Here is a 115,343-nt window from a genome sequence, read left to right on the forward strand (position 1 = left end):
TCCGCGCGAACTACCCGGTGCTCGGATAGATCGGTTCCGAGCAGGTCACGGCCCCTCCGCCCACCGGGGCGGCGGGGCCGAACCCGCGTGACAGATGTCATCAGAGCACGACATCCGCACATCGCGCGCCTCAGCTCACCGCCTGCTTCACGAGCGCGCCGATCGGGCGTGAACGTGAACGCCCCGGGGTTCCACGACAGATCGCGCTGAACGCCGAGAAGCTGATCACGCACCGGTTTCCGCTCACCGAGGTCGATCAGGCCATCGCGGCGATCCAGGACCGCCGCGAGCCGATCTGGCTGGCGGTGGTGATCCCGCGACACTGACCGGGCTGGGGTCAGACCTGCTCCCCGATGGTGCGGGTGATCCAGGAGCGATAGTGGGTCACGTCGGTCCAGATGCCGACCCCCGGGCCGCCGTTCGGGTTGGTGGAGCAGCCTGCTCCCCCACCACCCATGCGGCTGTCCACGTCGTCGCCGTCGCGTGAGGTGGCTCCGATCAGTTCCCATCGGCCGGCGATGCTGCGGATCTGCGGGCCTCCCGAGTCGCCGTGGCAGGCGCTGGCCGCGCGCCCGGCGCGGTCACCGGTGCACAGCTCGGTGCCATGGTTGAGACCCTCGCAACGGGCGTCGGGTACGCGGACGGTGTCGAGCTCCTGCAACTGCCGGGGACCGTTCCCGCATTCGGTCTCGTCCTCGCAGGTCATGCCCCAGCCGATGACGCGGGTCGGGTCGCCGACCCGGCCGGGGGCGTCGGCGATGCGGATGGGCTGGAGGTCTACGCGCTGGTCCAACTGGACCAGCAGGAGGTCGCCCTCGCGCTGCCCGCGCGTGTGGAGTCCGGCCCAGTCGGGATGGGTGATGACGCGCTTGACGCTGGTGAGGACTCCGCCCTTGTCGCGGTTGAGAGAGCCGATTCGTACCCGGGTCTCGCCGGGTTTCATCAGTCCCTTGCAGTGGGCGGCGGTGACGACCCAGTCCGCGGCGATGAGGGCGCCGCCGCAGTGGTGGCTGGGCTCTTCCCCCAGCCGGAAGGACACCATGAACGAGTAGGGAGCCGTCGCGTCCCTGCCGCCGATGATGGCGGTACGGTTCACGCTCGCAGCGGCCGTGGTGGTGGTGATCAGTGCGAGCGCGAAGGCCATGAGGGTGGCCAGCACCACTGATCGCCTGCCTGTTGCCTGGAACACATGTCTCCTAAGGGAGCGGCTGAGGAGACACCTTGAACGCTGCGAACTCAACGCGATAGCAACCGCACCCACGACGATCTGAGGGTGGAAAACGGCTGGTCAGAGGCACCAGCCGCACTTCCAAGGTACCCGCGTGCGCCGATGAAGTCGACGTCACGCCTTTTCGGCGACGAACAGGAAGTTCCGGGGGAAGCCCATGACGTCCCGGGGCAACGGGGGGTTCCACGGCCACCGGTCGTAGGAGGCGCCGTCCTCGCCGGGGGTCTTCAGCTCGGTGACCCGCCAGCCGCATCCGGACAGGAACTCCTCGGGCTCGTCGGTACCGAACAGCCACGGGCAGCCGTCCTCGATCAGCCTGCGCAGTCCCTCCCGTGAGAACTCGCTGATCATCGACTGGTGGCTGAGCAGATCGCCGGCGAGCACGCTTCCCGGGGCGGAGACCTCCGCGACCCGCCGCAGCAGCACCCGGGCGTCGGGCTCCGGGATATAGAACAGCAGCCCCTCGACCACCCACAGGGTCGGCGCCGACGGATCCCAGCCGGCCTCCCGCAGCGCCTCCGACCAGGCGCCGGTGAGGTCGGCGCCGACGGGCCGCCGGACGCAGCCGTGCCGGGCGCCGAGCTCGGCGAGCCTCTTGTCCTTGTCGTCCAGCAGGTCGGCCTGGTCGATCTCGTACAGCACGGTCTCCGGAGGCCATGGCAGCCGCACGGAGCGCGTGTCCAGGCCGGCGGCCAGCAGGACGACCTGCGTGAGGTCGGAGCGTACGGAGATCAGGTCGTCCAGGTAGCGGGTCCGGATGGCGATGAACTCGCCCACGCCCGGGTTGTCGTAGCGGGCGAACAGGATCGCGCCCTCCTCTCCGGCCAGCTCCTCGGCCAGGTCGTCGGTGAAGATCGCGTCATCGCGCCGCGACTCCTTCGCCCTGGCGGCCGCGGTCCAGCGGGCGGTGGCGGATACAGCGTGCATCGACATTCCTTTTCGCATAGGGATCAACGGCGCGGGCCGCGCACCTGTTCGAGCAGGCGCCGCATCTGTTCCGGGATCCGCGCCGGGACCAGGTGGCCCTTCTCGTCGGGACGTACGCAGGCGATCCGCTGCTCTCCGGTGGCGACCAGTTCCTCGCCGCCGCCCGGGAGCTGACGCCAGTACTCGTACGTCATCACCGACTGGGACTGGCCCAGCTCTCCCTGCCGCATCCTGATGATCACCTCGTCGAAGACCGCCAGTTCCCGCAGGTAGTCGCAGTGGCAGCTCACGGTCAGCAGGCGCACCCCGTCGGCGAAACCGGCCACCACGTCGGGGACGAAGTCGCGCAGGAACATCTCCCGGGCGCGGCCCTGCCAGCGGATGTAGTTGACGTAGTTGACGTTGCCGAGCAGGTCGGTGTCCTCGATGCCCACGACGTGCCGGTATTCGTACGCGTCGCCGGTCACCGGAGCTCACCGGCCTTGCCGGCGTTCGGGTCGGTCGCGGCCAGGATCGCGAGGACGACGGGGGCGGCCACGCCACGCAGCCGGGTGGACATCGTCAGGATTCGATGATCACCGGCGACGAGCCCCACCCAGCCGCCTTCCCGTGCCGAGTCGAACGTGACGGCGGCGTCGACGGGCCGGCCCGCCTTCACCAGGCACTCGGCGGCCGTCCATACCCGCGTGGCCGCGGTGTCGAAGTCCTCCCCCGCCTCGTCCGCGACGGCCTCGGCCAGCGCGAGCCGGTCGGGGCCGAGCAGCGTCGACCAGGTCTGCCTGCTCCGGGGCGTGACCGTCTCCAGGTCGCACCCCGCGGTGGTCGTCGCCATGGTGACGCCGGCCGCGTGCGCGATCGACACGGTGTCGCCGCTCACCACCTCCGGCTTGCCGTCCGGGCGCCAGACGACCTCCGCGTCGGCGCCGAGCAGCCGCCGGACCGCCAGCCGGGTGGCCTGCCGCCGCTCCAGCCCGTCGCCGTCGGCGTCGAACAGGACGCGGCCCGCCAGGTTCTGCTCGATGAGAACATGCTCCAGGTACGAGCCCAGCAGCATGGGAACCCATTCGCGGGGCACCTCGTACTTGCTGACCAGCTGCGTACGGAAGCCCTGCCAGGTCTCGATGACGCCGCCGTCGCGGTCGGTGACCTCGATGTCCCAGCACTTGTCGTCGAAGCGGTGCCGGATGTAGACGTCGGTCGCCTGCTCGCCGGTCGACGGGCCCGGCACGATGCGTTCCACCCCCGAGGGGATGGCCAGCACGGTCGGCCCGCAGGTCTGCATCGGCTGCATGTACGCGTCCCGGGCGGCCGGGTCGCCGAGCAGCAGCCGGGAAGGGAGATACCGCCCGAACCACGAGGAGCCCGTGCCGGCCAGGAGCCGGCCCGTGACGTGCTGGGCACCGGTGCGGTGGATGCTCTCGACGAGCTTGAACCTCGGGCCGTGGAAGAGCATCGGCCCGTAGAGGTCCGTCGCGGGGTCGAACGCCAGCGGCGGCAGCGCCACGTCGCCGGGCCGGGTGAGCCCCAGTGTTTCCGGCTTGGCGCCGGTGTGGCCAAGCGGTTCCGGCTTGGCGCCGGTGTGGCCAAGCGGTTCCGGCTTGGCGCCCGAGTAGTCGCAGACCGCCCGGAAGTGGTCGATCTGGAATTTGGTCGCACTCGTACGGACCGCGGTGACGACCCGGCCCGGCCCGGTACGCAGCGCCGCCACCCGTACCGTCACCGGGGCGTCCTCGGGAACGACGATCGCCCGGAGGAACTCCACGTCCTCCAGGACCGGCACGATCTCGGTGCCGAGCAGCCCGGCCGCGGCCTGCGCCATGATCTCCATGCCCACCGTACCGGGGACTACGGCCCCTCCCCCGCCGCCGAAGACGTGCTCGGCGAGGTAGGGGTCGCTGGCCCAGCTGACCTCGGAGTCGGCGACGAGCTCGATACCGGGGTAGGAGACGCGCGGCTGCTCCAGGAAGCGGAGCAGCGGCAGATCGTCGCTCCCCTCGCGGCCGGCGCGGAAGGTCACTGTCGGCATCTCGCCGAACCGCCCGGTGACCACGGTGACGACAGGCGCGCCGGGGTCGGCGATCAACTCGCGGAGCATGGCCACGCCCTGGTCGGGGGTGATGGTGGTGACGCCCACGCGGGCGAGGTTCTCCACCGAGCCGAGCCGCTCCCCCATGCCGACGCCCGACCACAGCGACCATTCCACGGCCCTGCACCGGCAGTGCGGCAGCTCGTGCGCGAGCCGTTCGACGAGGTCGCTCTGCCACTCGTTGGCGATGGCGTAGTGGGCCTCGCCCCGCAGGCCGGCCCGTCCGGTGATGCTGCCGAACGTGACGAGCAGCCGCAGGGCGGCGGTGTCGACGGCGGCCAGCACCGCTTCCAGGCCCGCGACCTTGGGGTCGATCGTGGCGGCGTAGTCGTCGTCGGTGAGCTCGCCGAGCAGCTTGGGCACGTTGCCACCGGCTCCGTACAGGACGCCGGTGACCTTGCCGAGGTCCCCTTCGAGCGTGGCGACCGCTTCGGCCATCTTCGCCCGGTCGGTGACGTCGGCGCGCAGGTAGCGGGCGGTCACTCCGGCGTTCGCCATCCGCTTCAGGTTGGCGGCCAGTTCGGCGTCCGCCGCCGGATCGGACCGGCCCAGCAGGGCCAGCCGGGTGCCCGTCTCCTTGGCCAGGCTCAGCGCGCACTCGGCCGTGATGCCCTTGCCGCCGCCGGTGACGAGCAGCACATCGTCCGGGCCGAGCGGGAGTGCGGTGCCGTTGAGCTCGACCGGCACCAGCACGGGCTCTGTGCGGCTGCCGTCGGCGTCGTATCGGACCTCTTTGAAGCGGTCGGTCGCGGTGACCTCCGCGGTGATCCGCGCGGGCGCCTCGGCCGCGGCGAGCGGGAGGGTCACCACGGTGGTGGCGACCCAGGGCGCCTCCAGATGCAGGCTCTTGGCGAAGCCGGCCCCGCCGGGCTCCTCCTGGACGATCACGCACCGGGTCACCTCCTTGCCCGCGAGCACCGCGTCGGCGGCGGCGCGCAGCACCGCCAGCCGCTCGGCCCTCGACGCCGAGGGCGAGGGCGAGGGCGAGGGCGAGGGCGGCTGTAGCTCCGACGGCGACGGCGACGGGAGGACGACCAGGACGCCGGTGCCGGTTTCCGCTTCGGTGAGCGCTGTTCGCACAGCTTCAGCGGCGGGATGGTCGCCGACGATCTGCCAGGTGCCCGGGCTGCGCGGCCCCGTACGGCCCGGCGAGGTGCCCGCCCGCTGCTCGACGGCGAAGCCGTGCACCCAGGGCGCGATGCCGGGCGGCACGATGCGGGCCGCCGCCGTCTCGGCGTCCTCGGCCGGTGCCTCGCCCGTCGCGACGAGCTGCTCCAGCGTCTCGGCGACCTGGCCCAGGGTCGCGGTGGCGTACCCGGTGGGCGCGGCGGGCTCGGACAGCCCGAGCCGGCGCATGGACTCGCCGACGATCTCACCCACCACGATCGAGCTGAGGTGCAGGTCGTCCAGGAACTTGCTGTCCGCCTGCACCGTGTCCAGCGGGAACTCGGCGTGCTCGGCGACCAGCCGGCGCAACAGGAGCAGCGGGTCGCCGGCGGGCTCGTCCGAGGACGGGGACCCCGCCGAAACGGTCGCGGCGGCGCTGACCAGCAGGGCGGAGTCGATCTCCGGCGCGACCTCGCACAGGTTGGTGATGAAGGTCGGGGTGACGGCCGGGTCGAAGAGGCGGGTGAAGCGATCCTCGAACAGCTCGCCGACCGTGACCCCGGCGCCGACGGCGAACGCGGCGCCCAGCGTCTGCAGAATGCCCGCCAGCGAGTCGTCGTCCGTACGCATGGCGACGGCGGGGACCCCGACGATGTCGCCCGCCAGCTGGGTCAGCACCTGGCCCGGCCCCACCTCGATGAGCAGGTCGGCGTCCTTCGCCGCCGCCGTGAGCGCCTCGATGAAGCGGACCGGCGCGGTGATCTGCTCGCGCAGCAGGTCGAGGGGCTCGCCGACGACCGGTGCGCCGGTCACGGTCGAGATGACGTGCCGGCGGACGGGCTCCGGCCGCTCTTCGGCCAGCCTGCTCGCGAAGACGTCGGCGGCCGGGGCGACCAGCCGGGAGTGGAAGGCGTGCGAGACGGGGAGCCTGACCGCCGACAGGCCCTGGCGGGTCGCCCGTTCGACGACCCGGGTCACCGCTTCGGCGGGTCCTGACACCACGGTCTGGCGCGGCGAGTTCAGGCCGGCGACGACCACCGGATCGTCGTCGTCCAGCAGCGCGGCCACGGTGTCGTGGTCGGCGGTGATGCTCGCCATCGCGCCGCCGCTCTCCGACAGCTCGCTCATCGCCCGTCCCCGGGCGGCGGCGATCCGCAGCGCCGCGGCCTCGTCGAACGATCCGGCCCAGTGCAGCGCGACGAGTTCGCCGAGGCTGTGCCCGACCGCGGTCCCGGCTTCGACGCCCAGTTCGGAGAGCACCCGCAGCCCGGCCACCGAGGCGGTGACGATGCGCGGCTGGGCGACGGCGGTCTCGACCTGGTCGCCGCCCGTGGGCAGGTCCGCCAGCTCGTACAGCTCGTCGACCGAGTCGAAGCGGCGGCGCGGCGCGCCCCCGTCGGAGCGGGTGCCGGAGCCCTGCCCGGGGAACATCAGCACGATGCGCGGCAGCTCGCCGAGCGCGCCGAGGAAGATCCCGGCCGCGCTGTCGAGGTGGCGTTCCGTACCCTGTCCGGCCAGTTCGGCGACCTGCCGCAGCCGCTCGGCGAGCGCGGCGGGCGTGCCGGCGACCACCGCGGCGCGTCTCGGCCTGCGGCCGATCTTCCGGGCCAGGTACGCGGCGAGGTCGGGCAGCTCGGACCGGGACATGCCCACCGCGACGCCGGCGAGGCGCTCGGCCTCCTGCCGGAGGTCGTCCAGGGAGTCGGCGTCCAGGCAGAACAGTTCCACGTCCTGCGGGGAGTTCATGAGCGTCCGGGTCCGGCCGTCCAGGCGGGGCCGCCTGCGGCGCGGCGATTCGATCACCACGTGCGTGTTGATGCCGCCGAAGCCCATGGCGCTGACGCCCGCGCGGAGCGGTGCGTCCTGGGGCCAGGGTTCGGCCTTGCGGAGGGTGCGCAGGGCGGGGGCGTCGCCGGAAATGATCTTGTGTGGCCGTTCGCAGCCGGTGGTCGGCGGCAGTACCCCGCTGTTGACCGCCATGACCGCCTTGATCAGGCCGGCCATCCCGGCGGCCGCCTTGGTGTGGCCGATGTTGGCCTTGATCGAGCCGATGACCGCGGGCGGCGCGGCCGGCGCTGCCGCCCGGCGGGCCTCGGAGATCGTCTCCAGCTCCGCGGCGTCGCCCACGGCGGTGCCGGTGCCGTGGCCTTCGAAGTACGGCACCTCCTCGATGCCGAACCCGGCGCGCTCGTAGGCGCGGTCGAGGCAGAGCCGCTGGCCGTCGGACTCCGGCCGGGTGATCCCGCCCGCGCCGTCCGAGGAGACGCCCCAGCCGGCGATGAGGGCGTGGATGCGGTGGCCGCGGGAGACGGCGTCCTCCTCACGCATCAGGACGACCATCCCGGAGCCCTCACCCGGCCAGAACCCGGCGGAGCGCTGGTCGTAGACGCGCATCTCGTCGGTGGCGAGGGCGCCGGCCCTGGAGAAGCCGATCAGCTCGTTCGGGTCGATGCTGATGTCCACCCCGCCGGCGACGGCGACGTCGAGGTCGCCGGAGACCAGCGCGTTGCAGGAGGTGGTGAGCGCCAGCAGCGAGGAGGCGCAGGCGCCGTCGACGGCGTAGCCGCCGCCGTTGAGGTCGAAGTGGTTGCAGATGCGCCCGGCGATCGTGTTGGACAGGCCGCCGGCCAGGTAGTCGCCGTCCGGCACCGGGAACGGCGCCTTGTAGTCGTGCTCCATCCGGCCGAGCAGCTCGGTGAGCTGCTCGGTGTCCAGCGTGCCCTCCAGGGCGTTGGCGACGATGCGGCGTACGTACGGCCAGCGCAGCCTGATCCCGGCCGCGCGCTGGCCCTCGCCGGTGAGGGAGTTGCCGATGACCACGCCGGTGGTCTCGTGCGGCGCGCCCTTGCCATCGGGGAAGCCGGCGTCGGCGAGCGCCTCGGCGGCCACCTCCAGCGCGAGCCAGTGCACCATGTCGGTGTTGCGGAAGGTCGTGCCCGCCACCTTGAAGCGCAGCCGGTCGAACTCCCAGTCGCGTAACAGCGCCGCCTCTGTCGTGTAGAAATGGTCGGGCGCCGAACGGTCCGCGGACCAGTAATCGGATAACCGGATGCGCTCGGGCGGCAGCCGGCGGAAGGACCTGCGGCCGGCCAGCGCGTTGTCCCACAGCTCACCGGCTGTCGAGGCGTCGGGAAAACGGCATGCCATACCGACTACGGCGATACGAGAAGTCACGAGTGTCCTTCAAATCTGATTTACACGGGCCGACCCGTTGCGGAGACGATGGAATGCGTTGACCCGCGCCGCGCGCAGCAGCGAGCCCGGTGACGCGAACTGCTTGACGTCGATGAGCCGGGAGGCGAAGGAGTAATAATGCCTGGCGGCTCCGTCGTCGCGGGCCGCCGCGGAAAGCAGCAGCCGCTCGAAGACATTGAACGGCCGCACGGCCGAATAGTCCTCCATCAGCTTGTGATGGCTGTCCAGCGCCGCACGGTGTGCTTTTCCGTATTCGGCCAGTCCCGGCAGCACGTCGTGCTGGTTCGCCACGGCGCCCCCGACGGCGTCCACCAGCCACTGCGCCGACTGGAACGCCCAGCCGCAGCCGACCCCCCACAGCGGATCGGTGGCCAGCGCCGCGTCGCCGACCAGGGCGAGTCCCGGTCCGTACGGCTTGCGGTAGACGTTGGGCAGGTCGAGCGTCCCGACGATCTTGGAGACGCGTTCGGCCTCGTCGATGCGCGGAGCGTCGGGCAGGGCGCGGACGAACCGTTCGAAGCTTCCTTCGAGATCGCCGCGGAAGGCCGAGGTGTGCTGTTCCTTGTTCGGCGAGCAGGCGACCACGGTGATGCCGTCGTCGTTGGGGAAGGCGAAGGCGGTGTCGGGGTCGAGGAACCACACCCGGCTCGGCGCGTCTTCCGGCAGGCCACGGTACTGGGCGAAGAAGCCCAGCCGGTTGTTGGCGCTCAGCCTCACGGGCAGCCCGCTGAGGGCGCCCACGGTCGAGTTGCGGCCGTCCGCGCCGACGACCAGCCGCGCCGTCAGCCGGGTCTCCACGCCGTTGGCGGTGACGCGGACTCCGGTGCAGCGGCCGTCCTCCTCCAGGAGGCCGTTGACGTTCTGGCCGAGCCGGAGGTCGACGCCCGGGGTCTCGGCGGCGAGCCGCCTGAGCATGGGGTCCAGGGTCTGGCGCCGGACGTTGACGCCGTGCGGCAGCGGGTCCTCGCCGGGCGCGGACCGCGGCGCGATCCAGCCCCATTTCGTCCACAGGTGGGTGACGTGCCCGTGCGCCCCGGCCTCTTCGAGCAGAGGCAGCAGGCCCAGCGTCTTCATGACCGGCAGGCAGCTCGGTTGCAGCGTATGGGTGCACAACACCTTGTACGCGTCCATGCCGGAATGCTTTTCCAAGAGGGCGACGCGAGCGCCGAGATTCGCGAATAATATTGCACTGGCGCATCCGGCAATGCTCGCGCCCACTATGACGACGTCATAGTCATCTGTCATTCGACATTTCCCTACGAGGCGCCACTCCGCGAACCATGAAGTGGTTGAACCGTAAACGGGGATTGAGTAGATCCTTTAGAGGTTACCCGATAGTAGGGATCGAGATCTGAGCGCGTCAAGAGTCGCGGAGCGGCTTCATTCCGACTGCTCAGTATGCTCACGCACGAGCCTCAGCTCACCTGCGATTCCGGCCAGGGTCCAGTGGGCGTTCAGGCCGCTCGGGTTCGGCAGCACCCACACCGGCACCCCGCCCACCGCCTCCTCCTGGAGCCCGACGGCCGCCTTGGGCCGGGCGAAGGCCGTACGGTACGCCGAGACCCCCAGCACGGCCAGCACCCGAGGCTTCACCGAAGCCACCAGCCCGGCCAGCCGGGCCCCGCCCTCGACCAGCTCGGCACGCGTCAGTTCCGACGCCTTGGCGCTGGGCCGGGCCACCACGTTGGTGATGCCCAGCCCGTACGACGGCAGGAGGTGCTGCTCGGCGGGCGCGAGCAGCCGGGGCGTGAACCCGGACAGATGCAGCGCGGGCCAGAACCGGTTCCCCGGCCGGGCGAAGTGATGGCCGGTGGCCTCCGACATGAGCCCGGGGTTGATGCCGCAGAACAACACATCGAGCGAGGGGCCGAGTACGTCGTCAATCACGCATCGGACGCTAACCCATCTCCTCAAGCTTGCGGCCTTTGGTCTCCTTGACGAACTTGGTGACGAACAGGAACGACAGCACGGCGAAGAACGAGTACCCGGCGTACGTCAGCGGCAGGTTCCACTTCCCCAGGGCCGGGAACGACACCGTGATCGCCCAGTTCGCGATCCACTGCGCCGAGGCGGCCACCCCGAGGGCGGCGGCCCGGATGCGGTTGGGGAACATCTCCCCCAGCAGCACCCAGACCACGACACCCCACGACAGCGCGAAGAACAGCACGAACACGTTGGCCGCGACCAGCGCGATGGGCCCCTGCGGAGGCGGCAGGCTGAGCCCGCGGGCGTAGGAGAACGCCCACGCGGCCGTGGCCAGCGAGATGGCCATGCCCGCCGAGCCGATGAGCAGCAGCGGCTTGCGCCCGATCCGGTCGACCAGCGAGATCGCGATGAAGGTGCCGATGATGTTGATGACCGAGCTGGAGAAGCTGATCAGCAGCGAGTTGCTCTGGGTGACGCCCACCGACTGCCACAGCACCGAGGAGTAGTAGAAGATCACGTTGATGCCGACGAACTGCTGGAAGACCGACAGGGCGATGCCGATCCAGACGATCGGCAGCAGCCCGAAGGCGGGCCCGCGCAGCTCCTTGATCGAGGACCTCTCCTCGGTCTTGAGGACCTGATGGATCTCCGCCACCCGGGCGTCCAGATCCACGTGCTCGCCCTCGACCTCGGTCAGCACCGTACGGGCCTGCCTGATCCGGCCGACCGCGATCAGGTACCGGGGCGATTCGGGGATGGTCGAGGCGAACAGCAGGTAGAGCAGGGCCGGCACGACGCACGCGCCCAGCATCCACTGCCAGGCCTGCAGGCCCCACAGGCTGTTGTTGACGTCGCCTCTCGCCAGCCGGACGAAGGCGTAGTTGACCAGCTGCGAGAACGCGATGCCCAGCACGATCGCGAGCTGCTGGAACGAGCCGAGCCGGCCCCGGTAGGCCGGCGGCGACACCTCGGCGATGTAGGCCGGGCCGAGCACCGAGGCCATCCCGATCGCGATGCCCGCCAGCACCCGCCAGAGGGCCAGGTCCCACAGGGCGAACGGCAGCATCTGCCCGATCGAGCTGGCGGAGAAGAGAATGGCCGCCACCTGCATCGTCCTGGTACGTCCCCACCAATCGGCCAGCCGGCCCGCGATCCAGGCGCCGACGGCGGAGCCGAGCAGCGCGATGGCCACGACGACGCCGATCTCCACCGGGCCGACCTTGAAGTACTTCTGGATCCCGACGACGGCGCCGTTGATCACGGCGCTGTCGTATCCGAAAAGGAACCCGCCGATGGCCGCTGCCGCCGTGATGAAGACGACGTGACCAAGGTTCTCCTGGCGGCCGTACTGAGTAGCCATTGCGGACTCCCTCCCCGGAAAGGGGATTTACCCGCCGTCACTTCTCGTACGGCCACGATTACTCAAAAACTACAGGCGCGGGTCCACCGGCTCGGACTCCAGGGCGAGCACCGCGAAGACCGGCTCGTGCACCCGCCAGCCCGCGTCGCCCTCGGCCAGGCGCGACAGGGCTTCCAGGCCGAGCGCGTACTCGCGCAGCGCCATGGACCGCTTCTTGCCCAGGAAGCGCCTGCGCAGCACGTCGAGCGACTCGGTGTAGTCGGGACCGTAGATGATCCGCAGGTATTCGCGGCCGCGTACCTTGACTCCGGGCTGGACCCGGCCTGCCACGTACTGGGCTGGTTTGACCACCATGCCCTCGCCGCCGGCCGCCGTCAGCGACGACCACCAGTCCACCGCCCCGGCCCGCGATTCCGGCGAGTCGAGCGAGATGAAGACGTGCCTGGTCGGGGTGATCAGCGGCGAGTCGAGCAGGGCGAGCTTCGACAGGTGCCAGGCGTGCGGCTCCAGTGCCGTGGCCCGGCCTTCGCAGGCCAGGATCTGGAACGGCGCGACCCGTACCCCGTCCAGGCCGTCAACCGGCCAGCAGTAACGCGCATAGGCGTCGCGGAACAGGGCAGCGTTGTCGGTGCGGCGTCGAGTGCGGGCGAGTAGCCCGCCCACATCCAGCCCGCGCCCGGCGGCCGCCTCCAGAACCGACACAGCCTCGGGCAGCGCCGCGCGCGCCGCCGCGCCGACGGAGGCGTACTGGCTCCTGATCAGCTCGCCCGCCTTGGCCGACCAGGGCAGCAGCTCGCAGTCGAGCGCCACCCAGTCGGAGCCGAGCTCGGCCCAGAGCGGCTCGCACGCCTCCCGCAGCCGGTCCACCAGCGGCGCCATGTCGTCGAAGAACGGGCGCCCGGTACGCGTGTAGACCGCGCCCGCGGAGCCGTCGGTGACGCCGAAGCGGGCCGCGGCCACCTCGGGGGTCCTGGCGAGCACGGCGACGGCGCGCGACCCCATGTGCTTCTCCTCGCACACGACCTCGGTCACCCCGGCGGCGGCGAACTCCTCGAACGCCTCGTGCGGGTGCTCCAGGTAGCCGTCGAGCGTGGACGTCTCCGGCGGGGCCATGGTCGGCGGGAGGTAGACCAGCCAGCGCGGGTCCACCGCGAACCTGCTCATGATCTCCAGAGCCGCGGCCGCGTTCTCCTCCATCACCTTGACGCGGGTGCCGAACCGGGTCTCGACGTGCCTGGTGCCCTGGACGTCGCCGATGTCGAGCATGCCCGGGTCGCGAGCGGGCCCGCCGCCGAGCGGCTTGACCGACGCGTACCAGATCTGCTCGGCGGGGACGGAGACCAGCTCGCGTTCCGGGTAGCGCAGCGCGGTCATCGTGCCGCCGAACACGCAGCCGGTGTCGAGGCAGATGGTGTTGTTGATCCACTCGGGCTTGGTCGTGGGCGTGTGACCGTAGACGACCATGGCCCGGCCGCGGTACTCCTCGGCCCACGGGTAGCGGACCGGCAGGCCGTACTCGTCGGTCTCGCCGGTCGTGTCGCCGTACAGGGCGAACGAGCGGACCCTGCCGGACGCGCGGCCGTGGTAGGCCTCCTTGAGCCCGGCGTGCGCGACGACGAGCCGGCCGCCGTCGAGCACGTAGTGGCTGATCAGGCCCTCCATGAAGGTACGGGCCCGCTCGACGAACTCGGGCGGCTCGGCGGCGAACTGGTCGAGCGACTCCTTGAGGCCGTGGGCGACCGTGACCTTGCGGCCGTTCAGCGCGCGCACCAGCTTCGCCTCGTGGTTGCCCGAGACGCAGATCGCGGTGCCGGCCGCGACCATGCCCATGACCAGGCGGAGCACGCCGGGCGAGTCGGGGCCGCGGTCGACCAGGTCGCCGACGAACACCGCCGTACGCCCGGCGGGGTGCTGCGCCGTCACCGCCTTGCCGTCGGCGCGCTCGATCTCCCAGCCCAGGGTGCCCAGCAGGGTCTCCAGCTCGGAGCGGCAGCCGTGGATGTCGCCGATGACGTCGAACGGGCCGGTCAGCTCGCGCTTGTCGGTCCACGCCTTCTCGTAGGAGAGCTCGGCGTTCTCGATGGCGTCGAGGCCGCGCAGCACGTGCACCTTCCTGAAACCGTCGCGGGAGATCTTGCCCAGCGAGCGGCGCAGGTCCTTGCGCTGGCGGATCACCACGCCGGGCCCGAAGTCGCGCTCGGAGCGGCCGGCGTTGCGCTCGATCGCCACCTCCTCGGGGGTGTCGAGCACGATCGCGTCGGCCAGCACGTCGTGCTTCTTGGCCAGGTCGATGAGGCTCCGGCGGGCGGCGTACTGCACGTTCGTGGCGTCGACCACGGTGAACAGCCCTCTGGCCAGGCGGACGCCGACGATGTGGTGGAGCAGGTCGAACGCGGCGGGGGTGGCCGACTGGTCGTTCTCGTCGTCGGCGACCAGGCCGCGGCAGAAGTCGGACGAGATGACCTGGGTCTGCTTGAAGTGCTTGGCGGCGAACGTCGACTTCCCGCTGCCCGACACGCCGACGAGCACCACGAGAGACAGCTCGGGGACGCTGATCATCGGGTGAACACTCCCATCTGGGTGGGCGGCCCGACCTCGGGGTCGTCGTCGCCGACCGGCTTGAAGGTGACCTGGTAGCCGTAATCATCGGCCACCCGCGAGGCCCACGCGGCGAACTCGGCGCGGGTCCACTCGAAGCGGTGGTCACGGTGGCGCAGCCCGGTCAGGAACTCGTAGCGGGGGTTGTACTCGATGTTCGGGGTGGTCACGAGCACGTGCTGGGGCCGGGCGTGGCCGAACACCACGCGTTCGAGCGCCGCCAGACGCGGCGGGTCGACGTGCTCGATCACCTCCATGAGCACGGCCGCGTCATAGCCGGACAGCCGCTTGTCGGTGTAGGTGAGCGCGCCCTGGAACAGCGTCAGTCTGGCCCGTTTGCTGTCGGGCATCCGGTCCAGCCTGAGCTTGCGCGCGGCGATGGTGAGCGCCATCGCCGAGACATCCATCCCGGCGACCCTGGCGAACCTGGGCCTGGCCAGCATCGCGCCGACCAGCTCGCCCTGACCGCAGCCGAGGTCGATCACGCTCGTCGCGCCGATCTCCTCCAGGGTCTCCAGTACGGCCTCGCGCCGCCTGACGTTGAGCGCCTTCGGCTTGGCCTCCGGCGCACTGCCCGGCGCGCTGCCCGGCGCATCGCTCGGCGCGTCGCCCTGCGCTTCGGCCTCCGCGGCGGCCGCCTCGTCGGCCGCGGTCTCCCCCGCCGCCGCGTCCTCGTCGACCGCGGGCTCCAGCTGCTCCTCGGTCTCGTCGCCGAGCTCGGCCAGCCTGGCCAGCGCCGTCCGGGCCAGCGCCCAGCGGCGGCCCAGGTAGCGCCGCATGATCAGGCCGCGCTCCGGGTGCGCGTACAGCCAGCCCTCACCGGCTCTGACCAGCTTGTCCACCTCGTCGGGCGCGATCCAGTAGTGCTTGCCGTCGTCGAGCACGGGCAGCAGCACGTACAGGTGGTTGAGGGCGTCGGCCAGCCGTACGGTCCCGCTGAGCGTCAGCCGCACGTAACGCGAGTCGCCCCACTCGGGAAACCCCTCGTCCAGGGGTACGGCCAGCGCCTCGACGGCCCAGCCGAGCGGCTCGAACAGCCGGGCCGCCAGCTCGGGCCCGCCACGGCAGGGCAGCGCCGGCAGCCCGATCACCAGCGGCATCGGCCGGCCCGGCAGGTCCGGCCGGGCCTTGCACCGCCCGGCCCGCGCGGTCCGGAAGACGTCACCCAGGGCCACGGCCAGCAGCGAGGAGGCGGCGTAGGGCCGGTCGTTGACGTACTGGGACAGGCTGAAGTCGGGCGAGTTCTTGCCGCGTGACCGGACCAGCGCGATCGGGTCGACGTCGAGCAGCAGCGCCGCCGTGCAGCGCCCCTCGCCGGACTCCGGGTAGAAGACCGTGGCCGTACCGAACGACTGGCCGAACTCCTGCACCCGATCTGGATGCTTGTGCAGGAGAAAGCCCAGATCGGTGGCAGGTGTGGCGGTGGTCGAAATGGTCAGCAGCACCCGGCAAGTGTGCCGTAGTCCAACGAAGGGGCGCCAACGGATATGTCAGACGTGCGGCAGGACCTCGGCCGCGATCAGCTCCAGGTGTTCGAGGTCGGACAGGTCCATGACCTGGAGATACACACGCTCGGCGCCGAGCTCGCCGAACCGGCCGATCTTGTCGACCACCTCGGCCGGGGTTCCCGCGAGGCCGCCTTCCCGCAGACCGGCCAGGTCCTGCCCGATGGCGACCGCGCGCCGGTCGAGCTCGGCCTGGTCACGGCCGACGCAGACGGTCTGCGCCGCCGAAAGGATCACGGTGCGGCCGGTCTCGGCCGTCGCCTCCCGTACCCGGTCATAGGCCTCGCCCGTGTCCGACAGGGTCCTGAACGGCACGTTGTACTCGTCGGCGAAGGCGGCCACCAGCCGGGGCGTGCGCTTGGCGCCGGTGCCGCCGATGATGATCGGCGGGTGCGGGCGCTGGACCGGCTTGGGCAGCGCGGGCGAGTCGACGAGACGGTAGTACCTGCCCTCGAACGAGTAGGACTTCTCCGCCGTCCAGAGTCCTTGGATGATCTCCAGCTGCTCCTCGAACCGGCCGAACCGCTCGCCCACCGGCGGGAACGGGATGCCGTACGCGGTGTGCTCCTGGTCGAACCAGCCGGTGCCGAGGCCCAGCTCGACCCTGCCGCCGCTCATCTGGTCCACCTGCGCGACGCTGATGGCCAGCGGCCCCGGCAGCCGGAACGTGGCCGGGCTCACCAGCGTGCCCAACCTGATCCGGGAGGTCTCCCTGGCCAGCGCGGCCAGCGTGAGCCAGGCGTCGGTCGAACCCGGGCCCGGGTCACCCGCCCCGATGCGCAGGTAATGGTCGGACCGGAAGAACGCGTCGAAGCCCAGCCGTTCCGTGGCCTGGGCGACGGCGAGCAGGTCATCGTAGGTGGCACCCTGCTGGGGCTCGGTGAAGATCCGCAACTTCATAAGGCCATTATCCGCTCACGTACCACCACACATGGGACGACTCCTGGAGAATGCCCCCGACCCACCACGCCGCCCCCGCGACAGCCATAGGATTTTGTGAGCAACGTGGCTCTTGTCGGCGATGGAGGGGTGAGATGGCGACCCGTCCGGAGACGGCGAAGAAGATCCTCCTTTACTGGATGGACGCCTCGGTCGCCCTGATGGCCGCCCTTCTCTCCATAGCGATCATCACCTCGGCCGACGAGCGGCGGATCTCCGTACCGCACGCGGTGGCCGCCGAGGTCTGCCTGCTGGCCTCGCTGGTGTTCGGCCTCCTCGTCCTGCGGGACGCCTTCGACGATCGGCCGCGCCCCGTCGCGAAGCTGGTCGCGGGCGGGCTGCTCGCGGCGGGCGCGCTGGCGCTCGCGCCGCCCTCCACCACTGACGGGTCGTGGGGCATGGCCGCGATCATCTGGCTCTCGGTCCTCGCCCTCTACCTCCCGTTCCGGGCGACGGCCTGCGTGGGCGCCGTGCTGGTCGCGCTGATCACCGTCTACCTGTCGGCGGTCGCCGACCAGCCGTGGCCGGCCGTCCTGATCTCCATGACGCTGTCCGCCGCGCTGCTGCCCGCCACCATGAGGCTCTGGCGCTGGGTCTGGTGGACGATCAGGGAGGCGTACGACGGCCGGGAGGCCAAGGCCACGCTGGCCGTGTCGCATGAGCGGCTGCGCTTCGCCCGCGACCTGCACGACCTGCTCGGCCACAGCCTGTCCGTCATCACGCTGAAGAGCGAACTGGCCGCCAAGCTGGCCACCATCGACGAGGGCAAGGCCGCGGCCGAGATGGCCGGGGTACGCCGCCTGGCCGCGGAGTCGCTCGCCGAGGTGCAGGTGGCGGTGGACGGCTACCGGCTGCTGGACCTGGACGCGGAGCTCGCCGGGGTACGCGTGGCGCTGGAGGCGGCGGGCGCTCGGTGCGTCATCGAGGCCAGGGCCGACGACCTGTCCCCCGCCGCCCGCGCGCTGCTCGCCTGGGCGGTCCGCGAAGGTGCCACCAACGTGCTCAAGCACAGCAAGGCCACGCACTGCGCGATCGTCATCGACGGTGGCGTGCTGGAGATGCGCAACGACGGCGTCCACGGGCCCGCGGCCGGGGCCGGGAGCGGCCTGCGTGGGCTGGCCGAGCGGATGACGGCCGCGGGCGGCTCGTTCACGGCGGCTCCCACGCCCGCGGGCGAGTTCCTGCTGCGCGCGGCGGTGCCCGCATGATGCGGGCCGCCCGTGTGCGTCACGTCCTGCGCGGCAGGGACCGGCTTCGGCGGGCGAGCCGGCTCGACAAGGTGCGCTGGCTGATCCTCGTCAGCGCCGACGTCGCCAACCTGCTCGCCCTGTTAGGGCTCTTGGAGCTGACCGTCCGGTGGCAGGAGGGCGTCCCCGGGTGGCTCGCGGCAGCGGCGGCCGTCCTGCTTCTCATCCTGCTCGGGCTGGCCACCCGCCCGTTCAGGATCGCCGTCAGGGGCGGGCGGCGGCCGACCGTGATCCTGGCGGTCTCCGGCGTCATCACGCTGCTCCTGTCCGTCCTCCTGCTGATCTGGGCCATTCCTGTGTGGCTGGGGATGCTCGCCCCGTACGTCCGCAGGCGCACCACCCTCGTCCTGGCCGTCGGGTCGATCGTCGTCGTCAACGTGTACATCACGCTGGCCACCGGGTTCCTGATCGAGATCTTCCTGCTCCAGACCGTCCTCACCGGCCTCGTGACCGGCGGCCTCCTGGCGAACCTGTGGCTGTGGCGCGTGGCCAAGGACGCCCACGAGGGCCAGGAGGCCAGGGCCATGCTCGCGGTGTCGGAGGAACGGCTGCGCTTCGCCCGCGACCTGAATGACCTGCTCGGCCAGAGCCTCGCCGACATCTCGGCCGGGGCCGAGGCCGCCTCGCGAACACTGCGCGAGGATCCCTCGGCGGCCGCGGGCGAGATGTTCGAGGTGCGCGACCTGGCCAGGCAGACGCTGCGCGAGGTGCGCTCCACCGTACAGAGCTATCGGGCCCTGGACCTCGACGAGGTCCTCGCCAGCGTGCGGGCGGTCCTGGAGGCGGCGGACGTACGGTGCGCCGTCCGCGCGGACACGACCTCGCTGACCGCCGAGACCCGCACGCTGCTGGCCACCGTGGTCCGCGAAGGCGCGACCAACGTGCTCAAGCACAGCAAGGCCGGGCATTGCACGATCACGATCGAGGATGGGGTGCTGGAGATGTCCAACGACGGGGTCGAGGGGCCGGTGAACGACCACGCGCCGGACGGGCTCGGCGGCCTGTCGCAGCGGGTCAGCGCCGCGGGCGGCACGCTGTCCACGGCCTGCACGGGTGACGGCGCGTACCTGCTGAGGGCGGCGGTGCCGGCATGACCGCTCCTGCGGGGACGACCCGCGTCCTGCTGGCCGACGACGAGCACCTGGTCCGCGGCGCCATCGCGGCCCTGCTCGACCTGGAGGCGGGCATCGAGGTGATCGCCCAGGTCGGCCGCGGCGACGAGGTGCTGGCCGCCGTCGTCGAACACCGCCCCGACGTGGCCGTACTCGACATCGAGATGCCCGGCATGGACGGCCTGAGCGCGGCGGAGCAGATCAGCTCCCTGTGCAAGATCGTCATCCTGACCAGCCTGGGACGGCCCGGATACCTGCGCCGGGCGATGGCGGCGGGGGTGAGCGGCTTCCTCGGCAAGGACGCCTCGGCCGAGGAACTGGCCATGGCCATCCGCAAGGTCCAGTCGGGCGGCCGCTACCTGGACGCCGAACTGGCCGCGGCGGCGATGGCCGCCGGAGACAGCCCCCTGACCGACCGCGAACGGGACGCCTTGCGGCTGGCCGGCGACGGCGCGACGATCGCCCGGATCGCCGCCGAGCTGCACCTCACTGAGGGAACCGTACGCAACTACCTGTCCAGCGCGATGACCAAGCTGAACGCCCAGAACCGGCTCGAAGCCATCCGTACGGCGCAGCGCATGGGGTGGCTCTGAAGATCGCCGGTCTGGATAGCATGCCGACCCATGAGAAGACGGGCAAAGATCGCAACCGTGGCCCTCGCGGCGACCCTGCTGGGCACCCTCCTACCGACCGCGCCCGCGCTGGCGGACAGCGGATACGTGATCAAGAACGTCTCCACCCTCATGTGCCTCACCATCGCCGGCGACAGCTCGACTCGGCGGATGGGCAACATCGCGCGGACCTGGGAGTGCCAGCCCGGCCTCCAGGGCTACTTATGGAACCGCACGGCCCGCTCCCAACTCGCCAGCGCCGACTTCCACGGCAAGCTGTGCATCGGTGCGCCCAACGGCTCGCTCGTGCTCGTACGCCGCTGCGGGGCCGATCTCAAGCATCAGCGGTTCACCTTCACCACCATCAAGACCAACTTCGGCGACCGGTTCCTGATCAAGTGGAAGGGCGTGTCACCGGATACCTGTCTGAACAGCAACGACAAGGGCCAGGTCTTCGGCTCGCGCTGCGATCCGGGCAGCACGAACCAGAGCTGGACGCTGGGCCCTCGGGTCCGTGTCAGCTAGGCGATCCGGTAACCCCCTAGCTCGGAGGATCACGTGATGTCGGACGCCTCGCTGGACTACTACTTGATCTTCGCCTCGCCAGGCCGTGGGGTGCCGCCCCAGGGGATCCTGGTCGAGGAGTTCGTGCTCTGCGACGACTACACCGCGGCCGGAATCGACGGTGTCGAGTGGTCGGCGGCGACCGGTGCCTGGGGCGGGTCGTCCGCGACAAGCCGCGGCATCCGTGCCGACGCCCTGCTGCGTTCGCGGGTCGTCGCGGTGAACCGTCACGACGCGGGTGGCGCCTACAAGGCGTGCGGCGGGGGCGAGCTGCCGCCAGAGGCGGAGATCCGCGCCCTGTTCGGCGAACGCCAGCCGTTGCCGGCCGCCGCGCCGCTTGACCTGGGCGCGGCGGGATCGCGCCTCTACCGCGTCCTGTTCGCCGGGGAGCTCGGCGGGCGCGGCCTGGCGGACGTGCGGTCGGCCCTGGGGTTGGAGCTGGTCGACGACCCCCTGGCCCGCGTGGTCGGCACGGCGACGGCGACCGCCGCGGATCACACCTTCACCTGGGAGTTGCGGCGGATCGGGCCGGGGGTCGCCTGGTGTCTCGATGTGACCGTACAGATGGGGAACGGCCCGGAGTCCGCCGTCGGGGCGTTGCTCCACCTCCATCGGCAGGCGATCCGCGGGCAGGGCCTGATTCCCGTCACGATCGAACGCTTCAGATGAAAGCGGCTTACTTGATGGCTGTCAGGTCGACGATCACCTGCTTGCCGTCGAGGTGGTACGCGAGCAGATTCCGGGTTTCGTAGTCGATCTGGGCGTCATTCATCATGGCGGCGGTATCTTTGCCGCGCTTCTTGAGGCGGGCGCCGAGGTCGCCCTTCCGCCCGGTCGGCAGGTCATAGAGGACCAGGCGTGCATCGTCGTCGCCCGTCGCCTGCCGCAAGACCACGAACCGGTCGAGAGCGGGGGTGCGACTGAGGATCCAGTCCGTACCCCCGGGCAGAGCGCGTACCCGGGAGCCGTCGCGATGGCGCACGTTCAGGCCGGTCAGGCACCAGGTGAGCGAGCATCCCCATTTGGGCTCCCCCTGCTTGACGACGGCATCCCGCCGCTCACCCGTGAGCACGTTGACCAGGTGCTGGAAATCCGGTTCGCCGGACGGGTCGGCGGCTCGACGCGTGGTGATGCCCGCCCAGGGCCACTGGAGCAGGTGCCGCGCCTTCGTGCCGGGCACGAACCGCGGCTTGCCGCCCGACAGCGGGGCCTGATAGATGCCGCCGTTGATGCCGCGCGACCACACCGCCTTGCCGTCGGCCACCGTCAGCATGCTGATGTCGCCATATTTCATGGTCTGCGCGAACGACGTGACCTTGTGGGCCGCACCGCCGCTCGTGGAGACGGCCCAGATGTCGAGAGCGCCCTTGATCTTCCCCCAGGAGACGGTGTACCAGAGCAACTGCCCGCCACCGGTGATGACGGTGGAGGTGTAATCCGTCTTGGCGGGCGGGACGAAGTCGATCAGCCGCCGGGCCGTACCCGATGAGAGGTTGTACGACCACCACACGGGCTTGTCCCCCTTGCCCGTCCTGGCCAGGAGGCTGCCGTCCGGCAGGTACAGCTCCGGCTCGAACGCCGGCCCGTTCGGCAGCTTCTCGGGCACCACCCGCACGGCGCGCGGCCAAACCTCGGCCACCGGCCCTTCGGAGGCACCGGCGACGGGCTCGGGCTGACGCGACGACCCGTTCTGGATCACCAGAGTGGCGCCCGCCACCAATACGGTGACCGCGGCCGCCGCGGCCAGCGCCAGTCCGCGCGGTCTCCGGCGAGCTGGCAGGAACCGTTCCGGTGGCGGCGGTGCCTCCTCTCGCGCCATGTCGGAGAACGTCTCGCGCAGCAGATCCTCGATGTTCACCTGAACTCCCTCATGCCGCTCAGCTCGGGCGCGATCTTCTTCAGGCGGTCCAGCGACCGGTAGACCTGGCTGCGTACCGACCCCACCCGGACGCCGATCACCCGGGCGATCTCCGTCTCCGACAGGTCCTCGAAGTAACGCAGCACGAGCACGGTCCGCTGGCGCGGCGTCAGCCTGGCCAGCGCGGCCCGCATCACCAGCCGGAGGTCGGCCGCGTCGGAGTGCCCCTCGTGGAACTGCTCGGGCACCCGTTCGGTGGCCACCTCGACACCGCGTGACCGGCGCCGCCACCGGCTGGTCTGCTCGTGGTACATGCTCCGCCGGACATAGCCCTCAAGTGCCGCCGGGTCGCGCAGGCCGCGCAGCCGCGAAGCGGTCTTGGCCAGGGCCGACTGCACCAGGTCCTCGGCGGCGTGCCGGTCCCCGGTCAACAGGTACGCGGTACGGAACAGCGCCGCCGATCGGGTGATGACGAACTCATGGAAGTCCGCCTCACGTCCTGCTTCCACAGACCCTCCTCGCCGTGTCACCAAGCAAGGACGCCGCAGGGTCGCGAAACTATGCCGTCAAACTGACACCGTGAACAGGATCATCGTCTGCGGCATCTCCGGGTCGGGCAAGACGACGCTCGCCAGGAAGCTGGCCGCCCGGCTCGGCCTGCCCCGCCACGAGCTCGACGCCCTGCATCACGGTCCCGGCTGGGTCAAGCGGCCGGAGTTCGAGGCCGAGGTGGAGGAGTTCAGCCGGGGCGAGCGGTGGGTGACCGAGGACCAGTACCACCGCTTCCTGGGCGACCTCCTCTGGCAGCGCGCCGACACGGTCGTCTGGCTGGACCTGCCGCGCCGTACCGTGATGTGGCGGGTCGTACGCCGCTCACTCGGCCGCGCGATCACCCGGCGCGAGCTGTGGAACGGCAACCGGGAGGACTGGAGCTCCTGGCTCGAACCCGACCACCCGATCCGGTGGGCGTGGACGCACCACCAGCACCGCAAGACGCAGACCACCGACCGCATCGCCCGCCATCCGGAGGTGACGGCGATCCGCCTGCGTACGGCCCGCGAAGCGAAACGCTGGCTCGGCGGACTGTCCCAGAAGGAGTGACCTCACGCGCCTACCTGATCAGGTCGAAGGCCAGCCGGGGCTCAATCCCGCTCCATCGTCGGCGGTCGAGCGGTGCAGCCGCGCCGTCCAGTAGGCCTCACGCTCGGGGTCATCAGGCAGCGGTTCGCCGAAGGCATCGGCCTCGGCGGCCAGCCAGGCTTCCCACCTGCGGGCCGTGGGGATCAGCTCGGCCACGCCCGCCAAGAACGAGGGAAGCCCGCCCGCCGTCACCTTCGCGTCGAGCCACGCAGCGTCTTCCCCAGGGAGGCTGATCACTCGCTTGTCGGTCACCCCAGAACGGTAGTAGTCCCGGGCTCCAAGCGTCACGGCATCACCCAGAGTTCCGCATAGATCATCCGCCCTCGCCTTGTCTGCCCTTCTCCGTAGGCGTCGGCGAGCGCGGACACGGTCTGGTAGGCCGTCGCGGTGTCAAAGGCCGCCTTGTGGTCGTTCGGATAGTGCACCTCAAAGTGGATCTTTCCGTCTTCGATGACAATGATCAGATTGAGGTTGCTGGACGGGCTGGACCTGGCCAAGGCGCAGCCGAATAGGTGCTCGACCAGCCGGTAGGCGGCTGATGCTCGCCGCGGAGACCGAGCAGTGGCGAGGGCGTGGGCGAGCCGCGCTGCGGCATGAGCGCTTCCGGGAAGGGCTGGGTAGTCCTGGGTCCAGGTTGTCACGGTCCACCGCCAAGAAAAGAGGAGCCGGATATCCGACTCGCTTTCTGTACTGCCAGCTTGCAAGCTGGATGTACAGCGCGTCAAGCTGTATCCCGTGGAACAGCCTGCTTACATCCGGATTGCTGCCTCCTTGAGGACCCGAATCGCCAAAGGTGACCTTGCGCCAGGCGCACGTCTGCCCGCACGCCACGAGCTCGCCACCGAATATCAGGCAGCCGAGGGTGTCGTACGCGAGGCCACGCAGCTGCTTCTCCGCGAAGGCCTGCTCGTCAGCAGACCGGGTGCGGGCATGTTCGTCCGGCAACGCCCCCAACGCCGCTCTCTGGTGCGCAGCTGGTTCCGGGAGCGCCAGGCCGGTTCACCGTTCGCCGCGCTCATGAAAGAGCAAGGCCGTCACGGCAGCTGGGAGTACGACTCAGACACGGCCCAAGCCCCGCCCGAGGTACGTGAGCGGCTGGGGTTGGCCGAGCCGGACGGCGACCGGCACGACGTGATGCGCACCCGCTACGTGTTCGCCTCGAACGACGAGGGCCCGTGGATGCTGTCGACCAGCTGGGAACCCTTGAGCCTCACAAAGGGCACGCCGATCGCGGTTCCTGAGGGCGGCCGGCACGCGGGCCTCGGCGTGACGCACAGGATGGCGGCGATCGGCATCCAGGTCGACACCTGGGATGAGGAGGTGTGGGCGCGGCCGGCCTCGCCGGAGGAGGCGCGGACGCTCGGCATCGGCACCGGGAGCATCGTGATGGTCGTCGAACGCGGCTACTTCGCGGGCGAGCAAGTGGTCGAAGTAGCCGACATCATCGTGCCCGCGGAGTCGACGAAACTGATCTACAACGGGCCCGTCGGCAACAGCTGATCTACGGTACCCAACCGGCCCGGTCACCCAAGCGTACGAGCTACTTCCTGGCCAGCAGTGCCACGCACTCCACATGGTGCGTCATCGGAAAGGCGTCGAAAGCCCGCAGATCGACCAGCTCATAGCCGTCGTCACCCAGCCAGGACAGGTCGCGGGCCAGCGTCGCCGGGTCGCACGAGACGTACACGATCCGCGACGCCTCCAGCGCGGCGATCCGGTGGACCACCTCGCGCCCGAGCCCCGACCGGGGCGGGTCGACGACGACGATGTCGGCGCGCTCGATCTGGAACCGGTCCAGCGCCTCCTCCACCCGCCCCCGCTCCACCCGGGCCTGCGGCAGGTCGCGGAGGTTGGCGCGGGCGTCGCGGACGGCGGCGGCCTCCGACTCCAGGCCGAACACCGCGCCCTCGGCCCCCACGCCCTCCGCCAGGCCGGCGGCGAACAGGCCGACCCCGCAGTAGAGGTCCAGGGCCCACTCTCCGGGCTCCGGCGCGGCATAGGACAGCACTGCGTCGAGCAGGGTCTCGGCGGCGCCTGGATGCACCTGCCAGAAGCCGCTGCCCGCCACCCTGAACTCCCGGTCGCCCACCTGCTCGTGCAGCACCCCGGAGCCCTTGCGCGGCACCGTGTGGCCCTTGCCCTGGTCGAGCAGGATCGAGGCGGACGCGTCGAGGTCAGGGACGGTCACGCTACGCCTGGGCCGCGGCTTGACCACCACGGCCCGGTCGCCGGCCGAGGAGGCGATCACCTCGACGCCGGACGCGCCCCGCCACTCGCGCTGCTCGGCCCCGACGGCCTCCACCTCCGGGTGCGCGATCAGGCAGGCGTCGACCACCTCGATGTCGTGCGAGCGGTGCTTGCGGAAGCCGAGCTCGCCGCCGGGCCGGGCGGCGAACTGGACACGGGTGCGCCAGCCGAGCCCGTCCTTGGCGCCCGGCACCTCCTCGACCACGACCTCACGCTCGATGCCGGCCAGCCTGCTCAGCTGCTCGGCGACCACGGCGGCCTTGAGGCCGCGCTGCGCCTCCAGGGTGGCGTGCTGCCAGTCGCAGCCGCCGCAGCGGCCGGGGCCGGCGAAGGGGCAGGGCGGGGTCACGCGGTCGGGTGACGGGTCGAGCACCTGCACGGCGTCGGCCCGGAGGAAGCGGGTGGTCTCCTCGGTGACCTCGGCGATGACCCGCTCGCCCGGCAGCGCGTGGCGTACGAAGACCACTCGCCCTTCATGGCGCGCCACGCACCAGCCGCCATGGGCGACCGGACCTACCGTCAGCTCGAGAGATGCCTGTTCCACACGGACACCCTATGCCCTGGCCGACCCTGCCACTTTCCGGGCTTACTACACTACAGAGAGTGGTCGCTCGCCTTGACCTCGTCCTTCGCCTTGACGTCCTTCTTGACGATCTGAGGTCCCGCCCGGCGCGAGGCGCCCGGCGCGAACGGCTCGCGCCGCCCCTTGAGCCGGTCGGAGGAGTGGAGCTGCCACGGCACGCTCGTCACCATCACACCCGGCTTGAACAGCAGCCGCGCCTTCAGCCGCAGCGCGCTCTGGTTGTGCAGCAGGTGCTCCCACCAGTGACCGACCACGTACTCCGGGATGAACACAGTCACCACGTCGCGCGGTGAGCGGCGGCGCAGGGTCTTGACGTAGTCGAGGATCGGCTGGGTGATCTCCCGGTAGGGGGAGTCGAGCATCTTGAGCGGCACCGGGATGCCCAGGCGCTCCCACTCGTCCTGGAGGTGGCGGGCATCGGCGCCCTCGACGCCGACGGTGATCGCCTCCAGCGTGGACGGCCTGGTGGCGCGGGCGTAGGCGAGGGCACGCATCGTCGGCTTGTGAATCTTGGAGACGAGCACGATCGCGTGGTTGCGCGCCGGCAGCATCGACTCGTCGAACTCCTCGGTGATCTCCAGCTCGGCCGCCACGTTGTCGTAGTGGCGCCGGATGGCCTTCATCATGAGGAACAGGACCGGCATCGCGAAGCACACGATCCAGGCGCCGACCAGGAACTTGGTCAGCAGCACCACGACCAGCACCAGCCCGGTCATGATGCCGCCGAAGAAGTTGATCACCCGCGAGCGGTGCATCTGGTGCCGGATCTTGGGGTCGGTCTCGGTCTTGAGATGGCGGGTCCAGTGGATGACCATGCCGATCTGGCTGAGCGTGAAGGAGACGAACACGCCGACGATGTAGAGGTTCAGCAGCCGGCTGACGTCGGCGTTGAACCCCCACAGCAGCAGGCACGCGCCCAGCGCCAGGATGACGATGCCGTTGGAGAAGGCCAGCCGGTCGCCGCGGGTGTGCAGCTGGCGGGGCAGGTAGCGGTCCTGGGCCAGGATCGAGCCGAGCACCGGGAAGCCGTTGAAGGCGGTGTTGGCGGCGAGGAACAGGATGAGCGCGGTGACCGCCGAGATGACCACGAACGGCAGCGAGCCGCCGCCGAAGACCGCGTCGGCCACCTGCGAGATGATCGGCTGCTGGTAGTAACCGGGCCCGACCGGCGACCCGTCCGGCAGGTGCAGGTCGTGGGCCACCACGGACGGCTCGGCCACCTTCACGCCCGAGGCCAGGCCCAGCGCGATGATGCCGCCGAACATGGTGATCGACACCAGGCCCATCATGAGCAGCGTGGTGGCGGCGTTCTTGCTCTTGGGCTTGCGGAAGGCGGGCACGCCGTTGCTGATGGCCTCGACACCGGTCAGCGCCGCGCAGCCGGAGGAGAAGGCGCGCAGGATCAGGAAGGCGGCGGCGAAGCTGGTCAGGTTCGCCTGCTCGGCGTCGATCGTGAACCCGGCGCTGGGCGCCTGCAACTCGTCGCCGAGCACCAGCAGCCGGAAGCCGCCCCAGGCGATCAACCCCAGCACCGCGAGCATGAACGCGTACGTCGGGATGGCGAAGGCCGCCCCCGACTCGCGCAGGCCGCGCAGGTTGACGACGGTGAGCAGGACCACGATGCCGATGGCGACGGCCGGCTTGTGCTCGCCGACGAACGGGATCGTGGCGCCCACGTAGTCGACGCCGTTGGCGACCGACACGGCCACGGTCAGCACGTAGTCGACCATGAGCGCGCTGGCCACGGTCAGCCCGGCGTTCTTGCCCAGGTTGGTGGTGGCCACCTCGTAGTCGCCGCCGCCGCTCGGGTAGGCGTGCACGTTCTGCCGGTACGAGGCCACGACCGTGAGCATCACGACCACGACGGCGATCGCGACCCACGGACTGTAGGAGTAGAACGACACGCCCGCCAGCGACAGGATGACCAGGATCTCCTGCGGCGCGTACGCCACCGAGGACAGGGCGTCGCTGGCGAAGATGGGCAGGGCTATACGTTTGGGCAGCAGTTGCTCGTGAAGCTGGCCGCTTCTTAGCGCCCGCCCCACAAGCACGCGTTTGACAAGATCCGTTACCTTCGCCACGTAACGAAATGCTAGTCCCCCATGCCAGGGGCGCCGACGGGGTGCTCCCCTATCGGGCCATACTGGTGTCGAGCAACCGGCCGACCGCGAAGTGCGGGGGAGTATGCATATAGTGATCATGGGCTGTGGCCGGGTCGGTTCGACCCTGGCCCACATCCTCGAGGACAACGGCCACACGGTCGCGATCATTGATCGCGATCCTCAGGCCTTCCGCCGGCTGCGGGCCGGTTTTCGCGGGCGGCGGGTGACCGGCGTCGGATTCGACCGTGACGTGCTCACCGAGGCGGGCATCGAGTCCGCGGCCGCGTACGTGGCGGTCTCCAGCGGCGACAACTCCAACATCATCTCGGCGCGCGCGGCGCGCGAGACGTTCGGCGTCGACAACGTGGTGGCCCGCATCTACGACCCGCGGCGGGCCGAGGTCTACCAGCGGCTGGGCATTCCCACGGTGGCGACCGTGCGGTGGACCGCCGACCAGATCCTGCGCCGCATCCTGCCCGAGGGCGCCGAGCCGCTCTGGCGCGACCCCACCGGCACCGTGATCCTGGCGGAGGTCGCCACGCATCCCAGCTGGATCGGCACCCGGGTCGTCGATCTCGAGGCACGGGCCAGGACCCGCGCCGCCTACCTCAACCGCATGGGCGAGGCCCTGGTCATCGCCGAGGACACCGTGATCCAGGAAGGCGACGTGCTGCACGTCGTCGCCGCCGAGAACGACATGGAGCGGATCAACAAGGTGCTGGCCCTGGCACCGGAAGAGGACCACTGATGCGCGTCGCCATCGCCGGGGCGGGGGCCGTGGGCCGGTCCATCGCGGCCGAACTGCTGGAGAACGGCCACGAGGTCCTCCTGATCGACATCGACCCCCGCGCCATCAAGATCGACAGTGTGCCGCGGGCGGAATGGCTGCTGGCCGACGCCTGCGAGATCGCCTCGCTCGACGAGGCGGGCCTCAGCAACTGCCACGTCGTCGTCGCCTCCTCCGGCGACGACAAGGTCAACCTCGTGGTGTCGCTGCTGGCCAAGACCGAGTACGGCGTGCCGCGCGTGGTGGCCCGCATCAACCACCCCAACAACGAGTGGCTGTTCAACGAGTCGTGGGGCGTGGACGTGGCGGTCTCGACGCCGCGCCTGCTGAGCGCGCTGGTCGAGGAGGCGGTGAGCGTCGGCGACCTGGTGCGGCTGATGACCTTCCGCCAGGGGCAGGCCAACCTGGTCGAGCTCACCCTGGCCGAGGACGCGCCCGTGGTGGGCCAGCGGGCCGGCTCGGTGCCGTGGCCGGTCGACTCGGCGCTGGTCGCGATCCTGCGCGAGGGCCGGGTGCTGGTGCCGACCAACGACGACCCGCTGGAGGCGGGCGACGAGCTGTTGTTCGTCGCCAACCAGGAGGTGGAGCAGGAGCTGGCGCACCTGCTCTCCCAGCACTGAGCGGCTGACGGGGAGGCTAGGCGGGGGCGACCGGCTTGATCGGCGTTCGCCCCCTGCCGAGCAGCCACAGCATCGCGCCGAGGGCGGCCACCTGGAGCGGCCAGCCCATCACGATCTTCGCGAAGCCGAGGGCGGCCACGGCCTCGTCGCCGCCGCCGAACAGCCACACGGGCAGCTGCACGGCCACCCGGACCACGCACGGGATCAGCAGCATCCAGGTCAGCTTGGTGCAGAGCCGGACGATGCCCGCATCCTTGTGCCAGGCCGTGGGGTCGCCGGTGACCGAGCCGATCAGGAACCCGACCACGGGCCAGCGGGTGACGATCGACAGCAGCATCGCCAACGAGTAGCCGGCGTTCCACAGGATGCCGGGCAGGAAGTAGTCCTTCGCGTCGCCGGTGCGGCTGGCGAAGAACGCGCCGATCGCGATGCCGATCAGGCTGTTGATCACGAACTGCGGCGTCGACCGCTGCACGATCCTGACCAGCAGCAGCACGACCGCCAGCGAGATGCTGACGATGAGCGACAGCTTCAGGTCTTCGGTGACGATCCACGACAGCGTGAACGCGATGGTCGGCACCGCCGCCTCGATGATGCCCCGCACGCCGCCGAACGCCTTGGCGAGCTGGGCTCGCACCGCCGCTTCGACGGTGTCGTGGGCGACCTCTTCCGCCTCAGCACTCACCTGATCAACTCCCTGGGCGCAGCTCGTAGCGAGGATTGAACATCACCTTGCGCCCGTCCTGCATGCTGACCAGGCCCTCTGCCTTGACGGTGCGCCCGGGCTCGATGCCCGCGATCTTGCGGCGGCCGAGCCACACCAGGTCGATGACGTCCGACCCGTCGTAGAGCTCGGCCTCGAGGGCGGGTGCGCCGCCTCTGGGCCGCAGTGTCACGGTACGTAGCGTACCGGCTACGCAGAAGCGACGCCGCCCGCCACACGAGACGATGGGGGTCGCGCCGACCTCGTCGACGTCTTCCCGTAGTTCTTGGGCTTCGATTTCGGACTGGGTGGAGGCCAGCCGACTGAAGAAACCGCGCAATCCCCCGCGTTTCGGAGGTTCTGCCGTACTCATGATGACTCAGCCTACGTGATAGGAACGGTCAGCGAATCTCGCTGATCTCGGGTCCTCGTTTGAACGGGTTGAGCCCCGGGCTCTCGTCCGTCTCGGCGCTCTGCTCGTTGGGGCGGCGCAGCGTGATCGCCTCTTCCCGGGCCATCGGCTCGGTGCCCCGGACGACCACGACATCCCTGACGAAGTCGAGGAGCACGTTCGCCACGTTCTCGTCGAGCGCGGCCCGGCCGCTGATCATCGCCAGCAGGAACCAGCGCGGACCGTCGATGCCGATGTAGCGGGCCTTGCGGGTGGTGTTGCCCTCGCCGGCGATGTCGCCGAGCAGCTCGGGACCGAACGGGCCCGCCTGCTCGGTGAGATTCTTGGCACCCGAATGGATCTTGGCCCGGACCTCGTCCCACAGACCCATGGTCTTGGGCGCGGCCAGTGCCTGGAGCTGCAGCGAGCTCTCCTCGTACAGCACGACGACACCGACGTTCTGGTCACCCACCGAGGCCAGCCGCAGATCGAAGTCGGGGTTGTGCGGCAGGCGCAGCCCGCCGAGATCGATCCTGTCGGTGTCGGGGTGGGGCTCGTCGGCGTCCCATGGGCCGGATTCGCGCATGGGGGCGGCGGAGGCCTTCTGCTCTGCCGCCTGATCCGGCTGCTCACGACGGCGACGTCGGAACACTGTGCTCACTCTCCCTGGTTAACGTCCTGTTGATCCGAAACCGCCGGTGCCGCGGGCCGAGCCGGGCAGCAGCTCCACCTCGGTGAACGCCGCCCGCTCGACGCGTTTGACGACCAGCTGGGCCACCCGGTCCCCACGGCTCAGGCGGAAGGGCTCCTTGGCGTCGGTGTTGATCACCGTCACCTTGATCTCGCCGCGGTAGCCGGCGTCGACCGTGCCTGGCGCGTTGACCAGCGTGACGCCGTACTTGGCGGCCAGGCCCGAGCGAGGGTGCACGAACGCGGCGTAGCCGTCGGGCAGCGCGATCGCGAGGCCCGTCCCGACCACGGCGCGCTCACCGGGCAGCAGCTCGACGTCCTCGGCCGCGTAAAGGTCGGCGCCCGCGTCGCCCGGATGGGCGTAGGACGGCACCGGCAGCCCGTCGTCGAGTCGCTGAATGAGGACCTGCACGTCGGTCAAGGGTTCACCTCACGGTCGTGGTGCTCGGCGGCGATGCGCCCCCTCAGCCTCAAGGTACGCCCTTCCGCCCGCGCTCCGGTCGCACCGGACAGGCGGGTGGAGTGTCGGGCCACCGGGAAAAGGGGAAAAGCCCTCCGAACTCGGGCGTCCCTCGGTGAGGTGGTCACGGGTGACGAGATTACTCGGTGTCAGACGGACTATCGTCCTTGTCCCCCGCCTCCGCGCCCGGCGGGGGGTCGGGTGGCGGGGCGGGGACCGGCGGAAGGGCGGCCGGTTTGTGCACCAGCTCGGGCAGCGCCCGGTAGATCACCGCCGCCACGGGCACGGCCACCGCCGCTCCCGCGATGCCGGCCAGGATGCCGCCGACGGCCAGCACGAGGATGATGGCCAGCGGGTGGAAGTTGAGCGCCCGGCCGACGATGAGCGGCTGGAGCACGTGGTTCTCCAGCTGCTGCTCGACGACCAGGATGCCGATGAAGATCAGCGCGTAGACGGGCCCTTTGGCGCCCAGCGTGACCAGGGTGGCGATCGTACCCGCGAAGAAGATGCCGACGATCGGGATGAAGCTGGCGAAGAAGATCAGCACCGCGAGCGGCGCCCATAGCGGCACGCCCATGCCGGCCAGCACGATGCCCATGATCAAGCCGTGCACGGCGGCGACCGCGACGGTGCCCTGCACGTAGTGGGAGAGCGTGGTCCAGGCGGCCCGGCCGGCCCGGTCGACCCGTGGCTCCATCGAGCCGAACCCCCGCAGGAACCACGACCAGATCCGGTCGCCGTCCTTGAGCAGGAAGAACGAGACGAACAGCAGCAGCACGAGGGACGCGAGCACCTCGAAGGCGACGGCGCCGGCGGTCAGGACCGTGCTCGTGATGGCCGTGCGCTGGGCGTTGACCATCGTCGCGATCTCGTCGACGTAGCTGGTGATCTGCGCCTCTTTGAGGTGCAGCGGGCCGGTGATCAGCCAGTTCTGGACGTCGCGGGCGGTGGACTGGACCTGTTCGACCAGGTTGGGGAACTCCTCGGTGGCCCGCGCGCCGACCAGCCAGCCGGTGCCGCTGAGCACCGCGAGCGCCACCAGCATGGTGATCCAGGTGGCGTAGATGGGGCGCATGCCCGCATCGCGCAGGCTCCTGGTGAGCGGGAACAGCAGCGCGGTCAGCAACAGGGCGATGGCGACGGGCAGGGCCACGAAGCTGAGCCGCGCGATGCCCTGGACGAAGAAGTAGACGACCACGCCGACGAGGATCAGGCACAGGCACCAGGCGGCCATCTTGGCCAGCACGGGTGGCACGAGCTTGGTTGGGCGGTCGGTCAGCACGTGTTCAAGACTGGCACGTGAGCGGAATGGATGCGCGCGGATAAAAGATCGGGTCTGGGCAACGGCATGATCACATGCGAACGTCATGGGCATGAAGACCGTCGCGCTGCTCAAGGTGAGCGCCATCACCGCCGTGATCGCGTGTCTCGTCGCGGCCCCGGTGCCCGCCCTGGCCTCGCGCGGCGAGCCCGCGCTCGACGTGCTGTCCAGCCGCGCCGACCGGGTCAGCGGCGGTGACGCCCTGATCCGGGTACAGGTGAGCCAGGGCATGCGCCTGAAGGTGCTGCGCAACGGCGAGGACGTCACCGCGGCCTTCAAACCGGACCCCGGCGGTGAGTCGTTCAGCGGCCTGGTGACCGGGCTGATCGACGGCGACAACACGATCAAGGCGTTAGCCGGGCCGTTCAAAGAGACGCTGAAGTTACGCAACCACCCGATCTCCGGACCGATCTTCTCGGGGCCGCACCAATACCCGTTCCTGTGCAAGACCGAGCGGAGCGGGCTCGGCCCGCCGGTCGCCGACAACCAGGACGGCCAGGGCATGCGCACCACGGGCGGGTGGAGCAGGGACTGCTTCGCGCCGGTGCTGACGGAGCGGCTCTACCGCTCGACGGACGGCACGTTCAAGACGATGCCCGCCGAGCGTCCCGCGGACATGACGACCGCCACCACGATCGACGGCCGGACCGTGGACTTCGTGGTCCGCCGCGAGCGCGGCGTGATCAACCGCTTCCTCTACTCCATCGCGATGCTGGAGGACGGCTACAACGGCCGGGCGATCTACCGCTTCGACGGTGGCGTGGGGATCGGCCACGACCAGGGCACGCTCGGCGGCAGCGCGCTCGACGCGTACGGGCTGGGCAAGGGTTACGCGATCCTCTACTCGTCGGGCACCCGCACCTCGACGCACTACAACCTGATCCTGGGCGGCGAGACGGCGCTGATGGTGAAGGAGCGGTTCATCGAGCGGTACGGCGTACCGCTCTACACGGTCGGCGTGGGCGGCTCGGGCGGCGCCCTCCAGCAGTACATCTACGGGCAGAACTACGGCACCGAGGTGATCGACGCGGCGATCCCGCAATACTCCTATCCCGACATGGTCACCCAGACCATCCACGTCGGCGACTGCGAGCTGCTCGAACGGTACATGGACCACAACCCGCGCTGGGCGTCCTGGGATGCGCGGACCGCGCTGATCGGGATGAACGCCAGCGACACCGTGGACAACCCCTATACCGGCAAGCCCGGCTCCGACGAGTGCGTCAAGGGCTGGCGGGGGCTCACGCCGCTGACCATGAACCCGTTATGGAGCTCCAGCAACGATCCCGAGTGGGCCAAGATGGACCCGCCCGGCGTCAAGGACACGGTCCAGTGGACGCACTGGGACGACCTGCGCGAGGTCTACGGCGTCGCCCCCGACGGCTACGCCCGCTCCACCTGGGACAACGTCGGCGTCCAGTACGGTTTGACGTCGCTGGTGAAGGGCCTGATCACGCCCGCGGAGTTCCTCGACGTCAACGCGCGCGCCGGCTCCTGGAAGGAGTCGAAGGACATGGTGCGGGAGGGCTGTCCGTTCACCCCCTCCCTCTGCCAGGATCCGGCCCAGTTCGACCCGTGGAGCGCCCGCAACCAGCAGACGGGGGACCCGGCTCCGCGGCGGACCGGCGACCCGATCGCGATCAAGAACGTGGAGCGCAGCGGCCTGGTGTTCAAGGGCGACATCGCCATCCCGGTCATCGACTGGCGCCACTACCTCGAGGACCAGCTCGACATGCACGACGCGCACCAGTCGTTCGTCTCGCGCCAGCGGATGCTGAACTACGACGGCAACGCCGGCAACCAGGTCATCTGGTTCACCGACGCCCGCCCCGACGGGCCGGCGTTCGACCAGACGCCCGAGGCGCTGCGGGTGATGGACCAGTGGATGGCCAACCTCCGCGCCCGCCCGTGGCGCGGGGTGGCGGGCAACAAGCCCGCCGCGGCCGTGGACCGCTGCTTCAGCACCACCGGGGCGCAGATCGCGGCCGGTCCGCACGTGTGGGACGGCATCCTGGACCACCACGCCGCCGGCGCCTGCACGGCGCGCTTCCCGCTTTACTCCACCTCCCGCGTCGTGGCGGGCGGTCCGCTGGAGGGCGGGGTCTACAAGTGCCGCCTGCAGCCGGTGTCCAGGGCCATCGCCCGCGGCCTGTACGGCTCGTGGCGCCCCTCCCCCGAGGAGCGGGCCCGCCTTGAGGCGATCTTCCCCTCGGGGGTGTGCGACTACTAGCTCCTACTGTTCGAGCGTCACCTCGACGGCGAACTCGGGACCGTCGTCGAGGACGAACTCCTCGACGTTGCCCGCGCCGCACAGGTCGTCCTGTGCCAGCCGTACCAGGGCGATCTCGGGGCCGGACACGGTGAGGCGGGAGACCTCGGCGCGCATCGACAGCTTGACCGCGGACTTGGCCTTGCGGATCCGCGCGAGCACGTCGGAGGCCACGGTGAGCACCGCCGGGTCACCCGCGCCCGCCGGCACCGACGGCCAGGCCGCGCGGTGGACCGAGCCGGGACGCCACCAGGACCAGACCTCCTCCGTGACGAACGGCAGGAACGGCGCGAAGAGCCGCAGCAGCACGTCGAGCGCCTGGCGCAGCGCCGCGTGCGCCGAGGCGGCCGCCGGGCCGCTCTCGTAGGCCCTGGCCTTGACCAGCTCCAGGTAGTCGTCGCAGAACGCCCAGAAGAAGCGCTCGGCGGCCTCCATCGCCCGGGTGTAGTCGTAGCCCTCGAACGCCTGGGTGGCCTCCTCGACCACGCTGGAGAGCTGGGCCAGCATCGCCAGGTCGAGCGGCTCGGTGACCGCCGCATCGGAGTCCGGGAAGCCGAGCACGAACTTCGACGCGTTGAGGATCTTGATGGCGAGCCGCCGGCCGACCTTGATCTGGCCGGTGTCGAAGGCCGTGTCGGTGCCGGGCCGGCCGCTGGCCGCCCAGTAGCGGATGGCGTCGGAGCCGTACTCCTCCAGCAGCCCGAGCGGCGTCGTGACGTTGCCCTTGGACTTGGACATCTTCTTGCGGTCGGGGTCGAGGATCCAGCCCGCGATGACCACGTCGCGCCACGGCAGCGTGCCGAACTCCTGGTGCGCCCTGACCACGGTGGAGAACAGCCAGGTGCGGATGATCTCGTGCGCCTGCGGCCGCAGGTCCATCGGGAAGACCCGGCCGAACAGGTCGGGATCGCGCTCCCAGCCGCCGGCGATCTCCGGCGTGAGGGACGAGGTCGCCCAGGTGTCCATGATGTCCGGATCGCCCATGAAGCCGCCCGGCACGCCCCGCTGGTCCTCGGTGTAGCCGTCGGGCACCTGCGAGGAGGGGTCCATCGGCAGCAGGTCCTCCGGCGGGACCAGCGGACGGGAGTAGTCGGGCTCGCCCGACCCGTCCAGCGGGTACCAGACGGGGATCGGCACGCCGAAGAAGCGCTGCCGGGAGATCAGCCAGTCGCCGGCCAGCCCCCGCACCCAGTTGTCGTAGCGCACCTTCATGTGCGGCGGGTGCCAGCGCAGCTCGGCGCCCCTGTCCAGCAGCCGCTCGCGCAGCTCGGGGTCGCGCCCGCCGTTGCGGATGTACCACTGACGGGTGGTGACGATCTCCAGCGGGCGGTCGCCCTTCTCGTAGAACTTCACCATCCGCCGCGTGGGGCGCGGGTCGCCGTCCAGGTCGCCCGACTCGCGCAGCAGCTCCACGACGCGTTCGCGGGCGCTGTGGACAGTCTTGCCGGCCAGCTCTTTGTACGGCTCCTGCTCGACGCCCTCGGGCGGCTCGGGCAGCAGGCGGCCGTCCTTGCCGATGATCGGCCTGGTCTCCAGCGCCAGCTCCCGCCACCAGGTGACGTCGGTGATGTCGCCGAACGTGCAGACCATCGCGATGCCGGAGCCCTTGTCGGGCTCGGCCAGGTGGTGGGCCAGCACCGGCACCTCGGCGCCGAACAGCGGCGTCAGCACCGAGGTGCCGAACAGCGGCTGGTAGCGCTCGTCGTCGGGGTGCGCCACCAGGGCCACGCAGGCGGGCAGCAGCTCGGGCCGGGTCGTCTCGATCCAGACCGGCCCCTTCTCGCCGTAGAAGGAGACCCGGTGGAAGGCTCCCGGCCACTCGCGGTCTTCGAGCTCGGCCTGGGCGACGGCGGTGCGGAAGGAGACGTCCCACAGCGTCGGCGCCTCGGCCAGGTAGGCCTCGCCGCGCGCCAGGGTGCGCAGGAAGGCCCGCTGCGAGGCGGCCCGTGCCCCGGCGTCGATGGTCGCGTACGTCATCGACCAGTCGACGGACAGCCCCAGCCGGCGCCACAGCTCCTCGAAGGCCTTCTCGTCCTCGGCGGTCAGCCGCTCGCACAGCTCGATGAAGTTGCCGCGTGAGACGGAGATCTGCCGCTTGGGGTCGGGCTTGGCCGGAGGTGTGAAGTCGGGGTCGTAGGGCACCGAAGGGTCACAGCGGACGCCGAAGTGGTTCTGCACCCGGCGCTCGGTGGGCAGGCCGTTGTCGTCCCACCCCATGGGATAGAAGACCTCGCGCCCGCGCATCCGCTGGTAGCGGGCGATGGTGTCAGTGTGCGTGTAGGAGAAGACGTGACCGACGTGGAGGGAGCCGGAGACGGTGGGCGGCGGTGTGTCGATCGAGTAGATCTGCTCGCGCGTCTTGGACCGGTCGAACCGGTAGGTACCGTCATCTTCCCAGCGGGCTACCCATACCTGCTCCAAGCCATCGAGAGTCGGTTTCTCCGGCATGGCGGCATGGCGTAGTCGCTGCTGATTCATGCCTCCATATGGTACGGCTTCACCGGCCTGGGAGGCGTTGCAGACTAGTGTTCGTTACAAAGCGGAAGGAGACGTTCGGATGGCAGACGACAAGCCCGACCTCGCCTGGCGGGTCATCGGCGGTCTGGTCGGATTGGTCACCGCCTGGGCGGCGCGCAAGATCCTCGGGTTCGTCTGGGTGAAGACCACCGGCAAGGAGCCGCCGATCGACACCGACTCACCCGAGGTCAGCCTGGGCGAGGCGATCGGTTACGCCGTGGTGATGGGCGTCGGGATGTCCGTGGCGCAGATCGTGGTCAACCGGACCGCCAAGAAGCGGTATGAGGCGTGGAAGACCGTGAAGCAGGTGACTCCAAAGCATTGAGAAACTCGCCGGCCCAGCGGTCCACGTCGTAGGTGGCGACCCGGCGGCGCATCGTCCGCATCCGCCGGGACAGCTCGTGCGGCGTGGCCCGCATCGCCGTCATCATCTGCCGCTTGACGTCCTCGACGTCATAGGGATTGACCAGGTACGACTGCCGCAGCTCGTCGGCCGCCCCGGCGAACTCACTGAGCACGAGCGCGCCCCGTAGGTCGTGGTGGCAGGCGACGTACTCCTTGGCCACCAGGTTCATCCCGTCACGCAGCGGCGTGACCACCATGACGTCGGCGGCCAGGTAGAGCGCGGCCAGCTCCTCCCGGCCGTACGACTGGTGGAAATACTGGATCGGCTGGAGGCCGAGCATCGCGTGCTCGCCGTTGATCCGGCCGACCTGCAGCTCGATGTCGTCGCGCAAGCGTCGGTACTCCTCCACCCGTTCCCGCGAAGGCGTGGCGATCTGCACGAACACCGCCTCGTTGGGCTGCAGCCGCCCCTCCTTGAGCAGCTCGCCGAACGCCTCCAGCCGTAGCCCGATGCCCTTGGTGTAGTCGAGCCGGTCCACGCCGAGCAGCACGTGCTCCGGATCGCCGAGCTCGGCCCTGATCTCCTTGGCCCGGGTCATGATGTGCGGCTCGCGCACCATCCGGTCGAGCTCGCCGAAGTCCACCGAGATGGGGAACGCCTGCGTGGTCACGATCCGGTCGTCGAGGAAGATCTCGTTCCCCTTGTACGGCAGGCCGAGCAGCCTGCGGCACAGCCGCCGGAAGTTCGAGGCGCCGCCGGGCAGCTGGAAGCCCACCAGGTCGGCCCCGAGCAGCCCCTCGACGAGTTCCTTGCGCCAGGGCAGCCGCCAGAACAGCTCGACCGGCGGGAACGGGATGTGCAGGAAGAAGCCGATGCGCAGGTCCGGCCGGAGCCTGCGCAGCATGGCGGGGACGAGCTGGAGCTGGTAGTCCTGCACCCAGACGACCGCCCCCTCCTCGGCCGCCTCGGCCGCGGCCTCGGCGAAGCGCTGGTTGACGGCGCGATAGGCGTCCCACATGCCGCGATCGAACACCGGCGGCGCCACCACGTCGTGATAGAGCGGCCAGAGTGTGGCGTTGGAGAAGCCCTCGTAGTAGAGCTCCACCTCACTGGCCGAGAGCGGCACCGGGATCAGGTTCATGCCGTCCTGGTCGAACGGCTCCAGGAGCTCGTCGGCGGCGCCGTGCCAGCCCAGCCAGGCGCCGTGCCGGCGCTGCATGACAGGAGCGATGGCGGTCACGAGCCCGCCGGGGCTCCTGCGCCACGAGGCCGTCCCGTCCGGCTCGACCGTTCGATCCACCGGCAACCGGTTGGCGACGATCATAAACGAGTTACGGCCACTCACCCAGGTCCTCCTAGACTGCATCCTCCGCGAGCCGCAGGACGCGGCGCACGGCGGCGCTCACCCGCTCGGGCTTCGCTTGGGAGACAATCGCCGCGACATGGGCGTCCGGCCTGACGATCCAGACCTCGCCCCGCTCCACACCCAGCGTCTCCGCCAGGTCTCCGGAGCGGTCCAATGCCGCGAACTCCCGCACGGCGAGCGGCGCCGTAGTGACCTTGCCCAGGACCTGCGCAAACAAACGTGAATCGCACATATCGCCCAATAGGACAAGGATTCCGGCTCGGCAGAATTCGCGCAGCCGGCCACCGCCCGGCAGCGGGACGTCGGGCAGCACCACCCCGGGAGCGGGCGCCGGACTCGCCCCTTTCGGGGGCCGGCCACCGAAAGGGCGCCTCGGGTCGGGTGTGGTGAGCGGCGAGTCGACATACCAGTACGGCTCGGCGAACCGGCCCGAGTCGATCTCCTCGGGCACGCCCTTCTCCAGCGCCGCCCGCCGGCGCGCCCGCTCCCCCTCGGTCCTCGGCGCCAGGAAGCGCATGGTGGCGCCGGTCACCTCCAGGTTCTCCAGCGCGGCCGCGTGCCGCTCGATGTGGTACGTCTCCAGCAGCTCTTCTGGGGCCCAGCCGCAGGCGACGAAGGCCAGCTTCCAGGCGGCGTTCTCGGCGTCGGGCACGCCGGAGTTGAGGCCACGGGCGCCGAACGGGGCCACCAGGTGGGCGCAGTCACCGGCCAGCAGCACCCGGCCCGCCCGCATGCGGGAGGCGACGCGGGAGTGGAAGCGGTACGTGGTCCGCCAGAGCAGGTCATAGTCCCGCTCACCAATGATTTGCCTGATTTTTCGCGAAATATCGGCTTCTGTTGGGGTGTAGTCCGGCGGGACCTGCCAGTCGATGCGGAACGTCGATCCGGGGCAGGGATGGATGAGCACCTGCCTGCCGGGGTTCCACTCGGGGTCGAAGTAGAAGCGCCTCTCGTGCTCCCAGCCGGGCAGGTCGGCCCTGATGTCGCAGATGAGGAACTGGTCGTCGAAGGTCTCTCCGTCGAAGGTGATGCCCAGCGCCCGGCGTACCTGCTGGGCCTTGGCGCCCGCGCAGGCCAGCACGTAGGGGGCGCGCAGCACCCGGTCACCGCAGTGCACCGTGACGCCCTCGGTGTCCTGGGTCAGGCCGGTGACCTCGTGGTCCCAGCGCACCTCGATGAGCGGCTGGGCGGCGATGGCGTCGTCCAGGATCCGCTCGGTGCGCGACTGCGAGATGTTGACGCACGGCGGCAGCGGGCCCTGGCCGCCGAACGTCCACGAGAACAGCTCGCGGCCCTGGTAGTAGGTGCGGGCGGTGGTCCAGGCCAGACCCTCCGCGGCGATCCGGCCCGCGCCGACGGCCGACCAGATGTCGAGCACGTCCCGCTGCTGGCAGATGGACCTGGACCCCGTGGCGGCGCGCGCGGGACTCCGGTCGAGGACGAGCACGGGCAGCCCCCAGTGAGCCAGCAGCAGCGCCGCCGTCTGCCCGACGGGCCCGGCCCCGATGACGATGACCGCGTCCCCAGTCACGACTGGAGCTGCTCCCAGACCGCGCGGTCGCGTTCGGCCGTCCAGATGACCGGTCGTTCGACGCCGTCGAGCTCGTCCCACAGCCGGGAGACGTTGAACGGCAGGCAGTGCTCGAAGATGGGCCAGGCGCCGTAGCGGGGTTCGAGTGCCCGGTGGGTGTTCGCGAACGCCTCCTTGAGCGTGCCGCCGCCCTCGTGGGCCCGGCCGACCTCGCGGAGCATCACGGCCAGGAAGTCACGGGTCTGCGCGATGGCCGCCTCCACGCCCCGCGCGCCACGGGCCACGGCTCCCCTGCCGCCCACCAGCGTCTCCGCGCCGAACGCGGCGACCCGGTCGAGCGTCGTGGTGGACCAGTCGCGGTGGAAGGCGTCGCCGGTGTAGAGGGCGGCCTGCGACTCGACCAGGTCGCCGGCGAACATGATGCGCTGCTCCGGCAGCCAGGCCACCAGGTCGCCCTCGGTGTGCCCGCGCCCGCAGTGGGCCAGCACCAGGTCGCCGCGCCCGCCGCCGAGCGCGATGGTGAACCGGTCGCTGAAGGTCGCCGTGGGCCACGTCAGGCCGGGGATGGAGCCGGGCTCCTTGAACAGCCGGGGCATCCGGGCGTACTCGCTGGCCCAGTCCTCGGCGCCACGCTCGGCGATCAGCTCTCTGGTCTTGTCGTGCGTGACGATCACGTCGGCCCCGAACGCCGAGGCGCCCAGCACCCGTACCGCGTGATAGTGCGACAGCACGAGGTATCTGATCGGCTTGTCCGTGTGCTCGCGCAGCCGGGCGAGCCACTCGCGGGCGGCGACCGGGGTGGCCAGCGCCTCGAAGCAGACCAGGAAGTCCTCGCCCTCGATCGCGCCGACGTTCGGGTCGCCCTCGGCGGTGAGCGCGTAGACGCCCTCGGCCAGCACTTCCAGCGACTGCCGCTTCTCGCCGAGATCGGCGGACGAGGCGAACGGCTTGACCATGGTTTCCTCCCGTTCAGGCGTACCTCGGGGGGTTCCGTCCGTCTCTTGACAGGGATCGGGCCGGACGGTGAAGTGTTTACCGAACATTCGGTCAGTTGACAAGGGAGACTTGCGTTGGAGAGCGCGCGCCGCATGATGGACGCCGACACCGCCTCCGCGGCCCTGGGCATCGAGCTGGCGGAGCTGGGCACCGGCCGGGCGGTGTGCCGCATGAAGGTCACCGAGCGGATGATCAACGGGCACGCGCTGTGCCACGGCGGCTACGTCTTCCTGCTGGCCGACACCGCGTTCGCCTGCGCCTGCAACAGCCACGGCCCGGTGACGGTCGCGGCCGGCGCGGAGATCACCTTCGTGGCGCCGGCCCACGCGGGCGACGTGCTGGTGGCCGAAGCCGCCGAGCGCACCCGCTACGGGCGCAGCGGCATCTACGACATCACGGTGAAGAAGGACGACGGCGAGGTGGTCGCGGAGTTCCGCGGCCGCAGCAGGGAGATGCGATGAGACTCGGCGCCGCCCCTCGGCCCGGAGAGCTCGACCCGATCGAGCGGGTCTCGCGCGACGAGCTCATGGCGCTCCAGCTGGAGCGCCTCCAATGGACGCTCCACCACGCATACCAAAATGTCGCGAAATATCGGCAGAAGTTTGATGAGCACGGCGTCCACCCCGCCGACTGCAAGGAGCTCGGCGACCTGGCGAAGTTCCCGTTCACCACGAAGCAGGACCTGCGCGACTGCTACCCGTTCGGCATGTTCGCCGTGCCACGGGAGCGGGTGGCGCGGGTGCACGCCTCCAGCGGCACCACCGGGCAGCCCACGGTGGTCGGCTACACGAAGAAGGATCTCGACATCTGGGCCGATGTCATGGCCCGCTCGCTCCGCGCCTCGGGCGGCCGGCCCGGCGACATCGTGCACATCTCCTACGGCTATGGCCTGTTCACCGGCGGCCTGGGCGCCCACTACGGCGCGGAGCGGCTGGGCTGCACGGTGATACCGGTCTCCGGCGGCATGACGCCCCGCCAGGTGCGGCTCATCGCCGACTTCCGGCCGGACGTCATCATGGTCACGCCGTCGTACATGCTGGCGCTGCTCGACGAGTTCGACCGCCAGGGCCTCGACGCCCGCGCGTCCTCGCTGCGGATCGGCGTCTTCGGCGCCGAGCCGTGGACCGAGGAGATGCGCGCGGAGATCGAGGACCGCTTCGACCTGGACGCCGTCGACATCTACGGCCTGTCGGAGGTGATGGGACCCGGCGTGGCCAACGAGTGCGTCGAGTCCAAGGACGGCCTGCACGTCTGGGAGGACCACTTCTACCCCGAGACCGTCGACCCGTTCACCGGGGCCCCGGCCGAGACGGGCGAGCTGGTCTTCACCAGCCTCACCAAGGAGGCGCTGCCGATCATCCGCTACCGGACCCGCGACCTGACCCGGCTGCTGCCCGGCACCGCGCGGCCGGCGTTCCGGCGGATGGAGAAGGTGACGGGCCGCACCGACGACATGATCATCCTGCGCGGGGTGAACGTCTTCCCGACCCAGATCGAGGAGATCGTGCTGCGCGTGCCGGGACTGTCGCCGCACTTCCAGGTGCACCTCACCAGGCCGGGACGGCTCGACGTGATGACGGTCAAGGTCGAGGCCCGGCGGAGCCTTGAGGCGGGCACAGAGGCCCGCGCGGCGGCCGGGGAGGCGGTGCGCCGGGCCGTCAAGGACACCATCGGCGTGCAGGTCGAGGTCGAGGTGGTGGACCCGGAGACGCTGGAGCGCTCGGTGGGCAAACTCCGGCGAGTCATGGACAAGCGGGATACTTAGCCACATGGCGACCAGTACGACCCGCCGGGGGAAACGCGGACACGATCCCGAGTCCGTGCTCGCCATCGCCGTGGACGTGTTCAACGAGCGCGGCTACGACGGCACCAGCATGGAGGACCTGGCCAGGGCGCTCGGCGTCACCAAGTCGGCGATCTACTACCACGTGCCGGGCAAGGAGCAGCTGCTGGCGCGGGCGCTGGACCGGGCGCTCGGCGGCCTGTTCGCGATGATCGCCGACGAGCGCGCCACCTCGGGCCCGGCGATCGCCCGCCTGGAATGGGTGGTACGCCAGAGCGTCCACATCCTCGTCGACCGCTTGCCGTACGTGACGCTGCTGCTGCGCGTGCGGGGCAACAGCGCGACCGAGCAGGCGGCACTGGAGCGGCGGCGGGAGATCGACCGGTTCGTCAGCCACCTGGTCAAGGAGGCGGCGGCGGAGGGCGGCATCCGGCCCGACGTGGACCCGTCGCTGGTGACGCGGCTGCTGTTCGGCACCGTGAACTCGATCACCGAGTGGTACCGGCCGCCGCGCGGCGGCTCGGCGGACGACCTGGCCGACGCGCTGCTCAAGATGACGTTCGACGGGTTGCGGGTCTAACCCTGGTCCAGCTCCCGTGACCGGCCGCCGGGCGGCAGCTTGCCGCGCAGGTCCTCGCGGATGGCCTGGCCCAGCTTCTTGGTCGCGATCCGGTTGAGCGCGCCGCCGGCGACGGCGCCGGTGAGGAACGGGCCCAGTGTGGTCAGGTGGCGCCCGAGGGTACGCAGGAGCCGGTTGCGCACGGCGGTCTTGGTGGCCGCGCCGAGGGCGAGTGAGACCGAGGCGGGGCTGAGGGGGTCGACGCCGCGCTGTTTGGCCCAGGCCGCGGCGAAGGCGGCCGCGCGCTGGGTGCCGGTGCCCTCGACGCGTACGCCATAGACCTCGTGCAGTTCGGCCAGCAGCTTGACCTCGATGGCGGCCACCACGATGGTCTCGGCGACGAGCTGCGCCGGAGCGGAGAGCAGGAGGGGTGGCGCCGCGAACTCGGCCGCGGCGAGCGCTCCGCCGATGGCGCCGACCGTCATGGTCGCCTTTTGGGCGGTGCGCACCAGGTCGTCGGCGAGTTGCTCGCCGGTCAAGCCGTGATGATGCTCGGAAAGCGTGTGCAGATCTCTGATGGGGATGCGGGGCGCGATGTTCATGAACACATCCGCCAGCCAGCGTCCGCGCCCGACTCCGGTCTCACGCGCCTTGTTCGCGCCAGAGGCCAGAGTGCGGGCTAGACGGCCGAGCAGCCGACGCCGCTCGGCCGGCTCCAGCTCACCGGGGTCGGCGAGCCTGCCCACGAGCTCGCCGACCTCTTGCTCGGGGTCGGCGGTCTCGTTTCCTGGTTGCCGGTCCTTCTCAGGTGCGGCCACGCGGAGCCTCCTTCGTCAGGCGGCGCACTCCCGGCACACCTGCTGGCCGTTCTTCTCAGATGCCAGCTGGCTGCGGTGGTGCACCAGGAAGCAACGCGAGCAGGTGAACTCGTCAGCCTGGCGCGGGATCACGCGCAGGCTCAGCTCTTCGTTCGACAGGTCTGCACCGGGTAGTTCGAGCGACTCGGCCAGGTCTGTCTCATCGATGTCGATGCTGCCCGACGACTTGTCGGTGCGCCGCGCCTGGAGCTCCTGAAGGCTGTCTTCCCCCAGGTCGTCGTCCGTCTTGCGCGGGCTGTCGTAATCGGTAGCCATTGTGCTTGCTCCATCCCCCTCATCTATAAGTCTTCGCGCTCATCGCGCGTCTTCTAACGTCCAGGAGCCTCATCTTGTGCCCGTTCTGCCGGGGGAATTTTTGCATCGGTACCCAGCAGGAAGGAAGCACGAACCTCCCAACACGTCAGGGCCTGCTGCCATCGGCAATGGTTAGCCAAATATGGCCAAACCCACAGCCTTGGCGGCATGCACCACCGTGTTCGACGGCACATCCAACCACATGTGCGGCGAGAACGAGACGCCCGCCGTGGTGCAACACGCCGGATCAGCGGCTCGGCAGCCGAATGGTCACCACAAGTCCTCCGCCCTCCCGAGGCACGGCGGTCACATTTCCACCGTGAGCCTGCACAACAGCACGAACGATGGACAGCCCCAGCCCTGATCCCTTCGCCGAATCCACGCGGTCCGCGTGGAGCCTCCTGAAGGGCTCGAACAGGGTGTTCACCTCGTACGCCGGGACGTGCTGCCCCGTGTTGGCCACCTGAACAACCAGTGCCCCGTCCACCATTCCCGTTCGGATCCATACTTTTCCGTTTTCTGGAATGTTGTACTTGACGGCGTTCTCGAGGAGGTTGCTCACGGAGCGCTCCAAGAGCACCGGATCGCCTATGGTAGGCGCGCTGACCAGTTCGGTGGTGATGGTTACCGAGTTATCTTCGGCGAATGGAGTCACCTGCTCGACGGCGGTCTGGGCGACCTCCTGGACGTCCAGCGGCTTGCGGACCGCCAGCTCGCGTTCGCTCCTGGCGAGCAGCAGCAGACCCTCGATGAGCTTCTCGTTGCGCGCGTTGACTTCGAGCAGGGTACGCCCGAGCGCTTTGAGATCTTCCGACGCCTCGGGATCTGACAGCGCGATCTCCAGGACCGTCCTGTTGATGGTCAGCGGGGTCCGCAACTCGTGCGAGGCGTTGGCGACGAACCTGCGCTGGGTGTCGAAGGCGAGATTGAGCCGGGTGAGCATGGCGTCGAAGGTGTCGGCCAGCTCCTTCAGCTCGTCGTCCGGGCCCTTCAGATCGATGCGCTGATGGGCGAGAGTGCTCTCGGAGAGCTTCTTGGCCGTGGCCGTCATCTGGCTCACCGGCCGCATCGCCCGGTCGGCGACGAAGTAGCCGAGCATCACCGCCAGGATGCCGACGCCCGCCAGCGCCATGAAGGAGCTCTTCAGCAGCGCGTCGCGGGCGCTGGCGACGGTCTGGTCCTTCACGGCGTACCACTGCGCGCGGAAGATGGCCGCGGCGATGGCGTCGATGTTGTCGGTGTTGGGCTCCGGCCACACGACGTTGATCGCGGTGCCGACGATGACGTACATGGAGATCAGGAGCACCGCCGCGGCCACGAAGAACAGCGAGCCGTAGGCGATGGTGAGCCTCCATCGGATGCTCAGCCTGCGCGGCAGCTCCCGGACCCGCTCGATCGTGGTCCGCTGCGGCCGGGTGTACGACGGTGGCGGCGGGCCGTCCCAGGCGGGCGGCCCACTCGGTGGCGGGACCGGCGGCATCTGCTTGCTCCGCGACACGGCCCGCTCCGAATGGGGGCTGATCATCGGGTGCGTCGGCATGGCCTCGCGCTCCGGCCGTTCTCTCACAACTTGTATCCCACTCCGGGCACCGTCTCGATCACCTGCGGATCCCCAAGCTTCTTGCGCAGCGTCATCATCGTCACCCGCACCACGTTGGTGAACGGGTCGATGTTCTCGTCCCACGCCTTGTCCAGCAGGTCCTCCTGGCTGACGACGGCGCCCTCCGCCCGCATCAGCTCTTCCAGGACCGCGAACTCCTTCTTCGTGAGGATGATCTCCTTGCCCTCACGCTCGACCAACCGCTTGCCCGGGTCCAGCCGGACCCCGCCCCGCTCCAGAACGGGCGGCAGCGCGGGCGCGGACCGGCGGCCGAGCGCGCGCACCCGGGCGACCAGCTCGACGAAGACGAACGGCTTGGCCAGGTAGTCGTCGGCCCCCAGGCCGAGCCCCTCCACCTTGTCGTCGACGTCGCCGGACGCGGTCAGCATCAGGATGCGCGAGGCCGTACGCTGCTCCACCAGGCGACGGCAGACCTCGTCCCCGTGCACGACCGGCAGGTCACGGTCCAGAACGATCACGTCGTAGTCGATGTAGGAGGTGCGTTCCAGCGCGCCACCACCGTCATAGGCCACATCCACCGCCATGGCCTCGCGCCGCAGACCGGTCGCGATCGCGTCGGCGAGCACCCGCTCGTCCTCTACAACCAGCACTCGCACGACTGGCACCTCTCTCCGGATCCGCTGCTTCATTCTGCCCACACCTGCGATAAGCGCACGGTAAGGCATGTGCGACGGCTGTGCTGCAAGGCACAGCCAAATTCATGTTTTGGTACGTGATGGGCTGGGGTATGCCTGCTGGACACCCATCGCCGTGTGCCTCATGTGGGTGCCACGCGCGTGGTGGGTGCTCTTCGCCCCGCAACCCCTGAAGAGAGTAGGTGAGATGGGCGAGTTCACGACCACGATCGAAAGCCGCCTCGACCAGGCTTACAAGGGCCTTCGGGAGGCCCGGTGCGCCGGGGACGACTACCTCGCCGACACCCTCACCACCGAGATCGAGGATCTGCGCCGCCTGGCGGATGACAACGGTGTCCCGTTGCCTCATTGATCGGTGTCTCGCGTGACGAAGCGGCCGGAGCCCTGGAGAGGGGCTCCGGCCGTTTTCGCGCCGTCACCTCACGGCGTCAGGCGTCGCGCTGCGGATCCAGCGGTACGAGCAGGTCGTGCAGTTCCTCGAACAGCCCCCGCTCCGCGCAGAGCACGAAGTCGTTGCTGTACGGCCTGCCGTTCAGCCCGCCGATCCTGGCCCCCGCCTCGGTCGCGACCAGCCCGGCCGCGGCGAAGTCCCAGTAGTTGGTGCCCCGCTCGTAGTAGGCGTCCACCCGGCCCGAGGCCACCGAGCAGAGATCGACGGCGCACGAGCCGCCCCGCCTGATGTCGCGGACCCGCGGCAGCACCGACGCCAGCACCTGGGCCTGTACGGCCCGGCGTTCGCGCAGGTAACCGAAGCCGGTCGCGACCAACGCCTGCGACAGCGGCACACCGGTGTTGCAGCGCAGCCGCTCGCCGGCCAGCCAGGCGCCGCCACCGAGCGAGGCGGTGAACACCTCGCCGCGCGGCACCACGTTCACCACGCCCGCGACGATCTCGCCGCCCACCTCGACGGCGATCGACACCGCCCACTCAGGCAGGCCGTACAGGAAGTTGACCGTGCCGTCGATGGGGTCGACGATCCAGCGCACGCCGGAGTCGCCGGCCGCCTCGCCGCCCTCCTCGCCCAGGATGCTGTCGCCGGGCCTGGCCTCCAGCACGCGGGCGCGGATGAGCCGCTCCGAGGCCGTGTCCAGGGCGGTGACCACGTCGGTGGGGCTGGACTTGGTCTCGACCACCTCCGACATCGTGGGCCGCTTGGCGAGCAGCATGTCGCCCGCCTCGCGCGCGATGTCCTCGGCCAGTTCGAGCAGAGCCTGTGGATCGTTCATCACGCCACCGAGTCCGGGCGCTTCCACTCCTGGCCGAGCACGTGCTGGGCGAGGAAGGCCAGCACGGTCTCGTACCAGGCGACGGCGTTGCCGGGCTTGAGTATCCAGTGGTTCTCGTCGGGGAAGTAGAGGAACTTCGACTCGACGTTGGTGCGCTGGAGGTCCCACCACAGACGCAGCCCCTCGCCGATCGGCACCCGGTAGTCCTTGTCGCCGTGGATGACGAGCATCGGGGCGGTGATGTCGGCGAGCCCGTGGTGCGGGGAGAGCTTTTGGTAGCGCTCGGAGCCGGGGTCGCCGAACTCCCGCTGCCAGTACATGGACGCGTCGGTGGTGCCGGCGAACTGGTCGAGGTTCCACAGGGACGCGTGGGTCACGAGGGCCTTGTAGCGGTCGCTGTGGCCGGCGATCCAGTTGGCCATGTAGCCGCCGTACGAGCCGCCCATCGCGCCGATCCGCTCGGCGTCGATGTCGTCCCTGGCCACGGCCACGTCCACGATCGCGTCGAGATCGGCGAGCGTGCGCGGGCCCCAGTCGCCCCAGCCTCGGTCGATCATCTCCTGACCATAGCCGGTGGACAGGCACGGGTCCGGGAGCAGGACGGCGTAGCCGTGCTGGGCCATGATCCAGGCCTGCCAGCGCCACTGCCAGTCGTTCCAGGAGGCGACGGGGCCGCCGTGGATCCAGAGCAGGAACGGCGCCGGGTTGGCGGCCGAGGCGCCCTCGGGCAGCACGAGCCAGCCGCGGATCGTGGCGCCGTCGTCGGCCGTCGCGGAGATCTCGGTCAGCGTGCCGGGCACCTCGGGGCGCGGGGCGGGCGAGGGCAGGTCGGTGATCTCGCCGGTGGCGGTGTCGATCCTGGCCGGGCCGGGGGCGCGGTCGACGCCGCTGCGCAGCGCGTAGACGAACCGGCCGTCGGCCGAGGGGTTGAGCCCGAGATAGGCGGCGTCGTCCTGGGTCAGCCGGGCGACCTCCCCGTCCAGCGGCACGCGGAAGATCGGGCGGCGGCCCTGGTGGTCGGCCACGAGGTAGACGGCCGAGGAGTCGGGCGCCCACTCGATGTCCATCGGGAACAGGTCGGGCGCGTAGGCGCGGGCCTCGCCGGTGGCCAGGTCGCCGATCCACAGCTCGTTGCGGACGGAGACGTCGAGGCCGCCGATGCGCTCGCGGACGCAGGCGACGCGGGTGCCGTCGGGCGAGATCGCGATCGCGCCGCCGAAGTCATGGCCCTCGTCGGTGAAGATCGTGCGCCGCTCACCGGTGGCCACGTCGATGGCGACCAGGTCGATGCGCTGCTCGCCGCCCGGCAGGAAGGTACGCCAGGTCGCGACCACGGCGGCGCCGTCAGGTGTGAGCGCGAAGGTGACATCGCGCAGCGCCTCGCCCGGGTCGGGGGTCAGGTCGCGCACGTCCTCCAGCCGGTCGCCGCCGAGCTTCGCGGCGAACAGCCGGGTACGGCCCGGGCCGAGGTCGTGGTCCCAGTAGCGGACCGGGTAGCTCTCGTGCAGGATCGCGCTGATGCCGGCGTCCTTGCGCGCCTTGCGGCGCTCCTCCTCGGCCGCCTCCTCTCCGGTGAGCACGTCGGAGGCGAACACCACCACGCCGCCGGCCGTACGGAAGCCGCCGATGCCGCCGGGACGGGCGGCCACCTGCCGGGCCTCACCGCCGGAGCGGGGCAGCAGCCACAGCGCGGCCACCTCGTCGGTGGCGTCCTTGACGGTCGGGTCGGGGCGGGCCGAGGTGAACAGCACGTCGCCCGCGTCGGTGAACTCCGCGGCGCTCTCGCCCTTGGCCGAGCGGGTCAGCCGGTACGGCTCGCCGTCGACTGGGATCGCCCAGAGCGCGGTGCCGTACGACTTGCCGTCGGGGTTGAGGGACTGGACCGCGGAGATCAACCGGGAACCGTCGGGCGAGAGCTTCAGCGAGAGAACCCGGGGGATGGCAACGTAGTCACGAATATCGTCGAATGCGCTCACTCCATCGAACCTACTCTGTTTATGGCCTTCCCCCGAAGACGCCAGCACCCGCTCGCGGGAATAGGGTTTGGTACGTGGGGACTTACGACGCTCTGCTGGTGCTGTCGTTCGGGGGACCTGAGGGTCCTGACGACGTGCTGCCGTTTCTGGAGAATGTGGTGCGCGGCCGGGGGGTGCCGCGTGAGCGGTTGCTGCAGGTGGCCGAGCACTATCAGGGATTCGGCGGGGTCAGCCCGATCAACGGCCAGAACCGCGAGCTCATCGAGGCGCTGCGCCCCGTGGTCGGTGTGCCCGTCTACTGGGGCAACCGCAACTGGCACCCGTTCGGCGAGGAGACCGTCCTGCGGATGAAGGACGACGGGGTCCGCAAGGCGGCGGTGTTCGCCACCTCGGCCTTCGCCGGCTACTCCAGCTGCCGCCAGTACTACGAGGACATCGCCAGGATCTCCGTCAAGGGCGGCCCCGAGCTGGTCAAGATGCGGCACTTCGGGGAGCATCCGGGGTTCGTGGCCGCGATGGCCGACCACGTCCGGCAGGCGCTCGACCGGCTCGGCCGCGACGACGCCCGGCTGGTGTTCACCGCGCACAGCGTCCCGGTCTCGATGGCGCGCACCGCGGGGCCGTACGGCGGTCTCTACGAGGCGCAGCTGCGCAGGAGCGCCGAGCTGGTCAACGCCGCGCTGGGCCGCACCCAGCCCTGGGACCTGGTGTGGCAGTCGCGCAGCGGGCCGCCCGAGGTGCCGTGGCTGGAGCCCGACGTCTGCGACCACCTGCGCAAGACCGACGCCCGGTCGGTCGTGCTGGTGCCGATCGGGTTCGTCTCCGACCACATGGAGGTCGTCTACGACCTCGACACCGAGGCCAGGCAGGTCGCCACCGAGCTGGGCCTGCCCATGGAGCGGGCCGCGACGGCGGGCGTCCACCCGGCCTTCGTCCGCATGGTCCGCGAGCTGATGGACGAGCCCGAGCCGCAGCCCTGCGCGCTCACCTGCTGCCCGCCGCCCCGGCGGCGTCAGGTGTAGGCGCGGGCGTACGCCTCGGAGATGCCCATCACCTTGTTCACGTAGTCCCACGAGTGGTTGTAGAACCAGATCGACTTGCGTAGCTTCTGGCCGCCCTGGCCGGCGCCGTTGGCGCAGAGGTACTTCGCCGCCGCGGGCACCGCGTCGTACGGGCTCCAGATGTCGGCTTTGCCGTCGCCGTCGCCGTCCACCCCGTAGTGCTTCCAGGTGGCGGGCATGAACTGCATCGGGCCGAGCGCGCCCGCGCTCGACGGGCCGTTGTTGCGGCCGTGCCCGCTCTCCACCTGGCCGATCGCCGCCAGCACCGTCCAGGACAGGCCGGGGCAGTGGGTGGCCGAGGCTTTGTAGAGGTCGAGGTAGCTGCTCGGCCGCCCGACGTTGACCTGCTGCTGCGGAGTGGCCGTGGCCGTCTGCTTCGGCTTCGCCTTGGGGCGGGCGCCCAGCGTCACGACCTGGGCGCCCTTGCCGAGCAGCTTGCGTACGCCCGGCTCGCTGATGACGGACTTGCCGTGCAGCAGCACCGCGACGCCCGGTGCCAGGCCGAGCGCCTTGCCCATGTCGGCGCCCACCAGGCCGTCGATCCCCGTCAGGCCGAGCGTGGCCGAGGCCGCGACGCGCAGCCGGGGGCCGCCGTCCACCTGGTACTCGGCGCCCAGGATCATGCCGAGCCTGCGTACCGCGGCGGTGTCGGCGACCAGTTCGCCCCTGGACAGCGCGCTCCACACGGCGGGCTGGTCGGCGACGGCCTTGGGCGTCCAGGAGCGGAAGTCGGCCGGGTCGACGGCGAGCAGGTTCAGGCCGGTGCCGGACACCTTGACGGAGCCCGCGTCGACGACGGCCACCTTCTGCACGTGCTTGAGCTTCGCCAGGGCGAAGCGGGTGGGCTTGGGCACCTCGGCACGGGCGATCGCGAGCACGCGGGGCGGGGTCGGGGTGACGCTGGGGCCGCCCTCGCCGAAGTCCTTCACCGGCTCGGTCGTGGGCACGATCTTGTCCAGACCGGCGGTCTGCTGCTGCGTCTTCTGGGCTGGTTTCTGCGGCTTCCGTACCGGCTGCTGGTCGGCTGTACTGGCGAACAGGTCGTCCCGCGTGGACAGCGCCACTCCCACGGCCACGACCGAGACGGCGACGACCGAGGCGATCACGATCAGGACGGCACGGAAGGAGGGAAGACCGGACACCCGGCACACGTTAGCCGAGTTGCCGGAAAAATCACTTGCTGTCCGGTCAGCGCGTGCGTAAAGGTTGGGGCGCGCTCAGGGAGGGGAACAGACGTGGTCGGGCCTTATCGGGGATTGTTCAACGGGCCCGGCGTCAAGGGATTCGTGCTGGCCGGGTTCATCGGCCGGATGCCGATGTCCATGCTCGGCATCGGCATCGTCCTGCTGATCTCCGGCCTCACCGAGTCCTACGCGACCGCCGGCGCCGTCGCGGCCACCACCAACGTCTCCTTCGCGGTGGCCGCCCCCTTGACCGCGCGGCTGGTCGACCGGTTCGGGCAGGCCCGGGTGATCGTGCCCTTCTCGATCGTGAACGGGATCTCGCTGGCCGCGCTCATGCTGTCCGCCGGTTTCCGGCTGCCCGAATGGACCCTGTACGCCGCCGGGCTGTCGGTCGGGGCGACCTCCCTGTCCCTGGGCGGGATGGTGCGGGCGCGCTGGTCGGCCCTGCACGGCGGCTCGGCCAAGCTGCACACGGCGTTCGCGTTCGAGTCCGTCGCCGACGAAATGATCTTCGTTGCCGGGCCGGCGCTGGTCACCGTGCTGGCCACAGCGGTCAACCCGTACATGGGGCTGCTCGTGGCGCTGATCTGCATGCTCGGCGGATCTCTCGCGCTCGCGGCGCAGCGGCGCACCCAGCCGCCGGTGCAGCCGGGTGAGGGCGGCGGCGGGGCAGCCATCCTGATCCCGGGGATCGCCCTGCTGTCCTGCGTCTACCTGGCGCTGGGCGCGGTGTTCGGGTCGATCGACCTGATCACGGTGGCCTTCGCCGAGGAGCACGGGGTCAAGGGTGCCTCCGGGTTCCTGCTGGCCGCCATCGCGGGCGGGTCGATGATGTCGGGGCTCTGGTTCGGCTCGCGGCACTGGCGGCTGTCGCTGCGCCGCCGGTTCGTGCGGGCGCTCGGGCTGCTCGTGGTGGGGCTGCTGCCGATCATGTTCATCGGTGACGCGCGGATCATGGCCTTCGGCCTGTTCCTCGCCGGGCTGTCGATCTCGCCGACGCTCATCACCGGCTTCTCGCTCACCGAGCGGCTCGTGCCGCCCGCGGTGCTCACCGAGGGGCTGGCGTGGATCTCCACCTCGATCGGATTCGGGGTGGCGATCGGGGCCTGGGCCGGTGGGCGGCTCACGGAGGCGTTCGGGGCGTCCAACGCGTACGGCTTCACGCTCGCCGCCGCGGCGGTCGCGGTCGTCGTGGGCGTCGGAGGTTCGGGTTTGCTGAGACTTCCCGAGGCACCTTCACCGGCCGGGAACTGATCCGCTAACGTCGGGACAACCCTCGCAACACCCTTCACACACGAAAGCTTTCGCATGTCCCGACAAATCGTTTCACTTCTTGCTATCGCGGCTGTTGCCGTCACTTTGACACCGGCGGCGGCATCCGCCGCCCCCACCCCGAAAGCGCCCGCCCAGGCCGCTTCCGTCGCCCAGGCCAAGGCGAAGGCAGTGGACTGCGCGCAGGTCAAGTGCCTCGCCCTGACCTTCGACGACGGGCCCGGCAAGTACGCGGGAACGCTCCTCGACACGCTGAAGAAGTACAACGCCAAGGCGACGTTCTTCCTCGAAGGCCAGTACGTGAAGAGCCGCCCGGCCTTCGTCAAGCGCATGGCCAAGGAGGGCCACGAGCTCGGCAACCACAGCTACTCGCACCCGAACTTCACCACCATCGAGCCGGACGCCGTCAAGAACGAGATCCAGAAGACCCAGGACGCCGTCAAGAAGGCCGCGGGTGTCGAGCCCAAACTGCTGCGCCCGCCGTACGGCATGCTGGACGTGCAGACCTCGGAGGTCGCGGCCGGGTTCGGCATGCCGATGATCCTGTGGACCGCCGGCTCGCGCGACTGGGCGACCAAGAACTCCGCGGAGATCAAGAAGCAGACGCTGGCCGTGGCCAAGCCCAACGGCATCATCCTCATGCACGACTGGGTGAAGCAGACCGTCGACGTGATGCCGTCGCTGGTCAAGCTGCTGCAGAGCCGCGGCTACACGCTGGTGAAGGTCTCCGACATCATCAAGTCGGAGAACCTGCAGCCCGGGGACGCCTTCCCGGTTCCCGAAGGCTGGGAGAACTGAGTATCGTTCACGTTTAACCGGAACGAAGCTCTAGCGCAAGGGCGGCCATGGCCTTCACGAACTGGGCCCGCAACCAGACGGCCGCGCCCGCCGAGGTGCGTACCCCGGCGTCGACCGAGGACGTCGTACGCGCCGTCGGGGACGCCGCCGCCGGCGGCCGGCGCCTGCGCATGATCGGCACGGGCCACTCCTTCACCGGGGTGGCCCTCACCGACGGCATCATGCTCCGCCCTTCCGCGCTGACCGGCCTCACGTCCGTCACCGGCGACCGCGTCACCGTGCTCGCCGGCACGCCGGTGCGGGAGCTGAACGCGCTGCTCGCCGCCCGCGGGCTGGCGCTGGCCAACATGGGCGACATCACCGAGCAGACGGTCGCGGGCGCCATCCAGACCGGCACGCACGGCACGGGGCGCGACAGCGGCGGCCTGGCCGATCAGGTCGTGGCGCTGGAGCTGGTGCTGGCGGACGGCTCGGTGGTGACGGCCGGCCCCGGCGAGGACCTGTTCGACGCGGCCCGGGTGGGGCTGGGCGCGCTCGGGGTGCTGACCTCGGTGACGTTCCGGGTGGAGCCCGCCTTCCTGCTGCGCAACCGGCGGCGCAGGATGACGCTCAGCGCCATCCTCGACTCGCTCGACTCCCTGACCTCGGAGAACGAGCATCTCGACTTCTTCTGGCTGCCGCACACCGACGCGTGCCTGGTCAAGACCAACAACCGCGATCCCGGCCCGGCCCGGCCGCCCGGCGCGGTCAAGTACTGGCTGGACAACGTGTTCCTGGAGAACACGCTGTTCGGCGCCGCCTGCGCCGTGGGGGCGCGATTTCCTGGGCTGATCCCGCGGATCAACGCTGTCAGCGCCGCCGCGCTCGGCGAGTCGGAGGCCGTGGACGCGTCGTACAAGATCTTCACCTCCCGGCGGGACGTGCGCTTCCTGGAGATGGAGTACGCGGTGCCGCGTGAACACCTCGGCCAGGCGCTGCGGGAGACGCGGGCGCTGGTGGAACGGATGGGGTGGCGGGTCACGTTCCCGGTGGAGGTGCGGGTCACGCCGCCCAGCACGGCCTGGCTGTCCACGGCGTACGGCCGTCAGTCGGCGTACGTCGCCTGTCACATGTACCGGCCCACGCCCAACCCCGCCTACTTCGCCGGGGTGGAGGAGATCATGACGCGGCTGGACGGGCGGCCGCACTGGGGCAAACTGCACACCCGGGACGCGGCCTACCTCGAGAAGGTGTATCCGCGGTTCGCGAACTTCGTGGCGCTGCGCGATCGGCTGGATCCCGGGCGGCTGTTCGGCAACGCCTACCTGGAGACGGTGCTGGGATAGGGGCCGGCCGTCACGGCGTCTCCTTGTCCTGCTGCACCGGTGGTGACTGCGGCGGGTCGGTCGGCACGGACGTCTGCTCGGTCAGGTCGCCGGGGTCCTGGGCCGTCGTGGTCGTGGACGGGGCGGACGGCTCCACCGTGTCCTTGCCCGTGTCGGTGGGCGCCGACGTCGGGCTCTGGGACGTACGGGTCGGCGAGGCGGTCGGCGTGGGCGATCCGGTCGGCGTGCCGCTGGGTGTCGCCGGAGCGCCGGAGAACGTCGTCCGGGGCTGCAGGGCGGGCTCCTCGGAACGCTTCTTCTCCTTGGCGGGCGCCTGCTCGCGTTTGGTCTCCGGCTTGGCGCCGGTGAGCTGGTCGTGCACGGTCGTCTGGGCGATCGTCTGGTAGGCCAGGATGCCGCCCATGCTCACCCCGAACACCAGCGCCGCTGCCACGCCCGTCTTCGCCCACGGCACGCGCCTCGGCGCCGGCACCTCGATCGGCGCCATGACCAGCGTGGACTCGCCCCGGCTCTCCTCGGCTTCCCGCACCGTTGTCCGTACGGCCGTCGCCAGCTCGCCCTGACCCTCGTCCCGCTCCGCCGGCGGCCGTTCCGGGCCGTACTCGCGCCAGGCGATCACCGTGTGCTGCTTGACCTTGTCGCCCGTGCGCTTCAGGTAGTGCGTGTAGACGGCGGTGGCGACCGTACTGGCCACGCTCATCAGCGCCGCGCCGATCACCGTTCCCCCCACACCGAGGTATGAGGCCCCGACCGCTGCCGTGACGGCAGCCAGCGCACTACCCGCGATCTGCGGCACGCTCAGCTCGAACTTCCGCTGCTCGCCGCTCATCGCCTCGGATCAGTCCTTTCTCGCATGTGTTGGTAAAGAGCTTTCTCGTGAATAGACGCGAGCGCGTGTCCTGTTGTTCCTGTGACGTGTGCGACAGACACCCTCGTCGCTCGTGCCCCGACGAATCGGCCTGCCCTCCCTGTACCTCGCCGCGGCCGTGGCGACGGCCGTGACCACCGCGATTCCCCTCGCCATGCCGCCCGCTTCCGGCCTCGCCTTCCGGCCGCCGGTCATCGAGCCTACGCGCCCGTACGTCGTCACCGCCCGTAACCGGGCCGCGGCCCGTGACCTGGTCGGCGCGATGCGATGGCGGGTGCGCCGCTTCTACACCGCGGCCATCCCCGGCTTCGCCACCTGGGTGAACGCGGCCGAACTGGCGGAGCTCCGCGCGGATCCGCGGGTCCTGGCGATCGAACCCGACCGCGAGATCCACCCTATGCCGATCACCGGGCCCGCCCGCCAGATCCACGCCAGACCGATCACCGGGCCGTCCTGGGCCCGCTCTCCTCGCGGCACCGGGAGAGGTGTCACGGTCTACCTCGTGGACAGCGGCGTCAATGGGCAGCCGGGCCGGCTCAGGGCTGGTGGGTTCGGGGATCGGGCCTGGCGGGCCTTCGACGCCACCGGTCGTACCGGCGAGGACTGCGGCGGCCACGGCACGCGGGTGGCGCGCGCCATAGGGGGCCGTTCACACGGCGTGGCGCCGCGGGCCCGCATCGCCTCCGTGCGGGTGCTCGGCTGCGGCGGCTCCGGCAGCCTGTCGGACGTCCTGGCCGGCCTCGACTGGGTACGCCGACACGCCCATCGTCCCGCCGTCGCCAATCTCTCGATCGACGGCGCCCGCTCCCGGGCCCTGCGGACCGCCATGGCCCGTCTGACGCGGTCCGGCGTCTTCGTCGTCGCGTCCGCGGACACCGGCGGGTGCCGCCTGTCCCCCACCGGCGAGACGTACTCCCCCAGATCGCCCTACCTGGCCGGAGCCGCCGCCCGCTACCTGGAGCTCCATCCGGACGCCAACCCATCCGATCTCGCGTCTTGGCTGAAGTGCACAGCGATGCGGGACACTATTCGCCAGAATCCGTCGAGGGCAATGCGCACCGGCAGACCCTGAACATGATGGAATCAACAAATGTGACCGGCGTCACAACGTCACTGGGCTATCCCATGAAGGCGATGTTCGGACATGCCGGGTACGGTGCTGGCAGGCAACCGGCACACGCGAGAGACTCAAGGGTCCGGGGGAAGAATGAGCAGCACGCTGACGAAGGGACTCGCATGCAGGAGCTCCGACTCGTCGCGGTAAGCGAGGACGGTACCTATCTCGTGCTGGCGACAGCAGGGCGAGGTACTCGGTTCACGCTTCCCGTGGACGACCGGCTCCGTGCTGCCGTCCGCGGCAACTTCTCCCGTCTCGGCCAGTACGAGATCGAAGTGGAGAGTCCGTTGCGCCCCAAGGAGATCCAGGCCCGCATTCGCGCCGGAGAGACGGCCGAGGAGATCGCCGCGACAGCGGGCATCCCGGTCGAACGCGTCCGCTGGTTCGAGGGGCCTGTGCTCCAGGAGCGCGAGTACGTGGCCCAACAGGCGCAGCGCGTGTCCGTACGCATGCCCGGCGAGTCTTCGGCCGGCCCGACGCTCGGCGAGCTCGTCGCCGAGCGGCTGACCCGGCGCGGCGTACCCACCGACGAGATCGACTGGGACTCCGCCAAGCGCGACGACGGCCTTTGGCGCGTCAAGCTCGGTTACGTTTGGAACGGTCACACCAGGCACGCGGAGTGGCTCTTCGACCCGCGCAGGCGGCACGTCACGCCGCACGACGACGAGTCGATGCGCCTCTCGGCCGCCGACTTCGACCCCAGCCCCGTGGTGGAGGACACCACGGTCACGCCGTTCACGCCGCGCGTGGCCAAGCTGCAGCCGGTGCCACCGCTCACCTCGGACCCGCTGCCGTTCCCCGCGATGGTGCGGCACGAGCCCGAGCCGCAGGAGCCGGCGGTCGGCTACCAGCCGAGGGGCACGGAGCCGTCCTACAGCCGTACCCCGTCCCGCGAGGCTCCCTTCACCCCCGCCCGCGAGGCCCCTTTCGACCGTGCTCCCGCCGACCCTTCCGGCCGTACGACGGAGCCCGGCTACCGCACCGAGCCTCCTTCGAGGGATTACCGCTCGGAGCCGCCCGCTGGGGAGCCCGGCTACCGCGCCGAGCCCGCTGGACGGGAAACGGGCTATCGCGGCGAGCCCGCCGGACGGGAAACCGGCTACCGCGCTGAGCCGTCCGCTCAGGAGACGGGCTACCGTACGCAGTCGCCCGCGGAGGAGACCGGTTACCGTAGCCAGTCGCCCACGCAGGAGACCGGTCACCGTACCGAGCCGTCGGCGCAGGGCACCGGCTACCGCGCCGAGTCGCCCGCGCAGGGCGCCGCCCGCCCGGGCGAGCCTTCGCCCTGGCTCCCGGACTACGGCACTCCCCGCACACCCGACCGCCCGACGGGCCGGGACGGCGAGGCCATCTACGCCCCGGCGACTCGTGATGTCGCGCCTTCGGGGAGCCGTGCCACCGTGCCTGGGGCCGAGGACGCTTTCACGCCGCCCCCGCCCGCCCCTGGTACGAGTGCTGGGGACGGCCCGGCCTATGGCGCACCCGTCGTAGAGACGCCAATTGCCAACACGCCCGCCGTGCAGGGCTCGGCCACCGGCGCACCGGGCCCGGTCGCCAACGCGCCTGTCGTTGAAGACCCGGCCACCAGCGCTCGCGCCGTACAGGGCCAGGCCGCCAACGCACCCGTCGTTGAAGACCCGGCCACCAGCGCCCGCGCCGTTCAGGGCTCGGACGTCAACGCACCCGTTGTTGAGGCCCCGGCCACCAACGCCCGCGCCGTGGACGGGCCGGCCGCTGACGTGCCCGCGTCTGACGCCGCTGCCACCACGGCCCCGGCCATAGCCGAACCCGCCACGGCGACCGCCCGCGTCTCGGACACCCCCGGCTCGGACGCCACCGTCACGGACGCCACCGCCACGAAGGCTGCCGTCGCGGACGCCTCCGTCACGGACACTTCCGTCACGAAGGCTGCTGCCTCGGACGCCTCCATCACGAACGCCACCGTTACGAAGGCCGCCGTCGCGGACGCTGCTGTCCCGAAGGCCGCCGTCTCAGACGCCGCCGTCACGGATGCTGTTATCGCAGACTCGGCGCCCGCATCCGCCGCGCAGACCTCTGCGCAGTCGGCGCCCACCACGGACGTGTCCTCGGCTGCGGATTCGCCGTCTGCCGTGCCCACGGTGGCACGTACCGACGCCCCGGCAGCGGAGACCGCACGCTCTTCCGAGACTCCGGAGCCCACCAAAGTCCCGGAGCCGACCACACCACCCCCAGCCGAATCGCAGCCCGCCACGGAGGTCGCGGCCGAACCGCAGCCCGCCACGGGAGCCACGGCCCAGTCGCAGGCGACCAGCGCAGCCGAAACGCCGCCCAGCAGCACCCTCACCGAGTCGAAGGTCGTTGAGGCGGTCGCTGAGCCGCAGCCCGGCGGGGTCGTCACCGAGCCGCAGACCGGCGACACCACAATCGAGTCGCAGTCCCGTGGTGCCGTTGTCGAGCCGCAGTCCGGTGGCGCCGCCACGGAGACCACGCCGCAAACGTCCCCGGCCACCGAAGGCAAGACCGAAGCCCCGGTACAGGAAGCCGCCACGGCGGTCGACACCCCGGCAAAGACGGACACCGTCACAACACCGCCCGCCCCCGAGGCGGTCACTGCGACGGACACCAGCGCCCCCGCAACGGCAACCGACGCCTCCAAGCAGCCCTCAAAGGCCGCGCCCGAGGCAACGCCGGCAGTGGCGCCCACCGCAGCCGCGCCCAAGCCACAGCCAAAGCCTCAGCCCATGAAGCCTGAGCCCAAGGCCGACTCCGCGACACCCGCTCCAGCACCGGCGCCCAAGACCGAGCCCGCAGCGGCCGAACCCAAGTCCGTGCCCAAGGCTGAGCCCGCAGCGGCTGAGCCCGCAGTGGCCGAACCCAAGGCCGAGCCGAAGGCTGAGCCTGCCGCGCCTGAGCCCGCCGTGCCGGCCGCGAGGACGAGCAAGGACGGCGCCGCAAAGCCCGAGCAGCCGGCGGCCAAGGAGGAGCCCCCGGTCCCGGTGCCCTCTCCCCCGCCTGCCCCCGCGGCCCGTCAGCCGCGCAAGGGCTCCAGGGGACGTCGCGCCTCGGTACCGACCTGGGACGAGATCATGTTCGGCGCCCGCCGCCAGGACTGACCGACCAGCCACCGACCGCCCACACACCGCTCAGCGCCGCCCGCACACACCACCCGAGCACCACCCGAGCACCGCCCGCACTCACCGCCTCAGCGCCGCCCGCATGCATCGCCCGGCGGCTCGTCGGTGATCTCAAAAACCGGGCAGGACCTCCACCGGCTCCGTGAGCGGCCTCAAGCCCCGTGCGTGGTCGGTGATGGCTGTCGACAGCAGCTCGCGCAGCGCGAGCGGGTTTCCGCCGCGAGGTCGCCCAGCCGGCGCCGGGCGCGACACGCGCCCGCCTACTCCCCCTTCTCCATGAACGGAGCCAGCCACTCCGGTGTCACCTCGGCCGGGAAGCCGATCGCCTGGGACTCGGACACGTCGATCGCCGAGTAGCCACCCGTACCGGCCCCCACCCCGGCCGTGAGCGTGAACACCCCGGCCCGCCGCTGGAACCAGGTCTGCCTCAGGTGCCAGCCCACCACCGCGCGACGTTCGACCACAGCTTGTGAACGGCGGAGGGAGCCGGAGCGGACCGCCAGGCGTACGCCGTCGTATCCGTGTCCCAGAGACCTGTACCGATCGAGGCCGAGGGGGATCCCCACGCCCGCCAGGAGGAGGGCGACCACAACCGCGAACCACCAGGCCGCCTGGGCGGTCAGCAGCGCCGTCAGCGCGATGACGGCGGCCGCCAGGAGCCACGGAGCGATGGCGCGGAAGAGGCGGCGGTTGCGGGCGATGGGCGGGTGGGGGCGGAGTTCGGCCTGGTAGGAGCCGATGGCGTCGCCGGTGACCTTGAAGGCGACCGCGCGCGGGACGTCCGGCAGGAGTTGCCCGCGCGTCTGCGAGTCGCCGAGTCCCGTCACGATGGCCCAGACGCGGGCGACGCCCGCCCAGCGCTCGGCGAGTCCCTCGACGATCTCGTAGCCGCGTACGCGCCGGGCCTCCAGCGACACGCTGCGCCGGTTGATCAGACCGCGCTCGGCCACCAGGTAGCGGTCGCGGCTGGTGAGCCGGAAGTTCCAGTTGAACACCGCGTACATCACACCGCCCACCACCGGCATCGCCACCACGAGCAGCAGCACCACGGCGAGCAGCAGATAGGGGTGCCCCCACAGCCACTCCCCGACGGTCAGCGCGGCGTCCCTGCCGAAGCCGAGATCGTCCCCCCACTGGAACGCCAACCCCACGGCACCGCCCGCCAGCGCGAACGGGGTGAGAAGGTACGCGCCGGACAGCGGGCCGTACAGCAGCCAGGTCCACGGAACGCTGATGATCTCCCGATCGGTCTCCGCCGTGTGTCCAGGGGCCGCGGCGGGCACCGAAGCGCGCGGCGGGCCGGCCGAATCCGCGGCACCGTCAGACGCGGCGGCCGGGCCGGTGGTGGCTGTGGTGGTGGGGTGCGCGGCGGCTCGGGCCGCGCGGGTGCGTCGGAGCAGGACCGACTTCAGGCGTTCGGCCTCCTCCAGGGTCACGCCGTCGAGTTTGCCCTCCTCGGCGTCGCCGCTCGCCCCCGTGTCGATCTTCAGTACGGCCAGGCCGAGCAGCCGGTGCATGGGCGGGGTGGAGACGTCCACGCCACGGACGCGTTCCAGGGGGATGGTACGGACCGACCGGCTGACCAGGGAACGCTTGATCTCCAGCCGATCGCCCACGATCTCGTAGCTGAACATCGCCCACCGCACGACCGCGAAGGCGAACGTGACGCCGACCCCGATCGCCGCCCAGAGGTACGACCTGCCGGAGAACCCACCCACGAACAGCAGCCCGACGAGCGGGAGGAGCAGCGACGGGATCATCCGCACCGGTTGGATGAGCAGCACCTTCGGACTGAGCCGCAACGGCGCCCGCACGGGCACAGGGGGCGCCGGGGGCGGAAGAGGCGCGGGCGGCCCTGTGGGGACCGGAGACGGGCCCTCGGGGCCAGGTGGTGCGGTCGGGTGAGGGGGAGGTTCGGTCATGTGGCATCGTCCCTGAGCTCTTCCGCCCGGCGCGCCAGCTCCTCCGCCAACCCCGCCGCCACCTCGTAGTCCAGCCCCTTGATCGTCGACGACCCCGCGTGGGACGCCGTACGGATCTCCAGCGTCGCCAGCCCGAGCAGCCGTTCGACCCACCCCTGCGCCTTGTCGACGGTCTGGATCCGGCTGACCGGTACGAAGACCCACTCCCGGGTCAGGAACCCCGACCGGGTGTAGACCACATCGCCCGACAACTCCCACCGATGTACGGCATAACGCACGAACGGCTCAGCGATCAGGAACGGCGTGGTCAGCACCCCCACCCCCACGGGCAGCAGCCACGAATCGTCGGCGAACCAGCCTGGCACCCACGCCCACCCGCTCCCCCCGACCCAGCGCGCGACCAGGATCGAGCAGCCCACCAGCAGCACGAACCCGAACAACGCCTCGGCCAGCCAGAGCCGGACGGCCTTCGGCGACACACGGTGCTCCGGATCACGCAACGGGCCAGAAGTCGTCACAGGGCCAGCTTATGACTCCCGCCCGCGCCAGTGATCTCCCAGAGGCGCCGGATGTCCTCGGTAGAAGGGGTAGATGATCCCCCTCTTCACCGCTGGCGATCAGTGCTATATGACCCTTCACCGTAGGACCCGTCTCAGGTAACGACCTGGTGCCCGGTTTCACCGGGATGCGGGTGAATCCGGGAAGGCAGAGCCCGCGAAACGCGGTGCCCGCACTCCCGGACACGCGATCCCTCCGCACCCTTCGATCCGCCGGGCGAACCGGCCCGGTCGCCCCGGCGACGAGAACCAGCAGGCCGCGGCAGGATTCTCCGATGCCGCCCACGATCTCCCCGCCCCGGCGAAGCACCCGCGGGCCGAGGACGGCGACGCTCGGGAATGTGGCGAAGTTCACTCCCCCATGCCCGCTTTGTGGCGGCTTTGCCGTCCTTTACCGACCGCCGACCCTCGCGAAACGGTCGGCGCACGGCCGATAGCCGCGTAGCATCATGCGGCATGGGGCTGTGTAACACGGCAAGACGCGTGAGACGCATCGCTGTCTCTGTGACAGTGGTGACCGTCATGCTCGCGTCCTCCGGTTGCAGCTTCCTCATCGGAAGATCCCAGGCCAAGGAGATCGCTGAGATCAACGTCTCGAGTCCGGAGTTGCGCGAGGGCGAACCACTGCCGAGCGAATTCTCCTGCGATGGCGCCCAGGGCAGCCCGCCGCTGCGCTGGTCCAGCGAACCCCTGTCCGATGCCAAGTCGATCGCCATCGTGGTCGATTCTCACTCACCATCAGAATCCGCCGTCCAGTGGGTGCTCTACAACATCCCCGCGACGACGACCGAGCTGGGGCCGAACGCCACCGCGAGCCCGCCGGAAGGCGCGAGCCAGGCGAAGGTGACCAGCGGCAAGGCGGGCTACCAGCCGCCATGTGTGAAGAACGGCAGTTACCGGTTCAGCGTCTACTCGCTGAGCGGCAAGGTCGAGCTCCCGGAGGGCGCCCCCCTCTCCGACGTCTTGAAGAAGATCGCGGACTTGACCATCGCTCGCGGCCGGCTCACGGTGGTGAACATCCAGTGAGACAGCAATCACTAAACGTAGTAATAGTTACCAATTCTTCACGTAGGGTGTGACAACGCTCATAGTGGTCCGACACAATCAGATCCAATTGCTAGGTGCTGGTGATCAAAGGGGGAAGGTCGCGTCGATGGCCGCGCGATCTCACCGGTGCCGCAGGGAGGCCATGGCTTTGAGGGTGGTGCAATGATCGCGGTCGTAGTCAGCTTGGTCGCTGTCGTGCTCCTCGTGCTCGTCGTCGTGGCACTGGGCATGCGTTCTATGAACCGTCGGGAGAGCTCTCTCCCTCCTGAGCGGCTGAAGCAGATGGCCGAGAAGGACGAGAGGACACTGACGCGGTCGACGGACGAGTTCTCCAAGAGCGAACCGCGCATGAACAACTTCAGCCCTGACTTCAGCCCCATCGACGAGGTCAAGGCGAAGCCGGTACGCACTGGTCAGCGCGGCAAACGCGGCGTCGACGAGTGGGGCAACCCGCACTCCGACGTCGAGGACGAGGAGTTCTGGGCCAACATCCGCAGCGACGCGGAAGAAGGCGGCTTCGGCGCCGGCGGCACGGTCGCGGCGCGCAAGGGCGCCTCGCGCCCCGTCGAACGCCCTTCCGAGCGGCCCGCCGGGCGACCCGCCGAGCGCGAGAAGCAGCCGACGGCCCAGCGCGAGCAGCGGCCCGCCGCCAAGCGTGAGCGGCCCGCCAAGCGCGAGCCCGTCACCGCAGACCCCAACGCCGCGACCGTCCAGGCCCCGCTGCCCAACCGCCCCAACCGTTCGCGTTCCCAGCGCCCCACCCCCGCGGCCGCCAATTCCGGCTCGTCCGGCCTGGCCGATCTCGTGGAGTCGGCGCAGCGTCCGACCCCGACGGCCGCCGAGCTGGCCGACCAGCGCACGGTGACGTTCTCGGCCCCGACCCCGCCTGACGTGATGAGCATCCTCGGCGTGGGCGCCCAGCAGGTGACGCCGCCCAACCGGCCTCAGCCCGGATCCGGCACCGGCTCCTTCCCGGCCGTCGGCAGCGCCACGTCACTGAGCACGAACAGCCCGGCGACCTCCAGCGGCGCGTTCCCCGCCGTCGGCAGCGGCGCGTTCCCCGCGACGCCGGCCTCCGCCAACAGCGGTGCCTTCCCCGCCACGCCGGCCACTCCCAACAGCGGATCTTTCCCCGCGACGCCGGTCTCCCCCATCAGCGGCGCGCCGACGAGCGCCCCGTTCACGATCTACGGCGCCAACACCGACCCGCTCGAGAGCACCTGGACCAACCCGCCGGTCGTGCCGACGGCGTCAGGCTCGTGGCCCGCGCTTCAGCAGCACGACATCCTCGACGACCCCACGCCGGGCGCCCCGTCGAGCGACTCCTGGCCGGCCTTCGAGCCGCAGCAGCCCGCCGCCGCCCCCCGCGGCTCCTATCCGGCGTCCTACGAGGTCCGTGCGGGCTGGGCCGTGGCCGACGACTCCGACCCGCTGACCGGCCCCTCCCCCGCGACCGGCACCCCCACGGCGCCCGCGCGTTCGGTCTCGGCCTACGACGACGTGCTGTCGGCCTCGCCCGTGCAGCCGGCGCCCTTCGCATACGAGACGGGCGACATCACCAGCCTCCCGCCCGGCCAGATCGCGCAGACCTTCGCGTACGAGACCGGCGACATCACCAGCATTCCGCCCGGCCAGCTGCCTGCGGGCTGGAACGACCCGCCCGCGGGCAGCGGCGCCTGGCCCAACTACGGCGGCCCGTCCGACACCGGCGCCCGGCAGGGCGCCCCCGGTGGCGGCCAAGGCGGCGGGCGTCGTCGCGCCACCACCCCCGAGCAGGAATTCCCCGACTACTACCGCTGACCAGCGGCTGAGTGAGGCGGCCACTCATTAATCTGTAAAGCCGCCAAGGACCCCTTAACCCCCGGCGCGCGGGGCAATAGAGTCTGCCGTATGATCGGCGACACTCTCCGTCGCGTGCCGAGCACGCTCAGGTACGACGTGCCTGCCTCACTCGTGGTGTTCCTCATCGCGGTGCCCCTCTCGCTGGGCATCTCGATGGCCTCGGGCGCCCCCCTCGCCGCCGGGCTGATCGCCGCCATGGTGGGCGGCATCGTGGCGGGCGCGCTCGGCGGCTCCGCCGTACAGGTGAGCGGGCCCGCGGCGGGCCTGTCCCTGGTGGTCGCGGATCTCGTGCAGACGTACGGCTGGCGGGCCACCTGCATGATCACACTGATGGCGGGGCTGGTGCAGCTGGTGCTCGGGGTGTTCCGGGCGGCCAGGGCGGCGCTGGCGGTCTCGCCGGCCGTCATCCACGGCATGCTGGCGGGCGTCGGCGTGGCCATCGCGCTCTCCCAGCTGCACATCGTGCTGGGCGGCCAGCCGCAGCGCTCGGCCCTGGCCAACATCGTGGAGCTGCCCGCGCAGCTCGCCGAGATGCAGGGCCACACGGTGGTGGTGGGCCTGCTCACGATCGCGATGCTGGCGCTGTGGACGCGCCTGCCCAAGCGGGTCAAGGTGGTGCCGGCGCCGCTGGCCGCGCTGCTGGTGGCCGGTGTGACCGCGTGGGCGTTCAACTGGGATGTCACCCGCATCGACCTGTCCGACAGCATCACCGAATGGACCGTTCCCGTCCTGCCGTCCGGCGACTGGCACCGGATCGTGGCGTCCGTGCTGCTCGTCGCGCTGCTGGCCGGGGTCGAGTCGCTGCTGTGTTCGGTCGCGGTCGACGGCATGCACAGCGGCCCCCGTGCCGACCTCGACCAGGAGCTGAGCGGGCAGGGCGTGGCCAACATGGTCTCGGGAGCGCTCGGCGGGCTGCCGGTGGCGGGCGTGATCGTCCGCAGCACCGCGAACGTGCAGGCGGGCGGGCGCACCCGGCTCTCGGCGTTCCTGCACGGGGTGTGGGTGCTGGTGTTCGCCCTCGGCTTCGGCTGGATGATCAAGCTGATCCCGATGGAGGCGCTGGCGGCGCTGCTCGTCTTCATCGGCGTGCAGATGGTCAACCTGGGCCACGTCAGAAAGGTGCACGGCCACGGCGAGGTGCCGGTCTACCTGGTGACGATGGGGGGCGTGCTGGTCCTCGGGCTCGCCGAGGGCGTGCTGGCCGGGCTCGCGCTGGCCGCGCTGCTCGCGCTACGGCGGCTGACCTGGGTCACCGTCAAGACGCGGCCGGAGCAGGACGGGCGCTTCCACGCGACGATCTCCGGCTCGCTCACCTTCCTGGGCGTGCCCCGGCTCACCCACGAGCTGCGCGCCATCCCGCCCGGCGCGGCCGTGGACCTCGACCTGAACATCGACTTCATGGACAACGCCGCCTTCGAGGCCATCCACTCCTGGCGGCTGAACCACGAGCGGCTGGGCGGCAGCGTCGACATCGACGAGATACACGACGAGTGGTACGCGATGGCGGCCAGCGGCACCCGCCGGTCCCGGTCCAAGACGCCGCCGAGGGCACCGGACCGGTGGTGGCTGCCGTGGTCGCACCGCCACAGCCGCCCCGCCCGGCACGGCGTGCCCGCTCCGGGCGGCCCCCGTCCGGCCAGCGTGGAGTGCCAGCTGACGGCGGGTGCGCGGGAGTATCACCGGCGTACGGCTCCGCTGGTGCGGCCCATCTTCACCGAGCTGGCCCGCAAGCAGCAGCCCACGCACCTGTTCATCACCTGCGCCGACTCGCGGGTCATCCCCAGCCTGATCACCGCGAGCGGCCCCGGCGACCTGTTCACCGTGCGCAACATCGGCAACCTGGTGCCGCGCAGGGGCGCCGAGCCGCATGACGACTCCGTCGTGGCCGCCATCGAGTACGCGACGCAGGTGCTGGGCGTGCACACGATCACGGTGTGCGGGCACTCGGGCTGCGGGGCGATGTCCGGGCTGCTCAGCGGCGGGGTGAAGGCGGGCAGCCTGCCGGGACTGCGGCGCTGGCTGCGGCACGGCTACCACAGCCTGGCCACGTTCATCGAGACGGCGGACGAGCCGCTCGACGCCGGGGCGCTGGACCGGCTGTGCAAGGTCAACGTGCAGCAGCAGCTGGATAACCTACGGACCTATCGCAAGGTCGACGAACAGGTACGAGCCGGGCAGCTGGAACTGGTGGGACTGTACTTCGACATCAGCTCCGCGAGGGTGCACATGCTGCCGCCTCCGCCGGCTTCGCTCTCCGTGAAGATCTGATCCGCGGGCCGTTCTGCGTAATCATGCGCAGACCCAGGGGTGGCGCCGGGTTAGCGTCAGCGGTGTCGCGCACGGTCGACCTTGGTCCCCCACCTGGCCGGGCGCGACGGCCGGTCCGCACTCCCAGGGGCCGGAGGGGCGGAGGGAATCGGCACCCTCCGCCCCTCACCCTTGGGTGGAGCGCAGCCAGCGGGCGGTGGCCAGCGCCGCTTCCGTCTGGATCGTGACGATCCTGCCGATCGGATCGGCGAACGGGACGAGCTCGTCCTCCGCCGCCGCACACAGGCGCCGCAGGCGCTCCTCCAGCGTGTCCCGGACGGCCGTCAGGGTGGCTGGGCGGTTGTCCGCCGCCGCCTCGGCCTCCAGCAGCCGCAGGAACATCGCGCAGGCCCGCAACGGCAGGCGGCGCACAGTGTCGTGGATGCCGCTCGCCTCGGCCCGCGTGACGGTCCTGGCGGCGTCCGCCCGGTCCACGGCGCCTTCCAGCGAGGCGATCAGCAGGTGGGAGACGGCGAGCGTGTCGTCGACCGCCGCGTGGAACGGGGTGCGCGCGACGCACTGGTGGCGGATGTCCGTACGCGCCCGGGCCAGCGGTTCGAGCTCCTCGCGCAGCCGTACCGCGGCCGCTTTGACCAGGTGCCCGAAGGAGAGCCCGGCGTCCGAGGGGTCGTCGCACCCCGGAGTGGTCCACAGGGGCACCTCGGCGATGAGCGTGAACGTGCCGTAGCGGTCGGCGTAGTGCCAGCTCGACGCCCCGTACGTACGAGGGGTGCGCGCGTCCCCGCCGGTCTCCACGAAGTCGATGTGCTCGGCCGGCGGCAGCAGCGTGACGCCGGGCCCCGCGACCCGGTAGCCGACCGTGTCGATCGGCCCCAGGTCCAGCGGGACGCCCTGGCCCGCGGCGATCGCGGCCAGCTCGGCGGGCAGGCCGGGCACGTCGCGGCTGATCTGGAAGTACGCGCCGCCGAAGTCGGCGTTGTGCAGCGACAGCATGAACGCGGGCCGCAGCTCGTCGATGACCCGCATCAGGGCCAGGGTCTCCGGCAGCGGCCGGTCGAACCGCTTGCGCCCGGAAGGGATGGGGAAGGTCCATTCGGGCTGGTCGCTCATGGACGGGCGGTAGAAGTGTCGGTGATAGTGGCTGATCGTGTACGGCCCGCCGTACCAGCCCTCGTTCAGCCGGGCGCCGTCGGGATCCACGCACGCGATGAAGTGCCAGGTGAATCCTTGCCGCTCGGCCGGGTTCTCGCACAGCGCCGAGGCGAGGCGGAGCACGGTCAGGAAGCCGGCGGGCTCGTTGGCGTGCGGGCCGCCGAACACCAGGGCGTTCTGGCGGCCGTCTCCGATCGAGACCAGTTCCAGCGGCTCGCCCTGGCGGGAGGAGCCGATGCGGCGTCTCCTGCAGGTCGCGGGGAACCGGTCGCACAGCTCCCGCAATAACGCGGCCATGTGGTCAATGGTCGGGATCTCGCGCATGGGGGAAGCCTCTCAAGCGCGCGCCGCCACGTCACGTGCCAGATGCGGGACGTTACGCACTCTCGGCCGGATCACCGCAGACCGGGCAGGCGTCGAGCCGGGTGACGGACTGCTCCGCCGTCATCATCGTCAGGAGGTCGAAGTGGACCACCCGCCCGGCCAGGGCCACCGGGACCACGCCGGTGAGGAACCGGACCGCCTCGGCGGCGAGGAACCCGGCCACGATCGAGCAGAGCGGCCCGAACGCCGGGATGATCCGCCCCTGATTCTGTACGACGGGCAGCTCCCGCCCGTCATTGCGGACCCGCAGCTCCTCGTCCAGGCAGGCCAGGCAGGCCGAGCTCCCCGGCACGACCAGCGGCCCCGCGATGCCCAGGTGCTGGGTGAACCCGCCCGGCAGGAACGGCACCCCGGCGGCCAGGCAACCGGCGTTCGTCCAGCGGCGGATCTGCGGCTGCGGGCTGTCGGCGGTGGCGATGACCAGGTCCGCGCCGGCGACCACGTCCGCGACGTCCCCGGCGCTGGTCAGCGTGCGGTGGTGCGTCTCCACCTTGAGCGCCGGGCTGTGCTCCACGAGCCTGCGGGCGGCCGTGTCCACCTTCGGGTCACCGACATCCTCCGCCTTGTACAGATATTGGCGGTGAAGGTTGGACTCGTCCACGTCGTCCTGGTCGACGAGCCGCAGCCGCCCCACCCCGGCCGTCGCCAGTTGCAGGGCGACGAACCCGCCTATCCCACCGACGCCGAGGACGGCCACAGTACGCCCGGCGAGGTCCCCGATCATCTCGGCGGCCCGTGACGCGGGCTGGAACATGGAGAAGAACAGCGCCTGCCGCGACGAAGGCCCGTGGCGCGTCAGCAGCTCGACCTCCTGCTCCTCGACCAGGATCCGGGCCGCGAGCAGGGCGGTGATGGCCTGGTCCACCTCGGCCGCCGTGACGCCGCCGATCCCGGCCGTGAGGCTGACCAGCTCCTCGCGGGGCAGCGGGGTGGAGGCGCATCGGCGTACGAGCTCGCGCAGGGCGGGGGCGGCGGACCGGAGCACCTTTCCCGTTCCCGGCAGATCGCCCAGCCGGACGAGTTCCCGATGGTCGTCAACGAACAGCGGAAACGCCGGATTGACCAGAACGCGAGACAATATCCGCTCCAAGCGGGGGCACGGCACGGGATTGGCGACAGGCGGGTCACCAATCCCGCGATGAGTTTCAGCTGTTGCTGTTACCGCAGGTGAGCTCTACTTCCTCTACCTGCGTGATCGTGATCTCCATGTAGGTTCCCCCTCCCGATGATGTGGGGACATATGTGGCTATTGAGAAGAATGCCCCCGAGCGAGGAAGTTAGTTTCCCGGAACGCGAGTGTCCAGCGGTTTGGACATTAAGGAGCCGGTTCGATGGCCGGCGCAGCTCCGAAACAGGGTTTACGGAGTATCCGGTTTCGCGCGATAAGCACGGAGAAATGCTTTCACCCCGTCGACCACCACCCTCTCGATCTCGTCCTCTCCTAACGGAGCCGCGCCGAACAGCGATCGGTTGCTCAGCACACTGCCGACCAGCACGACGAGATGTTCCGCGGCGACGACGGGGTCCGGCACGTCGAGCAGGCCCTGCTCGCCCAGCCGGGCCAGGCGCGCGGCCAGCGCCCGCTGATCTGGCCCGACGGGACGCCAGCCGTCCAGCAGTTCGGGGAAGTGCACCACCTCAGCGATCATCAACCTCGTGATCGCCGAACGTTCGGGGCAGCGGACCACGGCGTGGGCGAACCCGCGGCCGAAGGCCAGCAGGGCGGCCTCCAGGTCACGCACCTGGCCCAGGGTGCGGTCGAGCAGGTCGCCGAACTCCGCGCTCCGCGTGGCGCAAGCCTCCTGGATCACCGACAGAAAGAGCTGTTCTTTGTCCAGGTAATAGTCATAAATGGTGCGTTTAGACACACCAGCCTTGGTCGCGATGGTGTCAACGCTGGTCCGGGCGAATCCTTCTTGAAGGAAAGCTTCAAGCGCCGCCCGCTCGATGACGGCCCGCTTGACGGGCGAGCCTTGTCGCCCCCTTGCCGTGTAGCGCCCCCTCCGCAATGCGGCTCTCCTATCGTGGAGTACGGCTCTGGCGTTTTTCGCGCTCTATGTATGAGGCGTTCCATGCCGTTCCACGCCGGGAGACCTGATGCCGCTCAGCCCCCTCCTAGGGAAGCTCGATGGCCAAGGCGTGCTGGAAGACGTTGCGCGGATCCCACCGGGCCTTCACCCGTTGGAGGCGTGGGTAGTTGTCCTTGTAGTAGAGCGTGTGCGCGGGCACGCCTGAGGTGTTCCATGTCGGGTCGGCCAGGTCGGCGTCGGGGTAGTTGATGTAGGAGCCGTCGTTGACCTCGCCGGGTACGGGCACGCCGCCGGTGTCGGCGTACACCTCACGGTAGAAGTGGCGGACCCAGGCGAGGTTGGCCGCGTCGTCTTTTTCGTCACCCCAGATGGTCTGGTAGACCGCCTTCATGACCACGTCTCGCTGGGCGATCGCGGTGGCCCCCGGCGCCACCGCGCGGACCTGGCCGCCGTAGCCGATGAGCAGCATGCCGGAGTCCGGCCCGCCGGTGGAGTTCGTCAGGTTGCGGTGGACGGCCGCGAGCTGGCTCTCGGTGAACGAGCGACGCAGGTAGCCGGCCTTGATCTTGTACCGCCGGTTGATCACGTCACCCGGCTCGCCGCTGCCCGGCCAGGTCATCCGGTGCAGCCACGGTATCGTCCGCCGGATGTCGAGCGCCGGCGTGAGGTCGACACCGGCGGTCACCGCGGACACGAAGCCGGTCACCATGCGGTCGGCGTCAGGGAGGTCCGCGTCGATCTGCGCGACCAGCGTGACGGTGCCGCCGGCGCGGTGCGACAGCAGGAGGATCCCGTACAACCCGGCGTATGGAGAGCCGGGCGCGCTGTTGCGCTCGTGCCAGGTCCCGAAGTTACGCAGCAGCCCGCTGAGCGCCTGTTCGGTCATGTGCTCCCAGGACCAGAGGACCGCGTGCTGCAGCATCCGCCGGGGCGAGGCCGGCAGCAGCTTGGCCGGGTCGGTGCCGGTGGAGTCGGGCGAGCGCAGCCAGTAACGGGTGACCACGCCGAAGTTGCCGCCGCCACCGCCGGTGTGCGCCCACCACAGGTCATGGTTCGGGTCGTCCGGCTCGCGGGTAGCGACCACCGCGCGGATGGTGCCGTCGCGGTCGACCACCACGACCTCCACGCCGTACAGGTGATCCACCACCGAGCCGTACCGCCGGGACAGCGGCCCGTACCCGCCGCCCGCGAAGTGCCCACCGGCCCCCACCTCCGGGCAACTGCCCCCAGGGATCGTCACCCCCCAGCCCTTGAACAGCGTCCGGTACACATGACCGAGGGTGGCTCCGGGTTGCACGGCGAACGCCCGCCGGCCGGCGTCATAGCCGACCGCGTCCATCGGGGACAGGTCCAGCAGCACCCGTACCGCCGGATCGGCGGTGAGATTCTCGAAGCAATGCCCGCCGCTGCGCACCGCGACCCGCCGGCCGGACCGCACCGCCTCCGACACCGCGCGCACCACCTGATCGGTCGACCCGGCCACCCGGATCTCGTCCGGCCGGCCCGCGAACCGGAAGTTGTTGCCCCGCAACAGGTTGTCGTAGCGAGGGTCGCCCGGACGTACCGTCACCGGTCCGAATACCGCCGCGTCCGGTACCGCCGCGGCGGCGGCCACCCCGGCACCCAGCGCGGTGACCGCCACAGCACCCGCACCGGCGAGCAGCCCACGACGACTCACCGCTGCGCCGCTCGTACTCTCATCGCTCACTTCTGGCATGGGTCTCGCTCCTTTTCGATGGGAGACCTCAGCCTCTCCGTCCGGCCACAAGCCGCACATCACCCCATGTCATGAATCGGCGGCTGAACTTTCCGCCCCTCTGAACGGCTGATCCGCCCCACCGATCGGCTGACCGGCGGCAGGATAAGGTCAAGATCTTCGGAGGGAGGTTCGGTGGGGAGACTGAGCAGGCGCGGGCTGCTGACCGCCTCTGGCGCGGGCGTGGTGGCCGGCGCGGCGGCGACGGCGGGCGCCTTTCTGCTGGGCGAGGCGGAGCCGCCGGCGAGCGCGGCTCCGGCCCAGGTCGTGGACTTCCATGGGCCGCACCAGGCAGGCATCGCGACGCCCGTACAGGACCGCCTTCACTTCGCGGCCTTCGACGTGGCCGTGGGCACGCGCGAGGAGCTGATCGCGCTGCTGGTCTCCTGGACCAGGGCCGCCGAGTCGATGACGGCGGGCCGGGTCAGCGCCGCCGACGACTCCGGCGAGGCCCTCGACCTGCCCGCCTCCCGACTGACGCTGACCGTCGGATTCGGGCCCACGCTGTTCGAGCGGGCGGGGGAAGATCGCTTCGGCCTGGCCGCCTCGCGGCCTCCCGCGCTGGCCGACTTACCGGCCTTCCCCGGTGAGAAGCTCGACCCGGCACGCGGCGGCGGCGACATCGCCGTCCAGGCGTGCGCCGACGACCCGCAGGTCGCGGTGCACGCCATCCGCACGCTGGCCCGCATCGGGCTGGGCCGGGTGAGCATGCGGTGGTCGCAGCTCGGCTACGGCAAGACCTCCTCGACCACGCCCACCCAGCTCACCCCGCGCAACCTCATGGGCTTCAAGGACGGCACCGACAACATCCCGCACGACGACCACGCCGCGCTCGACCAGCACGTCTGGGTGGGCGCCGCCGACGGGCCCGCGTGGATGGCGGGCGGCAGCTACCTGGTCGCGCGGCGGATCCGCATGCACCTGGAGGCGTGGGACCAGGCCTCCCGGCAGGACCAGGAGGCCACGATCGGCCGTACGAAGACCGAGGGCGCCCCGCTCGGCGGCAAGGGCGAGCGCGACAGGTTCGATCCGGCCGTGCTCCCCGCCGACTCGCATGTGCGCCTGGCCCATCCTTCGTCCAACGGCGGTGTACGGCTGATGCGGCGCGGCTACTCCTTCGTGGACGGCAGCGACACCCAGGGACGCATCGACGCGGGCCTGTTCTTCCTGGCCTACCAGCGCGACCCGCGCCGCCAGTACGTGCCCGTGCAGCGCAGGCTGGCCACCGGCGACCGGCTCTCGACCTACATCCGGCACGTGGGGTCGGGCCTGTGGGCGTGCCCACCCGGCGTGTCTCCGGGCGGGCACTGGGGCGACACGCTGCTGGGCTAGAGCTCGCCCTGGCGGATCCAGCCGCCGGGCACCAGCCGGGCGAGCTGCTCGCGCAGCAGGTCGCGCAGTGGCCCGTCGGGCTGCTCGCCGTAGAGCTGGAGCAGCCTGGCCGGCCGCTCCAGGATCTCCTCGGGGTCGTCCTGGCGGTCGGTGTAGTCGGTGATCAGCTCCGGCAGGCGGGCGGCGACGTGCTCGTCCAGCCCGAGCCGGACCGCCGAGCACAGCGCGTACTCCCAGGCCACCAGGTAGCGCCAGAGCTTGTCCTCGCCCTCGAAGTAGGCGCGCTCCAGCCGGGAGAAGGCGCCGAGCACCGCACCGTGGTCACCGTCGCGATAGGCGAGCACGATGAGGTGGAACAGCGCCCACTGATGCCCGCGCCGCAGCAGCTCCGCCCGCTCGAAGGCGGCCCGCGCCTCGGCGTGGGCGCCCAGCAGGTAGAGAGCGTAGCCCCGCACGTAGTGGGCGTCGGCCGAGCCGGGGGCCTCCTTCAGCAGCCGCTCGCTCTCGCGCAGCAGCCGCCCGAACGTCTCTGGAACCTCCGGCCCGTCCTCCGCCGCCTCGATCAGCTCGACGATCGGGGTGTCAGCGGGCACCGCTCACCATCCTCCGGAGTGGCCGGTGGATCTGCCGTTGGCCATCCAGCGCTTGGCGGTGGCGCGCAGCTCCCTCTCGATCTCCGGCAGCATACCCGGGTGCTCCCTGATGAAGCGTTCGAGATCCCTGGCGGCGGCCTTGAAGCCTTCGCCGTGCCGCCCGCTCTCGAAGCCGCCGTCGCCCCGGTACCTGTCGCGGATCTCGCGCTTGACGGAGTTGGCCCATTCCGACGGGGACAGCCAGCCGCAGGGGTACTTGGGACGCGGGCTGTTGTGGACGAGGACGTCGCTGCCGCCCTGGACCACGTAATAGCTGTGCGGGCCGTCCACGCTGAGGTTGTGGACGCGCTGGCTGTCGCGGTGCTCGGTCTCCACCGCCGACACCTGGACGAGGGTGCCCGCCGAAGTACGCAGCCACATGCCCGGCCGCAGCTCCGAGGCAGGCAGCCAGGTCTTCAGCGCGGGCACCCAGAACGGGTGGTTGTCGGTGGCGACCAGCACCCCGCCCGCGATGCCCACCTTGACCAGGTCCTTGGCACCCTGGCTGGTCATGGTGGCCACGACCGGCTGCGAGCTCGTCTTTCCGGTTTCGGGGTCGGTCGCCAGGACCCGGTCGCCGACCGCGACCTCCTCGATGGCCTTGGCGCTGCCGTCGGCCATCCGTACCTTGGTGCCCGGCACGAAGCTGCTGGTCAGGCGGCAGGTCTTGCCGACGCTCTCCACCACTTCATCGCCGTACTTGCCGAAGCGGGCGAACTTGGTGCCGCCGAAGGTGATCGAGCCCAGGGCACCCTCCAGACAGCCCTTGCCGAAGCCCCGGGCGTAGTCGCCGAAGGAGTGCTTGCGGCCGAGCAGCGCACCGGCGACGGTGTTGATCACGCCGTTGCCGACGCACGCGCCCACGGCCGCGACCACCTGCGGCGGGATCGTGCCGTCGGGGTCGGTGTAGTCGGCCGGGTCGCCCAGCGCGTACTCGTAGAGGTTGTAGCCACCGCCGAAGCCGATGGTGTCCTCGGAGACGAACCGGCGCAGCGACGGGGAGTACAGGCGAGACCTGTTGTCCTGCAGCCCGCCGGGGATCGGCGCGCCGGAGACCCGGCCGGTCCAGCGCACGGTGTTGGGGTCGTCGGCCGCGGAGGACGTGGTGGCGCCGAACAGGTCGTAGCCGTAGGTGGTGGTGATCTGGCCCGAGCCGTCGGTCAGGGCCAGCGTGGAGCCGAGCGCGTCGGGGAGCAGTCCCTGGACCTGGCCGTCGCCGCTGATCCTGGCCAGGGCCTCGTCCTGGCCGAAGCCGTTGAGGAAGGAGACGTCCGCCCCGCCGGGCCCGCTCTGCCCGATGAGGGCGTCGCCGTCGAAGCGGAAGCGGGTGGTGTCGGAGCCGGTGGTGCTGCCGACCCTGCGCCCTGCCGGGTCGTAGCCGAGGGTCGTGGTGACGCTGCCGTCCGACACCGTCACGAGCTCGCCGCGGGCGTTCCAGGTGTAGGTGAAGGCGCCGTCGGAGGTGAGGTTGCCGGCCGGGTCGTAGCCCAGGGTCCGGCCGCCGTTGCCGGTCAGCCGGTTGGCGTCGTCGTAGGTGAGGCCGGTGGCGGGGGCGGGGAGCTGGGCGCGTACGAGGGTGCCGCGCATCCGGGTCCGGCGCCCGAGCCGGTCGTAGTCGTAGGCCACGTCGCCGACGCCGGTGGTGCCCCGCTTGTAGCCGATCGAGGTGAGCAGGCCAGACTTGTCGTAGCCGTAGGCGGCCGTGATCCCGCCGGGCAGTGACTTGGAGGTCATCCTCGCGTCGTCGTCATAGCCGTACACGGTGCTGACCGCGCCCCGGGTGACCGACTTGAGCAGGCCGTTGGGGAAGTAGTCGTAGCCGACCGCCGGCTGGCCCGAGGCGGTCATGGACTTCAGCCGCCCGGCCGCGTCGTAGGTGTAGCCGACGGTCCCCGCCGAGCTGGTCTCGGAGGTCAGGTGGTCGAGGTCGTCGTAGCCGTAGGCGATCTTCCCGGCGCCGGTGGTGCTGTCGCTCAGCTCACGGATGCGGCCTCTGTCGTCGTACTGGGCGCTCTGGGTCGACTCGTAGTTCTGGCCGTTCTTGCCGAAGCCGGTGAAGGTCGCGCGGCCGAGCTCGTCGTAGCGGTACTCGGTGACCTTGCCGCGCCGGTCGGTGACCGTGGACAGGCGGTTCATGCCGTCGTAGGTGAAGGTGTCCTTCGCCCCGAGCGGGTCGGTGCGTTCGAGCAGTCTGTCGGCGTTGTCGTAGCGGTAGGAGGTGATCTTTCCGCGGGCGTCCTTGACCGAGGCGATGTTGCCGTTCTCGTCGTAGTCGAAGATCGTCTCGTCGCCGCCCGCGTCGGTGACCGACTTGAGCATGTCGGCCGCGTCGTAGACCCGTCCGGTCGAGGTCCCGTCCGGGGCGATCGTCTCGATCACGCGGTTGGCCGCGTCCCGGACGAAGCGGGTCTTGCGTCCCTCCGGGTCGGTCACCGTGCTCAGCGCGCCGTCGATGTAGTCGTAGGTGGTGACGCGCCCTTGCGGGCTGGTCCGGGTACGCGGGTGGCCCTGGGCGTCGTAGCTGGTCTTCCAGGTCTTGCCCAGCGCGTCGGTGATCTTCTCCGGGTTGCCGTACGCGTCGTACTCGAAGCGGGTGACGGCTCCCGTGGGGTCGGTCAGCGTGTCCGGCCTGCCGTACGGAGTGCCCTGGTACGTGGCGTGGCCGGTAACGGTGGCCGACCCTGCCGCGCCCTTGAGCTCCAGGGGGTTGCCCGCGGGGTCGTAGGTGATCGTCGTGGTGCGGCCGAGGCCGTCGTCGATCGTCCTGGGCAGGTCGCTGTCCGGGTCGCGGGTGATCCTGATGGTGTGCTCGCGGCCGGTCCCCGCCGCCTGGGTGTCGGTGGCCAGGTAACCGAGGGCGTCGTAGGTGGTCTTGCGTACGGCGCCGTCCGGCTCGGTGACCTGGGCGGCGACGACTCGCGAGCCGTCGAGGGCGTAGGTGAAGGCGTAGGTGCCCTGGCCGAGGATCGTCTGGGTGGCGACCCTGCCGTTGGCGTCGTAGACGTTGGTCAGGTAGGTGTGGCCGCGGGAGTCGGTGATGGCGTTCATCCGGCCCGCGGTGTCGTAGCCGTAGGTGGTGGCGTGGCCGGTCGGGCCGGTCACGGTCCTGAGCCGGTCTCCGTCGTAGCCGTACGTCACCGAGCGACCCGCGTTGTCCTCCACCTTGGTGACCCGGTCGGCGGCGTCGTGCGAGTAGCTGAGCCAGAACCCGTTCGGCGAGCGGACCTCCGTGATCGGCCCGAGGTAGCTGCCGAAGCTGTTCTTGTACTTGCGCAGGATCTTGACGGTGTTGCCCTGCGCGTCCCGGATCTCCTGCAACGGCGCCTCGTCGCCGAAGACGTAGGTCATGCCGTTACGCAGCTTGAGGTGCCAGCCGCCTTGGTTGCACCCGCCCACGTAGTGGAAGGTGGACCCGGTGAACTCCGGCGAGGTGTCGCGGGCCTCGAAGGCCGCGTCACAGAACCCGGTGCCCGGCGAGGTCCGCACATAGTGCACCTGGGAGCCGTCGGGGAAGTTGAGGTCGGCCTCCTGATACTGCTTCCGCGACGACAGGTACATGTTGTACAGGTCGTTGCTTCCGATGCCCATGGAGCGCTTGCGGGTGTCGCCCGGGTTGTAGCCGCGGTTGACGGTCAGCGGCATGACATCGTCCACCATGAGGTCGGTCTGGCTCAGGGTGAACAGTCCGCTGCCGAGGTCGACGGGGTCGCCCGAGGAGTTCAGGAACTTCAGCAGCCACTTCCACAGCGGCTCCTCGTTGCCCGGCACGTTGATCATGGCGCCGTCGAAGTCGGAGATCGCCGTACCCGCATCGGGGATGACCTGCCGGGCGGCCTGATCGACCTTGCCCGCGCCGAAGATCTCCCAGCCCTCGCCGCTCTTGTCGTAGTGCCAGAAGTTGACCCGCTGCCCCGCCGTGAGCTTCAGGTAGTTCGGGTAGGTGATCTGGGCGGTCCCGCCCACCAGACGGCCGCCCGCGGGCTGGACCGTGTAGTAGACGGGCACGCGCACGCCGTCCGGCATGGGGATCGGCGTGCGGTCCACCGGGATCGGGGTCACGCCGACGCGCCGTACGGGCTTGCCGTCGGCGTCCTCGATCGTCACGCCCGCCGGGATGCGCACCTCCAGGCCGGGCACGCCCGGGTTGGAGAGCACGACCTCCTTGGTGGTCGGCGAGGGGATGTCGATCTCGTAGTCGGTGTCCAGGGCGGGCAGGTACGGCGTGTAGAACAGCTCGTTGTCGCCCGCCTTGAGCGGCACCTGCACGTCGAACACGCCGTACTTGAGCTTGCTCGTCGAGGCGCTACGGCCGTCGATGCGCAGGCGGCGCACGCCCTGGCGCAGGTCGGTGAGGTGGAAGGCGCCCTTGGCGTCCGTGCGGGCCTCGCGGCCGTCGGCGCGCAGGGTGACACCGGGCAGTGGCAGCCCCGCGGTGGTCTTCACGACCCCGGTGAGGCTCGCCTCCTTGTGCTTCTTCGAGGTGAACGTCGCCAGGGGCGCGCCGCGCTCGACCCCGTCGGGCAGTTTCGTCTGGGCCGTCTCGCCGGATTTCGCGGCCTGCTTGCCGGCGCGCGCGGCCGTCCCGACCGCGACGCGAACGGTGGCCGCGCCCGTCTCGGCGTCCTTGGGGCTGATCTTCAGGGTGTAGGTGCCGGCGGCCGTCAGGGTGGCGACGCGGGAACCGTTCGCGGACAGGCACGAGGTCCACACGCGCGCACCGGTGGGCGGCCACAAGTCCGAGGTGAGGCAGCTCGTGTACGTCTCGTTCACCATGGTGATCTTGATGCTCTGCCCGGCGGTGGCGGTGAAGGTGACCGCCGAGTTCTGGCCGGCCTTGGTCGTGGTGACCACGACGTCCGCTCCGCCGACGGTCGCCGCCTTCTGCGCGTCGGCGGGCACGGCGACCAGGGTCACCGTGATCGTGCCGGTCCAGCCGTCCTTAGGGTCGAAGGCCAGCCGGTAGGCCCCTGCGACGGGTAACTCCAGCGTGTCGATGTACTCGGCCGCCTGGTAGGCACAGGTGTTCTTGAACAGCTCGGTGCCATCCGGCTTGAGCAACCGCACGTCCAGCGCACAGGCGGGCGCCCCGGCCGGAATGGCCAGTTTGGCGAAGATCCGCTGCCCGGCCGTACCGGTGAACGTCACCGCCCCGCCCTGGCCCGGCTTGGCGATCGCCACCGCGGCCGGGGCGGCGTCCGGCGAGGTCGGCACCACCACGTCGGCGGGGACGCCGGTCAGGGCGAACGTCAGCGTGCCCGTCCAGGCTTCCTTGGGGTTGATCGTGAACCGGTAGGCGCCGTCGGCGGGCAGGGTGATCGTGTCCAGGTACTCGGCCGCCTGGTAGACGCAGGTGTCCCTGAACAGCTCGGTGCCATCCGGCTTGAGCAACCGCACGTCCAGCGCACAGGCGGGCGCCCCCGCCGGAACGGTCAGCTTGGCGAAGATCCGCTGCCCCGCCGTACCGGTGAACGTCACGGCGGCGTCCTGGCCGGGCTTGGTGATCGCCACCGAGGCCGCGGCCGCGTCCGGCGAGGTCGCCACCACCACGTCGGCGGGCACGTTCAGCACCTGCAGCGTCGGCGTGCCCGTCCAGGCGTCCTTGGGATTGATCGTGAACCGGTATACGCCGTCGGCGGGCAGGGTGGCCGTGTCCAGGTACTCGGCCGCCTGGTAGACGCAGGTGTCCCTGAACAGCTCGGTGCCATCCGGCTTGAGCAACCGCACGTCCAGCGCACAGGCGGGCGCGCCCGCCGGAACGGTCAGCTTGGCGAAGATCCGCTGCCCCGCCGTACCGGTGAACGTCACCGCCCCGCCCTGGCCCGGCTTGGGGATCGTCACCGACGCCGGGGAGGCGTCCGGCGAGGTCGCCACCACCACGTCGGCGGGCACGTTCAGCACCTGCAGCGTCGGCGTGCCCGTCCAGGCGTCCTTGGGGTTGACCTTGTAGCTGTAGGTGCCGTCCGCCGGCAGGCTGACCGTGTCCAGATACTCGGTCGCCTGGTAGAGGCAGGTGCTCCTGAACAGCTCGGTGCCGTCCGGCTTGAACAGCCGCACGTCCAGGGCGCAGGAGGGCGCGCCCGCCGGGACGGTCAGCTTGGTGAAGATCCGCTGGCCCGTCGTACCGGTGAACGTCACCGTCCCGTTCTGGCCCGGCTTGACGATCGCCACGTCGGACGGGGCGGCGTCCGGCGAGGTCGGCACGGCCACGTCGGCGGGCACACCGATCACCGCCGCCTTGTACGTACCGGCGATCAGGCCCTTGGGATCGACGGCTACCCGGTACGTACCGGACACCGGCAGCGTGACCGTGTCGAGGAAGGAGTCGACCGCGTATACGCACGTGTCCTTCACCAACTCGGTGCCGTCGGGGGCGCGCACACTGGCGGCCACGTCGCAGGCCCTCGTGCCGGTCGGCATGCCGAGCTTGGTGAAGACCCGCTGGCCGGCCGTCGCGGTGAAGGTGAAGGCGGCCTGCTGACCGGGGAGGGTCGTGGTGAGGGTGCCCTGTGCCCCGTCAAGGGCGAGCTGCGTCGTGGCGTCGGCGACGGCGGAGGCCAGAACGTCCACCTTGCCGGTCTGGGCGTCCTGCGGGTCGAGCAGCACGGCGTAGGTCCCGGCTTTCGAGCCTTCCGGCAACTCCCATTCCCAGGTGGTGCTCGTGCACACGCTCTCGCTGTGCAGCGAGGTCCCGTCGGGGCCGTACACGGTGATGGGCAGGCAACCGGAGAAGGTCTTTCCGGACATGTAGAGCATGGCGCGCTGTCCGGCCTCCACATCGAACAGCGTCAACGCGATCTGCTCGGCCGCGCCGATCTGGACCGCGGTGAGGGTGTTCTGGGCCAGCCGCACCGCGCCACCCGTACCGATGTTGGCGGCCAGGTAGGGCGCGGGCGGGACGACCACGTCACCGGCGGAGACCGCGCTGCCGCCGGGGTTGACGACCTTCACGTGCCCGAACGCGGGGCCCGGCGGAAGCTTGACCTTCAGGTCGCCCGTGGTGGCCTGCGTCACCTGGATCTTCGATCCGTTGAGCGAGGTGATGTTGCGGATCCTGTCCGCGTCGAAGCCGCTGCCGGGCACGGTGACCTCGGCCCCCGCGTCGCCGACCGTGATGCCGGCCAGGGTGACCGCGGGCTTGGTCCGGGTTCCGGTGACCTTGAAGCCCTTCCAGGCTGCGGACTTACCGCCGATGGTCACGGTGACGTCGCCCGAGGCGGCGCCGTCGGGGACCGTCACGGTGATGGTGTGGTCGGTGACGGCGCTGGGGGCCGCGGTGGTGCCGCCGAAGGAGACCGTCACCGCGGACTTGTCCGTGCCGAACGCGGTGCCGTAGACCGTCACGGAGGTGCCCGGAGTGGCGTTGGGCGGGGAGACCTGGGCGACCGCCAGCGTACCGGCGGGCAGGTCGCGGACCTCGGTGATGTTGCCCGCAGGATCATGGCTGATCTTCGAGCCGTCGCCCGGCTGGGCGAACACACCGGTCACGCGACCGTTGGCGTCGTGCGCGTACGACACGTCGGCGCTCTGCGCGGCCGCCTGCTGCTTGGCGGCCGGTTCTTTCGCGGCCTCCACCCGCGTCGTGGCGGCGACCGGGACTGTGGTGGTTCGAGGTGGTGCCGGTGGCCCCAGAGAGGCGACCAAGGCAGCAACAACTAAACCCGCGACCACCCGCATACGACACCCCGGTTCAAATTATGATCAACCCGGGCAAACCATAAGGATCATTACAAAGCCCCGTCAATGATCTCGGACCAAGTTGTAGGACACCCGAGCTCAGGCCTGCTCGGCATGGCTCGGTTCGGGACGCTGGAGGGGCGGCCGTGCTCAGTCTCCCGGCCTGTTCCACCTGCGGATCGTGGCGTGGTGCGGCGCCCAGGCCGTCCACACGTCGCGCCCCCAGGCCCAGACCAGTCGCTCATGCTCGGCGCCGTCACGGGCGGCGAGCACGTCGACGACGGTCATCAGGCCGTGCAGCGGCGGTGGCCGCAGCCAGTGGAAGTAGTCCGGCCGGTCAGCCATCATCCGCTTGTGCAGTGCCGGCCCCTCGCGCGGGTCGACGTCGTCCTCGACGAACAGGCACAGCGTCATCAAGCACAGGGCCAGGCTCTGGATCTCCCGTCGGCTGCGGCCGCCGGGGTGCTGCGCGATGTAGGAGTCCACGACCAGCTGGTGGACGTGGCGATAGGCGGCGACGCTGTACGAGAGCGCCAGCAACTCGCCGTAGCGCCCCCAGCACTCGGCCGACGCCCCACGCTCGTCAGGGAGCGGCCCACCGGTGGCCGGGGCCACCAGCCCGCACCCGGGACAACTGGTCATCAGCCGCCACGTTAGGGGGTGACGTAACGTCAGGGTCAAGCATCATTCGGCCAGCCGGAACCAGACCAACCTGCTGGTCTCGTCATGGCAGGATCCCCATTCCTCGGCGAGCGACTCCACCAACCACAGCCCCCGGCCTCCGTCGTCGTCGAGCGCCGGGAGGCGTACGACAGGCGCGGTGGTGGAGGACCCGGCGTCGGTCACCTTCACTTGTACGGTCGTGCCGGTTCGGGCGATCTGGACCGTCACCCGTCTGGAGCCGGAATGAGTGATGGCGTTGGTGACGACCTCGCTCAGCAAGAGAAGCGCGTCGTCAAGAAACGATGGCGGGCCACCGACGGACAGCACGGAACCCGCCCAGGCGCGGGCCTCGGGAACGGATACCTCCGCCGCCGGGAATTCTCTGCGCCAGGTGACAGGTGGCGCGTTCGTGAATGCCGTCCGGGACCGGTCGTGGTAATTGTGAAGCGGCCTTTTCATGCGTTCACCTCCGCCACGATTATGTCGGCGGCATTGGCGGCGTTCGCCACCACCCATTTGTCACGCCGCCAGAGCCGTGCCCACCATGGCCGCCAGGTGAACACCCAGTCGTGGTGACGGCGGATGGCGGTGATGTGGACCGTGGCGCCGTTCCCGGAAAGCATCTCCAGAACCGGCCGGCCGATCACGGGGACGACCAGCGAGATGCGGATGCCCATACCGTGCAGCTCCCAGCCCAGCCGGGCGAGGTGGTCGAATCTCTCGTACTGTTCACGCGCCGTCATTTCTCTCCCGGCCATAGAAATCGATAGGCTGCGCTCAGCATGACTTCTTGGCGTCGAGTCGGCGGCCGGGTCACCAAGCCAAGTCAGAACGCATAATGACGATCACTGGTCAGGCGTGGTTTAAATGGTGTCGCCGGACAAAGAGGCTTTCCGTTTTTCTCTGATTAGAGAGGAAATGTCATGAATGTTGTGCCGTCTCTCGATCCAGGGTCCCCGCGCGTGCGATTCGGTGCCGAGATGCGGCGGCTACGGGAGGCCGCGGAGCTGTCGCAGGCCGCCGTGGCGGCTCGGCTCGGGTGCACGCAGACGCAGGTGAGCAGGCTGGAGAAGGCGACCCGCACGCCGTCGCGGTCCGACGCCGAGCGACTGGACCTGCTGTTCGGTACGGCCGAGGGCGTTTCCTTCACCCGGCTCTATCAGAGCATCACCGCCCAGTCCGGCAGTCCGGTCTGGTTCCGGAGTTGGGTTGAGGAGATCGAGCCCACCCTCCTCGTCCTGCGCTCCTGGGATCCCCTTCTCATCCCGGGGCTCCTGCAGACCGAGGCATACGCCCGTCACATCTTCAGCCAGGGACCGCAGATCACACCCGAAGATGTGGATGAACGCGTCGAAGCTCGCATGCGTCGGCAACACATCCTCGATCGGAAGAAGCCGCCCATGCTCCTGGCACTCGTCGATGCGGGTGTACTGCGCCGCAGAATCGGCGGCCCCGAGGTGATGCGTGAGCAACTCGGCCATGTGCTGGAGCTGGCCCAGCGACCTGCCGTCTTCGTCCAAGTCGTCGACCCAGAATGCGTTGCGGGCCTGGCAGGGGCCTTTATGATCGCCAAGCTCCCGAACCACCAGCCTGATGTCGTCAGTTCGGACTCACCGACGCAGGCGCATATCACGACGGACCATGACATCGTCACCTCTATTTGGCAGCGCTATGAGGCGATACGGCTATGGGCTTATCCTGAGCGCGTATCCCTCAAGATGATCGAGGAAGCGAGACGCGCATGGACCTGAGCGCTGCCGCGTGGCGGAAATCATCGCGCTCTTCGGACAACGGCGGCCAGTGCGTCGAAGTCGCCATGAACCTTCCCGGAGTAGTCGCCGTTCGCGACAGCAAGGACCCGAACGGCCCCAAACTCCTCTTCTCCCCCACCGACTGGAAGACATTCGTCAACAGCCTCAAGGCCGGCGACGCCCAGTACCTCCGCGAATAATCGAAACTGAAGGGGCTGACACGACAGATGTAGTTCGTGACCAGCAGCATGCACGACACGGTATGGCGGCCTGCCACGGCGTCGTCAGTCTTCTCCCAGGCCGCTTTCAGCTCCGCGAGCAGTTCCGGCCGGTCGGAGGCGAGGTCGGCCTGCTCGCGGGAGTCTCGCGTGAGGTCGAACAGATAGTCCGTGCCGTCGGCGTCCTGGTAGTACTTCCAATCGCCGCGCAGCAGATATCCCGCCAGGCTGATGCCGTCCAGCGGGTAGGCCGGCGGCTCTGCGTCGCCAAGGACGTCGAACTTCTCTTCCTCTGAAGTCCGTGAAGCTCCACACGTCCTCAACGTGGCGGATCCAGCACGCTCGATCCGCGCCGGCTCGGGCTGGTTTCGTTCGAGTACGTCCCGCCGCCCATGACGTGAAATCCCCCGCCGCGCCCGGATTCGGGGCACACCACGACCTCCGGCAGGCCCGGCGTGGTTCAGTAGCGGTAAAGCGAGAGGCGGCTGCCGAAACAGCCGCCTCTCAGACGATGGTTCTAGCCGGTTTCGGCGCTACATCGGGTCGCAGGGAAGGCCCCAGCTCGAATAGCCGCCACCAGGCTCATGGTGCCAGAGTTCGGCGCAGATGTTGGTGCCTGCGGCCGCTGGCCAGGGGTTGTTGAACGTCAGTGTGGCGCCGGCGTAGGTGTAGGTGCCGGTGTTGGTGTCATGGCCAGGGCTCCAGACATGGATGTGGTAGGTGCCGTTGGGGCCGCAGCGGCTTTGGTGCTGGAGCGTGATCCTGTTGTTCTGCGCCCACAGCCCCAGGCACCTGCTGATCCCGGTTGGTTTCTTGGCCAGGTTGGTGGCTGTGGCAGAAGCAGGTGCTACCGCGATCGTCGCGGTGGCCGCGAGAAGGGCCGCCGTCGTCAGGAAGCGGCCCAGAACTCGGGCCTTGTTAAACTTTCGTGCTGTCTGCATCGAGTCTCCCCGTGAGTTCGACAGAGCGATTGCAATAAGCCTCACAGTGCGCGATTGCCGTCACCAGGACTTGCGCCGGTCATTTCCCGGTCTTTCCTGCTGTCTGGACCTCAGCTTCACGCCCATCCAACAGGAGCGGGGGTTCACTTGCGGAACGGGTTGGGGATCTCGCAGGCATCGCGTCGTGCACCGGCTCAACGATCTTGGCCACGCCCACCGCTACATCCCGCCCGCGCCGTCGCCGCGGCGGGTCAGGCGAGTTTGCCGCGCAGGCCGGCCAGTGCTTCGTCAGCGGGGGCCAGGATGCGTTCGTCGCATGGGCCACCCCGCAGCGGGAGGCGCTGCGGAGACGTATCCGGTTCACAGCCGTGCGCGACGTGGTCGTCCACGAGACTGCCGACCCGGTGACGCACTGGCGCTGTGGTTCAAGTCGTTCGAGCAGCGGTTTCCATCGTCACCTGGATGGCGGCCGATGGACGTACAGGATGAGCGAGGTCAACGTGGACAGCGCCATCGCGCGCTTACGGACGTTTTCCGGAGCGGGGAGGTGACCGTAGTTTGCCGAGGGTACCTGGCCACGCTGGCCCCGACCCGCAACGGCTGACCGCTGGATGGCTTGCCGCGAACTGGTGACACTCCCACCGGCGCGTGACAGCCGCAGGCGGCCCGGTCTCCAGGAGACCGGGCCGCCTGCACGCCAAAGCCTTTACGGGACCCCGATCACCTGGAAGGTCGCGTCGTTGGCGAGGTTCCAGGAGGTCTGCTCAGAGATGTACAGGTGGTAGTCGGAATGGCGCAGCCATTGCGTGGGGAAATTGAACGACCTATAAGACACGCCGCCGGACACGCCCGACAGTCCGGGCTTGCGGTAGAAGGAAGCGTCCCTGACGAAGAGGTCGTACGACGGATCATTGGTGGAAGGCCGTGGGGCGAGTTTGATCCGGCCGTACTCGTGCCGCAGATACCAGCCGGGGAAATTCCGCGACTCGAACGAGATGAGGCCGCTCGTATTGCTGGTGCGATCGCTCGCCAGTCCCGGCACCTGCTCGAAGGCGAAGTCTCCATACGGAGAGCCGGCCGGGCAGGGTGAGATCTCGCCGAGCAGGTAGGCATGCCGTATGCAGTACCCGGGGATGTTGAGCGGCTTGAAGATGTTGTAGTTCGCGGCGTTGGCGGCGGTGGGCATGAACAGGGCCACTCCGATGGCGCATGCCACGACCGCCAGGACGAGCTTGCGCCATGAAATGTGGGGGTGAGAGAGCACCACGAAATCACCTTTTTCGAGAATCGGCTGATTACTGGTGCCATCTTTTGGCGGCGGCCTCTCTTCGGGCATGAGTAGGCCCCTGCTCAAGTGCGTCGACCTTGACGGCGGCTCTAGCTCACGGCCAGGGGGTCGCGCTCCGGGGATGACAGTCGTGCGGGCCGGGCCTGGCGGTACCAGTCGAGAATCTGCTCACCGGTCCAGAACTCGACGTCCTGGTGGGCACGGATGTGCTGCAGGACGTGCTCGAAATACCTCAGGCGGTGCGGCGCTCCCATGATGTACGGGTGCACGACCAGCGCCATGGCCCGGGCGGACTCCGCCGAGTCCTGGTACAGCTGGTCGAACTGGTCGACCGCCCGCTGGAAGTACTCACGAGCCGGGTGGTGCTGAATCAGCATCATCGCGACGTCCTACGCTGGAACCGTGTCTGACGATGACGGAACCCGGCCCGCCCGCGTCGAGGACGTGCACGAGCTGGCTCTGGCCATGCCGCACGTCACCGTCGAGTACGGGACCGGCGGCAACCCGGTCTACCAAGTGGGCCGGAAGTCGTTCATCTTCTTCCGCAACCCACGGCCGGACGCGGTCGACCCGGACACCGGGGAGCGCTATCCGGATGTGATCGTCTTCTGGGTCGATTCTGAGGCGGACAAGCAGGCGCTGGTTCAGGACGAGGCGTCGCCGTTCTTCACCACCGCGCACTTCAACGGGCACTCGTCGGTGCTGCTGCGGGCCGGTCTGATCGGTGAGCTCACCCGGAACGAGCTGGCCGAGGTGGTCCAGGACGCGTGGCTGTCCCGCGCGTCAGCGCGCAGAGCGGCAGTCTGGCTCCGCGCGCATCCCCCGGCCTGATCACACTCACAGAGCTCCCTCCGACAACTCGAACCACACAGCCTTGCCGGCAGCGGTCGGTGTGATGCCCCAGCAGCAGGCCAACTGGTCGATCAGATCCAGCCACTGGCCTTCGCGGGTGCCCGGGAGGGACGGATCAGCGTCCTCGACCTCGCAGCGCAGCGTGCCGTCCATGGACCACAAGGTGAGCCGGATCGGTCCCGTCCCCTGCTGGAACGCCTTGGTGATCAGTGCGCTGACGAGCAGTTCAGCGCTCTTGCTGTGATGGCTGACATGCCAGTCGGTCAGCTGGACTCGGGTCAATCGTCGCGCCCTGCGCACACAGGAGCGGCCGGCCGGCAGCGGCCATGTGGCCATATCGGAGTCGGGCGCATGGAGTGGCTCTTCCACGTGGCCGACGAGTGCCTTGAGCCTGGCCGATGTGGCGGCGATGAGGTTCCGCAGGTTCATGCCGCACCCCCCTGGAGGCTGGGATGTGCGGGGGTGGCGAACGCTGGTTCTCCGCCGACCCACGTTGCCTTGGTCGCGAGACCGTCGTTCAGCCACACCAGATCGGCATGCGCGCCGACCTCGATGCGTCCGAGGTCGGGGCGGGCGAGCAGATCGGCTGGGCGTGATGTCGTGGCCGCCACCGCGTCCAGCAGCGGCAGGCCCAGGTGAACCGCGTTCGCCAGCGCATGGTCCATACGCAGCGTCGATCCGGCGAACGCCCCGTTGGCCAGAGTGGGCGGGCGGCCCTTCTCGGCCTGGATGGATCGACTGCCGAGCCGGTATCGGCCCGGTGCGATGCCCGCCGCCGCCACGGCGTCGGTGACGAGCACCAGCCGCTCCCCTGCCATTCCGAAGGCCATTGCCGCGGCTTGGGAGCTGATGTGATGGCCGTCAAGGACCAAGCTGATGGATACTCGATCGTCTACCAGGGCCTGGCCGATGACCCCGGGGTCGCGGTGATGGAATGGCCGTTGCGCGTTGTACAGATGCGTGACCATCCGTGCGCCCGCGTCGACGGCGGCGCGTGTCTCCTCCGCGTTCGCGGCCGTGTGCCCGATGGAGACCAGGACGCCGGCCGAGGCGAGCCTTTCGATCGCCGTGAGCGCATGTGGCCGCTCCGGAGCGAGCGTGATCACCGCGAGGGTCCCGGGCGGCGCGGCGTCGAGGAGAGAGCGGATGTGTCCGGGTTCGGGGTCACAGAAGGAGCTCGCGTCGTGAGCGCCCGGATGCGCCGGCGAGAGGAACGGCCCTTCGAGGTGCGCTCCGAGCAGGCGTGCTTGTGTGGTGTACGACGGCGCGCTCATCGCCTTGCCGCACCGGCGGAGGGCCTCTGCCAAGGCCGGTACGGGCGCGGTCACGAACGCGGCCGCGAAAGCCGTCACCCCCGTCTCGGGTAGCCGGCGCGCGATCCGCTGCCAGCCGGCACCGTCGGCGTGCGAGAAATCCACGCCGTGGTAACCGTTGACCTGCAGATCGATCAGGCCTGGGACCAGGATCCCGTCGTTCAGCACGAAGTCCGCGCCCGTGGGCTCGCTGGACTCCCTCACCTCGGTGAAACGGCCGTCCTCGATCGTCAGGGTCACCGCTGCCTGTTCGCGGCCTTCGGCGATCGCACGTCTGGCGAAGATCTTCCGCATGGGTTCCCCCTTACTTGACCGCGCCCGCGGTAAGACCGCCGACAAGGTGTTTCTCGATCACGGTGAACAGGATGACGACCGGCACGATCGCGATGACGGAGGCGGCGAAGAGCTGGTCCCAATGCTGCTCGTAGCCGGTCACGTACGAGCTGATCCCCACGGTGAGCGGCTTCTTGTCGTCGTCCTGCATGAGGGTCAGGGCCACCACGTACTCGTTCCACGCCGCGATGAAGGTGAAGGTGATCGCGGTGACCGCGCCGGGCTTGACCAGGGGCAGCATGATGCGCAGGAGCGTCGCGACGCGCCCGCAGCCGTCGAGCTCCGCCGCCTCCTCCATCTCGAGCGGGATCGAGGCGAAGAACCCGTGCAGGATCCAGATCGCGAACGCGAGGTTGAAGGCCGCGTTGGTCACGATGATCGCGAGATAGGTGTTGACGAGGTCGGCTTCGAAGAACTCGCGGTAGAGGCCGACGACGAGTGACGTGGGCGAGAACATCTGCGTGACCAGCACCAGGAACAGGAACGCCGGTCGGCCGGGGAAGCGATGACGGGCGGTGAAGTAGGCGGCCGGAACCGACACGAGCAGCACCACGATCGTGGAGGCGGCGGCGACGATGAGCGATGTCTTCAGCCAGTTCTGGAAACGGGTGTCGCCGGCGATCTCGCGGTAGGCGTCGAACGTCCAGTTCCTCGGAAGGAACGTCGCCGGCGACTGCAGCGCCTCCGAACTCGGCCGTAGCGAGTCCAGCGCCATGACGGCGTAGGGCGCCAGAAAGGATGCCGCGACGGCGAGTCCGGCGGCGGCGAGGGCGTAGTGCCGGATCCGCTTCCTGCCGATCGGTGTCAGTCGGGTCATCAGGTGCCGGCCTCCTGCCACTTGACGGCGCGCAGGTAGGCGACGACGGCGATGAGGATCAGCAGCACGTTGAAGATGCCGCCGGCGGCGGCCTGGCCGACGTCGTGCTCGGCGCTCTTGAACGCGAGCTTGTACATGAAGGTGATGGTCGTGTCGTGGGTGAAGCCGGGGTTGCGCTCGTTGAGCGTCCAGATGATCGGGAAGGAGTTGAAGAGATAGATGATGTTGAGGACGACGGTGACGACGAGCGCGGGCCGCAGGAGTGGCAGGGTGACGGCGCGGTAGGTCGTCCATGCACCCGCACCGTCGATCCTGGCCGCCTCGAACACGTCGCCGGGAATGCCGTTGAGCCCGGCGAGCAGGACGTACGTGCTGAACGGGACCGAGGCGAACACGCCGACGGCGATCATCGAGGGCATCGTCCATCGATCGTCGCCGAGGAAGTCGATCGGCCGGCTCGTGAGATGCAGGTCCGTCAGCAGCCGGTTGAGGATGCCGTGGTAGTAGTCGTAGATCAGGGTGAACAGGCGTCCTGTGATCACCAGGGAGGCGGCCCATGGCACGATGACCGACCAGCGAACGACACGTCGGCCGGGGAACTCCTTGGCGAGGAACTGCGCGAGTGCCAGGCTGATGGCGACCGTCAGCGCGGTGACGCCGAAGACCCAGATCGCGGTGTTGGCCAGGACGGAGCCCAGAGCCGGTTGCTTCAGGACGCGGAGGTAGTTGTCGATGCCCGCGTCACCCAGACGCAGCCCGGTAATGGAGTAACGCGACAGCGACGCTCGTACCAGTTCGTACACGGGATAGAGCACGACGCCGCCGATCAACAGCAGCCCCGCCCCGAGCCAGGGGAACGCGGCGAGCGCCGGAACATGGCGGCGGCTCATCTCAGCCACTCGTCTCGGCGGTCTTCTGGAGCTCGTCCAGCACGGCCGCGGGGTTCCCTTCTGGCGCGACCGCGGCTCCGATCTGCTGCTGCACGGCAAGCTTGACCTTGTCCCACGCCGGATCGTCGGTGGGGGTCAGATGGATGTTGGGCAACGTGTCCAGATAGACCTTCAGGGCGGGGTCGGACGCGAAGATCTTCAGCCCGGACTCGGTCACGGGAAGGAAGCCTTCGGCCTTGATCCACGTGTTCACCTGGTCGGGCTGGTAGTACAGCTCGTAGAACTTCTTGACCGCGTCCTGATTGCCGTTCTTCTTGAAGGCCATGAGGTAGTCGGTGACGCCGTAGGTCTGCGGAACGCCGCCGTCTCTCGTGGGCATGGGCGCGACCCCGTAGTCGACCCTTTCCTCCTTGTCCAAGCCGGTGGACAGCTGGGACAAGCCGATCACCATGCCGGCCTTGCCCGAGGAGAAGAGCGCGAACGCGCCGTCGGTCCGGTTGGTCTTGCCGGGATTGTTCTGGGTGACCTTGTGCTTCGTCGACAGGTCTTTGAGGAACTGCAGTGTCTCGATGTTCTTGCTGGAGTTGATCGACCATTTGCCGTCGGTCTTCCAGGCGCCGCCGTTGTTGACGGCCCAGATGGAGAACTCCGCCTGCGCCTCTTCGGGGCCGAGCGGTTCGGCGTACCCGACCGTGCCGTCGCCGAGCGCCGTGATCTTCTGCGCGTCCGACACGAACTCGTCCCAGGTCTTCGGGGGTGCGGAGATTCCCGCGCGCCGGAACAGGTCCTTGTTGTAGAACATCGCCCTGGCCGACGACAGGTCAGGGAAGCCGTACATCTTGCCGTTGTAGGTGCCGCTCTCGACGAAGGCGTCGATGAGGTCGGCCTTGGTCGTGGCCGGCAGCACCTCCTCGGAGTTGTAGAGCAGCCCGTCCTTGGCGTAGCCGGCGTAGGCGTTGAGGTTGAGGATGTCCGGCGGGTCGCCATTCTGGATCATGGTGCTGGTCTGCTGGTCGATGCTGTTCCAACTGACGATCTGCAGGTTGAGCCTGACGCCTGTCCGCGCCTCGTACTTTTTGGCGAACGCGTCCCAGAACGTCTTCGTGTGGTCCTTGCTGTACTCGGCGATGACGACTCTCAGCTCTTTCCCGCCGTCACCGCCGCCGGATGCGGCATTGGTGGCTCCCCTGCCGCCGCCGCACCCGGCGAGCAGCAGTCCGGCCGCACCTGTGGCGAACAGCGCGACGATGCTCTTCCTCATCGGTTCCTCCTGGTCATAGTGAGTGCGGCGGCGCCGACGATGCCGGCATCGTCGCCGAGCGCCGCGGGCATGATGTCCACCGCCGGTGAGACGGTCAGCGCGCTGTTGTGAAAGGCGTCGCGAAGGGGCGTCCAGTAGTGGGCGCCGATCTGGGAGACGCCGCCGCCGACCACGACCCGCCGCGGGTCGAACACCCCGGCCAGACCGACGAGAGTCCTGCCGAGAACCTCGGCCCCCTGGGTGAGCGCGGTGACCGCGGCAGCGTCACCGCGACGTGCGCGCTCGGCCACCTCCTTCAGGTCACGGATCGTTCCGTCACCTGCCAGGCGGGCGTACGTGGCGGCGATCGCGGGTCCTGAGGCGACGGTCTCGAGGTGTCCGGCGCGTCCGCAGCTGCAGACGCGGTGGCCGGCCTCGAAGATCGGGAAATGGCCGAGTTCGCCGGCACGGTGGTGCGCGCCGGTCAGGAGGCGGTCCTGGAGTACGAGCGCGCCGCCCACACTTGTCCCGACGGTGACGTACATGACGTCGGATACGCCGCGTCCGGCTCCATGGAGGTGTTCTCCCAGGGCGAAGGCGTTCGCGTCATTGCCGACGACCACCCGCGAGCCCGTCGCCTTCGCGAGGTCACCGGCAAGATCGGTGCCCTGCCAGCCGGGCAAGGTGTCGGTGGCGGCGGTGACGGTGCCGCTATGGGGATCGACGACACCGGGGCTGCCGACGCCGACGGACAGCCGCAGGTCGGCCGCACCGTTGCCGAGATCACGACACATGTCCGCGATCAGGCTGATGACGGCCGGTGGTCCGTGCACGCAGGGTGTGGGCAGGGACATCCGGCGATGGACCCGGCCCTGCTCGTCCACCAGCCCGGCGGCGATCTTGCTGCCGCCGACATCGACGCCTATCACCCATGCGCCAGCCATTGCTTTCCTCTCCTGACGGTCCGCCACGGGGTAGCCCATCGGCTCCCGGCTCAGCCCGACCGTTTTGCACGCTTACGTGCAATCGAGGATGTCTTGGGCCTGAATCGTGCGTCAAGAAGTATGATGCGTGCAGTTTCGAATGCACACTAGGAGGATCACATGGGATCTGCGGCACGCCGCCGCGCCCTGCTGGAGCAGGTGCGACTGGAGGGGTACGTGGGCACCGGCGGGCTCGCGCACCAGTTCGAGGTCGACGGCTCGACGATCCGGCGCGACCTGGCCCATCTCGAGCGCGCCGGGCTCATCAAGCGGACCCGTGGCGGCGTGCTGCCGGCCGAGCCCGCCGCCGCCGTCGACGTCCCCTACGACGTGCGGCGGACCGCGAACCAGGCGGAGAAGGTCGCCATCGCCAACGCCGCGGCCGACCTGATCGAGAACGGCCAGTCAGTGATCCTGGACAGCGGATCGACGACATACCAGCTCGCCCTCGCGCTGCGCCGCCAGAAGAAGGAGGTCCTCGTCGTGACCAACGATCTGATGATCGCCGTCTGCCTGGCCGGCGATCCGACCGTGCGCGTGCACGTCACGGGCGGATCCCCCATCGAGACCGCGTACACGCTGGTCGGCCCGTCCACGGTCGCGGAGCTCGAACGACTGCACGCCGACTGGGCGTTTCTCGGCGCGGAGGCGGTGCACCATCAGGCCGGCATCACGAACATCAACATGGTCGAACTCCCCGTCAAGCAGGCCATGATCAACGCCGCCCAGCAGGTCGCCGTCATCGCCGCCAGCCCCAGCTTCGGCAAGCGCGCCCTGATGGCCGTCTGCGGCCTCGACGCGATCTCGCTGCTCATCACCGACGACGGGATCGCCGACGATGAGCGCGCACTCTACGGATCTCAGCTGCGCACGGTCTCCCTCACCGACGGCTGACCTTCCTCCGACGATCGAGTCCTGAAACGCGCACGCCGGAATGCACGCATCCGGCAACTTGACGCACGCTTCCGTGCATGTTGTGCTCTTGTGGCAACCGAGCACTCACGAGGGAGACCAACCCACATCGTGTCCGAACACATTCGTCTGGCCGTCATCGGATGCGGACGCATTTCGCAAGCCGCACACCTGCCGGCCATCGCCAAAGCCGAGAACGTCGAGCTCACAGCGGTGTGCGATGGCAGCGCCACGCTGGCCGACGCCATGGCGAGCCGCTACGGCGCACGAGCCTTCCTCGACGTCGCCGACCTGCTCGACGCGCCGGTCGATGCCGTGCTGATCGCCGTTCCCGACCGATTCCACGCCCAGGTGGCTGAGCAGGCGCTGCGGGCAGGCAAGCACGTCATCATCGAGAAACCCCTCGCCGCCACCGTCGCCGAGGCCGAGCACCTGCGCGACCTGGCCGACTCGGCTCGCCTGGAACTGCAGGTGGCGAGCATGAAGCGGTTCGACCCCGGCGTCCAGTACGCCGCCGAAGCGGTCGCGAGGATCGGCCCCCTCCGCAGCGTCGTCGGCTGGTATCGCGTGATGTCCAGACTTCGCGAACCAATCGAGACCACCCTGTTCCCTCCGCTGATCGTCGATCCGGCCGTACGGTCGCGAGAGCTTGCGTACAAGGCGATCCACCGCGCCGAACATCTCCTGGTCACCCACGGCATCCACACGTTCGACCTGCTGCGCTACCTGGCAGGCGACTACACCATCCACAGCGCGATCCTGTCCCACGGCGAACGCGACTACAGCTGGCACGCCCTGGGCCGATACCGCGCCGGGGCCGCGTTGAGCCTGGAGGTGACGGCGAGCGTCCACGCGGAATGGTCCGAAGGGTTCGACCTCTACGGCGACGCCGGCCACGTCCGGCTACGCTGCCCCTTCCCGTTCACGAGGCAACCGAGCTCGGTCAGGGTGTTCGACGAGCCCACCCAGACCTACACCGAGCCGGTGTTCGGCGACACCGACCCCTACGAGCGCCAGATCGAGGCCTTCGCCCGGGCCATCCTCCTCGGCACGCGTGCCGAGCCCACCGCCGAGGACGGCATCGAAGCACTCAGGATCGTCGACGCCATCCGCGACGCCGTCGACCAGCCGGTGACCCGCACATGACGCTCCCCGAAGTCGGCATCTTCGCCCGCACCTTTCCCCGGACGACCGCCGGCGAGGTCGCCACCGCCGTCGCCGAGGCCGGCTTCCGCCTGGCCCAGTTCAACTTCTCAGCGATCGCCATGCCGACGCTCGCACCTGACGTCTCCCTCGACGCCGTCACCGCCGTCGGCCAGGACTTCCGTGATGCCGGCGTCACCGTCTGGGGGCTGTCGGCCACCTACAACGTCATCCACCCCGATCGAGCCCGCCGACTGAGGCAGACCCGCCAGGCGGCGCGGCTGATCGACATGTCGCCGCTGCTCGGCGTCACCGCGGTCACCTTGTGCAGCGGGACACTCAACACAGACGACATGTGGACCGGCCACCCGGACAATCGCTCCACCGCCGCCTGGGCCGACCTGCGCTCCACCCTCGATGCCCTGCTCGAGGCGGCCTCGGATGCGGGAATCACGCTCGGCATCGAGCCGGAGAGCGCCAACGTCGTCGACTCCGCGCAGCGCGCCCACCGGCTCATCAGCGAGCTGGGAGCCGATGCCCGGCACATCGGCATCGTCCTCGACCCCGGCAACCTGGTCGCGCCGGAGACGATCCACCGGCAGGACGACGTCATCAACGAGGCCTTCGACCTGCTCGGCGAGCACATCATCGGCCTGCAGGCCAAGGACCTCACCGCCGCCGGGCCGGCACCCCTCGGTCGTGGAGATCTCGACTACACGATGATCTGCCGCCGCACTCTCGGGCTCGGCCGAGCGGTGCCGATCATCATCCAGGACGCCACCGAGGACGACGCCTCCCGATCCGGCCGATACCTGCGCGACCGCCTCCACGCGGCGAGGAACACGTGAACGCTTCGTCGAACCGCTACGCCGAAGTGGCTCACGTGATGCTGCGACGGCCGCACACGCCGGCTTCGGGAACCATGCTGCTGCTGCACGGGCTGGGCGGCGACACCACGCAGTTCGCCCCGTTCCTGCCGCACCTGGCCAGGCTCCCCTGCGACCTGCTGATACCGGACATGCGCGCCCACGGTCTGACCCCGCTGATCGGAGACGCGAGCGACTTCACCTTCCAGCGGTTCAGCGCCGACATCGCGGCTCTGCTGCGCACCCGCGCGATACAGCCGCCGCTCATCGGCGTCGGCATCTCCATGGGAGCGGGCGTCCTCGCCGCACTGGCCCTTCACTCTCCCGGCGCCCTCGCCGGACTCGTCTTCATCCGGCCCGCTTGGGAAGACCAGGCCGACCCTCCCCACCTACGGGCGTTCAGCACCATCGCGGGACTTCTCGCGACCCGGGACGGCGCGGCCGAATTCGCGCGCTCTCCCGTCTACCGCGCTGTGCGAGCGGAATCAGCGACCGTCGCGGACAGCCTGATGGATCAGTTCGGATCCCCTCATGCGGCCGAACGTCGTCTTCGCCTCGAACGCATGCCGCTGTCCACCCCGTTCGCCGAACTGGCCGATCTGCGCCGCATCCGCACACCGGCCACCGTCATCGGCACCCGGCACGACCCGCTGCACCCACTGACCATCGCCCGCCGCTGGGCCGGCGCCTGCGGGACCGCCCTGCACGTCGTCCCACCCAAGTCCGCGCACGATGATCGCTATATCGCGGAATCCGCCGCGATCATCACGGCCGTGGCCGGTCAGGCCCTCGACAACACATCCTCGTGAAGCACCCGGTTCACCACGAAAGGCCAGACCTCATGCCTTCCCGGTTCCACGCCATCTTCGGATCAGATACCAAACCGCTCATCGCCATGGCTCACGTGCCCGCCCTGCCCGGGACCCCTCTGTACGACGATCGTGCGGGCATCGCGGGAATGATCCGCCACGTCCGCCGCGACGTGGAGATCCTCGTCGACGCGGGCTTCGACGCCATCCTCTTCTGCAACGAGAACGACCGTCCCTACGAACTCAACGCCGGGCCGGAGTCCGCGGCGGTGATGACGCGCATCGTCACCGAATGCCGCCCGTCCGGTCTCCCCATCGGCGTCGACTTCCTTTGGGACCCGCGCATCGCACTCGCGGCCGCCGTCGCATGCGAGGCGGATTTCATCCGTGAGGTCACCACCGGCGTGTGGGAGTCCGACATGGGACTGTGGACCACGAACTGCGCCCACACCCTTCGCGAACGCCGCCGACTCCACGCCGACAACCTCGCGATCTTCATGAACATCACCCCCGAGTTCGCCTCCCCGATCGGCACCCGCCAGGCACCGGCAACGGCGCGCTCCGCCGTCGTATCCAGCCTCGCCGACACGATCCTCGTGTCCGGTCCCATGGCCGGCGCGGGCCCGGACCTCTCCACCGTGCGGGCCGTGCGGGATGCCACACCGGCCGACGTGCCCGTCCTCCTCAACACCGGTGCTCGGCGGGACACGATCGGCCAGTTCCTGTCCATTGCGGACGGCTGCATCGTCGGCAGCGACCTCAAGATCGACGGTCACACCTGGAACGCCGTCGACCCGGCCCGCGCAGCCGACTTCGTGAAAGCGGCACGAGCACAGAGCGCCGTCTGACCATCCGGGGTGGGACCGACAAGTCCGCCCCTCAGGCCTCGGCTGCCGCTGCGGCCAGGAGCCGGGCGAGTTCGATGGGCTTGCTGACCATGGGCCAGTGGCCCGAGTCGATGTCGACGAACTCGAGGTGCTTGGCCTTGGCGAGCTCGGGCACGTCACCGGCGTCGATCCACGCCTGAGCCTGGGCAGGGGTGAATTCGGGGCACACGACTACGACCGGGACGTCGAACCGTCGTTCGTCCGTCAGCCGCACCACGCCCTTGGCCACTCCCTCGGGGACCGGGATCGCAGCGGACGCGAAGACGCGCTTGGCCTCCTCGTCAAGGTCAGCGGAGTCCGGCCCCTCGAACGGCCCCCAGCCGGGGAAGGGCATGACACCATCCTTCGCTTCGAAGAAGTCGGCGTAAGGCGCGCCGTCGGCGGCCGGGAAGCCGCCGATGAGGGCGATTTTCGCGACCTGCTCCGCTCGCGCGTCAGCGGCCAGCCAAGCCAGGGTGCTGGCGGCGGAATGCCCCACTACCATGGGCTTTCCGGCCGCCGAGTCCACGGCGGCGAGCACCGCCGCCACCTGGTCATCGAGCGTGGCGGACGCGGATCCGTCACCCTGGCCCGGGAGGGTGATCGGCACCGGGCGGTGGCCGAGTGGCTCGAGTGCGGACACGACGTCGTCCCATGCGGATCCGTCGAGCCACAAGCCGCCAATGAGCAGGATGTCCATGATTAATTTCCTTTCTCCAGTGAGGTCAGGTCGCGTTCGGCATAGAGCCGGTGCTCCCATTCCTCGTTGAGGACGATGCGGAGACATTCCTTGACGGGGAAGCTCTCCATCCGGGGCCAACCGGGCTCGGTGCGAGTCACTTCAGAGGCGAGTTGCCCGTCGGTGAGTGACGCCAGGACGTGGCGGACCATCGCCTGGCGTTCGTGTCGAACCGTGAGCACCTCATCGAGCGAGGGGCGTGCCCCGCGGTCCCACGGGATGTCATCCCACCCGGGCGCCTCGTCCCACGGCAGGTCCAACGGGTGCCACGGCGAGACGTTGCCGAGGATCATCCGGCCCACCCAGGCGGCACCGGCGAAGTTGAGGTGCCGCAGGGTCTGGATGAAGGACCACTCGTCGTCCACGCTGCGGTGGAGCGCCGCCTCGGGGAACGTACTCGCCCGCGCGACGGTGTCCGCCCACAGCCGCTCCAGGATCGCCCACGCCTCACGGAACCCGTCGGTGTCGTCGGGGCGCATTTTCCCCCGTTCGGGCATGCGGCGATTCAGCTCGGCCTCGACGAGCGGTGCGATGTCGACGCCGTTCACGACGACGTTCTTCAGCTCGCCGCTGATCTCGACGTCGACCAGCTCGACGCCGCGCAGGCGGCTCGTGTTGAACAGAGCGCCACGTATCCGCGCGCCGGTGAGGTCGACTGCTTGCATGCGGACGTCGTTGAGGTTCACCCGGCTGAAGGTGGCGCCCCGGAGGCTCACGCGCTCGAAGCGTGCTCCTGTGAGGTCCTGCTCACGGAACTCGGTCATGGACCTCAGGCTAGGACCAATTCCGGACGATCCACTTCCGGTTCATCACGTGACCACCTAACCTGCTCGTGTGCCGACCGATCTCAGCCCCACCGCACGCGCTCTGCGTGCCATGGAGATCCTCCAGACCCGTCCCGGCGTGACGGCCGACGAACTCGCCGCGAGTTTGGGTGTCACGGAGCGGGCCGCGCGCCGGTACGTCGGGATCCTCCGAGAGGCGGGCATCCCCGTCGAGTCGACCCGCGGGCCCTACGGCGGGTACCGGCTCGGGCGCGGGACGAGGTTGCCTCCGGTCGTCTTCACGGAGGCCGAGGCACTTCATCTGGTCATGGCGGTGCTCGACGGCCAGCCGACCGTCGCCGACGGCGACGACCTCGTCGGTTCTGCCCTGGGCAAGGTCATCCGGGCGCTGCCCGAGAGCGTCGGCCGGCAGGCGGCCACGCTACGAGAGCACGCGTCGGCCGCGCCCGACCGGCACTCGGCCCATCCGGATCCCGCCACCACCAGCGCGCTCGTCTCCGCCATCGCGAGCCGACGCCGCGTACTGATCACGTATCGAAGTAGGCCCGGCAACGAATGGGCGGCCGAGGTGGATCCTTGGGCGGTCGTCGCCCGGCACGGACGCTGGTACCTGCTGTGTCACTCCCATCGCGCGGACGCGATCCGCACCTACCGGGTCGACCGGGTCCGCGCGGTCCAGCAGACCGCGGGCACGTTCGAGCCGCCCGACGACCTCGACCCGGTGGCCGCGCTGGAGGAGAACCTGGGCACGGGGTGGGAGTTCTCCACCCATGTCATATTCGACGCCCCGCTGGCTGAGGTGGCCCCATGGATCCGGCCTCCCATGGGACGGCTTGAATCATCAGGAGACGGGTGCGTCCTCGTCGGCAGTACGAACAATCCGGCGATGTATGCGCAGGAGTGGTTGGCGAGCGTGCCGTTCGCCTTCCGGGTCGTCGGCGGGCCGGAACTCCGTGCCGCGGTCGCGACGGTCGCGACCCGTTTCGCGGCCGCTCTGGCGGAGAAGGAAATCGGAGGATGACCGAACGGCCCTGCTGCTCTTCACCCCCGCCTTGTGCCAGCCCTACGACTGGCAACAAGGACAGGGTTACCGGGCCGGACGTTATCCCATCACGGAGTGTAAGAGGCCGGCGATCGTGAGAGCGGTGGCGACGCCGACCGCGGACGAGTCGGCATCCGATCCGGCCATCGTCCCCGCGAGCAGAGAAGCGAACAGAATGACCACCCATCTCTGAGGGAGCGGTTGCCTACCTTTCTCATGCTCCATCGCTTCCGGCTCGTGACGCCTTCCGAGTATTCTCTTCACAGCGGATTCCCTTCGCATGCGTGTATCGAGGACCCGCGAGAGCGGCCTTTCTGCTACAGACAGAAGGGCCGCTCGCCTCGCGAGCACCCCGAGAATTACACAAGATCATTCAGCGCCGAAATCCGATTACTACCGTGAGCGCGCTTCTGTCCACCGGAGAGGGAGAAAGCACATCTCCCGGTGGGGAATATTCCTCCCCGCAACCCCGCACCCCGCGTGCATATCGAAGAAGTTCTTGCGATCTCCGCACTCTTTGCTGAATGCTGCACCGCGTGGAAGAAATCGCACATGAACTCGCCAAGATCCTCATCCCGAACATCACCATCGGCACAGGTGAAGACTCAAAGGAGTACGAGGCGCGCCTGAAAGCGTTACGAGAGCAGCGACGCACGATCACGGCGGACCTGATGATGGCGGCACGCGCCTCCACCTCAGAAGATCCCGTCCTCGCGAAGCTCGACGAGCTTGCCGCCCAAAAAAGGGATATACAGCAGCAGATGCGGTTGATACTCGCATACGCCAGGGAGTTCGTCCGGCCGGAGCCTTACCGGCTGAGGGCATTAGCCGAGGCCGCCGATATGTCTATTTCCGGCGCCCGCACCGCGTACACGCTTGAGGATGTGGCCACCATATCCACGCGAATCTTCCGCAAAGACACAAAAGGGACCACATACCCTGCTCGATCGAAGCGGTCTCCCTCTTCCGCTCACCCCTCACCGGAATTCAACGGCGAGCAATGGTGGGCGCCTTCTGGCTCGACCCCGCCGCCCGACGACGACGGGGTCATTCGAGCCTAGGCCCCTTCGATGTGTGACAAGCCGAGATGCCGGGCGAAGAACCGGACCGCGCTGTCGACCTCGAACCTGGGCAGCTCCTTATGAGCGCCCGCATTGGCGTGCAAGGTCTTCTCCTTCGAGGCGAAGGCGTCGAACAACGCGAGACCGGACTCGCGCGGGATGTGCTCGTCGTCCCACTGGAGGGCGAACTCGATCGGGATGGTGATCCGCTTCGCCGTCTCGGCCAGGGCCTCGGGCCAGTGGAGGCCGAAGATCGCAGCGGTGATTCTGGGTTCGATCGCCGTCAGCGGCACCCCGATCGCGGTGCCCATGTTCAGGCCGAAGTAGCCGACGGGCCCGTCGGGACCGATCTCCGGTAGGCCCTGGAGGGCGTCCAGGGTCGCCCGCCACTCCGGCACAGCGCGCTCCGCCAGGTGGCCGTTGTAGCGGACGACGATCGGGCCGACCGACTCACCCGCCGCCATCGCCTGCTGCATCACGGCGATCTCTTGCTCGTCGTACGCCGTACGCGGCCGGTCACCGTGGCCGGGCGCGTCGATGACGGCGACGTGGAAGCCGCAGCCGGTGACGAGGCGGTGGGCGCGGCCCGCCATCGCGGGTGCCTTCTTGTGTGTGCCGCCGCCGTGCCCCATCAGCACCAAGGGCGCGCGGCCGGAGCCGGATGCGGGCGACCAGAGCACGCCGGAGACCTCACCCAGCGTGAAGTCGCGTTCGACGACACCGTTCGACGATGTCTCCGCAGTGAAATGTACAGAATGCATAGGTTGTTGCCTTTCGGGATTGCCTTGTTGTTGCGGCACTCCCGGCGGCGACACCTACGTCAATCGCCCACCGTGACGAATCGGGGGAGCACCCATATCGATACAGCGTTCATGGGTCTCACCTCCTCGTGCGATGTCACGGTCTTCTGCAAGCTATCAGCCCGCGCGTGACCCCATCCAACCGATTTCGGCGTCGACACGATGCCGCGTCGACGCCGAACCTACTCCTCGGTGCCGGTCATGCTGAGGGGCCATCCGTCCGGAGGAGCCCGGCCGGGGTGTCCGGCGGTGGCCACGTCACCCGCACTCACCAGAGGCTGCTACTCCGCGTAGGGCTGATCCTTGCCCTGGGCGCTGTAGGCGAGACTCCAGATGTAGCCGTCCAGGTCGGCGAAGGAGCCGCCGTACCCGCCCCACGGCAGGGCACCCGCGGGCTTGAGGATCGTGGCGCCGGCCTTCTCGGCCTCCGCGATGATCTCGTCGACCCGCGACTCGCTGCGGACGACGTAAGTGAGGACCAATCCGCTGAAACCGCTGCCTTCCGGGCTCGTGCCCACCTGATCGGCCAGGCCATCGCGGCCGTAGAAGCCGACAGGCGAACCGCCGTCCGGCTCGAAGAACACCGAGATGCCGTAGTCCTGCCGGACCTTCCAGCCGAGACCCTCCGAGTAGAACCGCTTGGACTGCTCCAGGTCCCGGACGCCGAGCAGGATCGAGCTCACATGCGCTTTCATGTCTTGTCTCCTTCTGATCGAGGTGTACGGACCGGCAGATGTCACATTGGCGTGGTTTCGCCGGTCAATGGATATGACAGGCCGAGACGGAGGAACGTGACCGATGATCGAGCAGGACTGGCTGAACGAGCGGTTCACCGAGCACCAGGACCGCTTACAAGGGGTGGCGTACCGGATGCTCGGCTCACCCAGCGAGGCCGAGGACGCGGTGCAGGAGGCGTGGCTGCGGGTCAGCCGCGCCGACACCGGCCAGGTGGAGAATCCGGCCGGATGGCTGACCACGGTCGTCGCCCGGGTCTGCCTGAACATGCTCGAAGCACGCCGTTCCCGGCGTGAGGAGTCGGCCGGGGCGCTGCCGCCCGAGCCCACCGCGCCGCACGCGAGCACCCGCCAAACCGGCCAGGCCGACCCCGAGGACGAGGCGCTGCTGGCCGATTCGGTCGGTGTCGCGCTGATGGTGGTGCTGGACACGCTGACTCCCGCCGAACGGCTCGCGTTCGTCCTGCACGACGTCTTCGCCGTGTCGTTCGGCGAGATCGGCGCCATCATCGACCGTTCCCCGACGGCGGCCCGGCAACTCGCCAGCCGGGCCCGGCGGCGGGTGCAGGGAGCGGCGGGGGCATCCGACGCCGCGCGATCCCCGAAGCGGGAAATCGTCGCCGCCTTCCTCGCCGCCTCCCGAAACGGGGATTTCGCCGCCCTGCTCGAACTGCTCGATCCGGATGCCGTGGCCGTCGAGGTCCGCGGCGGCCACGCGGTGGCGGCCTTCTTCGCCGGACGGGCTCGGGCCGCGCGGCTCGCTCTGGTCGATGGCGTTCCGGCGGCCGTCTGGTCGTACCGCGGCCGGCCGAAGGCCGTCTTCACGTTCACCGTCCGCGACGGGAAGATCACCTGCATCGCCATCGACACCGACCCGGACCGGCTCCGCGACCTCGACATCGTCTTCCTTCGCGCCAACGACAAGGAGCGAGGATGAGCCGGCCTCCCCGGCCGGTCCGCGGCGTGAGCGGCATGCGTCTCAAGCTCTCGTCATACGCTCTCGCCGTCCACGACGTGAACGAGGCGCTCGGCTTCTACCGTGACGTGCTCGGCTTTGAGGTACGTGAACTCGGGGGGACGCGGTGGGTGCGCGTCGGCCCGCCGTCGGAGCCGGACGTGCAGATCTTCCTCGAAGCGCCCGGCGCGGACCCGGGTGTCTCGCCGGCCGACCGGCAGGCGATCGAGGACCTGATGGCCAAGGGCCTGCTGGGCCGTCTTGTCTTCGTGACCGACGACTGCGACGCCACCTTCGAGCGCATCGAGGCAGCGGGCGCCGAAGTGATACAGGAGCGCCCAACGGCGTCCGCGACTGCGCCTTCCTCGACCCCTCCGGCAATGTGCTGCGATTCGCCCAGCCATGGTCCTAGGGCGCGGTGGAGGGCAACGTGACAAGAGTCAGGGCCCTCTGACGCAGCCGATACGGCCGTGCCGGCTTCGACCCACTACGGAAGATCATCCTTTGCGGCGGTACGGGGCGTGCGCGCTGACCCGACCTGCGCGTCACCGGCTGTCGAGAGTCAAGCCATCACCAACGGCGCCCCCTGACGGAAGAGCGGTTTCCTGAAGAGAATCGGCCCGTTATCTCTCCATTCGAAGTTCGCGTAACCGGGCTCCAAGGAGAGATCACCTTTCCGCGCCGGGGGTCTTCAGGTTTGGCTGGATTCACCCCTTTGATCCACTGTTCCTGACATGGGACGGCCCAGCAGGCCCGTGGCGACGGTCGCGATATGCGGGGCCAGGTCGGCGGCCCGCGCTTCGGCCAGGGCGGGGGTGGCCACGACCGAGCGCAGGATGCCGATGCCGACCATCCAGGCGCTGAGCAATTCGGCCCGCAGCTCGGCGTCCTCGCCCTCGGCCAGGTCCCGTAGGGCGTTGACGTAGGTGTCGCAGACCTCCTTGCGGATGCGCTGGCGGGCGTCCTCGTGGGCCGAGGAACGCAGCATGGCGACCAGGGGGTGCTCACCGCCGTACTCCGTCCAGTCGTGGTCGACGACCGTGCGCACCATGCGGGCGACCAGCTCCTCCTGGGGCCCTTCGAGCAGGTCGGCGGGGCGGGCGGCGGCGGTGGCCTGGTCGAAGAGCTGTTTCTTGGAGCCGAAGTAGCGGAAGATGAGGGTGGCGTCGACGCCGGAGTCCCTGGCGATGTCGCGAACGCTGGTGGCGTCGTAGCCCTGGCGGGCGAAGCGCAGTCTGGCGGCCTCGAGCAGGCGCGCGCGGGTAGCCTCTCTGTCCCTCTTCTGCAACGCGAACTCCCTTGCTTGGTCATCGATCGTTGACATTCTATGCCGAGGTTGTGCTACGTTCCCTCAAGTCAGCGTTCGATGACTGTGAGAGGGTGACGTATGCGGACGTACGTTGTGGCGGGCGGAACAAACGGCATGGGTCGGGGACTCGCCCTGCACTTCCTGCGCCGGGGCAACCACGTGACGGTCGTGGGCAGCGATCCGGCCAAGGGGCAGCACTTCCTCGACGAGGCCGCCGGGCTGGGCGCCGCCGGGCGGGCCGCGTTCCTGCGCGCCGACCTGACATCGGCAGCGGAGAACGTGCGAGTGATCAAAGAGATCAAGGCACGACATGACGCGCTGGACGGCCTGATCTGCACCGCGCTACGCCCCTTCTCGCAACGGGTGGAAACCCCCGATGGCTATGAGGCCACCTTCGCCCTCTACTACATCAGCCGATTCCTGCTCGCCTACGGCCTGACCGACCTGCTGGAGCGCGGCGAGAACCCGATGATCGTGAACATCTGCGGTGTCGGCGTCACCAAGGGCCACATCCACTGGGATGACCTGTCGCTCAAGCGAGGCTACGGCAGTATCAAGGCCATGCTGCAGGCGGGGCGTGCCACCGACCTCCTGGGCGTCGCGTACGCCCTCAACCACCCGGACGCCCGCACCCGTTACCTGCTGCACCACCCGGGCTTCACCAACAGCGGCACAGACAGCCTCAAACAGCCCACTAAGACCGTCATCAAGCTGCTGGCCAGGTTCGCCGCCCAACCGGTCGACAAGGCCATCGCGCCCATCGTCGAGCTGATGGATGACCCGCCAGGCAAGGGCGGCCTACTGGCCTACGATCGCCGCCGCCCGCTCGAACCGTCACTTCCCTCGCTCGACCCAGCCGCCGCCCACCGCCTGTACGACCTGACCAGCCACCTGCTGAGCTTCTAGCTTTTCACAGAAGATCTGATCCGCGCGTTGACCGGTTCGCCGCTCGCAGATCAGAGACAGGTTGATTGGATCTTCCGCGATTGCTACAACTGCCGCCTATTGCATCGGATACGATTTCGCGACAGTTGGCAGTTCTGCTCTCCCGTCCGGGGGCCTGAACTGGGCATTCAGGGGCTCTAGGGAAGTTCTTATGTTCCAAGCGGAACCTGTTCGCTCGATAAGGAAAGGACGGAGCGAATTTCGAATTCCACAAAACCACGGCATTGAGCACGAGCCCTAACGCCGCTAACTGATCTTCCTGCCCCTCCCGGCATGCCTGCCGGATCTTGCTGGCGTTGCCGTGGCAGATCTTGCGGGCTAGGCGGTGCGGGGACTCCTGGACGCTGAGCTGCTTGCCCAGGCTGCGGCGGTAGCTGGAATCGATCGGGTCCAGTGTCCAGCACGACGCCGTCGGCAGCCTCCGCACCGAAGCCGCCCGCACCCCTGCCAACACCGGCCTCGCCGACCTCGCCGACCTCGCCGACCTCGCCGGCCTCGCCGACCTCATCGACGAACTCGCCACCCACAGCGAGGAGTTCGCCCTTCGCTGGGACGCCCACGACGTCGAGTATTACCGCAGCGGCCGGCAGCACTTCCACCACCCCGATGTCGGCGATCTCGACCTCGACTACGACGCCCTCGAAGTCCCCGCCGACCCCGGTCTGACCATCGTCGCCTACAGCATCGCCCCTGCCGCGGCCCACGCCGGCGCCTTCGCGCGACTCCACGACCACGTCCCACCGCGAGCCCCTGGTCAGAGGGCTGTGTAAGACGAGCCGGCCTGTAGGCCGGGTTCTGTCCTTCGTTCGCACGAAGGGGCGACCATCCATCTAGGGCCGTCGTTGCCGGCGGCCTCAAGCGGTCTACCCGCGCGGCTCGGGCGGGCAGCCCTCGAACGTCGCGCGCGGGACGCTCCGGAGAGCGTCCCTTCTTGACCTTGCTCCGGGTGGGGTTTACCTAGCCGCCCACGTCGCCGTGGGCGCTGGTGGTCTCTTACACCACCGTTTCACCCTTACCCCCCGAAAGGTCGGGAGGCGGTCTGCTTTCTGTGGCACTGTCCCGCGGGTCGCCCCGGGTCGGCGTTACCGACCACCCTGCCCTGTGGAGCCCGGACCTTCCTCGGCGGGCCCGCGAAGGGCCCGACGCGGCCGCCCGGCCGGCTCGTCTGATGTGAAGGTTATCAAACCTGCGGAGATCATCAGCCGGTCCACAAGGTCCCAGGAGGTCAGCGTAGGTGGGAGGTGTCGTTGAAGGACTTCACCACGGCCTGGCCGTCGGCGTAGTGCTCCACCAGCGACAGGCACGCCAGATCCAGGTGCATGCGGTACAGCGTCACCGCGGGCGCCATCAGCGCGAACCGCAGCACTGTCTTGATGGGCGTCACGTGCGACACGACGAGCACCGTCCGGCCCTCGTACCGCTCGACCAGGCGCTCCTGCGCTCGCTGGATACGCTCCGCGACAGCGTCGAAGCTCTCGCCGTCGGGTGGTGCGACGTTCGAGTTGGCGAGCCAGGCGGCCAGCTCGGCGGGCCAGCCGCGCTGGACCTCCGTGAACGTGTGGCCTTCCCAAGCGCCGAAGTCGGCCTCTCTGAGGTCGTCGTCCACTTCCACGCTGAGCCCCGTGCGCTGGGCGACCGCCTCCGCGGTCTGCCTGGCGCGCTTGAGGGGGGAGCTGACGATCACGTCCAGGTGGTACGGGTCGTGGGACAGGCGCTCGGCGGCCGCGGCTGCCTGGGCCAGGCCGTTGGCGGTGAGTTCGGGGTCGCCCAGGCCGGAGAAGCGGCGTTCGACGGACAGCGGGGTCTCGCCGTGGCGCAGCAGGAGCAGGGACGTCGCCACCCGGGTCGGCGGGCTCCACCCGGTGCCGCTGCCCGGCCGGCTCCGCTGCTGGGCGGTGGCCAGGGACGCGGTGGGAGCCGACAAATCGGTCGGGGTTCCCGAGCCGGTCGGGGTTCCCGAGCCGGTCGAGGGGGATCGCGGGGAGGTGCGGGGCTCGGCCTGTACGGCCGTGCCGCCCGCCCGCCACGCCAGCCCCTTGGCCGCGGCGTCCATCGCCTCGTTGGCCAGCCGGTCCGCGTGCCGGTTCTGGTCGCGTGGGATCCAGGTCCACTCCGTCACCCGCAGCCGCCTGGCCAGTTTGCCGGCCTCCAGGGCGAGCGGGCGCAGGCCCTCGTTCTTGATCTTCCAGCGGCCGGCCATCTGCTCGATGACCAGCTTGGAGTCCATGCGTACCGCCACCGGGGCCCCCTCGCCCCCCAGGTCGAGCACCGACGTCAGCCCGGCGATCAGCCCGCGGTATTCGGCCACGTTGTTGGTCGTGACGCCGATCGCCTCCGCCGCCTCCGCCAGCACCTGGCGGTCGCCGGCGTCCATGACCACGGCGCCGTAGCCGGCGGGCCCGGGATTGCCGCGCGAGCCGCCGTCCGCTTCGACGATGTAGGAGGTCACAGGCCCGACTCGGGAGTACGTACGAGAATGCGGCGGCATTCGTCGCAACGCAGCACCTCGTCGTGCGGCGCGGCCTTGATGCGGTTCATCTCGGCGATCGACAGGGCCACCTTGCAGCCCTGGCACCGGCCGCCCCTGAGCATGGCGGCACCGACGGTGTACTGATCCTTGAGCTTGCTGTAGAGCGTGAGCAGGTCGGCGGGGATCTCGCCGGCGACGGAGGCGCGCCGGCCCTGGACCTCGCCCGCCTCTTTGTCGATGTCGGCGAGCAGGGCGTCGCGGCGGTCCTCGGCGGCGGCGCGGGTGGCGGCGATCTCGTCGCGCTGCGCGACCAGGTCGACGACCTTGGTGTCGGCCGCCTCACGGCGTTCCATGATCTCCAGCACGACTTCTTCGAGGTCGCCCTGGCGCTTGTGCAGGGAGGCGATCTCGGACTGGAGGCTCGCCAGGTCCCTCGGCGAGCTGACCGCGCCGGAGTCGAGCCGCTTCTGGTCGCGGTCGGCGCGGCTGCGGACGGCGTCGACGTCGTTCTCGGCCTTGGCCTGGTCGCGGGCCAGGTCGCCGGCCTGGGTCTCGGCCTCGATCACGTCGGTGGCGAGCTTGGCGTATCGCTTCGACTGCTCGTCGATCTCCACCAGCTCGGGCAGGGTGCGGCGGCGGTGCGCCAGCCGGTCGACCACGGAGTCCAGGTCAGCCAGGTCGAGCAGTCGCTTCTGGGCCTCAGGGGCTGCTTTCATGATCAATATCCTCTTGTCCAAGCATCGGTGACCGTGGCGGAGACACGCGTCTCAACGGTAACGCCACTCGAACCCAGGATGGACGCGGCGCTGTCGAGCCATGGCCACTCGGTGGCCCAATGCGCGGCGTCGATCAGCGCCGGCCCGTCCTGCTCGACGAACTCGCTGGCCGGATGGTGTCTCAGGTCCGCGGTGAGGAACACGTCCACCCCCGCGGCGCGCGCCGTACCGAGGAGGGAGTCGCCCGCTCCCCCGCTGACGGCCACGCGCGCGACGCGACGCGACAGGTCGCCCGCCACGCGGATGCCGTGCGCGGTCTGCGGCAGTCCGGCGACGGCCCGCTCGGCGAACTCCCCCAGCGTCATCTCCGACGGCAGGTCGCCGATGCGGCCGAGCCCGCGCAACGGGTCGTCGGTGAACGGGCGCAGCGGCACCAGTTCGCCGGTCAGGCCGACGGCGCGGGCCAGGGCGTCGGAGACGCCGGGGTTCGCCACGTCGGCATTGGTGTGGGCCGTATAGAGGGCGATGTCATTCTTTATCAGTTTATGAAGGAGGCGGCCCTTGGGGGTGGTCGCGGCGACGCTGGTGGTGCCGCGCAGGTAGAGGGGGTGGTGGGTGACGATCAGGTCGGCACCCCACTCGACGGCCTCCTCGGCGACGGCCGCCACCGGGTCGACCGCGAACAGCACCCGCCGCACCTCCTGCGCCGGGTCTCCGCAGACCAGGCCCACCGCGTCCCAGGACTCGGCCCGAGCGGGCGGGTAGGCCGCCTCGAGCTCCTCGATCACATCCGCCAGCATTGCTCCAGCCACCTGCGCAGACTACCGGCCACCGGGCCCGGGTACGTGAGCGGCGAAGGGTGTTGTCCGAACGAGGTTCGGCGTACCGTAAGTGGATCCTGACACGCGGAGGACGCCATGGCACCCAAGGTCGCGATCATCGGAGCGGGTTTCGGCGGCTTGTGCATGGCGATCCAGCTCGAACGGGCCGGGATTCGCTCCTACACCGTCTTCGAGAAGGCGGCCGACCTGGGCGGCACCTGGCGCGACAACAGCTACCCGGGCGCGGGCTGCGACATCCCGTCGCACCTCTACTCCTACTCGTTCGAGAAGTACGCGAGCTGGACCCGCCGCTATCCGGAACAACCTGAAATTCTCGCCTACTTAGCGCATTGCGCTGATAAATACGGTGTCAGGCGAAAAATCCGCTTCAGCAGCGAGGTCGAGCGGGCCGTCTTCGACGGCTCCCACTGGCAGGTCAGTACGGCCGGCGCCACCGAGACCTTCGACGTCGTCGTCATGAGCGTCGGCCAGCTCAACCGCCCCCGCCTACCCGACATTTCGGGAATGGAGGATTTCGCGGGCACGTCCTTCCACTCCGCCCGCTGGAACCACGACCACGATCTCACCGGCCGGCGGGTCGCGGTGATCGGCAACGGCTCATCGGCCGCCCAGCTCATCCCGCGCGTCGCCGCCGAGGCCGAGCACCTGACCGTGTTCCAGCGCACCCCCAACTGGGTGATCCCCAAGCCCGACGCCACCTTCGGCCCCCTGACCAGGCTCGCGTTCCACTTCGTCCCCGGCCTCCAGCGCGCCTACCGCGAGTGGCTCTACCGCTACGCCGAAGGCACCCTCTACCCCGCCCTGGCACAGGGCTGGAGCGTCGGCCTGCTCAAGAAGCGGGCCCTCGACCACCTGCGGAACCAGGTCCCCGACCCGGCGCTGCGCGCCAAGCTCACCCCCGACTACCCGCCGGGCTGCAAGCGGGTCGTCATCGACAGCGCCTTCTATCCCGCCCTGACCAGGCCGAACGTGAACGTGGTGACGGACCGGATCGTCCGGATCACGCCGAAGGGCATCGAGACCACCGAGGGACCGTACGAGGTGGACACGATCGTCTACGCCACCGGGTTCCGGAGCACCGAGTTCCTCGCGCCGATGGAGGTCACGGGACGGAGCGGTCAGTCACTGCGGGAGCGGTGGAAGAGCGGGGCGGAGGCGTACCTGGGCATCTCGGTGCCGGACTTCCCGAACCTGTTCCTGCTGTACGGGCCGAACACCAACCTGGGCCACAACTCCATCATCTTCATGATCGAATGCCAGGTGAACCACATCATGTCCTGCCTGCCGTACCTGTCGGAGCAGGGGCCGATCGAGGTGCGGCCCGCGGCGATGGCCGCGTGGAGCAGGCAGCTCGACGCGGCGATGGCGCGGATGGTGTGGGGCAACGGCTGCCGGAGCTGGTACAAGACGGCGGACGGCCGCGTCACGAACAACTGGCCCGGCCCCACGACGCTCTACCGCCGGTTGACGGCCCGGCCGCCGCGCGCCGCCTACCGTCCGGCCGACTCACCATAGAGCCGACGGCCGTTCCGGCAGGTGGCGGGTAGGTTGGCCCAATGACGAGTGCGGAAGCGGCCGCCGCCCGTGAAGCGGCCGAGAAGACCGGTGTGACGATCCGCGAACTGCGTGACATCCACGAGTTCCAGGACGTCTACCGGCTGTACGACGACATCTGGCACCCCGACCCGCGCAACGCGCCCGTGCCGGTGGAGCTGATGATCGGCTTCGCGCACACGGGCGGTTACGTGGCCGGGGCGTACGAGGGCGACCGGCTGGTCGGCGCCTCGGTGGGCTTCCTCGCGGCGGACCGGACGCTGCACTCCCACGTGACGGGGGCGGCGATCGGGCGCGGCATCGGCTACGCGCTCAAGCTGCACCAGCGGGCCTGGTGCGTGGCGCGCGGGCTGGTCAGGATCACCTGGACGTTCGACCCGCTCGTACGCAGGAACGCCCGGTTCAACCTGACCAAGCTGGGCGCCCGGCCGGAGCGCTACCTGGAGGACTTCTACGGCGTCATGGCCGACGCGATCAACGAGGGCGACGCGTCCGACCGGCTGCTCGCGGTCTGGCGGCTGACGGAGCCGCCGCCGGAGCCGTCAGCCGGGCCCTTCACGCGGGGGGTGGAAGTGAGCGGGGCGCGGCCGGTGATCGGCCGCGTGGACGGGCCGGTGGTGCTGGTCGGGACGCCGTACGACATCGAGACGCTGCGCCGTGAGGACCCGGGGGCGGCCCAGGCGTGGCGGCTGGCGGTGCGGGAGGTGCTCGGCGGGCTGATGGGGTCGGGCGCGCGGGTCACGGGTTTCACCGAGGAGGGGGAATACGTACTGGAGAAGCGTTGACTGGGTATTCCACCGATGTAACGGATCTATGTAATGTGATACTTACGCGCGTCGACGCAAGGAGATCGACATGGCGGAGT

At 69.8% G+C, this 115,343-nt stretch carries 104 protein-coding genes, 1 other RNA gene and 1 pseudogene (2 of these 106 running past the window's edge); 43 read left to right on the forward strand and 63 right to left on the reverse strand.

The window, feature by feature from the left end; genetic code table 11:
• On the forward strand, window positions 1–29 hold the 3' portion of the coding sequence (locus KME78_RS22060) for an FAD-binding oxidoreductase (RefSeq protein ID WP_219531016.1). The gene continues 1,282 nt to the left of window position 1, outside the view; 29 of the gene's 1,311 nt are visible here — the last part of the coding sequence; its start codon lies off the left edge, out of view; the stop codon is at window positions 27–29.
• Window positions 30–337: 308 nt separating this feature from the next.
• Here KME78_RS22060 and KME78_RS22065 read toward each other — a convergent pair whose 3' ends face one another.
• From KME78_RS22065 to KME78_RS22110, 10 genes are all read right to left on the reverse strand, one after another.
• The gene (locus tag KME78_RS22065; RefSeq protein ID WP_219531017.1) at window positions 338–1,189 is read right to left on the reverse strand and encodes a S1 family peptidase; all 852 of its coding nucleotides are present in this window, start codon (window positions 1,187–1,189) and stop codon (window positions 338–340) included.
• A gap of 153 nt (window positions 1,190–1,342) precedes the next feature.
• Entirely contained in the window at window positions 1,343–2,155 is an 813-nt protein-coding gene (locus KME78_RS22070; RefSeq protein ID WP_219531018.1) for a class I SAM-dependent methyltransferase, read from the reverse strand.
• 23 nt (window positions 2,156–2,178) lie between these two features.
• The gene (locus KME78_RS22075) at window positions 2,179–2,622 is read right to left on the reverse strand and encodes an acyl-CoA thioesterase (RefSeq protein ID WP_219531019.1); all 444 of its coding nucleotides are present in this window, start codon (window positions 2,620–2,622) and stop codon (window positions 2,179–2,181) included.
• Window positions 2,619–8,522, reverse strand: coding sequence for a type I polyketide synthase (locus KME78_RS22080; protein WP_308127070.1), 5,904 nt, complete (start codon window positions 8,520–8,522; stop codon window positions 2,619–2,621). Before KME78_RS22080 ends, KME78_RS22075 begins: the two co-directional genes overlap by 4 nt.
• A 9-nt stretch (window positions 8,523–8,531) precedes the next feature.
• The gene (locus tag KME78_RS22085) at window positions 8,532–9,788 is read right to left on the reverse strand and encodes an FAD-dependent oxidoreductase (protein ID WP_219531020.1); all 1,257 of its coding nucleotides are present in this window, start codon (window positions 9,786–9,788) and stop codon (window positions 8,532–8,534) included.
• A gap of 135 nt (window positions 9,789–9,923) precedes the next feature.
• A complete protein-coding gene (mug, locus tag KME78_RS22090; protein ID WP_308127071.1) occupies window positions 9,924–10,430 on the reverse strand; it encodes a G/U mismatch-specific DNA glycosylase in 507 nt (168 codons plus the stop codon).
• Between the two features lie 10 nt (window positions 10,431–10,440).
• On the reverse strand, window positions 10,441–11,829 hold the full coding sequence (locus KME78_RS22095; RefSeq protein WP_219531022.1) for a sugar porter family MFS transporter: 1,389 nt from the start codon (window positions 11,827–11,829) through the stop codon (window positions 10,441–10,443).
• Between the two features lie 69 nt (window positions 11,830–11,898).
• A complete protein-coding gene (locus KME78_RS22100) occupies window positions 11,899–14,388 on the reverse strand; it encodes a polynucleotide kinase-phosphatase (protein ID WP_219531023.1) in 2,490 nt (829 codons plus the stop codon).
• Window positions 14,385–15,872, reverse strand: coding sequence for a 3' terminal RNA ribose 2'-O-methyltransferase Hen1 (locus tag KME78_RS22105; protein WP_219531024.1), 1,488 nt, complete (start codon window positions 15,870–15,872; stop codon window positions 14,385–14,387). Before KME78_RS22105 ends, KME78_RS22100 begins: the two co-directional genes overlap by 4 nt.
• Before the next feature lie 45 nt (window positions 15,873–15,917).
• A complete protein-coding gene (locus tag KME78_RS22110; RefSeq protein WP_219531025.1) occupies window positions 15,918–16,832 on the reverse strand; it encodes an LLM class F420-dependent oxidoreductase in 915 nt (304 codons plus the stop codon).
• Window positions 16,833–16,966: 134 nt separating this feature from the next.
• On the opposite strand from KME78_RS22110, the gene KME78_RS22115 reads away from it, so the two are divergent.
• Genes KME78_RS22115 through KME78_RS22135 form a run of 5 tightly spaced genes read left to right on the forward strand, consistent with a single transcriptional unit; the run spans window position 16,967 to window position 21,074 of the window.
• Window positions 16,967–18,079 (forward strand): sensor histidine kinase, encoded by a 1,113-nt coding sequence (locus tag KME78_RS22115; protein ID WP_219531026.1) that lies wholly within the window; start codon window positions 16,967–16,969, stop codon window positions 18,077–18,079.
• Entirely contained in the window at window positions 18,076–19,212 is a 1,137-nt protein-coding gene (locus KME78_RS22120; RefSeq protein ID WP_219531027.1) for a sensor histidine kinase, read from the forward strand. The genes KME78_RS22115 and KME78_RS22120 overlap by 4 nt, the downstream gene beginning before the upstream one ends.
• On the forward strand, window positions 19,209–19,823 hold the full coding sequence (locus tag KME78_RS22125) for a response regulator transcription factor (protein WP_219531028.1): 615 nt from the start codon (window positions 19,209–19,211) through the stop codon (window positions 19,821–19,823). Before KME78_RS22120 ends, KME78_RS22125 begins: the two co-directional genes overlap by 4 nt.
• A 30-nt stretch (window positions 19,824–19,853) precedes the next feature.
• Window positions 19,854–20,366: a ricin-type beta-trefoil lectin domain protein gene (locus KME78_RS22130; RefSeq protein ID WP_219531029.1), complete on the forward strand. Its 513-nt coding sequence runs from the start codon at window positions 19,854–19,856 to the stop codon at window positions 20,364–20,366.
• 36 nt (window positions 20,367–20,402) lie between these two features.
• Complete coding sequence (locus KME78_RS22135; protein WP_219531030.1) at window positions 20,403–21,074, forward strand: hypothetical protein; 672 nt, start codon at window positions 20,403–20,405, stop codon at window positions 21,072–21,074.
• 7 nt (window positions 21,075–21,081) lie between these two features.
• Here the strand turns inward: KME78_RS22135 and KME78_RS22140 are convergent, their stop codons facing one another.
• Both KME78_RS22140 and KME78_RS22145 read right to left on the reverse strand, forming a co-directional pair.
• Complete coding sequence (locus KME78_RS22140) at window positions 21,082–22,263, reverse strand: TolB-like translocation protein (protein WP_219531031.1); 1,182 nt, start codon at window positions 22,261–22,263, stop codon at window positions 21,082–21,084.
• Complete coding sequence (locus tag KME78_RS22145; RefSeq protein WP_219531032.1) at window positions 22,260–22,772, reverse strand: SigE family RNA polymerase sigma factor; 513 nt, start codon at window positions 22,770–22,772, stop codon at window positions 22,260–22,262. The genes KME78_RS22140 and KME78_RS22145 overlap by 4 nt, the downstream gene beginning before the upstream one ends.
• 70 nt (window positions 22,773–22,842) lie before the next feature.
• Between KME78_RS22145 and KME78_RS22150 the strand changes: the two genes are divergently transcribed.
• Entirely contained in the window at window positions 22,843–23,364 is a 522-nt protein-coding gene (locus tag KME78_RS22150) for a P-loop NTPase family protein (protein ID WP_219531033.1), read from the forward strand.
• Between the two features lie 18 nt (window positions 23,365–23,382).
• Here the strand turns inward: KME78_RS22150 and KME78_RS22155 are convergent, their stop codons facing one another.
• Both KME78_RS22155 and KME78_RS22160 read right to left on the reverse strand, forming a co-directional pair.
• Window positions 23,383–23,655 carry a hypothetical protein gene (locus KME78_RS22155; RefSeq protein WP_219531034.1) on the reverse strand — a complete coding sequence of 91 codons (273 nt, stop codon included), beginning with the start codon at window positions 23,653–23,655 and terminating at the stop codon, window positions 23,383–23,385.
• 32 nt (window positions 23,656–23,687) lie between these two features.
• Window positions 23,688–24,044, reverse strand: a complete 357-nt coding sequence (locus KME78_RS22160; protein ID WP_219531035.1) for a hypothetical protein — start codon at window positions 24,042–24,044, stop codon at window positions 23,688–23,690.
• Window positions 24,045–24,138: 94 nt separating this feature from the next.
• On the opposite strand from KME78_RS22160, the gene KME78_RS22165 reads away from it, so the two are divergent.
• Window positions 24,139–24,903, forward strand: coding sequence for a GntR family transcriptional regulator (locus KME78_RS22165; protein ID WP_308127072.1), 765 nt, complete (start codon window positions 24,139–24,141; stop codon window positions 24,901–24,903).
• A 40-nt stretch (window positions 24,904–24,943) separates the two neighbouring features.
• On the opposite strand, the gene KME78_RS22170 is transcribed toward KME78_RS22165, so the two are convergent.
• Together KME78_RS22170 and KME78_RS22175 are read right to left on the reverse strand one after the other, a co-directional pair.
• Window positions 24,944–26,194 (reverse strand): class I SAM-dependent RNA methyltransferase, encoded by a 1,251-nt coding sequence (locus tag KME78_RS22170; protein WP_308127073.1) that lies wholly within the window; start codon window positions 26,192–26,194, stop codon window positions 24,944–24,946.
• A 50-nt stretch (window positions 26,195–26,244) separates the two neighbouring features.
• On the reverse strand, window positions 26,245–28,314 hold the full coding sequence (locus KME78_RS22175) for an APC family permease (RefSeq protein WP_308127074.1): 2,070 nt from the start codon (window positions 28,312–28,314) through the stop codon (window positions 26,245–26,247).
• 103 nt (window positions 28,315–28,417) lie between these two features.
• Here KME78_RS22175 and KME78_RS22180 point away from each other — a divergent pair, with 103 nt between their 5' ends.
• A complete protein-coding gene (locus KME78_RS22180) occupies window positions 28,418–29,083 on the forward strand; it encodes a potassium channel family protein (protein ID WP_219531037.1) in 666 nt (221 codons plus the stop codon).
• Window positions 29,083–29,742: a potassium channel family protein gene (locus KME78_RS22185; protein WP_219531038.1), complete on the forward strand. Its 660-nt coding sequence runs from the start codon at window positions 29,083–29,085 to the stop codon at window positions 29,740–29,742. The genes KME78_RS22180 and KME78_RS22185 overlap by 1 nt, the downstream gene beginning before the upstream one ends.
• Window positions 29,743–29,758: 16 nt before the next feature.
• Here KME78_RS22185 and KME78_RS22190 read toward each other — a convergent pair whose 3' ends face one another.
• From KME78_RS22190 to KME78_RS22210, 5 genes are all read right to left on the reverse strand, one after another.
• Window positions 29,759–30,427, reverse strand: a complete 669-nt coding sequence (locus tag KME78_RS22190; protein WP_308127075.1) for a DUF3159 domain-containing protein — start codon at window positions 30,425–30,427, stop codon at window positions 29,759–29,761.
• Between the two features lie 4 nt (window positions 30,428–30,431).
• A complete protein-coding gene (locus KME78_RS68445) occupies window positions 30,432–30,638 on the reverse strand; it encodes an OB-fold nucleic acid binding domain-containing protein (RefSeq protein WP_225289212.1) in 207 nt (68 codons plus the stop codon).
• A 208-nt stretch (window positions 30,639–30,846) separates the two neighbouring features.
• Entirely contained in the window at window positions 30,847–31,497 is a 651-nt protein-coding gene (locus tag KME78_RS22200; RefSeq protein ID WP_308127076.1) for a DUF3710 domain-containing protein, read from the reverse strand.
• A 9-nt stretch (window positions 31,498–31,506) separates the two neighbouring features.
• A complete protein-coding gene (gene dut, locus KME78_RS22205; protein ID WP_219531039.1) occupies window positions 31,507–31,947 on the reverse strand; it encodes a dUTP diphosphatase in 441 nt (146 codons plus the stop codon).
• A 178-nt stretch (window positions 31,948–32,125) separates the two neighbouring features.
• Window positions 32,126–33,268, reverse strand: coding sequence for an AI-2E family transporter (locus KME78_RS22210; RefSeq protein WP_219531040.1), 1,143 nt, complete (start codon window positions 33,266–33,268; stop codon window positions 32,126–32,128).
• A gap of 91 nt (window positions 33,269–33,359) precedes the next feature.
• Here KME78_RS22210 and KME78_RS22215 point away from each other — a divergent pair, with 91 nt between their 5' ends.
• Window positions 33,360–35,537, forward strand: coding sequence for a DUF6351 family protein (locus KME78_RS22215; protein ID WP_219531041.1), 2,178 nt, complete (start codon window positions 33,360–33,362; stop codon window positions 35,535–35,537).
• A 3-nt stretch (window positions 35,538–35,540) separates the two neighbouring features.
• Here KME78_RS22215 and valS read toward each other — a convergent pair whose 3' ends face one another.
• Window positions 35,541–38,054, reverse strand: a complete 2,514-nt coding sequence (valS, locus tag KME78_RS22220; RefSeq protein WP_246651570.1) for a valine--tRNA ligase — start codon at window positions 38,052–38,054, stop codon at window positions 35,541–35,543.
• A gap of 79 nt (window positions 38,055–38,133) precedes the next feature.
• Between valS and KME78_RS22225 the strand changes: the two genes are divergently transcribed.
• Window positions 38,134–38,418, forward strand: a complete 285-nt coding sequence (locus KME78_RS22225) for a DUF4235 domain-containing protein (RefSeq protein WP_219531042.1) — start codon at window positions 38,134–38,136, stop codon at window positions 38,416–38,418.
• Here KME78_RS22225 and KME78_RS22230 read toward each other — a convergent pair.
• From KME78_RS22230 to KME78_RS22240, 3 genes are read right to left on the reverse strand one after another with little or no spacing between them, the layout of a single operon-like run.
• Window positions 38,351–39,784, reverse strand: a complete 1,434-nt coding sequence (locus tag KME78_RS22230) for an alpha,alpha-trehalose-phosphate synthase (UDP-forming) (RefSeq protein ID WP_308127077.1) — start codon at window positions 39,782–39,784, stop codon at window positions 38,351–38,353. The genes KME78_RS22225 and KME78_RS22230 overlap by 68 nt on opposite strands.
• 10 nt (window positions 39,785–39,794) lie before the next feature.
• The gene (locus tag KME78_RS22235; RefSeq protein WP_219531044.1) at window positions 39,795–41,336 is read right to left on the reverse strand and encodes an FAD-dependent monooxygenase; all 1,542 of its coding nucleotides are present in this window, start codon (window positions 41,334–41,336) and stop codon (window positions 39,795–39,797) included.
• Entirely contained in the window at window positions 41,333–42,292 is a 960-nt protein-coding gene (locus KME78_RS22240; protein ID WP_219531045.1) for an MBL fold metallo-hydrolase, read from the reverse strand. The genes KME78_RS22235 and KME78_RS22240 overlap by 4 nt, the downstream gene beginning before the upstream one ends.
• Before the next feature lie 132 nt (window positions 42,293–42,424).
• Here KME78_RS22240 and paaI point away from each other — a divergent pair, with 132 nt between their 5' ends.
• The 3 genes from paaI to KME78_RS22255 are packed head-to-tail and all read left to right on the forward strand — an operon-like array spanning window position 42,425 to window position 44,695.
• Window positions 42,425–42,793: a hydroxyphenylacetyl-CoA thioesterase PaaI gene (gene paaI / locus KME78_RS22245; RefSeq protein WP_219531231.1), complete on the forward strand. Its 369-nt coding sequence runs from the start codon at window positions 42,425–42,427 to the stop codon at window positions 42,791–42,793.
• Window positions 42,790–44,097, forward strand: a complete 1,308-nt coding sequence (gene paaK, locus KME78_RS22250; protein WP_219531046.1) for a phenylacetate--CoA ligase PaaK — start codon at window positions 42,790–42,792, stop codon at window positions 44,095–44,097. The genes paaI and paaK overlap by 4 nt, the downstream gene beginning before the upstream one ends.
• 4 nt (window positions 44,098–44,101) lie before the next feature.
• Window positions 44,102–44,695 carry a TetR/AcrR family transcriptional regulator gene (locus KME78_RS22255; RefSeq protein WP_219531047.1) on the forward strand — a complete coding sequence of 198 codons (594 nt, stop codon included), beginning with the start codon at window positions 44,102–44,104 and terminating at the stop codon, window positions 44,693–44,695.
• On the opposite strand, the gene KME78_RS22260 is transcribed toward KME78_RS22255, so the two are convergent.
• From KME78_RS22260 to KME78_RS22275, 4 genes are all read right to left on the reverse strand, one after another.
• Window positions 44,692–45,492 (reverse strand): hypothetical protein, encoded by an 801-nt coding sequence (locus KME78_RS22260; protein ID WP_308127078.1) that lies wholly within the window; start codon window positions 45,490–45,492, stop codon window positions 44,692–44,694. The two genes, KME78_RS22255 and KME78_RS22260, sit on opposite strands and share 4 nt — an antisense overlap.
• 15 nt (window positions 45,493–45,507) lie before the next feature.
• Entirely contained in the window at window positions 45,508–45,807 is a 300-nt protein-coding gene (locus tag KME78_RS22265) for a DUF4193 domain-containing protein (RefSeq protein WP_020542847.1), read from the reverse strand.
• A 286-nt stretch (window positions 45,808–46,093) separates the two neighbouring features.
• On the reverse strand, window positions 46,094–47,413 hold the full coding sequence (locus tag KME78_RS22270) for a sensor histidine kinase (RefSeq protein WP_308127079.1): 1,320 nt from the start codon (window positions 47,411–47,413) through the stop codon (window positions 46,094–46,096).
• The gene (locus KME78_RS22275) at window positions 47,410–48,063 is read right to left on the reverse strand and encodes a response regulator transcription factor (RefSeq protein ID WP_219531048.1); all 654 of its coding nucleotides are present in this window, start codon (window positions 48,061–48,063) and stop codon (window positions 47,410–47,412) included. The genes KME78_RS22270 and KME78_RS22275 overlap by 4 nt, the downstream gene beginning before the upstream one ends.
• A gap of 226 nt (window positions 48,064–48,289) precedes the next feature.
• Between KME78_RS22275 and KME78_RS22280 the strand changes: the two genes are divergently transcribed.
• Entirely contained in the window at window positions 48,290–48,454 is a 165-nt protein-coding gene (locus KME78_RS22280; RefSeq protein ID WP_219531049.1) for a hypothetical protein, read from the forward strand.
• 76 nt (window positions 48,455–48,530) lie between these two features.
• Here the strand turns inward: KME78_RS22280 and KME78_RS22285 are convergent, their stop codons facing one another.
• A complete protein-coding gene (locus tag KME78_RS22285; protein WP_219531050.1) occupies window positions 48,531–49,328 on the reverse strand; it encodes an inositol monophosphatase family protein in 798 nt (265 codons plus the stop codon).
• Window positions 49,328–51,304, reverse strand: coding sequence for a S9 family peptidase (locus tag KME78_RS22290; RefSeq protein WP_219531051.1), 1,977 nt, complete (start codon window positions 51,302–51,304; stop codon window positions 49,328–49,330). The genes KME78_RS22285 and KME78_RS22290 overlap by 1 nt, the downstream gene beginning before the upstream one ends.
• 74 nt (window positions 51,305–51,378) lie before the next feature.
• Here KME78_RS22290 and KME78_RS22295 point away from each other — a divergent pair, with 74 nt between their 5' ends.
• On the forward strand, window positions 51,379–52,326 hold the full coding sequence (locus tag KME78_RS22295; protein ID WP_214635880.1) for a ferrochelatase: 948 nt from the start codon (window positions 51,379–51,381) through the stop codon (window positions 52,324–52,326).
• Here KME78_RS22295 and KME78_RS22300 read toward each other — a convergent pair.
• Window positions 52,317–53,507: a lytic transglycosylase domain-containing protein gene (locus KME78_RS22300; protein WP_219531052.1), complete on the reverse strand. Its 1,191-nt coding sequence runs from the start codon at window positions 53,505–53,507 to the stop codon at window positions 52,317–52,319. The two genes, KME78_RS22295 and KME78_RS22300, sit on opposite strands and share 10 nt — an antisense overlap.
• A gap of 93 nt (window positions 53,508–53,600) precedes the next feature.
• Between KME78_RS22300 and KME78_RS22305 the strand changes: the two genes are divergently transcribed.
• The 3 genes from KME78_RS22305 (at window position 53,601) to KME78_RS22315 (ending at window position 56,944) form a co-directional block, all read left to right on the forward strand.
• Window positions 53,601–54,803, forward strand: a complete 1,203-nt coding sequence (locus KME78_RS22305) for an MFS transporter (RefSeq protein WP_219531053.1) — start codon at window positions 53,601–53,603, stop codon at window positions 54,801–54,803.
• A 189-nt stretch (window positions 54,804–54,992) separates the two neighbouring features.
• Window positions 54,993–55,619: a polysaccharide deacetylase family protein gene (locus KME78_RS22310; protein ID WP_308127080.1), complete on the forward strand. Its 627-nt coding sequence runs from the start codon at window positions 54,993–54,995 to the stop codon at window positions 55,617–55,619.
• A gap of 47 nt (window positions 55,620–55,666) precedes the next feature.
• The gene (locus KME78_RS22315; RefSeq protein ID WP_219531055.1) at window positions 55,667–56,944 is read left to right on the forward strand and encodes a D-arabinono-1,4-lactone oxidase; all 1,278 of its coding nucleotides are present in this window, start codon (window positions 55,667–55,669) and stop codon (window positions 56,942–56,944) included.
• A gap of 10 nt (window positions 56,945–56,954) precedes the next feature.
• On the opposite strand, the gene KME78_RS22320 is transcribed toward KME78_RS22315, so the two are convergent.
• Window positions 56,955–57,773 (reverse strand): hypothetical protein, encoded by an 819-nt coding sequence (locus KME78_RS22320; protein ID WP_219531056.1) that lies wholly within the window; start codon window positions 57,771–57,773, stop codon window positions 56,955–56,957.
• 112 nt (window positions 57,774–57,885) lie between these two features.
• On the opposite strand from KME78_RS22320, the gene KME78_RS22325 reads away from it, so the two are divergent.
• Together KME78_RS22325 and sepH are read left to right on the forward strand one after the other, a co-directional pair.
• A complete protein-coding gene (locus KME78_RS22325) occupies window positions 57,886–58,884 on the forward strand; it encodes a S8 family serine peptidase (RefSeq protein ID WP_219531057.1) in 999 nt (332 codons plus the stop codon).
• Between the two features lie 164 nt (window positions 58,885–59,048).
• Window positions 59,049–62,024 carry a septation protein SepH gene (gene sepH, locus KME78_RS64515; RefSeq protein WP_246651572.1) on the forward strand — a complete coding sequence of 992 codons (2,976 nt, stop codon included), beginning with the start codon at window positions 59,049–59,051 and terminating at the stop codon, window positions 62,022–62,024.
• Between the two features lie 281 nt (window positions 62,025–62,305).
• Here the strand turns inward: sepH and KME78_RS22335 are convergent, their stop codons facing one another.
• Window positions 62,306–63,859 carry a PH domain-containing protein gene (locus KME78_RS22335; protein ID WP_308127081.1) on the reverse strand — a complete coding sequence of 518 codons (1,554 nt, stop codon included), beginning with the start codon at window positions 63,857–63,859 and terminating at the stop codon, window positions 62,306–62,308.
• Between the two features lie 104 nt (window positions 63,860–63,963).
• A complete protein-coding gene (locus KME78_RS22340; protein WP_308127082.1) occupies window positions 63,964–64,485 on the reverse strand; it encodes a PH domain-containing protein in 522 nt (173 codons plus the stop codon).
• Between the two features lie 543 nt (window positions 64,486–65,028).
• Here KME78_RS22340 and KME78_RS22345 point away from each other — a divergent pair.
• The 3 genes from KME78_RS22345 to KME78_RS22355 all read left to right on the forward strand — a co-directional run bounded on the left by KME78_RS22345 (window position 65,029) and on the right by KME78_RS22355 (window position 69,681).
• Window positions 65,029–65,550, forward strand: a complete 522-nt coding sequence (locus KME78_RS22345; protein ID WP_308127083.1) for a YbhB/YbcL family Raf kinase inhibitor-like protein — start codon at window positions 65,029–65,031, stop codon at window positions 65,548–65,550.
• 183 nt (window positions 65,551–65,733) lie between these two features.
• A complete protein-coding gene (locus tag KME78_RS22350; protein ID WP_219531059.1) occupies window positions 65,734–67,371 on the forward strand; it encodes a hypothetical protein in 1,638 nt (545 codons plus the stop codon).
• Between the two features lie 90 nt (window positions 67,372–67,461).
• Window positions 67,462–69,681, forward strand: a complete 2,220-nt coding sequence (locus KME78_RS22355; protein WP_219531060.1) for a SulP family inorganic anion transporter — start codon at window positions 67,462–67,464, stop codon at window positions 69,679–69,681.
• Between the two features lie 165 nt (window positions 69,682–69,846).
• Here the strand turns inward: KME78_RS22355 and KME78_RS22360 are convergent, their stop codons facing one another.
• From KME78_RS22360 to KME78_RS22375, 4 genes are all read right to left on the reverse strand, one after another.
• Window positions 69,847–71,157, reverse strand: a complete 1,311-nt coding sequence (locus KME78_RS22360; protein WP_219531061.1) for a M14 family zinc carboxypeptidase — start codon at window positions 71,155–71,157, stop codon at window positions 69,847–69,849.
• 52 nt (window positions 71,158–71,209) lie between these two features.
• Window positions 71,210–72,295: a TOMM precursor leader peptide-binding protein gene (locus KME78_RS22365; protein ID WP_219531062.1), complete on the reverse strand. Its 1,086-nt coding sequence runs from the start codon at window positions 72,293–72,295 to the stop codon at window positions 71,210–71,212.
• A 280-nt stretch (window positions 72,296–72,575) separates the two neighbouring features.
• Window positions 72,576–73,226 (reverse strand): TetR/AcrR family transcriptional regulator, encoded by a 651-nt coding sequence (locus KME78_RS22370; protein ID WP_246651573.1) that lies wholly within the window; start codon window positions 73,224–73,226, stop codon window positions 72,576–72,578.
• 106 nt (window positions 73,227–73,332) lie between these two features.
• Window positions 73,333–74,964, reverse strand: a complete 1,632-nt coding sequence (locus KME78_RS22375) for an FAD-binding oxidoreductase (RefSeq protein WP_219531064.1) — start codon at window positions 74,962–74,964, stop codon at window positions 73,333–73,335.
• 174 nt (window positions 74,965–75,138) lie between these two features.
• Here KME78_RS22375 and efeB point away from each other — a divergent pair, with 174 nt between their 5' ends.
• Window positions 75,139–76,335 (forward strand): iron uptake transporter deferrochelatase/peroxidase subunit, encoded by a 1,197-nt coding sequence (efeB, locus tag KME78_RS22380; RefSeq protein ID WP_219531065.1) that lies wholly within the window; start codon window positions 75,139–75,141, stop codon window positions 76,333–76,335.
• Here the strand turns inward: efeB and KME78_RS22385 are convergent.
• The 5 genes from KME78_RS22385 to KME78_RS22405 form a co-directional block, all read right to left on the reverse strand.
• Entirely contained in the window at window positions 76,332–76,928 is a 597-nt protein-coding gene (locus tag KME78_RS22385; protein WP_219531066.1) for a hypothetical protein, read from the reverse strand. The two genes, efeB and KME78_RS22385, sit on opposite strands and share 4 nt — an antisense overlap.
• A gap of 3 nt (window positions 76,929–76,931) precedes the next feature.
• Complete coding sequence (locus KME78_RS22390; RefSeq protein ID WP_219531067.1) at window positions 76,932–84,539, reverse strand: polymorphic toxin-type HINT domain-containing protein; 7,608 nt, start codon at window positions 84,537–84,539, stop codon at window positions 76,932–76,934.
• Window positions 84,540–84,791: 252 nt separating this feature from the next.
• Window positions 84,792–85,283 carry a DUF5946 family protein gene (locus tag KME78_RS22395; RefSeq protein WP_219531068.1) on the reverse strand — a complete coding sequence of 164 codons (492 nt, stop codon included), beginning with the start codon at window positions 85,281–85,283 and terminating at the stop codon, window positions 84,792–84,794.
• A 42-nt stretch (window positions 85,284–85,325) separates the two neighbouring features.
• Window positions 85,326–85,763, reverse strand: coding sequence for an ATP-binding protein (locus KME78_RS22400; protein WP_219531069.1), 438 nt, complete (start codon window positions 85,761–85,763; stop codon window positions 85,326–85,328).
• Window positions 85,760–86,047, reverse strand: coding sequence for a hypothetical protein (locus tag KME78_RS22405; protein ID WP_219531070.1), 288 nt, complete (start codon window positions 86,045–86,047; stop codon window positions 85,760–85,762). Before KME78_RS22405 ends, KME78_RS22400 begins: the two co-directional genes overlap by 4 nt.
• A 219-nt stretch (window positions 86,048–86,266) precedes the next feature.
• Between KME78_RS22405 and KME78_RS22410 the strand changes: the two genes are divergently transcribed.
• Both KME78_RS22410 and KME78_RS68035 read left to right on the forward strand, forming a co-directional pair.
• Window positions 86,267–87,055, forward strand: a complete 789-nt coding sequence (locus tag KME78_RS22410) for a helix-turn-helix domain-containing protein (RefSeq protein WP_219531071.1) — start codon at window positions 86,267–86,269, stop codon at window positions 87,053–87,055.
• A gap of 65 nt (window positions 87,056–87,120) precedes the next feature.
• The gene (locus tag KME78_RS68035) at window positions 87,121–87,255 is read left to right on the forward strand and encodes a DUF397 domain-containing protein (RefSeq protein WP_372454922.1); all 135 of its coding nucleotides are present in this window, start codon (window positions 87,121–87,123) and stop codon (window positions 87,253–87,255) included.
• 551 nt (window positions 87,256–87,806) lie between these two features.
• Here the strand turns inward: KME78_RS68035 and KME78_RS22420 are convergent.
• The 3 genes from KME78_RS22420 to KME78_RS22430 all read right to left on the reverse strand — a co-directional run bounded on the left by KME78_RS22420 (window position 87,807) and on the right by KME78_RS22430 (window position 89,882).
• Window positions 87,807–88,214 carry a hypothetical protein gene (locus KME78_RS22420; RefSeq protein WP_219531073.1) on the reverse strand — a complete coding sequence of 136 codons (408 nt, stop codon included), beginning with the start codon at window positions 88,212–88,214 and terminating at the stop codon, window positions 87,807–87,809.
• Between the two features lie 706 nt (window positions 88,215–88,920).
• Window positions 88,921–89,478 (reverse strand): AbfB domain-containing protein, encoded by a 558-nt coding sequence (locus KME78_RS22425; protein WP_219531074.1) that lies wholly within the window; start codon window positions 89,476–89,478, stop codon window positions 88,921–88,923.
• A 113-nt stretch (window positions 89,479–89,591) separates the two neighbouring features.
• Window positions 89,592–89,882, reverse strand: coding sequence for a polysaccharide deacetylase family protein (locus tag KME78_RS22430; RefSeq protein WP_219531075.1), 291 nt, complete (start codon window positions 89,880–89,882; stop codon window positions 89,592–89,594).
• A 22-nt stretch (window positions 89,883–89,904) separates the two neighbouring features.
• Here KME78_RS22430 and KME78_RS22435 point away from each other — a divergent pair, with 22 nt between their 5' ends.
• Window positions 89,905–90,333, forward strand: coding sequence for an MmcQ/YjbR family DNA-binding protein (locus KME78_RS22435; RefSeq protein ID WP_219531076.1), 429 nt, complete (start codon window positions 89,905–89,907; stop codon window positions 90,331–90,333).
• A gap of 6 nt (window positions 90,334–90,339) precedes the next feature.
• Here KME78_RS22435 and KME78_RS22440 read toward each other — a convergent pair whose 3' ends face one another.
• Genes KME78_RS22440 through KME78_RS22465 form a run of 6 tightly spaced genes read right to left on the reverse strand, consistent with a single transcriptional unit; the run spans window position 90,340 to window position 95,891 of the window.
• Window positions 90,340–90,783, reverse strand: a complete 444-nt coding sequence (locus tag KME78_RS22440; protein ID WP_219531077.1) for an ATP-binding protein — start codon at window positions 90,781–90,783, stop codon at window positions 90,340–90,342.
• On the reverse strand, window positions 90,780–91,961 hold the full coding sequence (gene nagA, locus KME78_RS22445) for an N-acetylglucosamine-6-phosphate deacetylase (protein ID WP_219531078.1): 1,182 nt from the start codon (window positions 91,959–91,961) through the stop codon (window positions 90,780–90,782). Before nagA ends, KME78_RS22440 begins: the two co-directional genes overlap by 4 nt.
• Before the next feature lie 10 nt (window positions 91,962–91,971).
• Complete coding sequence (locus KME78_RS22450; RefSeq protein ID WP_219531079.1) at window positions 91,972–92,817, reverse strand: carbohydrate ABC transporter permease; 846 nt, start codon at window positions 92,815–92,817, stop codon at window positions 91,972–91,974.
• On the reverse strand, window positions 92,817–93,707 hold the full coding sequence (locus KME78_RS22455; RefSeq protein ID WP_219531080.1) for a carbohydrate ABC transporter permease: 891 nt from the start codon (window positions 93,705–93,707) through the stop codon (window positions 92,817–92,819). Before KME78_RS22455 ends, KME78_RS22450 begins: the two co-directional genes overlap by 1 nt.
• Before the next feature lies 1 nt (window position 93,708).
• Window positions 93,709–94,968 (reverse strand): extracellular solute-binding protein, encoded by a 1,260-nt coding sequence (locus KME78_RS22460; protein WP_219531081.1) that lies wholly within the window; start codon window positions 94,966–94,968, stop codon window positions 93,709–93,711.
• Complete coding sequence (locus tag KME78_RS22465; protein ID WP_219531082.1) at window positions 94,965–95,891, reverse strand: ROK family protein; 927 nt, start codon at window positions 95,889–95,891, stop codon at window positions 94,965–94,967. The genes KME78_RS22460 and KME78_RS22465 overlap by 4 nt, the downstream gene beginning before the upstream one ends.
• A 159-nt stretch (window positions 95,892–96,050) precedes the next feature.
• Between KME78_RS22465 and KME78_RS22470 the strand changes: the two genes are divergently transcribed.
• The 5 genes from KME78_RS22470 (at window position 96,051) to KME78_RS22490 (ending at window position 100,508) form a co-directional block, all read left to right on the forward strand.
• A complete protein-coding gene (locus KME78_RS22470; RefSeq protein WP_219531083.1) occupies window positions 96,051–96,824 on the forward strand; it encodes a DeoR/GlpR family DNA-binding transcription regulator in 774 nt (257 codons plus the stop codon).
• A 129-nt stretch (window positions 96,825–96,953) separates the two neighbouring features.
• Window positions 96,954–97,988: a Gfo/Idh/MocA family protein gene (locus KME78_RS22475; protein WP_219531084.1), complete on the forward strand. Its 1,035-nt coding sequence runs from the start codon at window positions 96,954–96,956 to the stop codon at window positions 97,986–97,988.
• Entirely contained in the window at window positions 97,985–98,833 is an 849-nt protein-coding gene (locus KME78_RS22480; protein ID WP_219531085.1) for a sugar phosphate isomerase/epimerase family protein, read from the forward strand. The genes KME78_RS22475 and KME78_RS22480 overlap by 4 nt, the downstream gene beginning before the upstream one ends.
• Complete coding sequence (locus KME78_RS22485) at window positions 98,830–99,660, forward strand: alpha/beta fold hydrolase (protein WP_219531086.1); 831 nt, start codon at window positions 98,830–98,832, stop codon at window positions 99,658–99,660. Before KME78_RS22480 ends, KME78_RS22485 begins: the two co-directional genes overlap by 4 nt.
• A 32-nt stretch (window positions 99,661–99,692) precedes the next feature.
• Window positions 99,693–100,508: a BtpA/SgcQ family protein gene (locus tag KME78_RS22490; protein WP_281428820.1), complete on the forward strand. Its 816-nt coding sequence runs from the start codon at window positions 99,693–99,695 to the stop codon at window positions 100,506–100,508.
• Window positions 100,509–100,539: 31 nt separating this feature from the next.
• Here the strand turns inward: KME78_RS22490 and KME78_RS22495 are convergent, their stop codons facing one another.
• Window positions 100,540–101,226 carry an alpha/beta fold hydrolase gene (locus tag KME78_RS22495; protein ID WP_219531088.1) on the reverse strand — a complete coding sequence of 229 codons (687 nt, stop codon included), beginning with the start codon at window positions 101,224–101,226 and terminating at the stop codon, window positions 100,540–100,542.
• A gap of 2 nt (window positions 101,227–101,228) precedes the next feature.
• Window positions 101,229–102,029, reverse strand: coding sequence for a DinB family protein (locus KME78_RS22500; RefSeq protein WP_219531089.1), 801 nt, complete (start codon window positions 102,027–102,029; stop codon window positions 101,229–101,231).
• Between the two features lie 70 nt (window positions 102,030–102,099).
• Between KME78_RS22500 and KME78_RS22505 the strand changes: the two genes are divergently transcribed.
• Both KME78_RS22505 and KME78_RS22510 read left to right on the forward strand, forming a co-directional pair.
• Window positions 102,100–103,071: a helix-turn-helix transcriptional regulator gene (locus KME78_RS22505; protein ID WP_219531090.1), complete on the forward strand. Its 972-nt coding sequence runs from the start codon at window positions 102,100–102,102 to the stop codon at window positions 103,069–103,071.
• Window positions 103,072–103,616: 545 nt separating this feature from the next.
• The gene (locus KME78_RS22510; protein ID WP_219531091.1) at window positions 103,617–104,153 is read left to right on the forward strand and encodes a hypothetical protein; all 537 of its coding nucleotides are present in this window, start codon (window positions 103,617–103,619) and stop codon (window positions 104,151–104,153) included.
• Here the strand turns inward: KME78_RS22510 and KME78_RS22515 are convergent.
• Both KME78_RS22515 and KME78_RS22520 read right to left on the reverse strand, forming a co-directional pair.
• Window positions 104,150–104,914 (reverse strand): alpha/beta hydrolase family protein, encoded by a 765-nt coding sequence (locus KME78_RS22515; RefSeq protein WP_219531092.1) that lies wholly within the window; start codon window positions 104,912–104,914, stop codon window positions 104,150–104,152. The two genes, KME78_RS22510 and KME78_RS22515, sit on opposite strands and share 4 nt — an antisense overlap.
• Before the next feature lie 320 nt (window positions 104,915–105,234).
• The gene (locus KME78_RS22520) at window positions 105,235–105,648 is read right to left on the reverse strand and encodes a VOC family protein (protein ID WP_246651575.1); all 414 of its coding nucleotides are present in this window, start codon (window positions 105,646–105,648) and stop codon (window positions 105,235–105,237) included.
• Window positions 105,649–105,751: 103 nt separating this feature from the next.
• Here KME78_RS22520 and KME78_RS22525 point away from each other — a divergent pair, with 103 nt between their 5' ends.
• Both KME78_RS22525 and KME78_RS22530 read left to right on the forward strand, forming a co-directional pair.
• Entirely contained in the window at window positions 105,752–106,624 is an 873-nt protein-coding gene (locus tag KME78_RS22525; protein ID WP_219531093.1) for a sigma-70 family RNA polymerase sigma factor, read from the forward strand.
• A gap of 35 nt (window positions 106,625–106,659) precedes the next feature.
• Window positions 106,660–107,076, forward strand: a complete 417-nt coding sequence (locus tag KME78_RS22530) for a VOC family protein (protein ID WP_308127084.1) — start codon at window positions 106,660–106,662, stop codon at window positions 107,074–107,076.
• Between the two features lie 257 nt (window positions 107,077–107,333).
• Here KME78_RS22530 and KME78_RS22535 read toward each other — a convergent pair whose 3' ends face one another.
• Window positions 107,334–107,930: a TetR/AcrR family transcriptional regulator gene (locus KME78_RS22535; RefSeq protein WP_219531094.1), complete on the reverse strand. Its 597-nt coding sequence runs from the start codon at window positions 107,928–107,930 to the stop codon at window positions 107,334–107,336.
• Window positions 107,931–108,029: 99 nt separating this feature from the next.
• On the opposite strand from KME78_RS22535, the gene KME78_RS22540 reads away from it, so the two are divergent.
• The gene (locus tag KME78_RS22540; RefSeq protein WP_219531095.1) at window positions 108,030–108,857 is read left to right on the forward strand and encodes an SDR family NAD(P)-dependent oxidoreductase; all 828 of its coding nucleotides are present in this window, start codon (window positions 108,030–108,032) and stop codon (window positions 108,855–108,857) included.
• A gap of 235 nt (window positions 108,858–109,092) precedes the next feature.
• On the opposite strand, the pseudogene KME78_RS22545 reads toward KME78_RS22540, so the two are convergent.
• A pseudogene (locus KME78_RS22545) lies at window positions 109,093–109,290 on the reverse strand (Tn3 family transposase); the annotation flags it as partial.
• On the opposite strand from KME78_RS22545, the gene KME78_RS68040 reads away from it, so the two are divergent.
• Window positions 109,280–109,666: an MmyB family transcriptional regulator gene (locus KME78_RS68040; RefSeq protein ID WP_372454923.1), complete on the forward strand. Its 387-nt coding sequence runs from the start codon at window positions 109,280–109,282 to the stop codon at window positions 109,664–109,666. The pseudogene KME78_RS22545 and the gene KME78_RS68040 sit on opposite strands and share 11 nt — an antisense overlap.
• Here KME78_RS68040 and rnpB read toward each other — a convergent pair.
• The 4 genes from rnpB to KME78_RS22570 all read right to left on the reverse strand — a co-directional run bounded on the left by rnpB (window position 109,665) and on the right by KME78_RS22570 (window position 112,882).
• Window positions 109,665–110,060: RNase P RNA component class A (gene rnpB, locus KME78_RS22555), an RNA gene on the reverse strand. The genes KME78_RS68040 and rnpB overlap by 2 nt on opposite strands.
• Window positions 110,061–110,121: 61 nt before the next feature.
• Window positions 110,122–111,345, reverse strand: coding sequence for a bifunctional RNase H/acid phosphatase (locus KME78_RS22560; protein ID WP_308127085.1), 1,224 nt, complete (start codon window positions 111,343–111,345; stop codon window positions 110,122–110,124).
• Complete coding sequence (locus KME78_RS22565) at window positions 111,342–112,082, reverse strand: zinc ribbon domain-containing protein (protein ID WP_219531096.1); 741 nt, start codon at window positions 112,080–112,082, stop codon at window positions 111,342–111,344. Before KME78_RS22565 ends, KME78_RS22560 begins: the two co-directional genes overlap by 4 nt.
• Before the next feature lie 2 nt (window positions 112,083–112,084).
• On the reverse strand, window positions 112,085–112,882 hold the full coding sequence (locus KME78_RS22570) for a Nif3-like dinuclear metal center hexameric protein (protein ID WP_219531239.1): 798 nt from the start codon (window positions 112,880–112,882) through the stop codon (window positions 112,085–112,087).
• Between the two features lie 117 nt (window positions 112,883–112,999).
• Here KME78_RS22570 and KME78_RS22575 point away from each other — a divergent pair, with 117 nt between their 5' ends.
• The 3 genes from KME78_RS22575 to KME78_RS22585 all read left to right on the forward strand — a co-directional run.
• Window positions 113,000–114,439, forward strand: a complete 1,440-nt coding sequence (locus KME78_RS22575; RefSeq protein WP_219531097.1) for a flavin-containing monooxygenase — start codon at window positions 113,000–113,002, stop codon at window positions 114,437–114,439.
• A 41-nt stretch (window positions 114,440–114,480) separates the two neighbouring features.
• Entirely contained in the window at window positions 114,481–115,263 is a 783-nt protein-coding gene (locus KME78_RS22580; protein ID WP_219531098.1) for a GNAT family N-acetyltransferase, read from the forward strand.
• Window positions 115,264–115,333: 70 nt separating this feature from the next.
• Window positions 115,334–115,343 carry the beginning of an Nramp family divalent metal transporter gene (locus KME78_RS22585; protein WP_219531099.1) on the forward strand. Its footprint extends 1,421 nt past the window's final position, so only the first 10 of its 1,431 coding nucleotides appear in the window; its start codon is at window positions 115,334–115,336; its stop codon lies off the right edge, out of view.

Origin of the sequence: Nonomuraea guangzhouensis (genome assembly GCF_019396345.1) — a bacterium.
GTDB lineage: Bacteria > Actinomycetota > Actinomycetes > Streptosporangiales > Streptosporangiaceae > Nonomuraea > Nonomuraea guangzhouensis.

Coding starts and splice junctions, on each gene's coding strand:
- KME78_RS22130 (WP_219531029.1), top strand. CDS start 19,854: ATGAGAAGACGGGCAAAGATCGCAACCGTGGCCCTCGCGGCGACCCTG.
- KME78_RS22315 (WP_219531055.1), top strand. CDS start 55,667: ATGGCCTTCACGAACTGGGCCCGCAACCAGACGGCCGCGCCCGCCGAG.
- valS (WP_246651570.1), bottom strand. CDS start 38,054: ATGAATCAGCAGCGACTACGCCATGCCGCCATGCCGGAGAAACCGACT.
- KME78_RS22120 (WP_219531027.1), top strand. CDS start 18,076: ATGATGCGGGCCGCCCGTGTGCGTCACGTCCTGCGCGGCAGGGACCGG.
- KME78_RS22495 (WP_219531088.1), bottom strand. CDS start 101,226: ATGGACATCCTGCTCATTGGCGGCTTGTGGCTCGACGGATCCGCATGG.
- KME78_RS22465 (WP_219531082.1), bottom strand. CDS start 95,891: ATGGCTGGCGCATGGGTGATAGGCGTCGATGTCGGCGGCAGCAAGATC.
- KME78_RS22525 (WP_219531093.1), top strand. CDS start 105,752: ATGATCGAGCAGGACTGGCTGAACGAGCGGTTCACCGAGCACCAGGAC.
- KME78_RS22185 (WP_219531038.1), top strand. CDS start 29,083: ATGCGCGTCGCCATCGCCGGGGCGGGGGCCGTGGGCCGGTCCATCGCG.
- paaK (WP_219531046.1), top strand. CDS start 42,790: ATGAGACTCGGCGCCGCCCCTCGGCCCGGAGAGCTCGACCCGATCGAG.
- KME78_RS22520 (WP_246651575.1), bottom strand. CDS start 105,648: ATGAAAGCGCATGTGAGCTCGATCCTGCTCGGCGTCCGGGACCTGGAG.
- KME78_RS22125 (WP_219531028.1), top strand. CDS start 19,209: ATGACCGCTCCTGCGGGGACGACCCGCGTCCTGCTGGCCGACGACGAG.
- KME78_RS22350 (WP_219531059.1), top strand. CDS start 65,734: ATGATCGCGGTCGTAGTCAGCTTGGTCGCTGTCGTGCTCCTCGTGCTC.
- KME78_RS22070 (WP_219531018.1), bottom strand. CDS start 2,155: ATGCACGCTGTATCCGCCACCGCCCGCTGGACCGCGGCCGCCAGGGCG.
- KME78_RS22100 (WP_219531023.1), bottom strand. CDS start 14,388: ATGATCAGCGTCCCCGAGCTGTCTCTCGTGGTGCTCGTCGGCGTGTCG.
- KME78_RS22255 (WP_219531047.1), top strand. CDS start 44,102: ATGGCGACCAGTACGACCCGCCGGGGGAAACGCGGACACGATCCCGAG.
- KME78_RS22565 (WP_219531096.1), bottom strand. CDS start 112,082: ATGAAAGCAGCCCCTGAGGCCCAGAAGCGACTGCTCGACCTGGCTGAC.
- KME78_RS22570 (WP_219531239.1), bottom strand. CDS start 112,882: ATGCTGGCGGATGTGATCGAGGAGCTCGAGGCGGCCTACCCGCCCGCT.
- paaI (WP_219531231.1), top strand. CDS start 42,425: ATGATGGACGCCGACACCGCCTCCGCGGCCCTGGGCATCGAGCTGGCG.
- KME78_RS22480 (WP_219531085.1), top strand. CDS start 97,985: ATGACGCTCCCCGAAGTCGGCATCTTCGCCCGCACCTTTCCCCGGACG.
- sepH (WP_246651572.1), top strand. CDS start 59,049: ATGCAGGAGCTCCGACTCGTCGCGGTAAGCGAGGACGGTACCTATCTC.
- KME78_RS22515 (WP_219531092.1), bottom strand. CDS start 104,914: ATGCATTCTGTACATTTCACTGCGGAGACATCGTCGAACGGTGTCGTC.
- KME78_RS22225 (WP_219531042.1), top strand. CDS start 38,134: ATGGCAGACGACAAGCCCGACCTCGCCTGGCGGGTCATCGGCGGTCTG.
- KME78_RS22580 (WP_219531098.1), top strand. CDS start 114,481: ATGACGAGTGCGGAAGCGGCCGCCGCCCGTGAAGCGGCCGAGAAGACC.
- KME78_RS68035 (WP_372454922.1), top strand. CDS start 87,121: ATGAACCTTCCCGGAGTAGTCGCCGTTCGCGACAGCAAGGACCCGAAC.
- KME78_RS22115 (WP_219531026.1), top strand. CDS start 16,967: ATGGCGACCCGTCCGGAGACGGCGAAGAAGATCCTCCTTTACTGGATG.
- KME78_RS22280 (WP_219531049.1), top strand. CDS start 48,290: ATGGGCGAGTTCACGACCACGATCGAAAGCCGCCTCGACCAGGCTTAC.
- KME78_RS22240 (WP_219531045.1), bottom strand. CDS start 42,292: ATGGTCAAGCCGTTCGCCTCGTCCGCCGATCTCGGCGAGAAGCGGCAG.
- KME78_RS22440 (WP_219531077.1), bottom strand. CDS start 90,783: ATGAACCTGCGGAACCTCATCGCCGCCACATCGGCCAGGCTCAAGGCA.
- KME78_RS22530 (WP_308127084.1), top strand. CDS start 106,660: ATGCGTCTCAAGCTCTCGTCATACGCTCTCGCCGTCCACGACGTGAAC.
- nagA (WP_219531078.1), bottom strand. CDS start 91,961: ATGCGGAAGATCTTCGCCAGACGTGCGATCGCCGAAGGCCGCGAACAG.
- KME78_RS22355 (WP_219531060.1), top strand. CDS start 67,462: ATGATCGGCGACACTCTCCGTCGCGTGCCGAGCACGCTCAGGTACGAC.
- KME78_RS22400 (WP_219531069.1), bottom strand. CDS start 85,763: ATGAAAAGGCCGCTTCACAATTACCACGACCGGTCCCGGACGGCATTC.
- KME78_RS22500 (WP_219531089.1), bottom strand. CDS start 102,029: ATGACCGAGTTCCGTGAGCAGGACCTCACAGGAGCACGCTTCGAGCGC.
- KME78_RS22135 (WP_219531030.1), top strand. CDS start 20,403: ATGTCGGACGCCTCGCTGGACTACTACTTGATCTTCGCCTCGCCAGGC.
- KME78_RS22575 (WP_219531097.1), top strand. CDS start 113,000: ATGGCACCCAAGGTCGCGATCATCGGAGCGGGTTTCGGCGGCTTGTGC.
- KME78_RS22320 (WP_219531056.1), bottom strand. CDS start 57,773: ATGAGCGGCGAGCAGCGGAAGTTCGAGCTGAGCGTGCCGCAGATCGCG.
- KME78_RS22085 (WP_219531020.1), bottom strand. CDS start 9,788: ATGACAGATGACTATGACGTCGTCATAGTGGGCGCGAGCATTGCCGGA.
- KME78_RS22360 (WP_219531061.1), bottom strand. CDS start 71,157: ATGCGCGAGATCCCGACCATTGACCACATGGCCGCGTTATTGCGGGAG.
- KME78_RS22420 (WP_219531073.1), bottom strand. CDS start 88,214: ATGCAGACAGCACGAAAGTTTAACAAGGCCCGAGTTCTGGGCCGCTTC.
- KME78_RS22215 (WP_219531041.1), top strand. CDS start 33,360: ATGAAGACCGTCGCGCTGCTCAAGGTGAGCGCCATCACCGCCGTGATC.
- KME78_RS22430 (WP_219531075.1), bottom strand. CDS start 89,882: ATGATGCTGATTCAGCACCACCCGGCTCGTGAGTACTTCCAGCGGGCG.
- KME78_RS22450 (WP_219531079.1), bottom strand. CDS start 92,817: ATGACCCGACTGACACCGATCGGCAGGAAGCGGATCCGGCACTACGCC.
- KME78_RS22470 (WP_219531083.1), top strand. CDS start 96,051: ATGGGATCTGCGGCACGCCGCCGCGCCCTGCTGGAGCAGGTGCGACTG.
- KME78_RS22285 (WP_219531050.1), bottom strand. CDS start 49,328: ATGAACGATCCACAGGCTCTGCTCGAACTGGCCGAGGACATCGCGCGC.
- KME78_RS22540 (WP_219531095.1), top strand. CDS start 108,030: ATGCGGACGTACGTTGTGGCGGGCGGAACAAACGGCATGGGTCGGGGA.
- KME78_RS22375 (WP_219531064.1), bottom strand. CDS start 74,964: ATGCCAGAAGTGAGCGATGAGAGTACGAGCGGCGCAGCGGTGAGTCGT.
- KME78_RS22405 (WP_219531070.1), bottom strand. CDS start 86,047: ATGACGGCGCGTGAACAGTACGAGAGATTCGACCACCTCGCCCGGCTG.
- KME78_RS22265 (WP_020542847.1), bottom strand. CDS start 45,807: ATGGCTACCGATTACGACAGCCCGCGCAAGACGGACGACGACCTGGGG.
- KME78_RS22490 (WP_281428820.1), top strand. CDS start 99,693: ATGCCTTCCCGGTTCCACGCCATCTTCGGATCAGATACCAAACCGCTC.
- KME78_RS22510 (WP_219531091.1), top strand. CDS start 103,617: ATGCTGCACCGCGTGGAAGAAATCGCACATGAACTCGCCAAGATCCTC.
- KME78_RS22455 (WP_219531080.1), bottom strand. CDS start 93,707: ATGAGCCGCCGCCATGTTCCGGCGCTCGCCGCGTTCCCCTGGCTCGGG.
- KME78_RS22095 (WP_219531022.1), bottom strand. CDS start 11,829: ATGGCTACTCAGTACGGCCGCCAGGAGAACCTTGGTCACGTCGTCTTC.
- KME78_RS22180 (WP_219531037.1), top strand. CDS start 28,418: ATGCATATAGTGATCATGGGCTGTGGCCGGGTCGGTTCGACCCTGGCC.
- KME78_RS22110 (WP_219531025.1), bottom strand. CDS start 16,832: ATGAAGTTGCGGATCTTCACCGAGCCCCAGCAGGGTGCCACCTACGAT.
- KME78_RS22395 (WP_219531068.1), bottom strand. CDS start 85,283: ATGACCAGTTGTCCCGGGTGCGGGCTGGTGGCCCCGGCCACCGGTGGG.
- KME78_RS22460 (WP_219531081.1), bottom strand. CDS start 94,968: ATGAGGAAGAGCATCGTCGCGCTGTTCGCCACAGGTGCGGCCGGACTG.